At 37.4% G+C, this 106,276-nt stretch carries 110 protein-coding genes, 2 tRNA genes and 1 pseudogene (1 of these 113 only partly in view); 72 read left to right on the forward strand and 41 right to left on the reverse strand.

The features are described 5' to 3' along the window. The 4 genes in view from OQH61_RS04125 to OQH61_RS04140 are tightly spaced (at most 11 nt apart) and all read left to right on the forward strand, a layout consistent with a single transcriptional unit that may run on beyond the window. Positions 1 to 413 carry the 3' end of a mechanosensitive ion channel domain-containing protein gene (locus tag OQH61_RS04125; protein WP_416232491.1) on the forward strand. Its footprint begins 1,171 nt before the window's first position, so 413 of the gene's 1,584 nt are visible here — the last part of the coding sequence; its start codon lies beyond the left edge, outside the window; its stop codon occupies positions 411 to 413. Between the two features lie 11 nt (positions 414 to 424). After that, the gene (locus OQH61_RS04130; protein ID WP_266026027.1) at positions 425 to 1,696 is read left to right on the forward strand and encodes a MiaB/RimO family radical SAM methylthiotransferase; all 1,272 of its coding nucleotides are present in this window, start codon (positions 425 to 427) and stop codon (positions 1,694 to 1,696) included. Then, positions 1,683 to 3,380, forward strand: a complete 1,698-nt coding sequence (locus OQH61_RS04135; RefSeq protein WP_266026028.1) for an AAA family ATPase — start codon at positions 1,683 to 1,685, stop codon at positions 3,378 to 3,380. Before OQH61_RS04130 ends, OQH61_RS04135 begins: the two co-directional genes overlap by 14 nt. Next, positions 3,367 to 3,744 carry a hypothetical protein gene (locus tag OQH61_RS04140; protein ID WP_266026029.1) on the forward strand — a complete coding sequence of 126 codons (378 nt, stop codon included), beginning with the start codon at positions 3,367 to 3,369 and terminating at the stop codon, positions 3,742 to 3,744. The genes OQH61_RS04135 and OQH61_RS04140 overlap by 14 nt, the downstream gene beginning before the upstream one ends. Before the next feature lie 95 nt (positions 3,745 to 3,839). On the opposite strand, the gene OQH61_RS04145 is transcribed toward OQH61_RS04140, so the two are convergent. The 5 genes from OQH61_RS04145 to OQH61_RS04165 form a co-directional block, all read right to left on the reverse strand. Continuing rightward, positions 3,840 to 4,553 (reverse strand): EI24 domain-containing protein, encoded by a 714-nt coding sequence (locus OQH61_RS04145; protein ID WP_266026030.1) that lies wholly within the window; start codon positions 4,551 to 4,553, stop codon positions 3,840 to 3,842. A gap of 18 nt (positions 4,554 to 4,571) precedes the next feature. After that, complete coding sequence (gene flgK, locus OQH61_RS04150) at positions 4,572 to 6,392, reverse strand: flagellar hook-associated protein FlgK (RefSeq protein ID WP_266026031.1); 1,821 nt, start codon at positions 6,390 to 6,392, stop codon at positions 4,572 to 4,574. Positions 6,393 to 6,400: 8 nt separating this feature from the next. Then, positions 6,401 to 6,826, reverse strand: a complete 426-nt coding sequence (locus tag OQH61_RS04155; RefSeq protein WP_266026032.1) for a hypothetical protein — start codon at positions 6,824 to 6,826, stop codon at positions 6,401 to 6,403. A 68-nt stretch (positions 6,827 to 6,894) separates the two neighbouring features. Further along, on the reverse strand, positions 6,895 to 7,107 hold the full coding sequence (locus OQH61_RS04160; RefSeq protein ID WP_034366159.1) for a flagellar biosynthesis anti-sigma factor FlgM: 213 nt from the start codon (positions 7,105 to 7,107) through the stop codon (positions 6,895 to 6,897). A gap of 92 nt (positions 7,108 to 7,199) precedes the next feature. Further along, positions 7,200 to 7,388, reverse strand: a complete 189-nt coding sequence (locus tag OQH61_RS04165; protein ID WP_266026034.1) for a hypothetical protein — start codon at positions 7,386 to 7,388, stop codon at positions 7,200 to 7,202. A 149-nt stretch (positions 7,389 to 7,537) separates the two neighbouring features. Between OQH61_RS04165 and OQH61_RS04170 the strand changes: the two genes are divergently transcribed. The 4 genes from OQH61_RS04170 to OQH61_RS04185 are packed head-to-tail and all read left to right on the forward strand — an operon-like array spanning position 7,538 to position 11,564. Beyond that, complete coding sequence (locus tag OQH61_RS04170) at positions 7,538 to 8,740, forward strand: peptidoglycan DD-metalloendopeptidase family protein (protein WP_266026035.1); 1,203 nt, start codon at positions 7,538 to 7,540, stop codon at positions 8,738 to 8,740. Next, positions 8,730 to 9,419 (forward strand): NUDIX hydrolase, encoded by a 690-nt coding sequence (locus tag OQH61_RS04175; protein WP_266026036.1) that lies wholly within the window; start codon positions 8,730 to 8,732, stop codon positions 9,417 to 9,419. Before OQH61_RS04170 ends, OQH61_RS04175 begins: the two co-directional genes overlap by 11 nt. Next, positions 9,407 to 10,147: a plasminogen-binding N-terminal domain-containing protein gene (locus tag OQH61_RS04180; protein ID WP_266026037.1), complete on the forward strand. Its 741-nt coding sequence runs from the start codon at positions 9,407 to 9,409 to the stop codon at positions 10,145 to 10,147. The genes OQH61_RS04175 and OQH61_RS04180 overlap by 13 nt, the downstream gene beginning before the upstream one ends. A gap of 16 nt (positions 10,148 to 10,163) precedes the next feature. Continuing rightward, positions 10,164 to 11,564, forward strand: coding sequence for an FAD-linked oxidase C-terminal domain-containing protein (locus OQH61_RS04185; RefSeq protein WP_266026038.1), 1,401 nt, complete (start codon positions 10,164 to 10,166; stop codon positions 11,562 to 11,564). On the opposite strand, the gene OQH61_RS04190 is transcribed toward OQH61_RS04185, so the two are convergent. The 3 genes from OQH61_RS04190 to OQH61_RS04200 all read right to left on the reverse strand — a co-directional run bounded on the left by OQH61_RS04190 (position 11,545) and on the right by OQH61_RS04200 (position 13,795). After that, positions 11,545 to 12,189: a YiiX/YebB-like N1pC/P60 family cysteine hydrolase gene (locus OQH61_RS04190; protein ID WP_266026039.1), complete on the reverse strand. Its 645-nt coding sequence runs from the start codon at positions 12,187 to 12,189 to the stop codon at positions 11,545 to 11,547. The genes OQH61_RS04185 and OQH61_RS04190 overlap by 20 nt on opposite strands. After that, the gene (locus tag OQH61_RS04195) at positions 12,167 to 12,562 is read right to left on the reverse strand and encodes a DUF4878 domain-containing protein (RefSeq protein ID WP_266026040.1); all 396 of its coding nucleotides are present in this window, start codon (positions 12,560 to 12,562) and stop codon (positions 12,167 to 12,169) included. Before OQH61_RS04195 ends, OQH61_RS04190 begins: the two co-directional genes overlap by 23 nt. 63 nt (positions 12,563 to 12,625) lie before the next feature. Next, complete coding sequence (locus tag OQH61_RS04200; protein ID WP_266026041.1) at positions 12,626 to 13,795, reverse strand: MFS transporter; 1,170 nt, start codon at positions 13,793 to 13,795, stop codon at positions 12,626 to 12,628. 132 nt (positions 13,796 to 13,927) lie between these two features. On the opposite strand from OQH61_RS04200, the gene OQH61_RS04205 reads away from it, so the two are divergent. The 8 genes from OQH61_RS04205 (at position 13,928) to OQH61_RS04240 (ending at position 22,674) form a co-directional block, all read left to right on the forward strand. Continuing rightward, a complete protein-coding gene (locus tag OQH61_RS04205) occupies positions 13,928 to 15,640 on the forward strand; it encodes an acetolactate synthase large subunit (RefSeq protein WP_266026042.1) in 1,713 nt (570 codons plus the stop codon). Between the two features lie 2 nt (positions 15,641 to 15,642). Further along, on the forward strand, positions 15,643 to 16,125 hold the full coding sequence (gene ilvN / locus OQH61_RS04210) for an acetolactate synthase small subunit (protein ID WP_266026043.1): 483 nt from the start codon (positions 15,643 to 15,645) through the stop codon (positions 16,123 to 16,125). A gap of 9 nt (positions 16,126 to 16,134) precedes the next feature. Beyond that, entirely contained in the window at positions 16,135 to 16,938 is an 804-nt protein-coding gene (locus tag OQH61_RS04215; RefSeq protein WP_323054026.1) for a pyridoxine 5'-phosphate synthase, read from the forward strand. Next, the gene (gene pdxA, locus OQH61_RS04220; RefSeq protein ID WP_266026044.1) at positions 16,926 to 17,858 is read left to right on the forward strand and encodes a 4-hydroxythreonine-4-phosphate dehydrogenase; all 933 of its coding nucleotides are present in this window, start codon (positions 16,926 to 16,928) and stop codon (positions 17,856 to 17,858) included. The genes OQH61_RS04215 and pdxA overlap by 13 nt, the downstream gene beginning before the upstream one ends. A gap of 64 nt (positions 17,859 to 17,922) precedes the next feature. Next, the gene (locus tag OQH61_RS04225; RefSeq protein ID WP_266026045.1) at positions 17,923 to 18,513 is read left to right on the forward strand and encodes a phosphatase PAP2 family protein; all 591 of its coding nucleotides are present in this window, start codon (positions 17,923 to 17,925) and stop codon (positions 18,511 to 18,513) included. A gap of 51 nt (positions 18,514 to 18,564) precedes the next feature. Next, positions 18,565 to 21,255, forward strand: coding sequence for an alanine--tRNA ligase (gene alaS, locus OQH61_RS04230; protein ID WP_266026046.1), 2,691 nt, complete (start codon positions 18,565 to 18,567; stop codon positions 21,253 to 21,255). A 28-nt stretch (positions 21,256 to 21,283) separates the two neighbouring features. Further along, entirely contained in the window at positions 21,284 to 22,189 is a 906-nt protein-coding gene (locus tag OQH61_RS04235) for an SPFH domain-containing protein (RefSeq protein WP_266026047.1), read from the forward strand. A 23-nt stretch (positions 22,190 to 22,212) separates the two neighbouring features. Further along, positions 22,213 to 22,674 carry an NfeD family protein gene (locus OQH61_RS04240; RefSeq protein WP_266026048.1) on the forward strand — a complete coding sequence of 154 codons (462 nt, stop codon included), beginning with the start codon at positions 22,213 to 22,215 and terminating at the stop codon, positions 22,672 to 22,674. Here the strand turns inward: OQH61_RS04240 and glmS are convergent. Next, positions 22,661 to 24,457: a glutamine--fructose-6-phosphate transaminase (isomerizing) gene (gene glmS / locus OQH61_RS04245; RefSeq protein WP_266026049.1), complete on the reverse strand. Its 1,797-nt coding sequence runs from the start codon at positions 24,455 to 24,457 to the stop codon at positions 22,661 to 22,663. The genes OQH61_RS04240 and glmS overlap by 14 nt on opposite strands. Positions 24,458 to 24,565: 108 nt before the next feature. Between glmS and OQH61_RS04250 the strand changes: the two genes are divergently transcribed. The 7 genes from OQH61_RS04250 to OQH61_RS04280 all read left to right on the forward strand — a co-directional run bounded on the left by OQH61_RS04250 (position 24,566) and on the right by OQH61_RS04280 (position 32,613). Further along, positions 24,566 to 25,417, forward strand: a complete 852-nt coding sequence (locus OQH61_RS04250) for a phospholipase A (RefSeq protein ID WP_266026050.1) — start codon at positions 24,566 to 24,568, stop codon at positions 25,415 to 25,417. 94 nt (positions 25,418 to 25,511) lie between these two features. Continuing rightward, positions 25,512 to 26,216 (forward strand): outer membrane beta-barrel protein, encoded by a 705-nt coding sequence (locus OQH61_RS04255; RefSeq protein ID WP_266026051.1) that lies wholly within the window; start codon positions 25,512 to 25,514, stop codon positions 26,214 to 26,216. A gap of 276 nt (positions 26,217 to 26,492) precedes the next feature. Beyond that, positions 26,493 to 28,769: a 5-methyltetrahydropteroyltriglutamate--homocysteine S-methyltransferase gene (gene metE, locus OQH61_RS04260; RefSeq protein ID WP_266026052.1), complete on the forward strand. Its 2,277-nt coding sequence runs from the start codon at positions 26,493 to 26,495 to the stop codon at positions 28,767 to 28,769. 36 nt (positions 28,770 to 28,805) lie between these two features. Then, entirely contained in the window at positions 28,806 to 29,711 is a 906-nt protein-coding gene (locus OQH61_RS04265) for a methylenetetrahydrofolate reductase (protein ID WP_266026053.1), read from the forward strand. A gap of 78 nt (positions 29,712 to 29,789) precedes the next feature. Then, positions 29,790 to 31,676 carry a dihydroxy-acid dehydratase gene (gene ilvD / locus OQH61_RS04270; RefSeq protein ID WP_266026054.1) on the forward strand — a complete coding sequence of 629 codons (1,887 nt, stop codon included), beginning with the start codon at positions 29,790 to 29,792 and terminating at the stop codon, positions 31,674 to 31,676. Beyond that, positions 31,677 to 32,072, forward strand: a complete 396-nt coding sequence (locus tag OQH61_RS04275) for a hypothetical protein (protein WP_266026055.1) — start codon at positions 31,677 to 31,679, stop codon at positions 32,070 to 32,072. It begins immediately after the preceding gene. A 61-nt stretch (positions 32,073 to 32,133) separates the two neighbouring features. Next, a complete protein-coding gene (locus OQH61_RS04280; RefSeq protein ID WP_266026056.1) occupies positions 32,134 to 32,613 on the forward strand; it encodes a hypothetical protein in 480 nt (159 codons plus the stop codon). Positions 32,614 to 32,679: 66 nt separating this feature from the next. On the opposite strand, the gene OQH61_RS04285 is transcribed toward OQH61_RS04280, so the two are convergent. From OQH61_RS04285 to OQH61_RS04300, 4 genes are all read right to left on the reverse strand, one after another. Further along, positions 32,680 to 33,021, reverse strand: coding sequence for a hypothetical protein (locus OQH61_RS04285; protein WP_266026057.1), 342 nt, complete (start codon positions 33,019 to 33,021; stop codon positions 32,680 to 32,682). Between the two features lie 67 nt (positions 33,022 to 33,088). Continuing rightward, positions 33,089 to 34,363, reverse strand: coding sequence for a PD-(D/E)XK nuclease family protein (locus OQH61_RS04290; RefSeq protein ID WP_266026058.1), 1,275 nt, complete (start codon positions 34,361 to 34,363; stop codon positions 33,089 to 33,091). A gap of 97 nt (positions 34,364 to 34,460) precedes the next feature. Then, positions 34,461 to 36,299, reverse strand: coding sequence for a hypothetical protein (locus tag OQH61_RS04295; RefSeq protein ID WP_266026059.1), 1,839 nt, complete (start codon positions 36,297 to 36,299; stop codon positions 34,461 to 34,463). A 72-nt stretch (positions 36,300 to 36,371) separates the two neighbouring features. Then, the gene (locus OQH61_RS04300) at positions 36,372 to 38,423 is read right to left on the reverse strand and encodes an AAA family ATPase (protein WP_266026061.1); all 2,052 of its coding nucleotides are present in this window, start codon (positions 38,421 to 38,423) and stop codon (positions 36,372 to 36,374) included. 107 nt (positions 38,424 to 38,530) lie between these two features. On the opposite strand from OQH61_RS04300, the gene OQH61_RS04305 reads away from it, so the two are divergent. Further along, positions 38,531 to 39,484: a helix-turn-helix transcriptional regulator gene (locus OQH61_RS04305; RefSeq protein ID WP_266026062.1), complete on the forward strand. Its 954-nt coding sequence runs from the start codon at positions 38,531 to 38,533 to the stop codon at positions 39,482 to 39,484. A 99-nt stretch (positions 39,485 to 39,583) separates the two neighbouring features. Here OQH61_RS04305 and cysK read toward each other — a convergent pair whose 3' ends face one another. Further along, positions 39,584 to 40,486 (reverse strand): cysteine synthase A, encoded by a 903-nt coding sequence (cysK, locus tag OQH61_RS04310; protein WP_266026063.1) that lies wholly within the window; start codon positions 40,484 to 40,486, stop codon positions 39,584 to 39,586. 87 nt (positions 40,487 to 40,573) lie between these two features. Between cysK and OQH61_RS04315 the strand changes: the two genes are divergently transcribed. Further along, the gene (locus tag OQH61_RS04315; RefSeq protein WP_266026064.1) at positions 40,574 to 41,002 is read left to right on the forward strand and encodes a TonB family protein; all 429 of its coding nucleotides are present in this window, start codon (positions 40,574 to 40,576) and stop codon (positions 41,000 to 41,002) included. A gap of 18 nt (positions 41,003 to 41,020) precedes the next feature. Then, the gene (locus OQH61_RS04320) at positions 41,021 to 42,217 is read left to right on the forward strand and encodes a capsular biosynthesis protein (RefSeq protein ID WP_266026065.1); all 1,197 of its coding nucleotides are present in this window, start codon (positions 41,021 to 41,023) and stop codon (positions 42,215 to 42,217) included. 23 nt (positions 42,218 to 42,240) lie between these two features. Here OQH61_RS04320 and lon read toward each other — a convergent pair whose 3' ends face one another. Both lon and OQH61_RS04330 read right to left on the reverse strand, forming a co-directional pair. After that, complete coding sequence (gene lon / locus OQH61_RS04325) at positions 42,241 to 44,646, reverse strand: endopeptidase La (protein ID WP_266026066.1); 2,406 nt, start codon at positions 44,644 to 44,646, stop codon at positions 42,241 to 42,243. Between the two features lie 9 nt (positions 44,647 to 44,655). Then, positions 44,656 to 45,297, reverse strand: coding sequence for an outer membrane protein assembly factor BamD (locus OQH61_RS04330; protein WP_266026067.1), 642 nt, complete (start codon positions 45,295 to 45,297; stop codon positions 44,656 to 44,658). Between the two features lie 135 nt (positions 45,298 to 45,432). On the opposite strand from OQH61_RS04330, the gene fliW reads away from it, so the two are divergent. From fliW to OQH61_RS04465, 27 genes are all read left to right on the forward strand, one after another. After that, positions 45,433 to 45,873, forward strand: a complete 441-nt coding sequence (fliW, locus tag OQH61_RS04335) for a flagellar assembly protein FliW (protein ID WP_266026068.1) — start codon at positions 45,433 to 45,435, stop codon at positions 45,871 to 45,873. Beyond that, a complete protein-coding gene (locus OQH61_RS04340) occupies positions 45,873 to 46,730 on the forward strand; it encodes a pyrroline-5-carboxylate reductase (RefSeq protein ID WP_266026069.1) in 858 nt (285 codons plus the stop codon). Before fliW ends, OQH61_RS04340 begins: the two co-directional genes overlap by 1 nt. A 12-nt stretch (positions 46,731 to 46,742) precedes the next feature. Then, positions 46,743 to 47,888, forward strand: coding sequence for a tRNA guanosine(34) transglycosylase Tgt (tgt, locus tag OQH61_RS04345; RefSeq protein WP_266026070.1), 1,146 nt, complete (start codon positions 46,743 to 46,745; stop codon positions 47,886 to 47,888). Next, positions 47,878 to 48,228 (forward strand): 30S ribosome-binding factor RbfA, encoded by a 351-nt coding sequence (gene rbfA / locus OQH61_RS04350; RefSeq protein WP_266026072.1) that lies wholly within the window; start codon positions 47,878 to 47,880, stop codon positions 48,226 to 48,228. Before tgt ends, rbfA begins: the two co-directional genes overlap by 11 nt. Before the next feature lie 10 nt (positions 48,229 to 48,238). Beyond that, positions 48,239 to 48,709: a ribosome maturation factor RimP gene (gene rimP, locus OQH61_RS04355; RefSeq protein WP_266026073.1), complete on the forward strand. Its 471-nt coding sequence runs from the start codon at positions 48,239 to 48,241 to the stop codon at positions 48,707 to 48,709. Continuing rightward, complete coding sequence (gene ribD / locus OQH61_RS04360) at positions 48,699 to 49,739, forward strand: bifunctional diaminohydroxyphosphoribosylaminopyrimidine deaminase/5-amino-6-(5-phosphoribosylamino)uracil reductase RibD (protein WP_266026074.1); 1,041 nt, start codon at positions 48,699 to 48,701, stop codon at positions 49,737 to 49,739. Before rimP ends, ribD begins: the two co-directional genes overlap by 11 nt. Beyond that, positions 49,727 to 50,467: a tRNA1(Val) (adenine(37)-N6)-methyltransferase gene (locus OQH61_RS04365; protein WP_266026076.1), complete on the forward strand. Its 741-nt coding sequence runs from the start codon at positions 49,727 to 49,729 to the stop codon at positions 50,465 to 50,467. Before ribD ends, OQH61_RS04365 begins: the two co-directional genes overlap by 13 nt. A gap of 34 nt (positions 50,468 to 50,501) precedes the next feature. After that, a complete protein-coding gene (locus tag OQH61_RS04370) occupies positions 50,502 to 51,929 on the forward strand; it encodes a hypothetical protein (protein ID WP_266026077.1) in 1,428 nt (475 codons plus the stop codon). 21 nt (positions 51,930 to 51,950) lie between these two features. Further along, a complete protein-coding gene (locus OQH61_RS04375; RefSeq protein ID WP_266026078.1) occupies positions 51,951 to 52,346 on the forward strand; it encodes a hypothetical protein in 396 nt (131 codons plus the stop codon). Then, the gene (locus OQH61_RS04380; RefSeq protein ID WP_266026079.1) at positions 52,343 to 52,822 is read left to right on the forward strand and encodes a hypothetical protein; all 480 of its coding nucleotides are present in this window, start codon (positions 52,343 to 52,345) and stop codon (positions 52,820 to 52,822) included. Before OQH61_RS04375 ends, OQH61_RS04380 begins: the two co-directional genes overlap by 4 nt. An 82-nt stretch (positions 52,823 to 52,904) precedes the next feature. After that, entirely contained in the window at positions 52,905 to 53,615 is a 711-nt protein-coding gene (pyrH, locus tag OQH61_RS04385; protein WP_266026080.1) for a UMP kinase, read from the forward strand. A gap of 72 nt (positions 53,616 to 53,687) precedes the next feature. Then, a complete protein-coding gene (locus OQH61_RS04390) occupies positions 53,688 to 53,912 on the forward strand; it encodes a DNA-directed RNA polymerase subunit omega (protein ID WP_266026081.1) in 225 nt (74 codons plus the stop codon). A 9-nt stretch (positions 53,913 to 53,921) separates the two neighbouring features. After that, positions 53,922 to 56,072, forward strand: coding sequence for a RelA/SpoT family protein (locus OQH61_RS04395; RefSeq protein WP_266026082.1), 2,151 nt, complete (start codon positions 53,922 to 53,924; stop codon positions 56,070 to 56,072). 12 nt (positions 56,073 to 56,084) lie between these two features. Then, on the forward strand, positions 56,085 to 57,287 hold the full coding sequence (gene tyrS / locus OQH61_RS04400) for a tyrosine--tRNA ligase (protein WP_266026083.1): 1,203 nt from the start codon (positions 56,085 to 56,087) through the stop codon (positions 57,285 to 57,287). 10 nt (positions 57,288 to 57,297) lie between these two features. Further along, positions 57,298 to 58,383: a nitronate monooxygenase gene (locus tag OQH61_RS04405; RefSeq protein WP_266026084.1), complete on the forward strand. Its 1,086-nt coding sequence runs from the start codon at positions 57,298 to 57,300 to the stop codon at positions 58,381 to 58,383. A gap of 8 nt (positions 58,384 to 58,391) precedes the next feature. Further along, a complete protein-coding gene (locus tag OQH61_RS04410; protein WP_266026085.1) occupies positions 58,392 to 59,558 on the forward strand; it encodes an N-acetylmuramoyl-L-alanine amidase family protein in 1,167 nt (388 codons plus the stop codon). A 15-nt stretch (positions 59,559 to 59,573) separates the two neighbouring features. Further along, positions 59,574 to 60,428: a hypothetical protein gene (locus OQH61_RS04415; protein ID WP_266026086.1), complete on the forward strand. Its 855-nt coding sequence runs from the start codon at positions 59,574 to 59,576 to the stop codon at positions 60,426 to 60,428. A gap of 2 nt (positions 60,429 to 60,430) precedes the next feature. After that, on the forward strand, positions 60,431 to 61,147 hold the full coding sequence (gene hisA, locus OQH61_RS04420) for a 1-(5-phosphoribosyl)-5-[(5-phosphoribosylamino)methylideneamino]imidazole-4-carboxamide isomerase (protein ID WP_266026087.1): 717 nt from the start codon (positions 60,431 to 60,433) through the stop codon (positions 61,145 to 61,147). 101 nt (positions 61,148 to 61,248) lie between these two features. Then, positions 61,249 to 61,626: a chemotaxis response regulator CheY gene (locus OQH61_RS04425; RefSeq protein WP_011115665.1), complete on the forward strand. Its 378-nt coding sequence runs from the start codon at positions 61,249 to 61,251 to the stop codon at positions 61,624 to 61,626. Between the two features lie 12 nt (positions 61,627 to 61,638). Then, on the forward strand, positions 61,639 to 62,610 hold the full coding sequence (locus OQH61_RS04430) for a 50S ribosomal protein L11 methyltransferase (RefSeq protein WP_266026141.1): 972 nt from the start codon (positions 61,639 to 61,641) through the stop codon (positions 62,608 to 62,610). Between the two features lie 23 nt (positions 62,611 to 62,633). Beyond that, the gene (gene ftsH / locus OQH61_RS04435) at positions 62,634 to 64,535 is read left to right on the forward strand and encodes an ATP-dependent zinc metalloprotease FtsH (protein WP_266026089.1); all 1,902 of its coding nucleotides are present in this window, start codon (positions 62,634 to 62,636) and stop codon (positions 64,533 to 64,535) included. Positions 64,536 to 64,545: 10 nt separating this feature from the next. Further along, on the forward strand, positions 64,546 to 65,178 hold the full coding sequence (locus OQH61_RS04440; protein ID WP_266026090.1) for a phosphatidylserine decarboxylase: 633 nt from the start codon (positions 64,546 to 64,548) through the stop codon (positions 65,176 to 65,178). Beyond that, a complete protein-coding gene (pssA, locus tag OQH61_RS04445; RefSeq protein ID WP_266026091.1) occupies positions 65,168 to 65,890 on the forward strand; it encodes a CDP-diacylglycerol--serine O-phosphatidyltransferase in 723 nt (240 codons plus the stop codon). The genes OQH61_RS04440 and pssA overlap by 11 nt, the downstream gene beginning before the upstream one ends. 58 nt (positions 65,891 to 65,948) lie before the next feature. Continuing rightward, a complete protein-coding gene (locus tag OQH61_RS04450; protein ID WP_266026092.1) occupies positions 65,949 to 66,914 on the forward strand; it encodes a chemotaxis protein in 966 nt (321 codons plus the stop codon). 1 nt (position 66,915) lies between these two features. After that, the gene (gene nspC, locus OQH61_RS04455) at positions 66,916 to 68,136 is read left to right on the forward strand and encodes a carboxynorspermidine decarboxylase (RefSeq protein ID WP_266026143.1); all 1,221 of its coding nucleotides are present in this window, start codon (positions 66,916 to 66,918) and stop codon (positions 68,134 to 68,136) included. Continuing rightward, positions 68,137 to 69,123 carry a tRNA-dihydrouridine synthase gene (locus OQH61_RS04460; RefSeq protein ID WP_323054029.1) on the forward strand — a complete coding sequence of 329 codons (987 nt, stop codon included), beginning with the start codon at positions 68,137 to 68,139 and terminating at the stop codon, positions 69,121 to 69,123. After that, positions 69,124 to 69,891, forward strand: a complete 768-nt coding sequence (locus OQH61_RS04465) for a tetratricopeptide repeat protein (RefSeq protein WP_266026093.1) — start codon at positions 69,124 to 69,126, stop codon at positions 69,889 to 69,891. It abuts the gene before it with no gap. 7 nt (positions 69,892 to 69,898) lie between these two features. Here OQH61_RS04465 and OQH61_RS04470 read toward each other — a convergent pair whose 3' ends face one another. Together OQH61_RS04470 and OQH61_RS04475 are read right to left on the reverse strand one after the other, a co-directional pair. Then, a complete protein-coding gene (locus OQH61_RS04470) occupies positions 69,899 to 70,528 on the reverse strand; it encodes an alpha-1,2-fucosyltransferase (RefSeq protein ID WP_266026094.1) in 630 nt (209 codons plus the stop codon). Positions 70,529 to 70,709: 181 nt separating this feature from the next. Then, positions 70,710 to 70,907, reverse strand: coding sequence for a hypothetical protein (locus OQH61_RS04475; protein WP_266026095.1), 198 nt, complete (start codon positions 70,905 to 70,907; stop codon positions 70,710 to 70,712). A gap of 114 nt (positions 70,908 to 71,021) precedes the next feature. On the opposite strand from OQH61_RS04475, the gene OQH61_RS04480 reads away from it, so the two are divergent. Beyond that, positions 71,022 to 71,915 carry a BspA family leucine-rich repeat surface protein gene (locus OQH61_RS04480; protein WP_266026096.1) on the forward strand — a complete coding sequence of 298 codons (894 nt, stop codon included), beginning with the start codon at positions 71,022 to 71,024 and terminating at the stop codon, positions 71,913 to 71,915. Positions 71,916 to 71,938: 23 nt separating this feature from the next. Continuing rightward, the gene (locus OQH61_RS04485) at positions 71,939 to 72,061 is read left to right on the forward strand and encodes a hypothetical protein (protein ID WP_266026098.1); all 123 of its coding nucleotides are present in this window, start codon (positions 71,939 to 71,941) and stop codon (positions 72,059 to 72,061) included. Here the strand turns inward: OQH61_RS04485 and OQH61_RS04490 are convergent. The 5 genes from OQH61_RS04490 to hypA form a co-directional block, all read right to left on the reverse strand. After that, on the reverse strand, positions 72,050 to 73,447 hold the full coding sequence (locus tag OQH61_RS04490) for a sodium-dependent transporter (RefSeq protein ID WP_266026099.1): 1,398 nt from the start codon (positions 73,445 to 73,447) through the stop codon (positions 72,050 to 72,052). The two genes, OQH61_RS04485 and OQH61_RS04490, sit on opposite strands and share 12 nt — an antisense overlap. Positions 73,448 to 73,865: 418 nt before the next feature. Next, entirely contained in the window at positions 73,866 to 74,171 is a 306-nt protein-coding gene (locus OQH61_RS04495) for a hypothetical protein (RefSeq protein ID WP_266026100.1), read from the reverse strand. Between the two features lie 107 nt (positions 74,172 to 74,278). Then, positions 74,279 to 75,442 carry a lipid-A-disaccharide synthase gene (lpxB, locus tag OQH61_RS04500; protein WP_266026101.1) on the reverse strand — a complete coding sequence of 388 codons (1,164 nt, stop codon included), beginning with the start codon at positions 75,440 to 75,442 and terminating at the stop codon, positions 74,279 to 74,281. A 14-nt stretch (positions 75,443 to 75,456) separates the two neighbouring features. Continuing rightward, the gene (locus OQH61_RS04505) at positions 75,457 to 75,909 is read right to left on the reverse strand and encodes a hypothetical protein (protein ID WP_266026102.1); all 453 of its coding nucleotides are present in this window, start codon (positions 75,907 to 75,909) and stop codon (positions 75,457 to 75,459) included. Positions 75,910 to 75,928: 19 nt separating this feature from the next. Further along, positions 75,929 to 76,282 carry a hydrogenase/urease nickel incorporation protein HypA gene (gene hypA / locus OQH61_RS04510; protein ID WP_266026103.1) on the reverse strand — a complete coding sequence of 118 codons (354 nt, stop codon included), beginning with the start codon at positions 76,280 to 76,282 and terminating at the stop codon, positions 75,929 to 75,931. Between the two features lie 83 nt (positions 76,283 to 76,365). On the opposite strand from hypA, the gene ispG reads away from it, so the two are divergent. From ispG to OQH61_RS04530, 4 genes are read left to right on the forward strand one after another with little or no spacing between them, the layout of a single operon-like run. Then, on the forward strand, positions 76,366 to 77,430 hold the full coding sequence (gene ispG / locus OQH61_RS04515; RefSeq protein ID WP_266026104.1) for a flavodoxin-dependent (E)-4-hydroxy-3-methylbut-2-enyl-diphosphate synthase: 1,065 nt from the start codon (positions 76,366 to 76,368) through the stop codon (positions 77,428 to 77,430). Further along, positions 77,430 to 78,668, forward strand: coding sequence for a glutamate-5-semialdehyde dehydrogenase (locus tag OQH61_RS04520; RefSeq protein ID WP_266026105.1), 1,239 nt, complete (start codon positions 77,430 to 77,432; stop codon positions 78,666 to 78,668). Before ispG ends, OQH61_RS04520 begins: the two co-directional genes overlap by 1 nt. A gap of 4 nt (positions 78,669 to 78,672) precedes the next feature. Beyond that, a complete protein-coding gene (locus OQH61_RS04525; protein ID WP_266026106.1) occupies positions 78,673 to 78,900 on the forward strand; it encodes a hypothetical protein in 228 nt (75 codons plus the stop codon). 12 nt (positions 78,901 to 78,912) lie between these two features. After that, complete coding sequence (locus tag OQH61_RS04530; RefSeq protein ID WP_266026107.1) at positions 78,913 to 79,488, forward strand: hypothetical protein; 576 nt, start codon at positions 78,913 to 78,915, stop codon at positions 79,486 to 79,488. 286 nt (positions 79,489 to 79,774) lie between these two features. Here the strand turns inward: OQH61_RS04530 and OQH61_RS04535 are convergent, their stop codons facing one another. Genes OQH61_RS04535 through OQH61_RS04550 form a run of 4 tightly spaced genes read right to left on the reverse strand, consistent with a single transcriptional unit; the run spans position 79,775 to position 83,247 of the window. Further along, positions 79,775 to 79,969, reverse strand: coding sequence for a type II toxin-antitoxin system HicA family toxin (locus OQH61_RS04535; protein WP_266026108.1), 195 nt, complete (start codon positions 79,967 to 79,969; stop codon positions 79,775 to 79,777). Then, positions 79,962 to 80,183, reverse strand: a complete 222-nt coding sequence (locus tag OQH61_RS04540) for a type II toxin-antitoxin system HicB family antitoxin (RefSeq protein ID WP_266026109.1) — start codon at positions 80,181 to 80,183, stop codon at positions 79,962 to 79,964. Before OQH61_RS04540 ends, OQH61_RS04535 begins: the two co-directional genes overlap by 8 nt. Positions 80,184 to 80,218: 35 nt before the next feature. Beyond that, positions 80,219 to 82,603 carry an Eco57I restriction-modification methylase domain-containing protein gene (locus OQH61_RS04545; RefSeq protein WP_266026110.1) on the reverse strand — a complete coding sequence of 795 codons (2,385 nt, stop codon included), beginning with the start codon at positions 82,601 to 82,603 and terminating at the stop codon, positions 80,219 to 80,221. A gap of 17 nt (positions 82,604 to 82,620) precedes the next feature. Continuing rightward, entirely contained in the window at positions 82,621 to 83,247 is a 627-nt protein-coding gene (locus OQH61_RS04550; RefSeq protein ID WP_266026111.1) for a hypothetical protein, read from the reverse strand. A 15-nt stretch (positions 83,248 to 83,262) separates the two neighbouring features. On the opposite strand from OQH61_RS04550, the gene OQH61_RS04555 reads away from it, so the two are divergent. Further along, positions 83,263 to 83,388 carry a hypothetical protein gene (locus OQH61_RS04555; RefSeq protein WP_266026112.1) on the forward strand — a complete coding sequence of 42 codons (126 nt, stop codon included), beginning with the start codon at positions 83,263 to 83,265 and terminating at the stop codon, positions 83,386 to 83,388. Between the two features lie 5 nt (positions 83,389 to 83,393). Here OQH61_RS04555 and OQH61_RS04560 read toward each other — a convergent pair whose 3' ends face one another. Continuing rightward, a complete protein-coding gene (locus OQH61_RS04560) occupies positions 83,394 to 84,263 on the reverse strand; it encodes a hypothetical protein (RefSeq protein WP_266026113.1) in 870 nt (289 codons plus the stop codon). Between the two features lie 217 nt (positions 84,264 to 84,480). Between OQH61_RS04560 and OQH61_RS04565 the strand changes: the two genes are divergently transcribed. Beyond that, positions 84,481 to 85,062 carry a hypothetical protein gene (locus tag OQH61_RS04565; protein ID WP_266026114.1) on the forward strand — a complete coding sequence of 194 codons (582 nt, stop codon included), beginning with the start codon at positions 84,481 to 84,483 and terminating at the stop codon, positions 85,060 to 85,062. Between the two features lie 14 nt (positions 85,063 to 85,076). Here the strand turns inward: OQH61_RS04565 and gatB are convergent, their stop codons facing one another. Then, positions 85,077 to 86,501, reverse strand: a complete 1,425-nt coding sequence (gatB, locus tag OQH61_RS04570; protein WP_266026115.1) for an Asp-tRNA(Asn)/Glu-tRNA(Gln) amidotransferase subunit GatB — start codon at positions 86,499 to 86,501, stop codon at positions 85,077 to 85,079. Positions 86,502 to 86,709: 208 nt separating this feature from the next. Between gatB and OQH61_RS04575 the strand changes: the two genes are divergently transcribed. Together OQH61_RS04575 and OQH61_RS04580 are read left to right on the forward strand one after the other, a co-directional pair. Continuing rightward, on the forward strand, positions 86,710 to 87,381 hold the full coding sequence (locus OQH61_RS04575; RefSeq protein WP_266026116.1) for a hypothetical protein: 672 nt from the start codon (positions 86,710 to 86,712) through the stop codon (positions 87,379 to 87,381). Between the two features lie 43 nt (positions 87,382 to 87,424). Further along, the gene (locus tag OQH61_RS04580) at positions 87,425 to 88,360 is read left to right on the forward strand and encodes an NAD(P)H-dependent glycerol-3-phosphate dehydrogenase (RefSeq protein ID WP_266026117.1); all 936 of its coding nucleotides are present in this window, start codon (positions 87,425 to 87,427) and stop codon (positions 88,358 to 88,360) included. 29 nt (positions 88,361 to 88,389) lie between these two features. Here OQH61_RS04580 and OQH61_RS04585 read toward each other — a convergent pair whose 3' ends face one another. The 11 genes from OQH61_RS04585 to OQH61_RS04635 form a co-directional block, all read right to left on the reverse strand. Then, complete coding sequence (locus OQH61_RS04585; protein ID WP_266026118.1) at positions 88,390 to 88,677, reverse strand: HU family DNA-binding protein; 288 nt, start codon at positions 88,675 to 88,677, stop codon at positions 88,390 to 88,392. Between the two features lie 139 nt (positions 88,678 to 88,816). Then, positions 88,817 to 89,050: a hypothetical protein gene (locus tag OQH61_RS04590; RefSeq protein ID WP_266026119.1), complete on the reverse strand. Its 234-nt coding sequence runs from the start codon at positions 89,048 to 89,050 to the stop codon at positions 88,817 to 88,819. Continuing rightward, complete coding sequence (fliS, locus tag OQH61_RS04595) at positions 89,034 to 89,417, reverse strand: flagellar export chaperone FliS (protein WP_266026120.1); 384 nt, start codon at positions 89,415 to 89,417, stop codon at positions 89,034 to 89,036. The genes OQH61_RS04590 and fliS overlap by 17 nt, the downstream gene beginning before the upstream one ends. A gap of 10 nt (positions 89,418 to 89,427) precedes the next feature. Beyond that, on the reverse strand, positions 89,428 to 91,476 hold the full coding sequence (gene fliD / locus OQH61_RS04600; RefSeq protein WP_266026121.1) for a flagellar filament capping protein FliD: 2,049 nt from the start codon (positions 91,474 to 91,476) through the stop codon (positions 89,428 to 89,430). Positions 91,477 to 91,530: 54 nt separating this feature from the next. Next, a complete protein-coding gene (locus OQH61_RS04605) occupies positions 91,531 to 91,923 on the reverse strand; it encodes a FlaG family protein (protein ID WP_266026122.1) in 393 nt (130 codons plus the stop codon). Between the two features lie 61 nt (positions 91,924 to 91,984). Further along, positions 91,985 to 93,208, reverse strand: a complete 1,224-nt coding sequence (locus OQH61_RS04610; RefSeq protein ID WP_266026123.1) for a murein hydrolase activator EnvC family protein — start codon at positions 93,206 to 93,208, stop codon at positions 91,985 to 91,987. Then, positions 93,205 to 94,014, reverse strand: a complete 810-nt coding sequence (locus OQH61_RS04615; protein ID WP_266026124.1) for a cell division protein FtsX — start codon at positions 94,012 to 94,014, stop codon at positions 93,205 to 93,207. The genes OQH61_RS04610 and OQH61_RS04615 overlap by 4 nt, the downstream gene beginning before the upstream one ends. Further along, entirely contained in the window at positions 94,001 to 94,669 is a 669-nt protein-coding gene (locus OQH61_RS04620; protein ID WP_266026125.1) for a cell division ATP-binding protein FtsE, read from the reverse strand. Before OQH61_RS04620 ends, OQH61_RS04615 begins: the two co-directional genes overlap by 14 nt. Positions 94,670 to 94,672: 3 nt before the next feature. Continuing rightward, positions 94,673 to 95,863 (reverse strand): tRNA (guanosine(46)-N7)-methyltransferase TrmB, encoded by a 1,191-nt coding sequence (trmB, locus tag OQH61_RS04625; protein ID WP_266026126.1) that lies wholly within the window; start codon positions 95,861 to 95,863, stop codon positions 94,673 to 94,675. Then, entirely contained in the window at positions 95,863 to 97,137 is a 1,275-nt protein-coding gene (locus OQH61_RS04630) for a fibronectin type III domain-containing protein (RefSeq protein ID WP_266026127.1), read from the reverse strand. The genes trmB and OQH61_RS04630 overlap by 1 nt, the downstream gene beginning before the upstream one ends. Next, positions 97,067 to 98,122 carry an RluA family pseudouridine synthase gene (locus OQH61_RS04635; RefSeq protein ID WP_266026128.1) on the reverse strand — a complete coding sequence of 352 codons (1,056 nt, stop codon included), beginning with the start codon at positions 98,120 to 98,122 and terminating at the stop codon, positions 97,067 to 97,069. Before OQH61_RS04635 ends, OQH61_RS04630 begins: the two co-directional genes overlap by 71 nt. A 68-nt stretch (positions 98,123 to 98,190) precedes the next feature. On the opposite strand from OQH61_RS04635, the gene OQH61_RS09530 reads away from it, so the two are divergent. The 5 genes from OQH61_RS09530 to ftsZ all read left to right on the forward strand — a co-directional run bounded on the left by OQH61_RS09530 (position 98,191) and on the right by ftsZ (position 103,676). Further along, entirely contained in the window at positions 98,191 to 99,333 is a 1,143-nt protein-coding gene (locus OQH61_RS09530) for an FtsW/RodA/SpoVE family cell cycle protein (protein ID WP_266026145.1), read from the forward strand. Beyond that, positions 99,295 to 99,371 (forward strand) — tRNA-Ile (locus OQH61_RS04645). Before OQH61_RS09530 ends, OQH61_RS04645 begins: the two co-directional genes overlap by 39 nt. Before the next feature lie 176 nt (positions 99,372 to 99,547). Continuing rightward, a complete protein-coding gene (locus tag OQH61_RS04650; RefSeq protein WP_266026129.1) occupies positions 99,548 to 101,059 on the forward strand; it encodes a peptidylprolyl isomerase in 1,512 nt (503 codons plus the stop codon). 7 nt (positions 101,060 to 101,066) lie between these two features. After that, positions 101,067 to 102,449 carry a cell division protein FtsA gene (gene ftsA / locus OQH61_RS04655; RefSeq protein ID WP_266026130.1) on the forward strand — a complete coding sequence of 461 codons (1,383 nt, stop codon included), beginning with the start codon at positions 101,067 to 101,069 and terminating at the stop codon, positions 102,447 to 102,449. Between the two features lie 12 nt (positions 102,450 to 102,461). After that, positions 102,462 to 103,676, forward strand: a complete 1,215-nt coding sequence (ftsZ, locus tag OQH61_RS04660) for a cell division protein FtsZ (RefSeq protein ID WP_266026131.1) — start codon at positions 102,462 to 102,464, stop codon at positions 103,674 to 103,676. A 26-nt stretch (positions 103,677 to 103,702) separates the two neighbouring features. Here the strand turns inward: ftsZ and OQH61_RS04665 are convergent. Continuing rightward, positions 103,703 to 103,779, reverse strand: a tRNA-Arg gene (locus tag OQH61_RS04665). Between the two features lie 147 nt (positions 103,780 to 103,926). Between OQH61_RS04665 and rpsU the strand changes: the two genes are divergently transcribed. The 4 genes and pseudogenes from rpsU to OQH61_RS04685 form a co-directional block, all read left to right on the forward strand. Continuing rightward, complete coding sequence (rpsU, locus tag OQH61_RS04670) at positions 103,927 to 104,139, forward strand: 30S ribosomal protein S21 (RefSeq protein ID WP_266026132.1); 213 nt, start codon at positions 103,927 to 103,929, stop codon at positions 104,137 to 104,139. Between the two features lie 102 nt (positions 104,140 to 104,241). After that, positions 104,242 to 104,982: an ABC transporter ATP-binding protein gene (locus tag OQH61_RS04675; protein ID WP_266026133.1), complete on the forward strand. Its 741-nt coding sequence runs from the start codon at positions 104,242 to 104,244 to the stop codon at positions 104,980 to 104,982. Continuing rightward, positions 104,979 to 105,668 carry a hypothetical protein gene (locus tag OQH61_RS04680; protein WP_266026134.1) on the forward strand — a complete coding sequence of 230 codons (690 nt, stop codon included), beginning with the start codon at positions 104,979 to 104,981 and terminating at the stop codon, positions 105,666 to 105,668. The genes OQH61_RS04675 and OQH61_RS04680 overlap by 4 nt, the downstream gene beginning before the upstream one ends. Continuing rightward, a pseudogene (locus tag OQH61_RS04685) lies at positions 105,665 to 106,276 on the forward strand (sulfatase); the annotation flags it as partial. The gene OQH61_RS04680 and the pseudogene OQH61_RS04685, both read left to right, overlap by 4 nt.

A 106,276-nucleotide genomic window follows, 5' to 3' on the forward strand; every position in this document is an offset into this window, starting at 1 on the left:
TTACTTTTGATAGTAATTATAAAAAAGCACTCAAAATTGCCACTGAAATAGGCAAAAAATATGCGAAAGGTTATACTGAAATGGTGCGCCAACAAGTGCATCGTATGCGCGATAAGTATTCTTTGCGTAATCCAAATCTTGAAGTGCGCAGCTATTGTATGATTGAACCAAATGGATTGCGAATCTCATTGTGGTATCAAACAAATGCTTATGCCACACTTTCATTGCGCAGCACTATTTCAGGGGAGATTATTGAGCGCATTCTCAAAGAAGACGATATACATATTGCTTATCCTACAAGCAAGGTAGTTGCCAATGGGGGTGATGGTATAGGGGGAGACACACAAATGCACGAGCTAGATTCTAAGGTCATCTTAGGCGGAGGTGTGCAAGTGCAAAAATTAGATTCTTAAAAAGGATAAGAGTGAGTGAAGTAAAAAAAGTGTATTTTAAAACATTTGGTTGTCGCACGAATCTTTTTGATACACAGGTAATGAAAAGCAATTTGAAACATTTTGAATGTGCAAAAGATGAGAGCGAAGCCGATGTAGTGGTAGTCAATTCTTGCACGGTTACTAATGGTGCAGATAGCGGTGTGCGAGGTTATCTCAATAAAATGCGTGAGTTAAATAAAAAAGTGTATTTTACAGGCTGTGGCGTAGGCACAAGAGGCGAGGAGATATTTGCACACAATCTCGCTCATAGCGTGTTTGCCCATAGTTTTAAAGAGCGTATTGATGAATTTTTAATTGCCAAGCAGAGATTTTTTTATACAGAATCTGCCCCAGAGCATATTGATAGCACCATTGTTACACATTTTGCAGGCAAATCGCGAGCTTTTTTGAAGATTCAAGAGGGCTGTGATTTTGCGTGTAGCTATTGTATTATCCCTTTTGTGCGAGGGAAAGCGCGTTCTTATCCACACAAAAGCATTTTAGAGCAAATTCGCGCACTTGCCCAAAGTGGTAAAACTGAAGTGGTTTTAACAGGGACAAATGTTGGAAGTTATGGTAAGGATTTGAAAGATTATAATCTTGCAAGACTTATTAAGGATATAGATTCTCTAGGAGTTTTAAAACGCTTGCGTGTAGGGAGTTTAGAGCCTAGTCAAATTGATAGTGAGCTTAAAGAATCCCTTGAGTTACCCCTTATGGAAAGACATTTGCATATTGCTTTGCAGCACACAAGCGATACTATGCTCTCATTAATGAATCGCCACAATCGTGTGGAGAGTGATTTGGCACTTTTTGATTATTTTGCAAAAAAAGGATTTTGTTTGGGAAGTGATTTTATACTCGGACACCCCGGAGAAACTCAAGCGCTATGGCAGGAGGCATTGGAGAATTTTAAATCTTTTCCTCTCACGCATCTTCACCCATTTGTGTATTCTAAACGCGATGGCACACCCTCAAGTGTGATGAAAGGTGAAGTGAAAGGCAATGTTGCCAAAGAGCGGCTTCATATACTTAAGGGGATTGTTATGGATAAGAATGAGACTTTTCGCAAGGCACATAATGTGCCCCTTGATGTTTTGTGTGAGAGCAGGGTAGAATCTCATAATACTTTTATTTATACAGGATTAGACCAGTTTTTTAATCCTATGCAATTTGAAAGTAGTAATCCGCACTTAGAGGGACAATGGGTAAAAATAAAGACATATACTATCAATAAGGAGAAAAATTATGGCAAAGTCTAAAAGCCTCATAATTGGCATCTTTGCTCTTGTGATAGCACTGATTTTAGGTGTGGTGCTTGTAATAAAGGATAGCAGCGAGCTTATAAGCGCAAAAGAAGCAGAGAATCTATTTTTAAACGAGAAAATTACAGATATTTCGTGCGATGACGAGTATGTATATTTTAATGCAAATACAAAACATTATAAAGTATATGCTAGTAGCCTCTCTCCTCGTATATGGAGTTGGAATTTTCCTGTGATAGCAAAAAAAGCACATTTTTTAAATGATACTTTGGGCGAAATTGGCATTATGATTCTTGTGCTTTTGGGCTTGGCAGTGTTATTTCAGGTTATGCGACTTATATTTTTCAAATCACTCCCAACACCTAGCGGAACAAAAAAATCAGAAGTTCCACGCGAGAGAGAATCTCCCCTTTTGGAATCCACATCGTATTCTGCTATTCCTTATGTGCCTATGACAAGCATAGTGCGCTTTAAAGATGTGGCGGGAATTAGTGAGGTAAAAGAAGAGTTATTAGAAATTATTGATTATCTTAAGAATCCTAAACACTATCAAGAATTAGGCATATCACTTCCTAAAGGTGTGCTTTTAGTAGGTCCTCCGGGCGTAGGTAAGACAATGATAGCTAAAGCAGTGGCTGGTGAGGCTGGCGTGCCGTTTTTTTATCAAAGTGGCTCAAGTTTTGTGCAAATTTATGTTGGTATGGGTGCTAAACGCGTAAGGGAACTCTTTATGAGAGCTAAAGCAAAATCACCGAGTATTATTTTTATTGATGAGATTGATGCAGTAGGTAAGGCACGAGGAAACACGCGCAGTGATGAGCGTGAAGCAACGCTTAATCAACTCTTAACAGAAATGGACGGCTTTGAAGATTCTAGTGGCGTTATTGTTATTGCTGCGACAAATAAAATTGAAGTGCTTGATGAAGCATTATTGCGAAGTGGGCGCTTTGATAGGCGCATTTATGTAGATCTTCCTAATTTAAGTGAAAGAGAGCATATCTTGCAACTTTATTTAAGTGATAAAAAACACGACCTTGATGTAAATGAAATTGCGCGTCTGTGTGTGGGATTTAGTGGGGCAGCCCTTGCTTCACTTGTCAATGAAAGTGCCCTTAATGCACTGCGGCGCAAATCAAAGCTCATACAAAAAGAAGATATTTTGGCTACTAAAGATAAGGTGCTTGTAGGCAAGAAAAAGGCATTATCTCTCAGTGAAAATGAAAAAGAGATTCTTGCACTTTATCAATCAGCAAAGGCATTAAGCGCATATTGGCTTGAAGTGGATTTTGATAAAATTGGGCTTGTGAGTGAAAGTTTTAGGCAAATTGATAAAGAGCTTGTGAGCAAGCAGGAACTAATGAGTAAAATCAAAGTTGCATTATCGGGCAATATCGCCGTGGAGATGATATATCAGCAGACTTTTAGCAATGCCAAAGACGATATTTTACACGCTAAAGAAATTGCCACACAAATGTGTGAGCAATATGGTATGGCACAGCGACTTTTAAGCGATAGTAGCGATGTAGCTTATATTTTAGATGAGGCAAAAAAGGAAATGCAAGATTTTATTACAAATTCTAAGCCTACGCTTTTAAAAATTGCTCAATCATTGCTGACGCGTGAGCGTTTAAATAAAGAGGAAATCAAAGAAATCTTTGAGAGTGTGCATGAACTCTCCTAGTGAAAATCTCATAGCACACGCGGTATTTGATGAGATTTTAAGCCGTTATGCTAGAAATCCTTATGTTGTTGTGGGCTATGGCAAGGGTGGGCTATGGCAAGAAAAACCATTACTTAGCACAAAATGCGCAATTAAAAAGGCATTGGAAATGATACGTTCTCGCCAAAGACTGCACAATCTCGTGCTTTTTGCTCCTCTTATACACTCTCTCAAAGATTTAGCATTTTTGCATACACAGGGCATAATGCTTGATATTTATGTGGGACAAAACGATGAGAATGCATCAGTGATTTTAGATTCTTGTGCTGCCTTTGGCGTGGTGAGATTCTATAAGAATATTTCTTTTTGTGATTGCGTGAAATAAAATACTTATTACGAGCATTTGAGGATATTGTGTGTAATCAATAGTGCGAAATTTGAATCTATATTGTGTTACAAAATGTAATCCTATGGTGCATCTCATTTCATTTTTATATGTATGTGAGTGAAAAAATAGTGCGTGATGATGAGCATTTGTAATGGCATAAGGAAAAAATTAAGAAATGGCACAAAACTAGGCAAATAGGCGAGTAGAGCATAGGAGTGGTTTTTGAGGCGATAAGTTTGATTGAGATTCTCAAACTGCACTTTATCCATACAAGAGCTGCCAATATCATAAAACATATTGCTTTTAAAAAACAAATATCCGAGCACCAAAAGTGCTATAAAGCCAAGAGTTGAGCCTAAAAGAGGAATAAAATAAAGCAAGAAGCTTAATATAAATAAAGGCACAAAGATACAAAGGTTTTTAAAAAACTCACCCAAGCACTCTCCCAGTGTGCCAAAGCCTGATTGAGGGATATGAGGAAAATCTTTTTTGCGCACAAAAGAAACAATCAAAGGTGTATAAAAAATAGAGAAAAAGACATTTGTCAGCAATATCATTAGCACAAGCCACAAGCCAAGCAGTGTATATACGATGAGTGCGAGGACAATATTAAGTATGTTTCCTAGAAATTTTACGCTCATAAGCCACTCTGGCATAAGTCCAAGTGTCCAATTATACAGCTCTTGTCCATAATAATATATGACACTTCCCCATAAAAGAAGCCCCAATATCGCGGGGACAAAAGTAATAAGTAAGATTTTTAAAGAAAAAAAATCTTTAATGCTTTTATTTAGAATATGCAACATAATTGAGTATCTCGGAAGTTATTGCTTAATGCCAAGTAGGGTTTCTATCATTCTATCAATAGTCGTAATGACTTTGGCATTTGCTGCATAACCACCTTGAAATTTAATGAGATTCACCATTTCTTCATCAAGGCTCACTTGCGAAATCGCTAAATGTTCCTTTTTGACAGCAGAAAGCACAGCGTCTTTTGTTTCTTTTGTCCGTTGTGTAGCTTCAGTTTGATTAGCTACGCGTCCAGCGAGGAACTGAAAATACTCGGGGATTCTCATTTGTTTTTTTTCATATTTATTAATATAGAAATCTACATCATCATATTGAAGCTGCTGCATCATATTTGCGACTTCAAAATTTCCATTCACAGGCGTGAGCCAAGGGCGTATGAGTGTGGCATCTTTGATATATTCTTGATTGAGGGCGATATTATGTGCATCATCTCCATTAAAAAATTTATTCAAACCAAATGCACCTGTGAAATTGCTACCCTTATCTTGAATAGCTATATACAAGCCTTGGGAGGGATTTTTTGCGAGGATATTAAATTCTCTTGCGCCATTATCATAGTATGCACGAAAATAATCATCAACATCGTTGAGAGCGTTATTATCTTTATTATCATCAGTATTTTCATTAATCGCTCTGACTACATCATTCATTGTCGTGATTCTATCAATATTAATTGTTTTACGCGCGATTTCTTCTCCCTGTGTGCTATATACTACAATATCAAAGCTCCCTTCTTTAATATTATAATTGCTATCTACCAAAGCATTTAAACTCCATACATCAAGTTTATCGCTACGAATTTGTGTCGCTGCACTTTGAGAGTAGATAGCATTTGTCGCTTCAATAAACCCTTTTGCAAAAATATCAAGGTGATTGATATAATCTTGAATCTTTCCTATGCGTGTGCCCCCAGCTCCTGAGTTGTAAAGACTAATAAGAGAGCCAGCTTTGCCTTGAACAACCTTATCGGTAATTTCAACGGTTTTAAAATCATCACCTTGAAAATATACGCGATTAAGATTGAGATGATTATCGTCTTTTTTAAGCACGAGTGGGTGGAACATCGCGCCATCTACGATATTGAATCCAAAAGCAATATTTAATACATATTCATCATCAAAGTCTGCTAATTTGGGGTGAATAGAAGCATTAGAATCAAGATGATTCTTAAAAACATTTGCTCCTATAAGCGTTTGAAGATTATATTCAAGTTCATCGCGCCTATCGCGTAATTCGTTGGCTTGTTTGAGTTCGCGTTGGTCTTCCATTTCTTTGAGTTTGCCATTAATATGTGCGATTTCTTTTGCAATGCGATTGACTTCATTAATTGTTACTTCAAGCTCTTCGCTTGCCTTTTGTTGTAATCTCACGAGGCGAGAGCGAGTATCTTGGATATTGGTGGTAAGTACTTGGGCATTTTTGGCTAAAACTTGTTTTTGGGCTGGGTCAGTGGAGTTTTTAGACAAATCTTTCCACGCATTAAAGTATTCTTCTAAATCATTATAAATTCCTACGCCATCAACTTCTGGGAAAAAGGCTGATGCCTCACGCAAAGTTGTAAAATGTGTATCATAGTATTGTGCTTCTTCAGCCGCTTTGCGATAGCGATTAAACACAAATTCATCGTGGATTCTTTGTATAGTTTCAATGCTCACGCCTCTACCAAGATTATAGTCTTGATAATAAAGAGGACGTTCAGGGCGCACAAGCACGCGTTGTCGGCTATAAAATTCATCACTTGCATTTGAAATGTTATTGCCTGTTACATCAACCATTAGTTGATGAGCTTGTAGTCCTGTGTAGGAAGTATTAAGTGAGGAGAGAATGCCACCCATATATTTTCCTAAGCTTGAGTTTTAAGCAAATGGCTTTGAGGTCGGTGATGTTCATAGCCATCATTTTCGTGGGGTATTACTCTTTGGATAAGCGAATTATAAAATTCTGATACAGCAAAGGCACTACGTGCGTAGTTGGTATTGAGAATCTTGAGCTCTTCAAGGGTATTTCGCATATCATCAAGGAGACTACTTGCTTTTTCATCAAGAATTTCTTTTAATGTTTTATGTGGATTTTTATCACATAAGATGAGCATTTCGCGATGAAGAAGAGATTTTTTGGTTTCAAACTCTTTGACAAGTTCATCTTTTTGCTGGATTCTATCAAAAATTGCTTGATGATTGGCAATCTGTATATCAGCATTATCAAGTTTGGTAAGTTCTATGAGTGTTTTTAAGTCACTAATAGCACCATTAATGTAAGTATGTAACATAACCTAATCCTAGAAATCCCATTGGCATTAAAGATTATCAAAACGTCCAAAATGCCAATGTAAAATTTTTATAGGTTAAGCAAATTTGATGCCATTTTTTCAGAAGTTTGTTGCAAATCTATTTTGTATTCCCCATTTTTAATTTGCTCTTTAATTTGTTCAGCTTTTGAGAGTTGGGTTTGCTCTTTTTCTTTTACTTCATTGTTTTCATTTTGCTTTGCAAGCACATCTCTATTGAGCATATTTGCGACTTTAACGCTTGTATTTACACCATTTACCATAGACACTCCTTCTTAAAGTGATTTATTGCTAACTAAATCGGATTAAATTTAAAAAATTTAATAGATTTAGCACCATTTTATCCTTAAAATTATCATTTAACATATCCTTGCAATTCTTGCTTAAAATCTTTAAGCGTTGCCGTTCCTTTAGAGCCACCTCCAGTAAAGAGCGGTTTGTTCGCATCAACGCGATATGTCCAAATCCCAAGCAAAAGCATAGCATATAAAAAGAGAATAAAGCTAAGCGTAGGAAATAGCCAATTTTTCAAACCTGTGCTCATAATTTTAACTCCTTAAAGATTTTAATTGTTTTGGTGAATGCAAAAATAATACCAATTTAGAGATAAAACGACATTTTAACATTTTTATTAAAATTTTTATATTAGAATCCTGCAATTTTAGCATTTTTAAGATTTCGGTAAGGTATTTGATGAAGAAGATATTTGTATTTATAAGTGTGTGCAGTTTTTGTTTTGGTGCTGTTGTCCATAACCAAACTTGGGAGAGCGGCTACACACTTTTTGCATTTTTTCAAAAATATAATATCCCTACAAGTGTATATTATAATCTACCGCCTAAAGATAAGGAACTCACATCAGAAGTATATGCGGGCGTTACTTATTATACCCTCTTAGGAGATGATGGTGGGTTGATTCAGGCTCTTATTCCCATAGGTGATGGTATGCAGATTCATATATTCAAGCGCGATGGCGTATATATACTAGACTTTACGCCTATGATTTATTTTGAACAAGAGCAGACTATTAGTCTTTCTATTCAAAAATCGCCTTATCAGGATTTGCTTGAGATGACAAATGATAGGGGATTAGTTGGTGAGTTTTTAAATGCTTACAAAAATAGTGTGAATTTTCATAGTATTTTAAAAAATGATAGATTGGCTGTGATTTATGACCGAAAGTATCGCTTAGGTAAGCCTCTTAAAAATGCAAGCATTAAGGCGGCTGTGGTGGAGATAAATAAAAAACCTCATTATATTTTTAGATTTAAAAATGGACGCTATTACAATAAAGATGGCAAAGAGATTCAAGGATTCTTACTTCAAACTCCGGTAGCTGGAGCAAGGATAAGCTCCAAATTTTCTCTTGGGCGCAAACATCCTATACTTGGCACGATTCGCCCACATTATGCAGTTGATTATGCAGCTCCAAAAGGCACTCCTATCGCCGCTGCTGCTGATGGTGTAGTGATTTTTGCAGGTAAAAGAGGTGGATATGGCAATCTTATTGAGATTCGTCACGAAAATAATCTCAAAACACTTTATGCACATATGAGTTCATTTGTTACAGGTATGAGAACAGGCAAAAGAGTGAAAAGAGGACAAATGATTGGACGCGTAGGTTCTACGGGATTAAGCACTGGACCACATTTGCATTTTGGACTTTATCGTAACAATGTGCCTATTAATCCTCTCTCTAATGTCAAGGCTGTAAGCAAGGAGCTAAAAGATAAGGAAAAGCAAGATTTTGATGCCCTCAAGGAGCATTTTATGCCCTATCTTCAAGAGGCTTTAAATAAAAATGCAAATACTATTACGCCAAATGAGAATCTGAATTTACCCGATACACTCTCAAGTATGAGTAATCCTTATAAGCCAATTATTTATGAATCCTAAAGCTATTACTTCACCTTGTTCGTGCATTAGCGATGTGAGTTTTTGTGAATGTGTCGATTCGCCTTATGTGAAACCACAACGTATGCTTTATTGCGAAAATGGTGTGAAACGTTCGTGGGATTTTATCCAAAGCCTAGATTCGGTAGCAATTGTGCTTTATCATAAGCAAGAAGATAGCTTACTTTTTGTAAAACAATTTCGTCCCCCAGTATTTGCACGCACACTTAATAAACAAGCGCATTTGATACAATCTCATTTAGATTCTTATATATCACAAGGTATAGGCTATACTTATGAGTTATGTGCCGGATTGACAGACAAGGTGGGCAAAAGTTTAGAACAAATTGCGCAAGAGGAGGTGCAGGAGGAATGCGGCTATAAGGTGCGCTCTTTACGGCAAATTGCCACATTTGCTACCGCAGTAGGACATAGTGGTGCAACACAAACGCTTTTTTATGCAGCTATAACCGAAGAAGATAGGATAAATGCAGGAGGTGGCGTTGATGGCGAAGTGATAGAATCTGTATTGATTAAAGTGGGTGAGTTGAAAGCATTTCTTGATGATGAGAGTAAAATAAAAACACCCGGATTAGGTTTTGGTGTCCTATGGTTTTTGGATCATTATGAGAGATTAAAAGATGAAAATATGATTTACAAGGGAAGAGAATGCGAATATTAGTAGGATTAATTTGTGCAGTAATGCTTCAAGCCATTGATACTCTGCCAAAAAACGTGGAAATTGATGAGGTAAGCTCAAATACGCTATCTTTTCGTGCAGGACATTTAAAAGTCGGGCAAAGTGGTATTGTGCTCACTCATAATCAAGGTTATAATATTATTATTGCCAGTGCTGTTATTAAAAGCATTAAAAATGGCACAGCTTATGCAAACTATAAACCTTTTGATAGTATTTCACAAAAATATCTTCCTACACCTCAAGCTACTCCCAAACAAGGGGATAAAATGATTTTTGGTAGTTTTTATAACAAATCAATTGCTATTGCTCCAGACCAAGAAAGTTATAATAAAATTCTCTCCCTTGCACCCAATACAAGCTTTTCTCATATTGATTTATTAGGTGCATTTTTGGCAAAAGATGGCATTAATGACCCAAAACCTAAGCATCTAATACAATTTTGCAATGTGTATAGCATAGGATTATTATATATTCTTGCTTCTAATGGTGTCAATGTGCTTGATTGCCAGAGTTTTAGTATCCTTGAGGTATTGCCTTTTGATAAACCGCAACTTGAAAACACACAAGCACCATTTTTTTCGCGTATTGTAAATATAGACACAGGCTCTCTTGCAAGCAAGCTACGTTCAAAAAAATCGCGTCAATACTTTCCTTATTATGACAATTTATTGCGCCAAAGCCTTAAATCATTTGAGAATCTTAAAAACTAAGGAGAAAGGAGTAAATATGTTCAATAAGTCTCACATTCAAGCTATAAAAAATATTGTGGGAGAGGAAAATTGTTATGATGACAAGGCACATTTGGTGGCATATTGTTATGATGCTACAAGGGAACGTTATGAACCTGATGCGGTAGTGTTTCCGCGCAATGAACAAGATGTGAGCTTAATTTTAGCCTATTGTAATGAGCATAAAATACCTGTTATTCCACGCGGTGCAGGAAGTGGATTCACAGGTGGAGCATTACCTGTGAATGGAGGAATTATCCTTGCATTGGAGCGATATTTTAATAAGATTCTAGAAATTGATGAAAAAAACCTTATAGCGCGTGTCCAACCCGGTGTAGTTAATAAAATGTTTCAAGAAGCCGTGGAGGCAAAGGGTTTATTTTATCCACCTGACCCAGCAAGTCAAGAATACAGCACGCTTGGAGGAAATGTCAGCGAAAATGCAGGCGGTATGCGTGCTGCAAAATATGGCATTACTAAAGATTATGTTATGGCGTTGCGTGCAGTGCTTCCAAATGGCGATATAATTCGCGCAGGAAAAAAAACAATTAAAGATGTCGCAGGATTTAATGTCGCGGGGATTCTCATAGCGAGTGAGGGTTCGCTCGCAGTGATTACTGAAATTACGCTTAAACTTATTGCTAAGCCGAAGTTTGCGCGTTCGGCTATGGGTGTGTTTGCTGATATAGAATCTGCAATGAATGCTGTGTATAAAACAATGGCAAGTGGAATTACGCCTGTGGCAATGGAGTTTTTGGACAATTTGAGCATTCGTGCCGTAGAAGAGCGATTTTCTAAAGGATTGCCCATTGATGCTGGAGCGATACTTATTACTCAAGTTGATGGCGATATGCCAGAGCAAGTAAGTTTTCAGCTTGAGACTTTGCAGGAGCGATTTAAAGAAAATGGTTGCATTGAGTTTAAAATTGCGCAAAATGACGAGGAAGCACAAAACCTGTGGTTTGCAAGACGCAATGTGAGCCAAAGTATTACAATTTATGGCAAAAAAAAGCTCAACGAAGACATCACCGTGCCTCGTTCCGCGCTCCCCGAGCTGCTTAATAGAATCTCCGCATTGAGTGGCAAATATAGCTTTAAGATTCCCTGCTTTGGACATACAGGCGATGGCAATGTGCATGTAAATGTAATGGTGCCTGACCCAAATGATAAGCAATCCCTTAACAAAGGATATGAGTGTATTGAGGAGATTTTTAAAATTGCGATTGCACTTGAGGGCACACTTAGTGGTGAGCACGGCATAGGTTTGTCAAAAGCACCTTTTATGCGTTTAGCTTTTAGCGAGGCAGAGATGAATTTATTTGCTCATATCAAAAAAGCTTTTGACCCCAACAATATTCTTAACCCGGGAAAAATGGGGCTTAATATGGAGAATGTATAGAATCTGATTGATAAATTAAAGTTGATTGAGGAGATTCAAAAAAGGCTTTGGGAAAAAGATAAGTTCCTTTAAAAGCGGAAAAATCTATATATTCATAGGGTAAATTGAGTGTAATGTGGGGAGAGAGGATAGATTCTAAAAGTGTAGTGCAGTATAATGATGAAGTATCTCCGCTTAAAACAAAAGGCTCTCCAAGCCATAGAGTAGCTTCAAGGGCAATTTTTTCACGCGTCTTAGTAGAAAAATCAAAACGTTTAATGGCGATTTGTTTTGCGTGGAAAAGAAATTCATCAAGTGAGCTAAGTATCACTTGGTTGGGTTTTGTGGGATTATCATCGGGTGTGGCGTGAAGAATGATAATAGGCTGTGTGGAGACTATTAAACCAATATGTGTATAGGGGTGGTTGCTTAATGTTTGTATGACTATGCTTTCTATACCTTTGCCCTCTCGCAAGATAATATCACCTATTTCAAGCGAAGGAAGTGTGTTTAGAATTTGAGATGTATCTGTAAAAGAAGTGTGTGATGTATTAAAAGGGTATAGAGTGTATAAAAGCTTTGTAGCACTGATTGCCACAAAGCCAAGAGCAAGATAAATAAGTTTAGAGGTTAATTTTCCACTCATCATCAACTTTAATAAGCTTTATTGTCTCATCATTTTCGCTTCCATTTTTAAAACGCACAAGCACTTTAATGATTGCTTTTTCCTCTTTGACATCTTCAGAGACAACTTCAATCTTCTCTATCCCATCAGATTCTTGGGCTTTGCGTTCTGCCTTTGTCGCTGCAGCTTTGAGCTTACCTTCAATAACTTCTTTCATCTCTTTTTCTTTTTTAGACAAATTGATGTATTTTATCAATTTATCACCATTGCCTTTATACACATCTTCGGTAAAAGCTATCGCCACATCTTTGGGTGAGCTTTCTCCACAAGCAACAAACAAAAGAGCAATCATTCCTAAACCTAAAGCCAAAATTAACTTTCTTAGTATTGTCATCTTAAAATCCTTTGTGTGAAATTAAAAATTAAACGCGTATATTAATAAATTTAACACAAAAAATCAAGGAGTTTGTATCGGCGGAGATTTGTATGCAAGGAATCCAATAATATTAAGCATTACACTTAGGCATAAAAGTGTAATAAGCGAATATGTGAAATTGTGATATAAATCATAGAGCTTGCCAATAAGCACAGGAGCAAGACAAGCAAGGAGATAACCTATACCTTGAGCCATAGCAGAGAGTTTAGTGGCAATTTGCACATTAGCACTTTTGCTTGAAATAAGCAGTAAGGCAATGCCAAATACACCTCCAACTGGGATTCCAAGAAGTATTGAAACAAGCACAATCACCCATAAATCCTGCGTATAAAGCAAAGTAGAAAAGCTAAGCATATAAAGCCCACAGATACTCCCTATAAAAATCTTTTTGCGCTCTTGTGAGAGTGAGCCGAGTATAAGCGGTGCAAAAAACGAGGAGGGAATAACAATCATTTGGGATAGAATCATCATATTTGAGGCAAAAGATTGAGTGTAACCAAAAGAGATGATAAAGCTAGGATACCAAGTAAAAAAACTATAACCGATTATGCTTGTAAATCCCATAAAGAGCGTAATATTCCACGCGCTTAAATTTGCCCAAAGCGTGCCCCTGAAGTGTATTTTTACTTTTGGACGTGAGATTCTATGATTTGTCATTTGAGGCAGGTAGCTTAGGATTGCCATTATTGCCAAGCTTGCCCAGCAGCCCATAGCCATAGGCACAGATAGAATATGTGTGAGAGGTAAAATTGCAGCAATGCCAAGCGTGGCAGAAATATTAATCACAAGGCTATAAATGCCCATAATTTTAGGGACATCGCGAGGAAATTTTGTCTTAACAAAGCTAGGAAGCAAGACATTGGCTACTGCAATGCCACCTCCCATAATCGCCGTGCCAATAAATAGCTCTACACTTCCGCCCATACATCGCACAATCTCTCCTGTGAGAATACATAAAAGTCCTAGAAACATTGCTTTTGTAGGCTGAAAAATCGCGACTATGAAAGAAATAATACCAAATGCAAAAAGTGGTAAAGAAGTGAGTAATCCCGCTTGTGCTGCACTTAGATGATAATAATCTCTAAGCAATTCAACTATTGGTCCCACAGAAGTGATAGGTGCGCGAAGATTGAGACTGATAAGCAAAATAGGTAAAAGATTAATGAAAAAGATTTTTTTATGTAATGTCATCATATTTCCTTCATAAAATCTCTTTGCATTGTATAAAATGAGTATAAATCCTTGCGAAATTGTATTATTAAGTAATTATTAAGTAAATTTTGGTATTTATATTGTCTTTGAATTATTATGGAAGGGGTATTTATGAAAGTAATGACAGGAGCCCAAATGCTTATTCAAGCCTTACATCTTGAGGGTGTAAAGGTTGTTTTTGGCTATCCGGGCGGCGCAGTATTACATATTTATGATGAGATTTATAAACAAAACTATTTTTCACATATTCTTGCACGACACGAACAAGGTGCGGTGCATTCGGCTGATGGTTATGCGCGTAGTAGCGGAGAGGTGGGTGTAGCAATCATCACTTCAGGTCCGGGATTTACAAATGCTATTACAGGTATCGCCACAGCCTATACAGATTCTATTCCTCTTGTCGTTATTAGCGGACAAGTGCCTATTACGCAAATTGGCACTGACGCATTCCAAGAAATTGACGCAGTGGGGATTTCTCGCCCTTGCACAAAGCATAATTTTTTAGTGCGTAATATTGCCGAATTACCCAGAATCCTTAAAGAAGCTTTTTATATTGCGCGAAGTGGGAGGCAAGGTCCTGTGCTTGTAGATATTCCAAAGGATATTACGGGCACTTTAGGCGAATTTACCTATCCCGAATCTGTTGCACTTCAAAGCTATAAGCCTACCATAAAAGGCAATTCGCGTCAGATTAAAAAACTTTGTGAAGCTATTATGAGTGCGCAAAAACCTTTATTTTATATTGGTGGAGGAGCTATACTTTCAAATGCAAGTGAGATTATCCGTGAAATCGTGCATTGCACAGGGATTCCGTGTGCTGAAACACTTCTTGCGCGTGGGGTGCTAAGATATGATGATGAGAATCTGCTTGGTATGCTTGGTATGCACGGAAGCTATGCTGCAAATATGGCAATAAGTGAGTGTGATTTGCTTGTATGTTTGGGTGCGCGCTTTGATGATAGGGTAACAGGCAAGTTGAGCGAATTTGCAAAAAATGCAAAAATTGCCCATATTGATATTGACCCAAGCTCTATTGGCAAAATTGTGGCGGTGGATTATCCTATTGTAGGGGATTTGAAGCATATTGTATCAGATATGATGATTGAGCTAAGCGGATATGATACGCAAAAAATTATGAAATGGAGAGAGCATTTGCGCTCTTATGCGCTTGCACACCCTATGAATTTTGAAGATAGTGTAGATTCCATTAAACCTCAATGGATTATCCAAAGACTTGGTGAGCATTTAGGCGAGAATGCAATCATTACTACTGATGTGGGGCAGCATCAAATGTGGGCAGCGCAGTTTTATCCTTTTAGCTTTCCGCGTCAATTTTTAAGCAGTGGTGGGCTTGGCACAATGGGCTATGGTTTGCCTGCAGCACTTGGCGCAAAACTCGCGCGTGAAGATAAAACTATTATTAATATTACAGGTGATGGCTCAATTTTAATGAATATCCAAGAGTTGATGACTTGTGTTGTGTATGGCATTCCTTTTGTCAATGTGATTTTAAACAATAATTATTTAGGAATGGTGCGACAATGGCAAAGCTTCTTTTATGAGCATCGTTTTTCGCATACGGATTTGAGTTTGCAGCCTGATTTTATTAAACTTATAGAATCTTTTGGTGGTGTAGGCTTTAGAGTAGAGAAAAAAAGTGAATTTGACGGGGCACTTCAAAAGGCATTAGATTCTAAAAAAGTGGCATTTATTGAAGTAATGATAGATAGATACGAAGATGTCTTGCCAATGGTGCCAAGCGGGGGAGCAATCTATGAGATGATTCTCTCAAGTGAAAAAAAAGCTTTCAAAGAAGAGGAGTAATGATGGAAGCAAAAAATACAGAGCTCAAAAAAAGCATTTGTATAAATGTTATCAATGAGCATAGCGTTTTAGCAAGGATTTCAGGGCTTTTTTCTGCGCGTGGATACAATATAGAATCTCTGACTACTGCTCCTATTCCCAATAGCAATCTCTCGCGCATTACGATTGTAACACAAGGTTCTGAAGTTGTTATTGAGCAGATTATCAAACAACTTCATAAGCTTATTCCCGTAGTGAGCGTTATTTCAAGTGATGATTTGCTTGAGAAGGAAGCGGTGTTGGTAAAGATTCCATTAAGTGAATCTTTGGCAGATATAGAGGCGTTGTGTAAGGCTTATAATGGCAAGATTGCAAATGCGAATGAAAAATATATTATTGTGATTGCCACCGATAAACCTTCAGCGATTAATCAATTTATTGCAGCTATTAGAATCTTTAACCCAAAAGAGATTATACGAAGTGGCGTAATTGCTATGGAACGATAAGGAGAAGAAATGTCTATACGATTAGGTGTGAATATTGATCATATTGCGACTTTGCGTGAAGCAAGGGCTATTTATGAGCCCGACCCACTTGAAGCAGTTTTTATTGCAAAAAATGCAGGTGCGCATCAAATCACATTTCATTTGCGTGAGGATAGGCGACATATTCACGACAGCGATGTCCAGCGTATCGTGCAATCAAGTCCTTTGCCCATTAACATAGAATGCGCACTTGATGAAAAAATTATTGATTATCTTTGTGGCTTAAAGCCCCAACGCATTACACTTGTGCCTGAAAAACGAGAGGAAATCACCACAGAGGGTGGATTGGATATAGAATCTCATTATGATAGCATTCGCGATACACTCAAAGCTTTTGAATCTTGTGGCATTGCGAGTGCGCTTTTTATTGATCCTAAAAAGGAAGCCATTTTCCTTGCGCGTGAGCTTGGTGCGCAGGCAGTAGAGCTTCATACAGGCAGATATGCAAATTTGATGCTTATGGCATACAGCAATCTCTCTCGCACACATCGTGCTTTGCAAGAGTTTGCGCTTCCCACACAAGAAATAAATGAGGAGATTTCTCGCACACTTGATGATATTGCACAATGTGCTAAACTTGCCACTTCAACTATTGATACGCGTCATCTTGAATGCTTTGCGGGGCACGGATTGAATTATCAAAATGTAAGCGCAATCGCGCAGATTCCACAAATAAGTGAGCTTAATATCGGGCATAGTATTATTGCAAGGGCTGTATTTGTAGGATTGGAGCGAGCAATTATACAAATGCGAGAGACAATGTGCCAAAAATAGCTATTAGCGTAGGTGATGTCAATGGTATAGGGCTTGAAATTGCATTAAGGACACATCATCAAATCATAAGATTCTGTGAGCCTCTGTATTGTGCGCATAGAGAAGTTTTGGAATCTGCAAGTGCGCTTTTGGATTTTCCTTTGCCCCAAGATATGCAATGTGTAGCTGATTTTGAATATCCTCGTGGTGGTTTAATTGAGCCAAATTGTGTAAGTGCGAAAAGTGGAAAATATAGTTATGAAAGTTTTATGCAAGGAGTAAATCTTACTCAAAGCAAGCAATGTGCAGCTTTAGTAACTCTGCCTATTCATAAGAAAGCGTGGCAAAAAGCAGGTATTAGCTTTGTAGGGCATACTCACGCGCTTTCATCAATATGTGGTGTAGATTCTATAATGATGCTTGGTTGCCCCTCTCTTTTTATTGCTCTTTTTACAGACCATATTGCCCTTTCACAAGTGAGTGCGTGTGTTACACAAGAGCGGGTGAAGGATTTTTTACTGCGTTTTGCTCAAGGAGTGAATCTCAATGAGCCTTGCTGTGTGTTAGGGCTTAATCCTCATTGCGGAGATGAGGGCATTATGGGAAGTGAGGATAAGCAGATAAATGCAGCCGTGAGTGAGGTAAATATGCAACTTGGCAAAAAGATTTTCTTTGGTGCATACCCACCTGATAGTGCATTTTCGCCTTTCAATAGAGAGAAGTTTAGATATTTTGTGAGTATGTATCACGATGTAGGTTTAGCACCTTTAAAGGCATTATATTTTGAACAAAGTATTAATGTTAGTCTTAATCTTCCAATACTGCGCACTTCAGTGGATCACGGTGTAGCCTATGATAAGGCATATAAAAAAGGAAGCAATATAAGCACTCAAAGCTATCTCAACGCAGTGCAATACGCTGCAAATAATGTTTTGCGATAGGTAAGCTTTAAGGATAGAATCTTATAATAGCATTTTTTATTTTTTCTTAATGTAAGGATATTATATGTGGCGGCATTTTCTAGTCAAGTTGGTATTGCTTTATCTTGTTATTGCCCCCCCCCCTGTGCAGGCAAGAGAGAATCAATTTGAGCAATTTGGCGATGCGTTTAGGTTTTTACCTGTGTATGTGATGGTGGTATCTTTAGCAATGGAGGATTATGAGGGTGTGGGGCAACTTGCACTCGGCACTTTAGGTACACAGCTTGTTACAGAGGGTATCAAATGGGGATTTGATAGCGCACATAAGAATGGTAATAGTGTAGCTTTTGCTAAAAGACCTTGTTGTGAGGATTGGAAAGGTATGCCAAGCGGACACGCAAGTGGTGCATTTAGTGCAGTGGGATTTGTATATTATCGTTATGGTTGGAAACCTGCTATTCCTGTGGGTATCCTAGCGGTGCTCACTGCTGCTTCAAGAGTAGAGGCGAAGAAACATTCAATTTTACAAGTAAGTGTAGGGGCAGCTCTTGCGTGGGGATTCTCATATATTTTTACACATAAATATATGCCTAAAAACACGATGATTATGCCAAATGTTGATACAGATATGCAGGGCAATCCTGCTTTAAGCCTTAATGTGCGATATAGCTTTTAAATATGAGTTTTGGCTATAATCACGCATTAATTCATTCAGTAAAGGATTTTTATGGCGCAATATGATGTGAGAGAGCAATATCTTGATTTTTTTGCTTCTAAAGCCCATAAGGTTTATGATTCTATGCCACTTGTGCCAGATGATGCGAGTTTGCTTTTTACAAATGCAGGTATGGTGCAGTTTAAAGATATTTTTACAGGCAAGATTCCCACTCCCACTCCTCCAAGAGCGACAAGCTCACAGCTATGTATCCGCGCAGGAGGAAAGCATAATGACTTAGAAAATGTCGGCTATACCGCGCGCCACCACACACTTTTTGAAATGCTAGGTAATTTTAGCTTTGGAGATTATTTTAAAAAAGAAGCAATCGCCTATGCGTGGGCATTTGTAACGCAAGTTTTGGGCTTTAGCAAAGATGTGTTGTATGTAACAATCCACGAAAGCGATGATGAAGCCTATGAGCTATGGTGCGAACACATTGAGCCAAGCCGCATAAAAAGAATGGGCGATAAGGATAACTTTTGGCAAATGGGCGATAGCGGACCTTGCGGACCTTGTAGTGAGATTTATGTAGATCAAGGCGCAGAATTTTTCCATTCAAGCGAGGATTATTTTGGCGGCGAGGGAGATAGATTCTTAGAAATATGGAATCTTGTGTTTATGCAATATGAGCAAAAAGATGGGGTAAGGACACCATTACCAAAGCCAAGCATTGATACAGGAATGGGATTAGAGCGCGTGGTAGCACTCAAAGAGGGCAAGATAAATAATTTTGATACTTCACTTTTTGCACCATTGATGAAAGTGATAGAAAAACTCACAGGCAAGAGATATTATCACGATGATGAGATGAGGGATAAACACGATTGGGCACAAGCAGAACTTGATTCTATTATGCACATTCAAGCCTCCTTTCGCGTGATAGCTGACCACGCTAGAAGTGTGGCATTTTTGCTTGCACAAGGAGTGAATTTTGATAAAGAGGGGCGCGGCTATGTCTTGCGTAGAATCTTACGCCGCGCAGTGCGACACGGCTATTTGTTGGGACTAAAAAAGCCATTTTTATGCGAAGTTGTAGAGGTGGTGTGTGAATCTATGGGAGGGCATTATAGCTATTTGCAAGAGCGCAAAGCAGCGATTAAGGAGCAATGCAAAGCGGAGGAAGAGCGATTTTTTGAAACCATAGAATCAGGAATGGCACTCTTTAGTGCAGAGTTAGAAAATCTAACAGGGGATTCAACCAAAGAGACAACACAATTATTTAGCGGCGAGGTGGCGTTTAAACTCTATGATACCTATGGCTTTCCGCTTGATTTAACACAAGATATGCTACGAGAGAATCATATAAGCGTGGATATGCGAAGCTTTGAGCGATGTATGAATGAGCAAAAATCGCGTTCTAAAGCGAGTTGGAAGGGAAGTGGAGATACTTTAAAAGAGGGCGATTTTAATGTGCTCTTGAGTACATTTGGACAAAATAAATTTGTCGGTTATGATAAAATGAGCGAATCTTGCAAGATTCAGGCTTTGCTAGATACTCATTTTAGAATAGTGGATACTTTAGAACCTAATTCTCAAGGTTGGGTAATGCTTAATGCTACGCCTTTTTATCCCGAATCTGGTGGTCCTGTGGGAGATAAGGGTGCATTGTATTCTACAAATAGGATTTTAGAATCTGCTCAAGCGCAGAAATTTGCGCAAGTGCTAGATACACAAAAATTCTTTGGGCTTAATCTCTCTAAGATAGAAACTCTAAGTGCTCTAAAGACAGGGCAGGAAGTCGTAGCAGAGGTAGATTGTGCGCGTTTTGAGATTATCAAACATCACTCGGCTACGCATTTATTGCATTTAGCATTGCGCACGATTTTAGGCTCACATATCGCTCAAGCAGGTAGTCTTGTGCAGTCTCATCGTTTGCGCTTTGACTTCTCGCACCCAAAGGCTCTAAGCGGTGATGAGATAGCGCGTATTGAAAGCTTTGTCAATGAGCAGATTCTGCAAGCAAATAGACAATTATGCGAGAATATGGATATACAAGCGGCAAAGCAAAAGGGTGCGATGGCACTTTTTGGCGAAAAATATGGCGATATTGTGCGTGTGGTGAGTTTTGGAGATTCTATTGAGCTGTGCGGTGGGATTCACGTGAGTAATACTGCTGAAATTGGGAGTTTTTATATTATTAAAGAATCTGGTGTAAGCAGTGGGGTGCGCCGAATAGAAGCAGTGTGTGGAGCGGCAGCATATCATTATGGTAAAAATGCACTCAATGAAATCGCACACGCAAAGGAATTACTCAAAGCACAAGATGTCGCACAAGGCATTATAAAGCTTAAAAATCAACTCATTGAGGCAAAAGAGAGAGCAAGTAAAGCAAAGCAAAGTGTGAAAAGTCTTGATTATGAGGAGATAAATGGTGTGAGGCTGATTGTACTTAAACTTGATTCTGTGGATGCAAATGAGGCAAAAGAAATGGTAGATAGGAGTAAAAATGAAAATGAAAGCGTAGCCATTTTGCTTCTGAGTGAATCTGAAAACAAAATAAACATTATCGCAGGAGTGAAAAACGCACCACTTAAAGCTGGAGCGTGGGTGAGAGAAGTCGCACAGATTCTAGGCGGCAATGGCGGGGGTAGAGATGACTTTGCCACTGCTGGAGGCAAGGATATAAGTAAGATTAATGAGGCGCTAGATATAGCAAAAGGCGTGGCAAGGGAAATTTTACATAAAGAAATAAAAAGATAAAATACAAAAGTTAAATAAAGGAGATTATATGTTGATTTTTGGATTAGTTGTGTTGATTTTGTGTGGGGTGGTATTATTCTTTGGAGTAAAAATTATCTCACAAACAGATATTGCTATTGTAGAACGATTAGGGAGATTCCATAGAGTGCTTGATGGAGGCTTTCATTTTATTATTCCTGTGATTGATAGAGTGGGCGCGGTAGTAAGTGCAAGGGAACAAATGATAGATATTGGGCGACAGCAGGTGATTACCAAAGATAATGTAAATATTAATATTGATGGTATTGTGTTTTTAAAGGTATTTGATGCGAAATCTGCCGTGTATAGCGTGAATGATTATAAAAATGCGATTGCAAATCTTGCCACTACAACGCTTAGAGGCGAAATAGGGCGGATTAATCTTGATGATTCTCTTTCATCGCGTGATAGGCTCAATGCTGCCCTGCAAGTTGCACTCGGCGATGCAGCAAATAATTGGGGTGTAAAAATTATGCGTGTAGAAATTAGTGAAATATCTGTGCCAAGGGATATTGAGGCAGCTATGAATCTACAAATGAAAGCAGAGAGGGAAAAAAGAGCCATTGAATTGAAAGCTCAAGCAGAAAAAGAAGCACTTATTCGCAATGCTGAAGCTCTCAAGCAAGAAAAAGTGCTTCAAGCTGAAGCCATTGAGCGTATGGCAGATGCGAAAAAATATGAGCAAATTGCACTTGCGCAGGGACAAAGCGATGCTATGGAGCTTATCGCTACTCAAATGGCAAAAAACGCACAAGCAGCGGAGTTTTTGCTTACAAAAGAGCGTATAAATGCATTCAATGAGCTTTCAAAGAATCCAAGCAAAGATAAGGTCATTATTCCTTATGAGACAAGCGAATTTATTGGCGGACTTAGTGTGATTAGCGACTTTTTAGGGTCAAAAAAAACTACTCAATAATCTCACACGCATAAGGAGGAGATATGTCGGCTCTCTTGTTGCTAGGTATGGGTATTGCTGTGATAATAGCTGAAATATTTTTTGGGTCGTTTTTTCTTTTATTTGTGGGTATAGGGCTACTTATCACTGCTGGCATTGAATCTATTGTTGGTTTTCAAACATTTGGTAATCCTTTTGTGTGGCAATCTTTGAGCATTTGTGCGTTTTCGCTTATTTCACTTATGGCATTAAGGAAACCTATAAAATCGTGGTTTAATCACTCGCAAGTCTATACAGATGATTTTCAAAGCGGTGGCGTAGGTGAAATACGACAGGGAATGGTATATTTCAAGGGCACTTTGTGGGCGTATGAAGTGCTAGATTCTCATAAAAATGCAACATCTTGCAAAGATATGCAATCTAGTGCGGATTGTGTAGCCTTGCAAGAGGGAGGCAAGGTTAAGGTGCTAGAGATTAGGGATAATAAGGTGATTATTCAACCGTAACGCTTTTTGCAAGGTTACGTGGCATATCTACATCGTTGCCCAATCGGATTGCCACTTCAAGTGCGAAAAGCTGAAGCACTACCATCATTGCAAAAAACTCTTCCATATAGCTTTGACAAGGTGAGATGAGAATCATATCATCAATGCCCTTAATAGAATGCGCACTTACTGCACAAATAGTTGCATCACGCGCACTTAACTCCTCTACATTGCTTTTAATCTTATCAAAAAGCAAATGTGTAGGCATAAGAGCAAGGGTAAAAAGTTCAGAATCTGCTAATGCAATAGGTCCGTGCTTCATTTCTCCACTTGGATAACCCTCTGCGTGAAGATAGCTAATCTCTTTGAGCTTAAGTGCGCCCTCAAGTGCGAGAGGATAAAATACATCTCGTCCAATAAAGAAAAATCCGTGTCCGTGCAAATATCGCTTTGAGAGACGTTTAATGTGCTCGTGCATATCAGATTGCACATAGGTTTTTTTTGCTGAAGTTACCATTTGTGCGATATGTGTTTCAAGCTCTTTTTGTGTGATATGTCCGCGTATTTTGCCTATATACACGCTTAGAATCCACAGCAACATCATTTGTGTAGCAAATGCCTTTGTGCTTGCTACACCTTTTTCAATCCCTGCGCGCGTGAGCAAAGAAACATCAGATTCTCTCACAATAGAGCTATTATCCACATTGCAAATACACAGGCTTTTTAAGCCATTTTTTTTTGCGAGTTTGAGGGCTTCAAGCGTATCAGCAGTTTCGCCACTTTGGGAGATGACGATAAAAAGTTCATTTGTATTCATCACAGGTTGGGCATAGCGAAATTCACTTGCAATAAGCACATTTGTTTTTATTTTTGCAAGTCGTTCAAAGAGGTATTTTGCGCTTAATCCCGCGTGATAGCTTGTCCCACACGCACAAATATTAATACTTTGTATATCATCAAAAAAGTGAGGTTGTATTTCATTGAGGATAATATCTCCCTCGCTCACACGTCCCATCATCGTTTCAAGGAGAACTTTGTGTTGCTCATAGATTTCTTTTTCCATAAAGTAGCGATACCCTTCTTTTTGCGCATAGCCTTTAGTGGTTTCTAGTTTTTTTGCATTTTTAAGTGTGTTAAATGCGCCAAGTTTCATCACGCCCATATCGCCATCTTGCAGATATACTACACTTTCTGCAAGCCCGATAAGTGGCGCATCAGAGCTTGCGAAATAAATTTCATCTTCTTTTGTTGCACTCCTGCCAATAATAAGCGGTGAGCCATTTTTGGCATAAAAGATACAATCAGGTGCTTTTTTGGTAATGAGTAAAATAGCAAAAGCACCCTTAAGCTGTGCAATAGTTGCTTCAAAGGCTTGAAGAGCATCTGCAAAAGTTTTTGTATATTCCTCAAATAAATGCACAATCACTTCAGTATCCGTTTGCGAGAGGAAAGTATGCCCTTTTTGCTCCAAAGCACTTTTAATTTCTTGATAGTTTTCAATAATGCCATTATGCACGACATTGCTAAAAGCGGCGATATGAGGGTGAGCGTTTGCTTCAGTAGGTTTGCCGTGTGTAGCCCAACGCGTATGTCCGATACTCACGCCAAAATCTAGGGAACTAAAATCTTTGCATTTAGATTCTAAATTGCTTAATTTACCCACAGAGCGAAAAGTTTGCAATTCATTTTGACTTAACACCGCAATTCCTGCACTATCATAACCACGATATTCTAGCTCCTTTAAGCCATTTAAAAGAATCTGTTTTTTTTCATCTCGCCCAATATAGCCTACAATACCGCACATTAGCTCTCCTTATAAAATTAATGTATTTTTTGCATATTTTACTATAAAATTATTCACGCATTATCACACGATGAAGAGAATCTATTTGTATTGAGGAGCAAAGTATTTATGAATAAATGGTGTATGTTGTATTTGTCTGTGGGGCTAAGTGGCGTATTTGGAGATTCATTACCCAATCTTATGCCCGAAGAAAACCAAAATAATAAAAAACATTATCTTTTGCTCTATCCACATAAGGCGGTATATATTTTGCCTTTTTATCATAGTTTGAGCGAACCTACTCCTAGTGAATCTGGTTTGCCAAATAAAGATACAGAAACTAAATTTCAATTTAGCTTTAAGCTTGCTGTGTTTAATGAGCTTTTCTCACCTTATGGATATTTTTATTTTGGTTATACGCAAACAGCGTGGTTTCAAAATTATAATCAAGCAGATTCTCGTCCCTTTAGAGATATAGATTATCAACCTGAATTATTTTATAGTTATGAAGCCCCTATAAGCTTTTTAGGTGGTTCTTTTAAGGATATTTCTTTTGGATATAATCATATCTCAAATGGTGAGAGGGCATTGCGCTCACGCACACAAAATCGTCTTTTGCTCAATATGCGATGGGAATATGACATAGCACCACAAAGTGTATTTGGTATGAGGCTTGGTGCGTGGGTGTATATAGGCAAACATTTAGATGGTTTTATGGCAGATAATCCTGATTTAACTCTTTATCGTGGGTATAATGATATAGGATTGTATTACAAGAGTAATCGTAATTTGCTTGAATTGTATATGCGTCCGCCTATTGCGCGGAGATATTATCCGTATTTTGAGCTAGGTTATACATTGCGCGTAAGCAATAATGTAGGGCTTTATGTCCAATATATAAATGGATATGGGGATAATATGTTTGAATACAAAATGCGCAGCGAACGCATAGGTGTAGGATTCCGATTATGGGACAAATGATATATCTTATAGAAAACTTTTTCTTTACTTGACTTTACAAAAAAAAAAAAAACGATATAATTTTTTTTACTTTTTACAAAAACAGGAGGAAAAAATGAAAGGTTGGTTACGATTGTGTGCTTTTATGTGCTGTATGAGTTTAGGAGTTTTTGCCGATGAGCAGGAGCGTGAAGTAGGAGAAGAGGTAAGCGGGACAGAATACCAAAAAGCAAAGGAAATAATTGCAAAACATCACAAAGTGGTGAATGCAAAGAGTGCAGATGAAAAAACAGGAATCCTTATAGGTATGAGTATCGGGGGAGGTTTGCCTTATAGTGGAAAAGAAACAGCGGGTGATAGTATCAGTTCAGCAGTTGTATCAGCAGGCATTATGGGAGGTTATCAGAAATTCTTTAGCCCACATTCAGGCATTCGCGCTTATGTGAGTTTGCATTCAGGCAAAGGATTTGCTTCATCAAAAGGAACTAATGATACTCCAGTAAAGCAAAGTTTTACAATGTTATCTCTTAATATTGATGGAATGGTGGGTATGAGCATTGGAGAAGATAAGACAAAAAGTCTTGGACTTATTGGAGGGCTTGGATATGCAGCACTTTCTTATGATGATAATTTCTCTGGGCTTGATGGTTCTAAGTCTGGCGCAGTGGTTAATGTAGGAGTATTTTTCAGTGCAGGCAAACATCGCTTTGAGGCACTTGCAAAAATTTTGCCACTAGATTATGTCAATATGCAAAATGATGCAGGCAAAACATCTCTTACAAATGTTTTAGGAACGCTCGGCTATTCTTATGTCTTTTAAGATAAAGCAACTCTTTTGCTTTAATGATTGAGAATCTCAAGTAGATTCTCAATATATTCTTACATTTTTAGCTTCATTTTTTATTTTTTAACAAAAAAATAAAATTACATATTGTATTTGTTACTTTTTGTATCTTTTATAAAATGCTTATGACAAGGGCTTTAGAGCAGTTTTGGCCCATAAGATTCTCTAAAAGTTTTAACAAAAAAATAAAATTACATATTGTATTTATAAATTTTATGCGAAAATACAAAAATTTATTTCAAAGGAGATATGATGAGTAGCATTTTAGGATTTCCTCGTATTGGGAAAAATAGAGAGTTAAAAAAAGCACTAGAGAGCTTTTGGAGTGGGAAGTGTAGTAGCCAAGAATTACAAAACGTAGCAAAAAACTTAAGAGCAAAGCATTGGGAGATACAAAAAGGACTTGATTATGTGTGTGTGAATGATTTTAGCCTCTATGATAATGTATTGGATTTAGCTTATGCGCTTAATGCAAAGCCGCAGAGATTCAAGGATTTAGAGGGCTTAGAGGGGTATTTTGCAATGGCAAGAGGACACAGACAAGGTGTAGCTTGTGAGATGACAAAATGGTTTAATACAAATTATCATTATGTAGTGCCAGAATTGAGTGATGATGACGACTACAAAGCAAATATAGAACATATTAAAGTGCAATATAATGAAGCCTTAAGCTTAGGGTATAAGCCTAAAATATCACTCATTGGGCTTTTTACCTTTTTTGGGTTAAGCAAGATTGTTAAAGGTGATGCGGGGGCGATATTTAATAAATTAAAAAGTGCATATATGGATTTAATAGATGAGGTTTCAGCACTTGGTAATGAAGTAGTGGTAGAATTTAGTGAGCCTATTTTTGCACTTGGACTTAAGGATAATGAGGAACTTTTTACATCTTTGCGTTGCATTTATGATAGGTCTGCGCTAGAGTGTGTCTATAATGAAATAAGCAAAAAGGGCATTAAAGCCATTGTAAGCACATTTTTTGAGCATAGCAATGAACTCAGCGAGATTTTGCTACAAACAGATATTTATGGCATTGGATTAGATTTTATTTATGGCGAAAAAAATAAGCAATCTTTAGAACTTATTGCCAAAAGCAACAAAGTGCTCTACGCTGGGGTAATAGATGGGCGTAATATTTGGGTAGCGGATATAGAATCTAAACTTGCTCTTTTAGAGCATATAGCGACATTTATCCCTAAAGAGCGCATTGTGGTGAGCAGTTCTTGCTCACTTTTGCATTTACCTTTTAGCAAAGAGGGCGAGGATAAAATAGATTCTCAAATCCTCTCTTGGCTTTCTTTCGCACAGGAAAAAATTAAAGAACTGAGCGTTTTGGAGAGCATCTTTAAGGGGCATTCAGATAGTGCAAATCTTGCCTTTTTGCAAGAAAATAAAACGATCAATGCTGCGCGTAAAAATTCTGATAAAACAAATAACAAGGCTGTGCGAGAGCGCGTCTTTAAGCATACACAAAAGGAACGAAGTCTGCCCTTTGCACAACGAATCAAGATTCAAAAAGAGCAGTTTAACTTCCCTATTTTGCCTACAACCACGATTGGCTCATTTCCTCAAACGCCAGAGCTTAGGGCATTGCGCCTTAATTACAAAAAGGGGCAGATAAGCAAGGCACAATATGAAGAAGGCATAAAAGATTACATTAGAGATTGTGTGAGATTCCAAGAAGAAATTGGCATTGATGTGCTTGTGCATGGAGAGCCAGAGCGAAATGATATGGTGGAGTATTTTGGAGAGCAGTTAGACGGGTTTGTGTTTAGCTCTAATGCGTGGGTGCAAAGCTATGGCAGTCGCTGCGTAAAGCCACCGATTATTTTTGGTGATGTGGCGCGTCCAAAGCCTATGACATTAGAGTGGAGTAAATTTGCTCAAAGCCTCACACAAAAGGTGATGAAAGGAATGCTCACAGGTCCTGTAACAATTTTAAATTGGAGTTTTGTGCGCGATGATTTAGAGCGTTGTGAGGTGTGCAAGCAAATAGCTTTAGCCATTGCTGATGAAATTGATGATTTGCAAAAGGGCGGGATTAAAATCATTCAAGTTGATGAAGCCGCATTTAAAGAGGGTTACCCATTGCGGAGTGAAAACATCAAGGCTTATGAGAGTTGGGCATTAGAATGCTTTAAGATTTCTACCGCAGTGGCACTTCCTCAAACGCAGATTCACACGCATATGTGTTATAGCGAGTTTAATGATATTATCAAAACTATTGAAGCCCTTGATGCTGATGTGATAAGTATTGAAACAGCAAGAAGCGGAAATGAGCTGTTAAAAGTCTTTAAGCAAGTGGGCTACACTAATGAAGTAGGACCGGGCGTATATGATATACATAGCCCTAGAATCCCAAGTGTGGAGGAACTTAAGGTGCAAATTAAAGCATTGCTTGAAGTCCTGCCCAAAGAGCAGCTATGGATTAACCCAGATTGTGGGCTTAAAACGCGCAAATGGGAAGAAGTCAAGCCAAGTCTGAAAAACATTGTAGAAGCTGTGAAGAGTGTGCGAGAGTCTTTATAGAAATGCAAAAAGATTCTATGATAATGGGGAATGGATATGTGTAACATAGAATCTCTTATGGGCAAACTCCACTCTATACAGCCTTTTTTGAGCGTAGAGATTGCTCCGAGCATAAGTGGTAGGCTTGATGAGAATCTACTCGCGGATTTAAAGAATCTAAGCGGCGTTGATTGTTTTGTTTGCACAGATTCGCCTTTAGCGCGTTTTAAACCCTCATCAATTTTAAGCTCTCTGAAGTTTCAAAACGCGCTCCAAAAACCTGTGATTTGCACAATTTCAATGAGGGATAGAAATTCTATCGCTTTGTGTGGTGATATTTTAAGTGTAAATGAATTAGGGTTGCGCACTTTTCTTACGCTCACAGGCGATAGCATTAAAAATGGAGATTGCCCTGAAACAAAAGGTGTGTTTGAGGATAATTCTCTTAAACTTGCCCATATCATTGATGAGCTAAATGCGGGCAGGGCGCTTAATGGTAAGCCTTTAAAAGAAAATGTGCAAAGAATCTATAATTTTCAAGTCATCAATGCGTATGCAAATAATCCTCAATCACTCAAAAATAAAATGCGCAAAAAACTAAGCACTTATGAGATTCACGCGCTTTTTACACAGCCGGTATATTCTCTTAGTGCGGCAGAATTTTTGCTCCAAAGTCTTGAGGAGATTCAAAGTGAATGTAATGTCAAAAGCGCGCTTGTACTTGGATTTTTCCCTGTGTTAAGCTACAAAACTGCACTTTTTTTGCGCGATAAGCTGCCGGGCGTGTATATACCCAATGAATGGGTGCAAAAGCTAGAGAGCGCCCATAATAAGGGTAAAGATGAGGAAAATAAAGTAGGGTTAGAGATTTCTTATTCTTTGTTTATGGAGCTTAAAAGTGTGCATAATAAATTTCACTTTATGAGCGCAAATAAGCCAAGTTTGGTAAAGGAATTTGCATAATTTTCATTCCTCATTGATTTATGATATTTTCAAAGATTTGCTTTATAATGGCATTTTAGAAAAGTCTAAAGGAGATTTATGCGAAGTGATATTGTAAAAAAGGGCTACACAAAAGCTCCTCATAGAAGTTTGTTGCGTGCCACAGGGCTCAAAGATGAAGATTTCAATAAACCTTTTATCGGCATTGCAAATAGTTATATTGACATTATTCCGGGGCATTTTTTTCTCAATCGCTATGCGCAGATTATCAAAGAGGAGATTCGCGCTGCGGGTGGCGTGCCTTTTGAGTTTAACACAATCGGCGTAGATGATGGTATCGCAATGGGGCATAGCGGTATGCTTTATTCTCTGCCAAGTCGGGAGCTGATTGCCGATAGCATTGAAACAATGATGAACGCGCATAGTTTGGACGCGATGATTTGTATCCCAAATTGCGATAAAATCGTGCCCGGAATGCTTATGGGTGCGTTGCGTGTGAATGTGCCAACTATTTTTGTGAGCGGTGGTCCTATGAAAGCCGGGAAGCTAGAAGATGGCACGATTTTGGATTTAAACTCTGCTTTTGAGGCGGTGGGAGCTTACGCAGAGGGAAAGATTGATGAGCAGAGGCTACACGAGATAGAATGCAACGCTTGTCCGGGCGGTGGGAGTTGTAGTGGAATGTTTACTGCAAACTCTATGAACACGCTTTGCGAGGCTATGGGGGTTGCATTGCCGGGTAATGGCACGATTTTAGCCCTCACAAAAGAGCGCGAAGAACTCTTGCGCACAGCAGCGCGTAGAATCGTAGAGATTGCGCTAGATGAGCGCAAAAGTGAGCAGTTTAGATTCCGCAATATTTTGAACAAAAAAGCAGTGCATAATGCCTTTGTCGTGGATATGGCAATGGGAGGCAGCACGAATACGATTTTGCATATGTTAGCTATTGCCAAAGAAGCGGAGGTAGATTTTAATTTGGATTCTATCAATGCGATTGCCTCTCAAGTGGCACATATTGCTAAAATCGCCCCAGCGTTAAGCACCATTCATATGGAGGATATTAATCGCGCAGGGGGCGTAAGCGCAGTAATGAATGAAGTTGCTAAAAGGCATTCAGTATTGAGTGATAAATGCGGGAATCCACGCTCTGATTTTCAGTCATTTGCCTCTAGCAAACTTCCTCAATCATCGCTTGATAACCCACATTTCTCATCTCAATCCTTAGAATGCCAAAATGCAGATTCTAGCCCTGCGCATACTAAAATTTCAGAATCACATAACACAAACGCAACAAAGCCAACGCAAGATTCTATTTTACACCTTGACGCACTCACGATTACAGGCGAGACTTTAGGAGAGCGCATTAAAAATGCAGAGATTACAGATTGCGAAGTTATCCGACATAATGACAACGCCTACTCGCAAGTGGGTGGGCTTAAGATTCTCTATGGCAATCTAGCCCAAGAGGGCGCAGTGCTTAAAGTCGCCGCAGTGGCGGAATCTATGAAAGAGTTTGAGGGCAGTGCAGTGTGCTTTAACTCTCAAGATGAGGCAATTAAAGGCATTGCAGGAGGCAAGGTAAAGGCGGGAAATGTCGTAGTAATCCGCTATGAGGGACCAAAGGGAGGACCCGGAATGCAAGAAATGCTCACCCCAACAAGTCTTATTATGGGAATGGGATTAGGCGAATCTGTCGCACTCATCACTGATGGACGCTTTAGTGGGGCGACAAGGGGAGGCTGTATCGGGCATATTAGCCCAGAGGCTGCAGAGGGAGGGCTGATTGCGCTTATTGAAGATGGGGATAAAATCGCCATTTCGGTTTCAAAAGGCACACTAGAATTGCTTGTGGATTCCAAAACCTTAGAATCTCGCCGCGCCAAATGGACACCGATAAAAAAAGAAATACAAAGCAAATGGCTCAAGCGATATTCCTTGCTTGTGAGCAATGCGGCAAATGGCGCAGTATTAAAAACGGAGCTGTGAATGAAAGAAGCGGATTTTGAGGTGCTTATTTGCCTTAAAAGCCTTGATAGCAAACTTTTTCCAACAATGATACGCTATGTAGAAACCAATATCAAGCCAAAAGGCATAACGCTTATCACTCATAGAGAGAGTATCGCGCAGTATAAGCAAAGCTATCCTCATATTTGTTTTATTGATGAGGATTGTGTTTATCCCAAGCTGACATTTGGTGCTGTGCAAGAGAAGCTCTCATCACTTGGCTGTGCGCTCAATCGTGCAGGTTGGTATTTACAACAATTCTTAAAAATGGCTTATTCTGCGCATCAGCACTCTGCTGCTTCAAGCAGCGGGGGGGGGGGGGCATTATCTCATTTGGGACGCGGATTGTATCCCTTTAAGAGATTTAAGCTTTTTTAACACTAAGGCTCAAGTCTTCATTGAAAAAACCAAAAAGTTCCACAAGCCCTATTTTGATACATTGGATAGTCTTAAAATCCCTATGAGCAAAAGCGTGTATCTACACAAAGCCGCGCCTTTTAGCTTTATCACTGAAAATATGATGATAGAATCCTCTGTGATGAATGAGCTTATTTCTCTCATAGAACAGAGGCATCATAAGGCATTTTGGGAGGCGATTTTAGAGCATATTAATCCCCTAGATTTGCCACACTCTGGCTTTAGTGAATATGAAAGCTATGGAAATTTTGTATATGCGAAATACCCCCATTCATTTGAAATCATCACGCGCAAAAGAGATAGATTTGCTAAAAGGCTTGTTGGTGAAGCGCCAAGTGAGGCATTACTCAAGTGGTATGCGAGAGATTATGAAGTTATAAGCATAGAATCGTGGGATAAAACAAGCTTTTTGTATCCATTCATTCAAAGATATACAATCTTTAGAATCTTCCCGCCACGATTCTATAAAGTCCTTTTAGCCCTCTTTGAGAGAATCCGATAGGGTGCGGAGTTCGTTAATGAGCGGGCTAATGACATAATTCCGGTGGTAACCTAAATCATTTAGTTCTCATTCCAATGCTCCCCAACTCTCAAAGTATCGTGCTTTTTCTATCATTTTTTCAGGCAGTTTAATCCCCGCTTCTGTGAGCAAATCTAAACACTCTTTGTATAACATCTCCCATTCTCTTTCTTTCTTGTATTTCTCATACTCCTTGATTATTTCTTGTTCCTCCAAATATTCCTTATACTCCGCCACTAATTTATCAATCTCCTCTTGCTCCACTATTAGCTCTGTGGGATTTTCTTCTTGTTGTGTGAGTTCTTTTTCATATTTTTTCTCATACACCGCTTTAAATGTGAAATCCTCTGGCAACATATCAAGGATTTTTTGAAGTTCTTTGTTATTCATTGTATTCCTTTAGAATGCTAAGCAACCCAATCTACATAGATTTTGGGCAACTTAGCAAGATGAGATTCTATGCACTAAATTTTGCGAGTTTAGAATCTGCGCCTTTGTCTAAATCCGCTTTGATTTTAGCATTGATTTTATCTACAAACTCTCTATTTTCCTCAAAGAAGTCTAAAAACTCTTGTGGATTGAAAAATATATCATCAGTATAGTGATAGGATTTAAGCCCAACGCAGAGATTATTATTGCTTGTCGTATTGGGATCGAAATCATTCTCTTTTAATCCTGTAATTTCTTGTAGCACAGGTAAAAGTTCTGTTGTTTTATTTGTGTCGTGTTTAAAAAGATAGATACAAAACTCCCTAATACGCTTTTTTCCTTTTGTATTTATCTCAGCAGCAAAGGTAAAACTTAGCTCACACTTATCCAACTCACTTACCCACGCACAAAAATAATCAGCACCATATTTAGTAGTATATTTCTCCCTATATTTTTCCTTTATTGCCCTGTCAATAAGCCCAAAAGTCGCCTCCATTACAGAATCTTGATTTTTACATAGCTCTAGTGCTGTCGTGTGAAGATTCTCATTATCCATAAAAAATGCTGCCATACTCATCGTATTCTCCTTTTTTCTTACTACGCGTTCAACTACATCTTTGTAGCACTCTATTGCCATTTTGAGATTTGCGATATTACTAATCTCACGCATACACTTATCAAGCCATTGCAAAATATGCGTTTCATAGCTGATTTGCCTATATGCCACTTTCCCTTTGCTAGATTCCAAAAAATCACCTTGAATCTCCCATTTTATGCCATTGTGCGAAAGGGAGCAGACATTGGGTTGCCAATTATGCGGGGTAAGATACACAACAGCGATATTGTCATAAATTTTGCTTTGTAAATCCACACTTTCAGAATCCGCCTCATCATCACACAATTTTTGAGCGATTGTATCAATATACCTCGCAATCTGCCCCTCTTGGTCACCACTCCCAATTTTATTTTCAATGATGATATGCTTTTGCCCATTGGTGATATGAATATCAATATTTTTTCTCTCCTTGCTCACATTGGCATTTTTTATGTCGCTAAAAAAACTTTTAAGCGAGAGAGATTCTAAAAAAAGTTCCAAAAACAGCTCATCTTGGCAATGCTCACCTCTAGGATGAAGTAAAGCATAAAGAAACCCGCTGTGCATATTTACCTCATCATTTTGCTTTTGCACACAAAGCAAAGGGTTGAAGTCATTTTCACCGCGCTTTTTGCGCTCATTGACACGCTTTTGCCAAAGTGCGAAGTTTTCACACAATTCGCGCAATTTTGTCTCATCAGTTTGCATTCTGTCTCCTTATTTTATTTTGCTGCGTCTTATATATCCACTAAGAATAACGCGCAGTTGCAATGATAGTTTAATCAAAAAAAAAAAAAACGCAAGTTTAACATTCCCTATAAATATAAATATATTTTGTTCCCTTGCCTGTATTTGGCGTTACTTTTGTGAGCTGTCCTTGCGTGTCAAAGTGAAATCGCTGCTCTTTATAGTATAGGATATAGCCCCAAATATCATCACGCAATGCTAATGCGCCTTGATTGCGCTCATAATGCCCCCTCACAAGTGCACCCACTCTGTCTAGAATCTCGTGCAGTGTGAGTTCCTTTTCTCCCAAGTCTGCGTGGAGAGGAAGAAAAGATTCCATTCCTATTCTTTTAAGCTGTTTATAATCGCTATCTTCATTTATATCTTTGCAAATGACTTCAATATGATGTTTGCTCACTTCTTTCCATATATTGAGTGCTGTTTCCTCCTCTGTTATGTGGCGCAAAATCTCCGCAAAAATAAAGGGCGAATAGCTCTCACTCACAAGCTTTTGAATCCGCAAGAAAACCTCCTTTGCTGTATAAACTTTGTCATACACATAGCTTTGCAGAAAGTTTTTCAAGCTACTTGATTTGACAAAGCATTGCAGGGCAGCTTGTGCTTTTTGCACATTTGCATAGCCTAGAATCTTCGCCCTTTGATTTTGGGACTGCAAACTAGAATCTTCAAGCTGCTTGGCAATAGACGCTTTAAGAGTGGAGAAAAACTCATCGCAAGAGGGGATTTGCACTTGGGGCTTTGGCACATCTACATAAATCTTGCCCACACTCTCTACACTATGCCACAAAAAAGTATCTCGCAGATAACCTCGCATAGAATCTCTAAATCCAATATGGATGTTTGTGATACTGCCCTCTCTGCTAAATAGAGTAGAATATGCTTCCTCTGCATAGAGTTGCACAACATCAGTTTCTAGATTCCACACGCTAGGCGGGATAGGAATGTCCCACTTGATTCTTGCAAAGGCGCGTGAAGTGCTAAGACAAGCTCGAACAACCATAGCTCCGCTATAACCGGTATGCCAACCTCCATATGTAGGTATATATCTATAACGCACGAGATTCTGTGCGGGTGTGAGCTTAAAATCTCGCTCCAAAAAATAAGCGCGTAGCCTAAAAGATTCTTTTGCGCAATCTCCACACGCTAAATCCACGCTTTTGGCATTTTCATAGATTGTGATAAGCCGCTCTGCAAAGCTTTTAAGCGTTATTTTACCCTCTCTAATGCCCTGCCATTGCATACTACAATCAATCCTACGAGGTTCAATAAATGAATCTTTCCTTGCAATCTCTTGAATCCACACTCCCTCGCTGCTAAACATACCAAATGATTCTATACCTGCTTTGTGCGCAATTGCATAGAGCTTGGAGTGAAAATCTTTTTGAGCTTGATTCATATCAGCACAGGAATTAAAATCAGCCGCTATGAGATAATACAGCTTACCATTTTCTAGCTCATCAAAATCTATCCTCGCATATTTACCAAACTTTTTGAGTATGGATTCTATATTGAGATTTTCTCTATTTGACTTTGTGCTTTCTGCCTGTAAGCCGATGTATTCACAAGTAGCACTATCGCTATTAAAGGCAAAGCAGAGATTATAAAGCTCTAAGCCTAGCAGTTTGTGTCGCTGCATATTTTTGTATCCTAAAAGGAGCGTAAAAAGCTCCTCATCACTTAGTATCTCTTGCTCTTTAAGTTCGCGCGGCAACTCTTTATAAGATTCGCCTGATAAGAAAGTATTGATAAGCGATTCTTTTTGCTCCGCACTCACTTCATTTGATTTGATATGTGCGGATATGAGATAGAAATACACTTTCTTTGAGTTTGCTCCAAAATGTGTGAAAAATTGCACGAGCTTGTCTTTATTAATCCTTGTTTGTAATACGTGGTTCATTTTCACTCCTGTGTTTTTAAGCTATACTCCAAGTAAAGTTATAACAAAGTGTTTTGACAACATTGTGGGATTTTAAAATCCCATTCTTTTGCTCTTTTGAGAATCTTTGAGTGCGGATTCGGCATAGAGCCTCTCAAGTAGCATTTCGCAATGACTTGGTGGGTTAAATCTTGCTTCCCTGACAATGAGCGCAAAATCGCCAAAGCAGATATTGCTAAGTCGTGCAAAATCTTGCCTGTGAGTTTTTACAAACTCTTGCGTATCGTTTAAGCCCAAATAATGCGCATACATTAAAAAAGCCTTTTCTAAACGCACCACATCAAGGCTTTTAAAGCTAATTTTCATATCAAATCTCCGAATACTTGCGGTATCTAATGTGTCTAAAAAGTTTGTTGTCGCAAGGAAAATGCCCTCAAAGGATTCCATTTGAGTAAGCATTTCATTGACTTGTGTTATCTCCCAGCTTCTTTGCGCATCGCTTCTATCCTGCAAGAAACTATCCACCTCATCAAAGACTAAGATTGCTTTTTGCTCCCTTGCTTCCCTAAAGGCTTGAGCGATATTTTTTTCAGTGCCACCTACCCACATTGAGAGCAAATCGCTACCTTTTTTGCAGATAATGTCCTTTTTTAATTCCTTTGCTAAAGCCTTTGTGTATTCACTTTTGCCACTTCCGGGTGCGCCATAGAGGAGGATTCTTGCTCCACATTGTGCGTTTTTTATCCCCTCACTTATCTTTTTTACATCAATATCCGCATTGATTAATCCCATATCATAGGGCAATTCATTGCTCTTTTGTAACACAATCTCTTTTTTATCTTGCAGCTTCAAATGCTCGTTAATCACTTTTAATGCACTTTGCTCTGCTTTGTTTTTGGGAGCAGTTTTAGCCGCCTTTAGCGCATTTAAGAGAATGCCTGTGGAGAGATTGTTTTGCGCCATTTTTTCTATAAGCTTAGAATCTAGCTGACATTTATGCGTCTTAAGGGTGGATTCTATCAGTTGGATTTGCTTTTGTTTTGGCGGGATTTTTATCTCTAGCACAATACCAAATCGCCTCAAAAGTGCCGGGTCAATATCGCAGCTATTGCTTAAAAAAATACTTGGCACTTTGATAGATTCTATCATTTCATTGAGCAATCCTTTTTGTAAAGAATCTGCATTGTGGGAGAAATGTCTCCAAGAATAATCTGCAAAAATATCCTCGCATTCATCAAAAAGCACGATATGGTTTTTGCTATTAAGGAGATTCTGCGCAAGGATAAATCGTTGAATATTGCTTGACTTATATTGTTTTTCATCTAAAGATTTAGAAATCTTAAATAATTCTTTTTGCAGTGTTTTTGCCAAAAGGGAGGCAATCTCATTTTTGCCTACTCCGGGTGAGCCATAGAGATAGATACTAGGATTCTTTGCTTTTTTGAAATAGTTTAAAAGCAAAGTGATGTCCTCTTGCATAAAGTCAAAATCTGCCAAATGCAGTTTGGTAGGCTTCACAAGTGAAGTGATATTGTGAAGCACATTGCGCTTTGTCAGTGGCTTTTCAAAAAACTCTTTTGCAAAATCGCTTATCTCAAATCCAGTGTAATTATCTTTTTCTAAGAATTTAAGCTTTCTTAAAGGCGCATTTTCACTTAAAATCTCACGCATTTTGTGTTCTCTCACATTAAAAAATGAGGATATAATTTTTATCCAATTTTTTAAAGTGGCTTTTTTAAAAAATCTTTGGAAACCCATTTCATCAAAAATATAATAAAAATACAAAACTTCTACCTCTAAGGGTTTGAGGTGTAAATATGTTTGCAAAAATGTCATATTTGCTTTTATAAATGGCTCAAATGTAAAATGATGATAATGTTTTTGCAAAATGGGCAAAATGATTTTAAATTTATCGAATCTATCTCCTTCGCAGTCTTCTATATCTTTAGCAAAATTAAGCTCAAATAAATCAAAGTAGTAACCTCTTTCTATTAAATGCAGCATAGTGGAAGCGATATGCGTAAAGATGACTTTTGCATTATGCGCTTGCTTTGTATCACAGCTTGCATCAAAGGGGAGAATTTCTTTTAACAATGCTTCTTTTTCTTGTGCGTTTAAACTTGCTCCATTTTTATATTTTCTCATAGGCACTCCTTTTTGGCAAAATACGATGAAGTTGTAACACATTCAAAGGACAGGGCTATGTCCAAAAAATAAAATTGCACTATAATGTCAAAAAATAAAGGGGCAAGATGAAGATAAAACATTATGATGTGCTAAGCCATAGAATCGCCACGATTTTGAAACTTTTAGCAGAGAGTGAGAGCATAGAGGTTGCTAAGCTATGTGCAGAGTTTAATGTGAGTGAAAAAACGATTGGGCGGGATATTAAACGCATTAATGACCCAAATATTACGCTTAAAAAGGGTAAAATCACAATGCAGCACACGCAAACTCCCTACAACACGCAAGAGCAAATCGCACTTTTTGTCCTACAAAATATCGCTAAGGATTTAGGCGGAGAGGTTGGGCGCAATGCTGCGGCACTTTTGGATAAATTAAACACTCCAAAGCCAGAATCTGCGCACAATGTGTTTTTTACCAAAACTTTGCTTGATGATATAAGCGTGAGTGCGCAAGAGCTGCATACTTTGCAACATTGCATTACGCATAAACAAATGATTTCTTGCCTCTTTCATCATAAAAGTAGAATCTTAGCACCTTTAAAAATTGTCGCTTTTGATGGAGAATGGTATCTCTTTGCGCTAGAATATACTGATAAAAAGGCGCAAAAGAGTAAAAAGGCAGATGAGCTAGGTTTGCTTAAACGATTTTATCTCAATGATATAAATGCAATAGAATCTCTGCAAACGCCCTTTAATGCAGATGATAATATGTTAGATTCTATTGATGGAGCGATTAATGCGTGGTTTCACCCAGATAATGAAAAAATCTTCGTGCGCTTATGGGTGGATAAAAAGGTGGCAAAGTATTTTAAACGCAAAAAGATAACATCAAAAGCGCAGGTTTTTGTGCAAAATGATGGCAGTGTGATGATAGAGCTACATATCACGCATTTCTTGGAGATTAGCGGGGAGGTGCTAAGGTGGATTCCCTATGTGGTGGTGCTAGAGCCAAAGGCATTAAGAGAATCCATCAGGCAAAGTGTAAAAGAATATATAAAAAAACTAGATTCCATAGAGTAAATACCTTGCTTGTGGCAAAGGGAATGTGCAAGAGCCATAATGGTAACATTATGACTTGCAATCCAAGAATAGTGCGATTGGCTTTTTGATTGATTTTTATCAAAGTGTGTTAAATAAATCCGTTGAAAGGTATCGTTCCGCTGTATCATTGAGCATTGTAAGCACTTTTTTGTTTGGATTGCTTTTTGCAATCTTTTGTGCAATAGCGACATTTGCTCCGCTAGATATGCCAACCATTACGCCGATTTTGCCCAAATCTTGCGCCATTTTGATAGCAACTTCATTTTCTACAATTTCAATAGCATCTATCACATCGCGATTAAGGATTTTGGGGATAAAGTTCGCACCAATGCCTTGAATCTTGTGTGGTCCTGCTTGTCCTTTGCTAAGCAGTGGTGAGGCGGCAGGTTCTACGCCTATGATTTGAATATGTGGAATCTTCTCTTTGAGCACCTCACCTACACCGCTGATTGTCCCGCCTGTGCCAAATCCTGCGACAAAATAATCTAATTTGCCCTCAAAGCTTTTATAAATCTCTAGTGCAGTTGTGCGTTTGTGCATTTCCTTATTCGCTAGATTCTCAAATTGACTTGGCATAAAAGCATTTGGTGTGGAATCTAAAATCTCTTGAGCCTTATCAAGCGCACCTTTCATACCTTCACTTGGTGGAGTAAGCACGAGAGTTGCGCCAAAAAATGCTATCATTTTGCGTCTTTCTATACTCATAGATTCGGGCATAGTGATGATGATTTTTAACCCAAGAGAGGCGCAAATCATTGCTAGAGAAATGCCCATATTGCCACTTGTGCATTCTACAATCGTAGTATCTTTGGTGATTTTTCCCTCTTTCATAGCTTGCTCTATCATCGCATAAGCAGGGCGGTCTTTGACAGAATGGCTTGGGTTTAAAAATTCGCATTTGCCATAGAGATTGGGGGCAAATTGTTGGAGATGTAAAATGGGAGTATTACCGATGAGTTCGGTGATATTTTGAGCTATCATTGAAAATCCTTTGTGCGCACTTAAGCGTGAATTTGGTATTTAAAGCTTAGAATGTAGCAATTTTTTTATAAAAAATCAAGGAATGGAATGCACATTTTATTATTTCAGTTTTTTGCTGTGATTTATGCGTTGCAAGGATTTTTATTAAACCCTCAAAGAGAGGATATTTCTTTACACGAAAGTCCTGTAATTGAGCAAGCTATGGAGCAGGAGTTTAGAAGTTGCGTTATGGCGCGTTTGCTTTATCCTAAAAAAGCGGTAGATGATAAGATAGAGGGCGTTGTAGAGATAATGATAAGCTTTAAAAATAGCTATATACAGGCGCAAATTACATCAAGTAGTGGCTATAAAGTCCTTGATATGGCAGCTTTGAGGGCTGTTAAAAAATCAAATGAATGCTTACAAAATCTCTACCAAAAGGATTTTAAGAAAGCAATTTTTTTAATGCCCATAGAATTTAGATTAGCACCAGATTCTAAAAGACAAGATATTCAAGTGCCAAAGATACGCATTTGAGTGCTTTAAGGAGAGAGAATGCACTCTATAACACTGCTTTGCGACCATAATATTACGCAAAAGCCTCGTTCAAGTCGTATGTTGCAGCTTTTGGATATAATAAGGCAAGAGGGAGCTAAGCTCAATCTTAATGTTATTGCCAAAGCCTGTGATAAAAGCGCATTTGAGGCTTTAGGCATAGAATCTCGCCTTTTATGCTTTGAGCGTGATAAATCAAGCAAAGAGCGCACACAGCAAGAAAATGAGCTTATTTTGCAGTATTGTCAAAGTGGTAATTTTGCACCTCTTATTTACACGTCAAATCGCAAGAGTATTCCTCATCTTTTAGAATCTTTGCCACCCCAAGATGTGCTGATTGTAGAGGATATTACCCTTTTGCCCTTTGCACGTGAGTATAAAAAAAATAATCCACAATGTAAGATTCTCATTGATTTGCGTGAATTTTATCCGCTTGAATATGAAAATGATGAAGTGTGGCTGCAAGGATTGGGTCGGTTTTTTGTGTATTTGTGTGAGCAATATCTGCCTTGTGTAGATGTAGCAATAAGCGTGAGTGAAGGATTGTGCGAGCGGTATAAAAGTGATTTTGGCATTGACTGCGAGCTTTTTTATTCCTTGCCACCTTTTTTTGATTATAAACCTAAACCTACCTCAAAGCAAGAAATAAAGATTTTATATCACGGATTTATAAGCCCTGATAGAAGTTCTATGGAGCTTTTAAATCTTGCTCAACATTTGCTTGAAAGCCCTTATAAACTTTATGTTATGGCATTAAGTAATCAAAAGGGTTTCTTAGAATCTTTTCGTATTGGCTCAAGTGAAATCACTTCACTTGAAATATTACCGCCTGTTGCTTTGGGGGAGATTATCCCTGTGAGCGCGAATTATGATATAGGGCTTATTCCCTTTAAGCCTACTACCTTTAATCTCGCGCATTGTATGCCAAATAAACTTTTTGAATATCTGCAAGCGCGATTAGCTATTCTCTCTACACCACTTTATGATGTCCAAAAATTCGTGCAAACGCATTCCTGCGGCGCTATTACACAAGGTTTTGAGAGTGATGATATGGCACAAATGCTTTTTAAACTTCATATTACAGATATTGATAGATACAAGCAAGAAAGCCATAGAGCAGCCCAAAAATGGCATTTAGACTTCAATGTAAAATGCCTAAAGAATCTGCTCTATAAGCTTAATATCAAAGTGGAATAAATTTAGGCGCAACCCCCAAGCTCTTATTTTACAAGAGCTATATCAAGCACTTCTTTAATATCGCTTACTCCGATGATTTTAAGTTTTTTGAGCACTTCTTGGGGAATATCTTTTAAATCACGCTCATAATTTTTTTGTGGAATAAGCGCGGTTTTAATGCCAGCTTTATGTGCGGCGATGAGTTTTTCACGCAAACCACCAATAGGCAGAACATTGCCCCTTAATGTAAGCTCACCTGTCATTGCTACACTTGTATCAATTTTAGAATCTGTAAGGATTGAGGCAATAACACACGCCATAGCAATACCTGCACTTGGACCATCTTTAGGTGTTGCGCCTTCTGGGACGTGAAGATGAATGTCATAGTGCTGATAAATAGATGTTTTTGCATTATGCTTTAATATTTTTTTATCAAGCAGGACTTTTATCACAGAGTGTGCGATATGTGCAGATTCTTTCATTACATCGCCTAAGCTTCCTGTGAGCGTAAGTGTGCCTTTACCTTTGATTTTCACTGCTTCAATTTTAAGCACATCACCACCCACACTTGTCCAAGCTAATCCATTGACAATACCAACTATATTTTTTTTGTCTGTGGGAGAAATTTCAAATACAATCTTATCAAGGAATTGCTCTATATTCTGCGGTGTGAGCGTGATAGACTTTTCACCTTTTAAGATAAGAGTTGCCACTTTACGCATAATTTGTGCGATATTATGTCGTAGATTGCGCACACCTGCTTCGCGTGTGTATTTTTCAATAATAAGTTTAAGTGTGGGCGTAGAGATTTTAAGTTCTTGTGGCTTTAAGCCGTGTTTTTCTAATTCTTGGGGAATCAAATATTTTTTGGCAATTTCAAATTTTTCCTGCGGCGTATAAGAAGATACAGAGATAAACTCCATTCTATCGCGCAGTGGTGCAGGGATAGTAGAAATATCATTTGCGGTGGCAATAAAAATAACTTGTGAGAGATCAATGTCAAAATTTGTATAATAATCTCTAAAAGCGTGATTTTGCTCTGGGTCTAAAATCTCAAGCAGCACGCTTGTAGGGTCGCCTCTATAACTCCTGCCGACTTTATCAATCTCATCAAGCACAATGACTGGATTCATTTCTTTTGCTTCAATAAGCCCTTGTGTAATGCGTCCGGGCATTGCTCCAATATAAGTGCGGCGATGCCCTCGCAATTCATTAACATCTTCTAATCCTCCAAGTGCAATACGCACAAGCTCACGCTTAATGGCTTTTGCAATAGAGTTTGCAAGGCTTGTTTTACCCACGCCCGGTGGTCCATAGAAACATAAAATAGTGCCTTTTTCATATTTATCTGTATTTTCACCCTTAGGCTTTCTGCCTCGTTTTGATTGAGATAGTCCTTGTGTGTTGTGTGTGCGTTGCGCTATTAGCTCTTTTACTGCGAAATATTCTACAATGCGCTCCTTTGGCTTTTGTAATGAATAATGGTCAATATCAAGCTGCTTGGCGACATTTTCAATGGAGAGTTTTTGATTAGCATATTGCCCAAATGGAATCTCAAGCACCCATTCAACATAGTTTTGTAAAATATTTGCATCACCGCTATCTTGGTGCATACGAGAGAGGCGTTTGATTTGCTTTTGCACTTCTTTGAAAGCATTTTCGCTCATATAAGGTTTGAGACTATTAAGCTTTTGTATATATTGCTCCATTTCTTCATCACGAGTATTATCTGCTCCAAGTTCTTTTTGAATCTGTTTTAATTGTTCTTTGAGAAAATACTCTTTATTGACTTGCTCCATTTTATTATGAACTTTGTTTTTAATCTCTTTTTGGAGCTTTTGAGCCTCTATCTCTTCAATGACATATTCAATTAAGCCTAATACTCGCTCTTCTACATCATCTTTGGCAAAAAGTGTGTAGGCTTGTTCTGTGGAGAGGCGCATAGCTGAAGCGATTAAATCCACAATACGATTTGGTTCGTGATTTTCATCTATGCTTTTAAGCAAATCAGGCGGAAAATGTCCATCAAGATTAGCAAGATGACGCACTTTTTCGCGTAGCACTTGCAAGAGAGCACTCATTTTGTCATTTTCATATTCTTTATAAGCAATCAAATCTACTTCTACTTGTATAGGTTCTTTAGGAGTTTGAATCACTTGAAGTATCTTACCACGATATAAGCCTTTAAAAAGCAATTTTACTCGCCCATCAGGGAGGGCGACTTTGCGCATAATTGAACCAATGACGCCGACATTGTAGAATGTTTGATTCTCATCATTGCGTATAGAGCTAATAAATACAAGACTATTGCCTTTCATAGCTTTATCCGCGGCTTTGATGTTGTTTTCATCGCTAATAAAAAGTGGTGCAATCATAAAGGGATAAATAAAAAGTTCATCTTCAACAATTAAAGGCATAAGTATGGGAAATTCATTATTTAAAGCATTCATTCTTTACTCCTACCAATTAAAGATTCTTACATACCACGGGATATGCGAGGGCTTGGGTTTAAGATTTGCAAAAAGCTCTTCATCATTGCGACTTAAATATTCTTCTTGCGCTTGTGTTTTGCTTTGTTTTTGATATACACGAGCAATAGAGCGATTAAGTTCAATTTGTCCAAGTTGGAATTTCAAGTCAATATATTCTACATAAGGTGCGTAGCGACTATGAGGATACATTTGCAAAAAAGATTTTGTATCTTCAATGCTTTGAGCCATAAATTCTTGGTCTTTGCTGTAATTTTTAAATCCATAAAAATTAGTCAGAATCTTCAAATAGCGCACATAGTCTTGATTATCAAGAGAAGAGTAACGTTTAAGATATTCATCAAAATAAAAGGCTGCAAGGAGGTATTCATCTTTTTCCATATGGGCTTGTCCAAGTATAAGCATTGCTTCTGGAATGAGTGGAGAATTAATATGCTCACTTTGCAAAGATGAAAAATAACCATCAGCACCTTCAAGATTGCCGAAATTAATCTCTTTGATGATGGCTTCATACCAATAGGCTGCTGATTTATTATACTCAACTTCTTTTTTTGCACAGCCAAAAAACATAAAATATGCAAATAAAAGACACATTAAGGCGTATATTTTCATTAAAAACCTTTAATTTTTGAAAATAAAAATGTATTATACACAATTACATTTTACTATTTAGCATAAAAAATGCGGATTTATGTTATAATCCGCTTATTGAATGTGAATTAGCCTAAAATTTTGGAGCAAAAAGTTATGATTTTTGAAGTCAAATCACCGATTCTAGGTTTTGAGAATGTGGCGAAAATGAAGCTTGAGAAGATTGATGATTTGTTTATGAAGCTTTATAACGCTGAGGGTGAAGTGCCCCATTTTACACTTGTCAATCCGTTTTTGTTGCGAGAATATGAATTTGATGTGCCTGCAAGTATTAAAATTTTACTTGATTTAAGTGATGCAAAGAATCTTCTTATTGCTAATATTATGGTGATTCAGCAGCCTATTGAAAATTCTACAATTAATTTTCTTGCTCCTTTGATTTTTAATTTTGATAATCTTACAATGGCGCAAGTAGTGTTAGATAGTACGCAGTATCCTTTATATAGTTTAAATGAGCCTATCGGTAAATATTATGACAAAGAAGAGGCGCAAAAAGGTGAGCAAGCTGCACCTGTAAGAGATAGCCAAAAAAAATAATGAAAAAAACCCTTATTGTTGTGGGCTATGGTAATATGGCTAAAGCTATTCTTACCAATAATAGTTTTGTTGGGGAATATTATCACCTTATTATTGCCGGTAGGTGTGCTCATAAAGCTTATGATTTTATTACGCAATGCGCTCTTGATGCTTGTGTGTATGAGGCTAGAGTAGAATCTTCATCGGGCAAAAATGTAATTGATATAGAAGGTAAAGATATTTTGTTATGCACTAAACCTGCTGGTTTGGAAAGTTTTGTTTTTCAAGGAAAAGCAAATGGTATATATAGCGTATTAGCAGGGGCAAGTATAGCGATGATACAAAAGCATCTTAGCGCGTCTTTTATGGTGCGACTTATGCCAAATATTGCTGCCAACAGCAAACTTTCAGCCACAGCATTTTATTACCATATATCAGACACCAAAGATTCTGCACAGATACTCTATAACGAAATACGTCCATTTATAGAATCTTTTGGCACAGCTGTGCAGGTAGATAATGAAGCACTTATAGAATCTAGTATTGCTACAAGCGGTAGCTGCATAGCTTTTTTAGCCCTTATAGCTGAATCTCTCATTGATGCGGGTATCTTGGAGGGATTGAATGAACAACAAAGCATAGCATTAGTAAAGCAAACTTTTGTAGGATTTGCTGCAGAGTTGGCTCATAAAAGCCCGAGTGAGCTTAAATATGCTATATCAAGTCCGGGTGGCACAACTATCAGAGGCTTAGCAGTGTTAGAGGAAAGTGGTGTGCGTGGAACATTAATAAAAGCAGCCCATACTGCCACAGAGCACGCACGTAAGGCTATACAAAAATATTCCACACAAGATAATTTAGTGCCTAAAAAGTGCTAAAAGAGTAGCACTATGCAGGTTACACTTCAGGCACAAGATGGTAGAGCAAGAGCACTTAGTCTCAAACTTGCTCATAGTGAAGTGCAAACTCCTGTTTTTATGCCTGTTGGCACACAAGGTTGTGTGAAAGCACTTGATAGTAGGGATATGTCAGAACTTTTAAACGCACAGATTATTCTTGTCAATACTTATCATATGTATTTACGCATAGGCATTGAGCGGCTTAAGAATTTTGGTGGCATTGCTCGTTTTGCTCATTTTGATAGAAGTTATTTAAGCGATAGCGGCGGATTCCAAGCCTTTAGTCTGAATCAAAATGCTAAAGTTACAGATGAGGGCATAATGTTTAAATCTCATATTGATGGTTCTAAGCATTTTTTCTCGCCAGAATATGTGCTTGATATACAATATGCGCTCAATAGTGATATTATGATGGTGCTTGATGATTTGGTAGGCTTGCCTGCAAGTAAGGAGCGCATTGTAGATTCTATTGCGCGGACAAGTGCGTGGGCGCAAAAAAGTCTTCTCTATCATCAATCTCAAAAAGCGCAGGGTTTGGGCTTAAATAATAATCTTTTTGCTATTATTCAAGGTGGGGTAAATAAGCATTTTCGCGCACTTTGTGCTAAGCAGCTTGTGGATATGGGAGATTTTGATGGATTTGCTATTGGGGGTTTAGCAGTGGGTGAGCCAAGTGAGCAAATGTATGAGACAATCAGCTTTACTACGCCACTTATGCCTGTGGATAAACCACGTTATCTTATGGGGGTAGGCACACCAGAAAATATTATAGAATCTATCGCACTTGGCGTGGATATGTTTGATTGTGTGATGCCTACGAGAAATGCGCGTAATGCTACGCTTTTTACACATTTTGGCAAAATAAATATTAAAGCGGCAATTTTTAGCAATGACCAATCGCCCATTGATGAATTGTGTAATTGTTACACTTGCCAACATTTTACGCGTGCATATTTATGCCATCTTTTTCGCTCTCAAGAGATGACTTATCATCGTCTTGCTTCATTGCATAATTTACATTATTATTTAAATCTTATGCGTGAGGCAAGAGAGGCAATTTTACAAGGCACATTTAGTGCTTATCGTTCATCATTTTATGCCTTGCGAGAAATGGAGATACCCAATAATGAATATTAAACAACAACGTTTAGAATCTCTGCTACAAGAAATTTTAAGTGAAGCTCTTTCACAATTAAATGATGTGCAGATTAATACTTTGAGTATCACAGGCGTGAAATGCTCTAAGGGTAAGCAAAGTGCGGAAGTATATATTGAGGGCACAGATATTCCTGCACAGGAGCGTGAAGCTATTTTAGCCCGATTGCATAAGGCACAGGGGATTTTAAAAGAGTATGTTTTAACTTCTACGCAGTGGTTTCGCTCACCAAATTTTAGTTTTAAATTTGATGATAGCCTCCGTTATGCTAATACATTAGATACTATATTTGAGCAAATTGCCAAAAATAGACATCATTAGAGGAGAGAGTATGCTTTCGCAGCACACACAAGTGAGGATTGAACAACTTGCAGCAACATTGGGACTTTATATATATGATATTGATTTTCTTAAAGAAGATAATCGTCCCATTTTGCGTGTGAGCATTACGCGCAAAGCGCCTATGCAAAAGCAAGATTACAGAAATAGCGAGGCGGTAAGCTTACAGGATTGTCAGAATGTAAGTGAATTAATCTCTCCTTTATTAGATGTAGAAGATGAATATCTTAAAGAATACAACCTTGAGGTGAGTTCTCCCGGATTAGAGAGAGTGCTTAAAAAACCTCAACATTATGCTTATTCGCTGGGCGAGAGAGTGAGTATAAAACTTATGGATAAAAGCGTAATTGAGGGCATTTTATATGATGTAGATGAGGCAGGTATAAGCATTGATACGGGCAAAGAAATACTTTCATTTCATTTTGTAGATATTAAAAAAATAAAGGTTATTTTTGAATTCTAGTGATGAATTATTTTTGCATTATTGTTGCACCCTAGCGTGGGAAAGTCAGACTCTTGCTTTGCCTAATCCAAGTGTAGGCGCACTTGTGGTGGATAAGTATGGACAGATTCTCTCTCAAGCAGTGCATCAAATAGCAGGAAGCCCCCACGCGGAAGTTCTTGCAATCCAAGCAGCTTATCGCACTCTAAGTGGCGATGATGAGATTACTCAATTTCATAAAAGTGAGGATATTCATACTTATCTTTTGGCGCATCATAATGGGCTTTTTAAAGAATGCACTTTATATGTGAGTTTAGAACCTTGCAATCATTATGGTAAAACCCCACCTTGCTCACAGCTTTTGTCTTCTCTTGGTTTTTCTAGAGTATGTATTGCCACAAACGATACCCATACTCTTGCAGCAGGAGGGGCGAGCTATTTATCGCAAGCTGGGATTAATGTATGTTATATACAATCCCCTGCATTGCAGCATTTAACGACTAGTCTTCTTATGCCTTTTGAGATTCTAAGGAAAAAAGGACGATTTGCACTTTTTAAACTTGCAATGCGACTTGATGGGAGCTATACGCAAGGACGCATTTCTTCAGATATATCAAGGCAATTTACGCATAATCAACGCAGTGTATGTGATTGGATTTGCATTTCTGGCAATACTTTGCGAAATGATAATCCACAGCTTAATGCGCGTTATGCTACTTTGCCTTATGATAACACACATTTGCCACAAGTTGGGATTATTTCGCGCACTTTGCGTCATTTTGATGAGATAAAATCTTTAGATATTGCATTATCAAAAAATAGAGTGCATTTTATTAATGATATAGCTCATTTTGCATCTTTACAAGGATTCATTGTTGTAGAGGGAGGTTGGGATTTGCTTTGCTCACTTAGAGAATCTATTGATATGATTCTTATTCATCAAGCCTTTACTTGCGATAAGGGTGAATGTCTTGCTCATACACTTAAGGCAAACTTCAAGCTTTTACATACAATGAGGCTTGGAGAGGATATGGCATTATGGCTACACTAAATATTTATCAGCTTGAAAATGGCTATTGTTATAATACAGATAGTCTTATACTAGCCCACTTTGCGAAACCTTTTCTTAAAAAGCATATAAGTCTCCTAGATGTAGGTGCAGGAAGTGGTGTGCTAGGAATGCTATGCAGTAGGGAGATACTCTCTATGGGTGGAAGTATAACACTTCATCTTGTAGAAAAAGATACGATTATGGCGGCTCTTGCACAAAAAAATATAAGTATTTTTAATGGAGTGGTGCATTGTGTAGATTTTATAGATTTTGTTGCGCCTTTTACATTTGATTTTATTATCACTAATCCACCTTTTTACACAAAAGGTGCAGTGCAAGGAAAGAATCAGCGCAAAAATATGGCTCGTCATCAATGTTTTTTGCCATTGCGCCCAATGCTTGAACAAATAAAACGCGCTCTCAAGCCTAATGGTATAATGTGTATGTGTTATGATGCAAGAATGTGTGATGAGGTATTTTATGAATTTAGAGAGTGTGGCATACACATTGATGTAGTGCGTTTTGTGCATTCTCTACCCGATAGAGAATCTACCCTTATGCTTTTAAAGGCTAAGATTCAATCCAAGTCTTCTTTAAGAGTGTTGCCTCCACTTTTTACACATCAAAGCTCACTTCAAAGTGATAATACACTTGAACTTAAAGAGATTTATCAATGGGCACAAACGCAAAGCATTAAAATAAATGAGGAGCAAATACATAGGGTATAATTTTTATTTTACTTAAAGAATATGAGGATTTAGTATGTTATATGGAAAAATTATAGATATAGATTCACAAGCAAACAAAGCACAAGTAGAACAGGATTTAAATAAAAGAATTTTTGATTTTGCTTTTGATTTGTGGGAAGATGAGATAAGTGAATTAAAAAAAGGCGTAGAAGTAGAATTTGTTGTAGAGATGAGGGCTGTTACTAAAATCCATCTTAAGCCCAAACCCGTTGATCCTGACGCAATTCCTGTGAATAAGCCTGCACGTCTATGTATTGAGGAATTTTTTGCTCGTGAAAATGAAATTTTGGGTAAATACAAAGATTTTGTTGCAGGGCATTTAAAACTAGATTTTGTGCGTATGCGACGTTTTTTGCTTACAGCATATAATGATTTATGTGCTATGGACCCTAATGTTGAAAATGATGTGTTAAAAAAGCTCAAACAAGAAATCGCCTATCTTTCTCAAGCGTATGAAAATTACCATAAAAAAACACAATATGCCCTCAATTACGCTTTTGAAACAATATTTCTTGCGCGTCAAGTAGAATATAATAAAACTATTGTGCGTATTGAGGAGATTCAAAGCTCTCTTGCTAATGCTCAAGCCCAAACTAATTCTTTAAGTAGTGCTTTAGCTGCGGGGGAAAAAAGTTTAGGAAAACGTGATGATAAGGGAAGCAAGGAATATACTGAAGTAGAAAAAGAAGTCAAACAAATGCGAAAACGATATGTGGATTTGCTTAATTTTATAGGGAATCAAAAAGATGCGCTTGTGAGTGAAAATGCGCGTATGAAAAATTTTAAAGAGGAGCATTTTGAAAAATTTGCTCAAGTCTATACACCTATGACACAAGATATTAAAACACATTTTCTTGCTCTGCTTGATACAAAAGCCTATGATTTTGATACGACTTTATGGGGCAGGGCAAAATATAGTCAGAGTATCAAACATTTCTTTCGTAATTCGCGTATTGAAGGGAGTTTTAGTTCAAAAACTTTTTTGCGTTATTTTTTGCGTGGGCTTGATAAAACAAAACTCTCTGCGCGTTCAAAAGAGCTTTTTGATTTGTTACATTATTTAGAAACAACTAATCGTAAAAGCCTTATGATTGTGCGTGAAACTATGGTAAATACTCTCAAATATAAAGAAGTGATTGAAAAAATAGATTCAAGCTTGCTTATCACAATAGATAACGACCCGATTAATGCACTTAAAAGTCTTATTCAAAAATCACAAGATATTATTGTTATTGATGAAAAAATCGGTAATGTAAGTGCATTGAGCGTTATTAAAACTTATAAAGAGCTACCAAAGGCGAATCCAAAAATTATTTTTTGTGTTGTTGTGCGGCAGCTTCCACCATCAGAGATTGTTTCTAAGGGCAAGTTTATGGGCGTGGAATTTGTGAATGAGCACAATATGGATATGCTTTATGATTGTATTCGTATGGCATTATAGAATCTATAAGGAGTCTTATAAATGAAAATAACAAAAATCAGCTTTTTCTTTATGTTGGCACTCTATGGGATTATTTTAATCGCATTTGTGCTTCTTTGGATTGTTAAGTTTGTTGATGATCATATATTGCACACCACAGAAACTTATACATCTTACTTAAGATTTGAAGACCCAACGCCTAATGAATATGCTCTGAAAATAGGAAATGAGACTTTTTATTTAGACTTGCAAGATTTAGAACAGATTGAATTGATGGGGTTTTATGTTGAAAAAAGCGCGTGTAAGCCGCTTTCTGCTTATAAAAAAGCTAAAATCCCCGTTGATTCTATGGCTTATATCTTTGAAAATGGTTTTATTCACTCTTGTGGTGAGATAAAAGCAATACCAAGTAAGTTTATAGCAAAGGACAATCAATGATAGAAAAGCTTTTGAATATTTTTGCTGATATAATGTTGGCATTGTCTGTTGTTGTCATTATGTGTATTGTGTTGCTTGCAGCAGTTTTTTCTCTTTCCACAAGCAGTGAAGATGGCTTTAGAGCTACTCATCAAGGACACTATAAAAATGGCAAACGCGAAGGTAAGTGGAGCATATATAATGAATACAGATTAGATAATGGCAATGATGGTAGAGATAAGATAGAGGGCTTTTATGTGCAAGGTTTAAGAGATGGGATATGGAAATTCAAAACGCCTTATAAACAATGTGTGTATGAGTATGATAAGGGGGTTGTGCGAAAGCAGATTTGTAATGGCAGATATGTAATTCGTAGAATCTTTGATGAACGAGGAGAGATGCAAGAAGAGATGATAAAAGAAGGAAAATCAAAAGAAGAGTGCGAACTCTTATGGAATTATTTTGGCTATATATATGGTGCTGCGTGTATATATTGATAGAATCTCAGTTGTTCAATTTCATTCAAATTTCTTAGTTTAAGCTTTTGCGATAAGATAGTGAAAAATGAAAGGATAGTGTATGGAGTATAAACGTGTTTTGGTAAAATTTTCAGGTGAGGCTTTATCGGGAAATAGTGGATTTGGCATTGATGTAAAGATATTAGAGTATATTGCACGCGAGATAAAAAGCCTTGTTGATAATGGCATTGAAGTGGGCATAGTTATTGGCGGTGGTAATATCATAAGAGGTGTGTCCGCCGCACAAGGAGGTATTATTCGCCGCACAAGTGGAGACTATATGGGTATGCTTGCCACAGTTATTAATGCGGTGGCTATGCAAGAGGCTTTGGAGCATTTGGGTGTAGATGTGAGAGTGCAGAGTGCATTAGAGATTAAAGAAGTCTGTGAGAGTTATATTTACCGCCGTGCAATTAGGCATTTAGAAAAGGGGCGAGTGGTAGTATTTGGCGCAGGTACTGGGAATCCTTTCTTTACTACCGATAGTGCAGCGACTTTACGCGCGGTAGAGATTAGCGCTGATGTCATCATTAAAGCGACAAAGGTTGATGGTGTCTATGATAAAGACCCTCATAAATTTTCTGATTCTAAAATGCTTGAAAGCATAAGCTATGATGAGGCACTAAGAGATCATATTAAGGTAATGGACGATACAGCTATTGCTCTTGCAAAAGATAATAAATTACCGATTTTAGTGTGCAATATGTTTAGAGAAGGCAATTTGCTTGATTTGCTTAAATACAACAAAGGCATTTGTTCAATAGTGAAATAGGAAATCAAAAGCAAAACTAAATAAAAAAAAAGATAGAATCAATAATTTTACAATTTTACACTAAGGAATACTATGGACACATTACGAACAGAGGAAATTGCAGCAAAGGCTCTTAAACGAGTGCATAATGATAGATATTTGCTTGCAAGTTTAATTTTTGAACGCGTGAGAGAACTTGGAGAGGGGGCAAAACCGCTTGTAGATATGGACGTTAAAATACATAAATTACCCGATATTGCTATGCGAGAAATTGCTGAAGGAAAAGTAGAACTCACTTCCATTGAGGATAAGGAATAGGGAGAGGTTTTGGATTTTTTTACCCAACTCGCCCAAATTAATTCCGTAGAATCTGCCCTTGCCAAGCTTCATTCGCTTGCACAAGTTACGCCTAAGGTGCAAAAAGCCATTGATGTAGCAACTCTTGCACACGAAGGGCAGCTTCGTAAAAGTGGGATTCCCTATGTGGTTCATCCCTTATGTGTAGCGTGTATAGTGGCATTTTATGGTGGCGATGAGACGATGTTATGTGCTGCACTTTTGCACGATGTGGTAGAGGATACATTGTACTCACTTGAAGATGTGCAACGCGAGTTTGATTGGGACGTAGGACATTTAGTTGATGCGCTTACAAAGATTGTGGAGATTCGTAACGAAGAATTAAGTAATAATTTTAATGAGAAACTTGCGGCTTCTGCATTAAGCTTTCGTAAAATGCTTCTTGCTTCAATCAAAGATATTCGTGCGCTTGTGATTAAAATAAGCGATAGAATGCACAATATGCTTACCCTTGATGCACTGCCACCGCATAAGCAAAAACGTATTGCAGAAGAAACACTTATGGTATATGCGCCTATCGCTCATCGTTTGGGTATCGCATCGCTTAAAAGTGAGTTAGAAGATAGGAGTTTTTTTTATATTTTTCCTCAAGATTACAAAAAGATTGAACAATATATCAAAGATAATAGCCAGTCTATCACGCTCAAGCTCAATGAATTTACTCAAAAAGTTTCTATGATTTTGTTACAAAATGGTTTCAATGAAAAGGATTTTACTATCAAAAGTCGTGTAAAACGTTATTACTCCATATTTCTTAAAATGCAGCGCAAAGGTGTGGGCATTGATGAAATTTTGGATTTATTGGCTGTGCGCATTATTGTGCCAACAAGCCTTGAATGCTATAAGGTGCTTGGACTTTTACATTTGCAGCTAAAGCCTGTTGTTTCGCGTCTTAAAGATTATATTGCGATTCCTAAGGAAAATGGTTATCAAACCATACACACAACTATTTTTGAAGGAGCAAATATTTATGAAGTGCAAATTCGCACCTTTGATATGCACAAATCTGCTCAATATGGCGTAGCAGCACATTGGAAATATAAAAGTGGCGGGAGAGAACCAAACCTTGAATGGCTCAATAATTTACAATATCAAAATGATACCATTGAGGAATTTTATGAGCTTGCAAAAAATGATTTATACAAAGAAGATATGGTTGTGTTTTCACCTACTGGAGATATTTATAATCTTCCTGTGGGTGCAGTAGCACTTGATTTTGCTTATGCAGTGCATAGTGATATAGGTGATAATGCTAAAGCAGCTTTAGTCAATCATCAAAAAGTCTCTTTGCTTCAACCGCTTAAAAATGGCGATATTGTGCGCATTATTGTTGTTGCAGATGGCGAGAATGTCCGTCCTCGTTGCACTTGGATTGATGCAGTCAAAACCTCAAGAGCCAAAAATCATATGAGAATCCAATGTCAAAATAAGCTTAGAGAGATTGATAAAAAAACAGCACTTAGTATTTTAAAAACGATTTTTGATAGTTCCCAAGACACAATTTTGGCTTATTTGAAACAAAATAGACTAGATTCTCATATTTATCGGGCTGTATATGATTTGGTATTTTTAAAAGAGGTAAAAAATAGTATTAGAGGCAATTTTGCACGAGAGGCAAACTTTTTGGGGAAAATTAAAATTAATATGTTGAAATTTAAAACTCTTACTTTTGATAATATTGTTTTGCAAACTAATCGCAATATTAATGAGGCAATATTTGATTTTTGCTGCCACCCTAAATTTGGTGATGAGATTCTTGCTATTAAAACCGCGCAAAAAGCCTATATTCATCATAAAATGTGTGAAAGGGCAATTAGTGAAATGGAACAGGGAAGTGAGATGCTTTTTGTGCAATGGGCAAATGAGCAAAAAGATACTTATAAAATGATTGTTGCACTTGAAAACAAAAAAGGGGCATTGGCGCACTTATGTGGGTTATGTGCCAAACTTGATTGTAATATTTTGAGTGTAGAATATGATACATTGAAGCGGCAGTTTTCAACTTATTGTGAGATTTGTTTTGAAAGCAAAACGCGTGATATTAAAACATTAAGAGAAATATTGAGCAAAAAGTATAAAATTATTGAATTAAGTAGCCTTAAAGATGCGTATTTAAGCTAGAAAGGAAACAATGTGAAAATAAAGCAAGCAATGCAAGAGTTAAAGCGAGGTTGCGTGGAATTTATAGGAGAGGAATATATCCGCGATTTGGTGGAGAGGTTTTATAATACAGGAGAGCGTTTTTGCGTTAAGGCAGGATTTGATCCTACTGCACCTGATTTACATTTAGGACACACAGTGCTTTTGCAAAAGCTTGCTACATTTCAACGATATGGTGGCAATGTAAAATTTCTTATTGGTGATTTTACTGCTACTATCGGAGACCCAAGCGGAAAAAGTGAAACAAGAAAACCCTTAAGTAGGGAGCAAGTGGAGGCAAATGCTCTTACTTACAAAGAGCAAGTATTTAAAGTGCTTGACCCTCAATATACGCAGATATGCTTTAATTCTAAATGGCTTAATGAATTAGGTGCGCTTGGGCTTATTACACTCACTTCGCATTTTTCTGTGGCTAGAATGCTAGAACGTGATGATTTTACTAAACGTTATAGTAATAATCAATCCATTTCCATAGTGGAATTTATATATCCACTTTTGCAAGGTTATGATTCTGTTGCTTTAAATTGTGATATTGAATTAGGTGGCAATGATCAAAAGTTTAATCTTTTAGTTGGGCGAAGTTTGCAGAGGGCTTACAAACTCAATAAGGAGCAATCAGTGATGACAATGCCACTTTTAGAAGGGCTTGATGGAGTGCAAAAGATGAGCAAATCACTTAATAATTACATTGGTGTTACAGAATCTGCAAACACAATGTATGCTAAGATTCTAAGCATTAGCGATGAGATGATGTGGCGATATTATGAGTTGCTTTCGTCATTGTCATTACAAGAGATTTTTGCGCTTAAAGAGCAGGTAAATGCGGGGAATGCTCACCCTAAAGTAGTAAAAGAACAACTTGCTTTAGAAATAACTACGCGTTATCATAACATTGATTTAGCAAAACAAGCTAAAATAGCATTTGACAATGTGTTTAGTAAAGATGAAATACCTACGGATTTAGCTGTATTTACTTGCAATGAAGGTGAGTGGATAGCTAAAGTACTTGTAATTGCGAGGCTCTGCGAATCTACTTCGCAGGCACGGAGGGATATTCGTGCAGGGGCATTGAAAATTAACAAAGAAAAGATAACGAATGAAGAGCTGAAGTTATCAAAGGGTGAATATATTGTTCAAATTGGCAAGAGACGTTTTGCAAAAGTGATTATATCGTAAGGATTGCGTGATGGGATTAAAACCGCTTAAAATAGGTAAGCACACGATAAAATATCCAATTTTTCAAGGGGGTATGGGTGTGGGTATCAGCTGGGATAGACTTGCTGGTAATGTTTCTAAAGAGGGTGCGCTTGGTATTATTAGTGCAGTAGGCACAGGGTATTACCAAAAAATGCAATTTGTTGAGAAAATTACTCAATCTAAACCTTTTGAAGCTATTAATTTTTATTCAAAGCACGCACTCAATGAGATTTTTAAAAATGCACGTAAAATATGTGGGAATAATCCGCTTGGAGCAAATATTCTTTATGCGATTAATGAATATGGGCGAGTAGTGCGTGATGCGTGTGAAGCTGGAGCAAATATTATTGTAACAGGCGCTGGATTACCCACTAATATGCCTGAATTTACAAAAAATTTTCCTGATGTAGCACTTGTGCCCATTGTATCTTCAGCTAAAGCATTGAAAATTATTTGCAAACGTTGGATGGATAGATATGCAAGAATCCCAGATGCAGTAATAGTAGAAGGACCGCTTAGCGGCGGACATCAGGGCTTTAGTTATGAGGATTGCTTTAAGCAGGAATATCAGCTTGAGAATGTTCTTCCTCAAGTAGTTGATGAGGTAGAAAAATGGGGCAATATCCCTGTCATAGCTGCTGGAGGTATTTGGGATAGAAATGATATTGATAGAATGCTTTCTTTGGGTGCAAGCGGAGTGCAAATGGGAACAAGATGGCTTGGCTCTGAAGAATGCGATGCAGTAGCCTATCGTGATTTAATGCCTTCTGTGTCTAAAGAAGATATTGAGCTTGTTAAATCTCCTGTGGGCTATCCTGCTCGTGCAGTTAAAACGGGAATTTTTGATAGAATCGCACAAGGTAATGCGCCAAAGATTCGTTGTATAAGCAATTGTGTTTCACCTTGTCATAGAGGGGTAGAGGCAAAAAAAGTAGGGTATTGCATCGCAGATTCTTTAGGGCGTGGATTTATGGGCGATAGGGAGCAGGGATTATATTTTACAGGAGCAAATGGGTATAGAATCCAAAAAATTCAACCCGTAAGAGAAATCATTGCCGAATTAGTCCAAGATTAGGGGCATAAATGTTGCGGATTTTAGCAATTTTATTCCTTACAATGGTGTGTATGTGGGGAGAGCATCGTATAGTAAAAATGGTGCCTTTTGGTGATGGGAATCTTAAAATTGTTTTTGCTCAAGATATTGCACAACTTCAGTGGCAGGTTAAAGAACTTCAGGACAATAAGAGTTTTGTGGATTTTGAAGCAAATCTTACTCTTCCTCGTCGTAATTTTATTTTTAAAGATAATTCCACATTGCAAGTAGCACAAAATACACCAAAAATTGTGCGTATTGTGATAAATATACAGCCCAAATCGACTTTTGATATTATCAAAGAAAAAGAGAATCTCTATATAATGATAAAACCTGTCCAACAAGAAGAGAAAAAGCCTACACCAAAACCAATACCGTTGGATTCTAAAAATACTCAAAACCCTCCCCAAGCAACAGAAAATAAAATATCTCAAGATACGCAGATGCCAAAAGCCACAAATAAGAATCATAAAACAAATGCAGCAAAAAAGATTGTTATTGATGCTGGGCACGGGGGAAAGGATTGTGGCACAAAAAGCGTAGAGGGTATATGCGAGAAAGTAATTGTGCTTGAAGTAGTAAAACTCCTTGCTCCAGAACTTAGAAATCGTGGCTATGTGGTGTATATGACGCGCAATACTGATATATATATTGATTTGCGCAAACGCACAGAATTTGCTAATGCTAAAAATGCAGATTTATTTGTTTCTGTGCATGCAAACTCAATGCCCAAAGGCTCTCCTAAAACACCAAGTGGGGTAGAGACTTATTTTCTTTCACCTGCACGGAGTGAGCGTGCTGAACAAGTGGCAAAAGCGGAAAACCAAGGTGATATTGAAACAATGAGCCATTTTGCAACAAAATCTTTTTTAAACACCATCAGTGCCTTTCATCTAGTTGCTTCACATAAACTTGCCATTGAGATTCAATCTAGCATACTTAATCAAGTAAGAGAGAAATACAATACACACGATGGGGCAGTAAGAGAAGGTCCATTTTGGGTTTTAGCTGGAGCACTTATGCCTTCTGTATTAATAGAGATTGGTTATGCTTCACATAAAGACGAGGGTAAATTAATTGCCAAAAAAGACTACCAAAAGCTTATTGCTAAAGGCATAGCTGATGGTATAGATGGATATTTTTTAAGAAATTATTAGATTCTAAGGATTACAATGAAACAACCTACGCGTATTACAATTATTTTTTCTTTACTTTTCTTTGCCTTTTTTGTTTTTACGAATCTCACTCTTTTTATTTCGCAATTCTCACATTCTTTTTCACATTTATTTTTGATTTTTATCCGCGAGAATCAACTTTTTGACCATTTGAGTATATTTTTCTTTTTTTGTGGGTTTATTTTGTGCAGCATTTTTGTTATTTTTAGCAGTTGTAATCAAACAAGTGGCACTCTACAACGCGTGATAGTGCTCATATTGGGTGTAATATTTATTTATCTTGTTATTCTCAAAATAACTTATGTGCCAAAAACAGAGGATATTATGGATATGTTTGCGATTGAAGGAAGTATCTATCATCGTGGTTTTTTTGAGCTTCTTATAGATTATTTACCACGTATTTTTTTGCTTGTGTGTGCTTATACATTTTTTGTATATATTCCACTTTTATTTTTAATCTTTGGCATTCATCCCAATGAGTATAATCAGATTGGGAAAATGCTTGAAGATATGCGCCCTTCTATCAATATTGTTATAGTCGTGCTTTTTGCTCTCTCTTTGCAGCCGTATTATTATCGTGATAATCTTTATGCTTATCTTGATATTTTTGCATTTTTGGGAGGTATTTTTTTGCTTGTGTGGGTAATGATAAAGCATAAAGATATGTTTGGATTCTATGAGTATGTGAATTTTGCTTTACTCGTGTTAGGCGTGCTTATTTGTTTTATTTGCACTTCTGTGTTGTCTATTTCTGATAATTATTTTAATGCACGTTACGCATTTTTAGTATTTGCTTTTGTGGGTTGGTGTGCCCAATGGATGTATGATGGTATGAAACCCATTGAGGAGTAATAATGGCACTTGATATTTATCCTGCGATTGATTTAAAAGAAGGTAGGGCAGTAAGGCTTTTTAAGGGTGATATGCAGAGTGCTACGATTTATGGTGAGGCATTGGAGTTTGCCAAGATGTTTGAAGATATGGGCGCGAAATGGTTGCATATTGTTGATTTAGATGGTGCGTTTGCGGGTATTCCACAGAATCTAAAATGTATTGAGGAGATTTTGCGCACGACACATTTGCAAATACAAATTGGTGGGGGCATACGCGATGAGGAGCGTATCAAACTTTATGTAGATATGGGAGTGAGTAGAATCATACTTGGCTCCATTGCGACAAAAAATTGGGAATTTGTCAAAACAATGGCGCGCTCTTACCCTGTGGCGGTAGGTATTGATGCACGAAATGGTAAGGTTGCTACACAAGGCTGGGCTAAAGAGAGTGATATGTATTCAGGCGCATTAGCTGAAAAATTTGTAGGCAGTGCTGTGCAGGCTATTATATGCACAGATATTAATCGTGATGGTGCATTAAGCGGTATTAATATATCTTTTACGCAAGATATTGCAAGTCGTAGTGGTATTTATACGATTGCAAGTGGTGGCTTTGCTTCATCAGGTGAGCTTAAAATTTTAGATGAGAATCCTTACATTAGCGGTGTAATCATAGGAAAAGCATTTTATGAGGGAAAGATAAATCTTAAAGAGGCATTCGCATTGTTTGAAAAATAGAGAGTAAAATTTGAAAAAATGCAAGAATGAATCTATAATATATACAAAAATATGCTAGAATGCCTTTTTATTTATAGCTGTATTTAAAATAAGGAGATAACTTGAAACTGCTAGTTGTTGATGATAGCTCCACAATGAGAAGAATTATAAAGAATACCCTCCAGCGCTTAGGATATGAGGATATTTTAGAAGCCGAACATGGTGTAGAAGCTTGGCAGATTATGGATACCACTGAGGGCATACAAGTGCTTATTACAGATTGGAATATGCCCGAAATGAATGGTTTAGATTTGGTTAAAAAAGTGCGCTCTGATGAGCGATACACATCTATTCCTATCATAATGGTTACTACTGAAGGCGGTAAAGCGGAGGTTATTACAGCACTTAAAGCAGGAGTGAATAACTATATTGTAAAACCTTTTACACCTCAAGTGCTTAAAGAAAAATTAGAAGTTGTATTAGGTGTAAATGAGGATTAAGCTTGAGGTTTGATGCAAGGGTTGGATAAGCAAACATATTGGGAAATTATTATCCATCCAAATGATTTTTTAGAGCAATTTGCTGATTTTATTACCCACAAGACTTTTTGTGCGATTGAATTTTTTGATATACTTCCTACACTATCTCCTTTTGCTATTATTTATGATGATTCATCTTGGCAAAGTGCTTTAGATTTTGATATTTTTAAAGCCAAAAAAAGCACACAACCTACGCAAATTGTTAGTCGGATTGCGTCAAATGAAATGGATATACAAGATTTTTTAGAATCTTTACACAATTTTGCTTTGGTGCTTGCTCAAAATACGCAAACTTATGTAGGTTTTTGTTATCATATTGAAGAAAAGTTTAATGATGATTGGATAAAGACATATCAAGATTCTATTGAACCAGTGCAATGCGGGAGATTCTATATCCGCCCCTCTTGGGCACAAGAATTAAAGAAATCTCAAGAATCTTATGATGAAATTATTATTAATCCTGCATTTGCATTTGGTTCAGGGCATCACGCAAGCACCACAATGTGTTTAGAACTTTTAAGCGAAATGAATATACGGGGCAAAACACTTCTTGATGTGGGGTGTGGCAGTGGTATTTTGAGCATAGCTTCTTGCAAACTTGGCGCGCAAGTGTATGCTTGTGATACTGATGAAAATGCTATAAGAGAATGTAATAAAAATATTTTACTCAATAAAGTTATACTTAATGCACTTTGGCAGGGGAGTGTGGCTGATTCTCCTATGAATTTACTACAAAAGTATGATGTGATTGTGGCTAACATTGTTGCTTTTGTTGTGAAAGTTTTACACAATGATTTTAGGGCAAAACTCGCAAAAAATGGAGTTTTAATTCTTTCTGGGATACTTGATGAATATAAATTTGATATAATAAAAGCATTTGATGATTTTAAGATGCTAGATACTCGTTGTAAAGATGGGTGGGTAGCTTTGAAATTGACTTTGTAATTTATTTTGAAAGAAGGACAAATATGGAAAATCCTAATGAAAAAAAGCCACCTTTTAAGCAAAATCCTTTTCTTACTTTTGCTATTTTTGTGATTCTTACATTGCTTTTGTTTAAGCTATTTTCACCTAATGGCGATTCATTTACTGAACGTTTGATGGGGGGGAATATTACAAAAGAAATTAGTTACAATGAATTAAAAGAGCTTATTACTCGGGGTGAAATTAGTTCGGTAAATATTGGACAGACTTATATTAAAGCATATTCTGCCAATACTTCGCCGCGGATTCTCTATACTACAAAAAAAGTGGCAGATTTGGGGCTCGTGCCTTTACTTGATGAGAAAAAGATTGAATATAGTGGTTTTAGCGAGGGTAGTTTTTTGGGAGATTTGGTCAATATGCTCTTGCCTATTTTTATTATTCTTGCACTTTGGATGTTTCTTACTGCGCGTATGCAGAAAAGTATGGGTGGAGGTATTTTTGGTATGGGAAATGCCAAAAAGCTTGTGAATGCAGAAAAGCCTAATGTGCGTTTTGATGATATGGCTGGAAACGCTGAAGCAAAGGAAGAAGTCGTAGAAATTGTAGATTTTCTTAAATATCCTGAACGTTATGCTGCTGTGGGAGCGAAGATTCCACGCGGTGTGCTTTTAGTTGGACCTCCGGGCACAGGTAAGACACTTCTTGCAAAGGCTGTGGCGGGTGAAGCAAATGTGCCGTTTTTTTCTATGAGTGGAAGTAGTTTTATTGAAATGTTTGTAGGGCTTGGGGCTAGTCGTGTAAGAGATTTATTTGAAATGGCAAAAAAAGATGCGCCAAGCATTATTTTTATTGATGAAATTGATGCCATTGGGAAGTCTCGTGCGGCTGGAAGTATGGTAGGTGGTAATGATGAAAGGGAGCAAACGCTTAATCAGTTACTTGCAGAAATGGACGGATTTGGTTCAGAATCTGCGCCTGTAATTGTGCTTGCTGCAACAAATCGTCCTGAAATACTTGACCCTGCATTATTGCGTCCGGGACGATTTGACAGGCAAGTGCTTGTAGATAAGCCTGATTTTGAAGGGCGTTTAGAGATTCTTAAAGTGCATATTAAAAATGTTTCTTTAGCGCGTGATGTGGATTTGCACGAGATTGCAAAATTCACAGCCGGACTTGCTGGAGCAGATTTAGCAAATATCATTAATGAAGCTGCCTTACTTGCTGGGAGAGAGAATCAAAAAGAAGTAAGTCAAAAGCATCTTAAAGAGGCAGTAGAGCGAGGAATTGCAGGATTAGAAAAAAAATCACGGCGTATTTCTCCTAAAGAGAAAAAAATTGTTGCTTACCACGAGAGTGGGCACGCTGTTGTTTCAGAGATGACAAAAGGTGCTGATAGGGTAAATAAAGTATCAATTATTCCGCGAGGTATGGCAGCTCTTGGTTATACACTTCATACACCTGAAGAAAATCGCTACCTGATGCAAAAACACGAGCTTATGGCAGAGGTTGATGTGCTTTTGGGTGGGCGCGCAGCTGAAGAAGTATTTTTGGGTGAGATTTCCACAGGTGCAAGCAATGATTTAGAACGTGCTACTGGGATTCTTAAATCAATGATTAGCTATTATGGTATGACAGATGTAAGCGGACTTATGGTGCTTGAAAAACAACGCAATACTTTTCTTGGTGGTGGCAATACACAAAGGGAATTTAGTGAGCAGCTTGCTCAAGAAATTGATAGTCATATCAAAAATACACTTGATAAGCGATATAGTTATGTTAAGAATCTTTTGAGTGATTATAAAGATGCGATTGAAAATATGGTCAAAGAGCTTTTTGAAAAAGAAGTCATTGATGGCGCACGCGTGAGAGAGATTATTCAAGAATATGAAACGCAAAATAATATGCAATCTCGTCTTATTCCACTTGAGGAAGAGGAAGTCTAAGGAGGGCAATATGACAACGACTACACAATTCATTGCAAAACAGGGTTGGTTGGGTGCAATAGTGTTATTTGTGGCATTTGTATTAAGTGTGTGGCTTGATTGGAGTGTCTGTGCATTTGTGCTGTTTGTGGGACTTGTTTTATGGCTTGTGATGTTTCGTAATCCTGAAAGGATTCCACATATTGATGAGAATAATGCTTTTGTTTCGCCAGTAGATGGTATTGTACGTGATATGAGTTATAACAATGATGAAATGCATATTCTTATTGAGACAGGTTTTATTGATGTGGGTCTTATACGAGCACCTTGTGATATTGTAGAAGGACAATATAGCGAAAAAAAAGGATTGTCGCTAGTGTGCTGTGCCAAAGATAAATGCAAAGAGCTCAATGCCACAATGCGCTTTGAAAGTCTCAAGGAGAGAACATTTTATATGGAGTTTTATCCGATTTTCTTTTCCTCTCACCATCTATTTGCACAGAATAATTTAAGTGTCGGGGATCGTATAGGTTTTATGAAAGCAGGTATGACACGTATTGTTATTCCACAAAAGAAAGCTTCTGTGGAATTTGAATCAAAAGTGAGTATCGGTGATAAGGTATGTGCGCTCCAAAGTGTAATAGGATATATTTATGAAGTTTAATCCACTTTTCATCTTGCCTAATCTTTTTACTGCAGGAAGTATCTTTTTGGGAGTTTTGAGCGTGATTTATGCCTCAAAAGGGAAATTTGAAATAGCGTGTTGGCTGATTTTAATTTCAATGATATTAGATGGATTTGATGGTAGAGTTGCGCGACTTACAAATACCGCAAGTAAGTTTGGTGTAGAGTTTGATTCTCTAGCAGATGTAGTAGCATTTGGTGTGGCTCCAGCAATGCTTTTGTATTTTTATATTGGTATGGATTATGGGCGTTTGGGTATGAGTGTCCCAGCTATTTTTGTTATCTTTGGTGCAGTGCGTTTGGCACGTTTTAATATCACTTCAAGTTCAGAGCCAAATTTTTTTATTGGGTTGCCTATCCCTTCAGCTGCTGTAATTGTAATGCTTTGGGTGCTTATTGACTTACAATATGGATTTATAAAAGCCTATGGGTATGAATATATAATGTTAGGCGGAAGTTTTATTATCAGTATCTTGATGGTGAGCAATATTCGCTATCCGAGTTTTAAGAAGATTAAGTGGAATTTTAAATCTTTTATTGCGGTGATTTTATTGCTTGGCATTATTTATATTTATCCGCAAGAAACACTATGTGCGTTGATGAGTGGATATGTGGTATATGGTATTGTGCGTTGGATTATTATTACAATACGTTTTAGTATAAAGTCTAACCATAAGGACAAAAATCCATAAAGTTAGATTTAGTGATTTTGTGCTAAACTAAGCTATTTTTCAAATTTGAGGTGTGATTATGTCTAAAACAAGTATGTCAAATATTGACCAAGTAACAAGTCTCCACAAGAATAATGAACTTCAGCTCCTTTGTTTTCGCCTAGAAAAGGGAAGAGATTTATATGCTGTCAATGTTTTTAAGATTCGTGAAGTGATTAAATATAGTGGTGCGCTCACTGTGGTTACACACGAGAATAATAGCCTTGTGGAAGGGCTTATCACCATTCGTGAATTAACTATCCCACTCATTGATATGCGCAAATGGTTTTTTTATGATAGCAATAATAAAAGTAAAAATTTGCGTGATTATGGGGTAAAACGAGCAGCGGGCGAAGAGGATATTATTATGATTTGTGAGTTTTCGCGTTGGACGATAGGAGTTAGAATCTACGAAGCAGATAGGATTCTTAACAAAAAATGGACTGAAATAGAACAAGGTGTGGGTATTGGAGGAGGCGGACATAATGGCAAACTCGTAAGTCGCACACGTTATTTTGATGGACGCTTAGTGCAAGTAGTGGATATTGAAAAGATGCTTATTGATGTGTTTCCGTGGATTGAAAAAGATAAAGAAGAAGGGATTGCTAAAATTTCTCAAGTAGAAACAACAAAGAGCATTCTTCTTGCCGATGATAGCCCCACGGTGCTACGCACAATGCAGCTTATTCTCAATAAGCTTGGTGTGGTGCATCACGATTTTATCAATGGCAAACACTTACTTGATTATCTTTTCGCACCTACCACAGATATTAATTCTATTGGTATGATTATTACCGACCTTGAAATGCCTGAAGCAAGTGGTTTTGAAGTTATTAAACAAGTGAAAGCAAATCCTGCTACGGCACATTTGCCTATCGTGGTAAATTCATCTATGAGTGGGAGTAGCAATGAAGATATGGCGCGTTCGCTTAACGCTGATGAGTTTATCTCTAAATCTAATCCTGTGGAAATTGAAGCTGCAGTAAGGCGCTTTGCCCTCAAATAAAATGCGCCAACTCTCTACACTTTTTGCTCTCCCCTCTCCTGCATATGTGCTTGAGGAGGAGAGGCTTAATGCGAATCTTGCTCTTTTAGATTCTATCCAGCGGCAAAGTGGTGCAAAAATACTCTTAGCACTCAAAGGTTATGCTTTTTGGCGCGTGTTTGGGCATCTTAAAAAAACTCTAAGTGGTAGCACAGCAAGTGGGCTGTATGAAGCGAGATTAGGATATGAAGAGATAGGCGGTAGGAGTGAGGGTAAAGAAGTATGTGTGTTTTCTCCTGCATATAAAGAAGCAGAATTTGAAAGTATTTTACATTATGCTACACATATTATTTTTAATTCTTTTGCCCAGTGGCAGAGATTTAAATCTCTTATAGAATCCAAAAATACAATGCTTAAGGCAGATTCTCAATCGCCAATTGAGGTGGGATTACGCGTAAATCCGCTTTATAGTGAGGTAGAACCGCGCATTTATAACCCTTGCGTTGCTGGCTCTCGCTTGGGTATTACACCTGATGAGTTCCAAAAAGGCGTAGCGCGTTATGGATTAGATGGTATAAGTGGATTGCATTTTCATACACATTGTGAGCAAGATAGCACTGCACTTGCTCGCACATTGCCACATTTTGAAAAATATTTTGGCACATATATTCAAGAGAAAAAATGGGTTAATTTTGGCGGTGGTCATCACATTACAAGAGCGGATTATGATTGTGATTTGCTGATAAAGCTTATTTGTGATTTTAAAAGGCGTTATAATGATATAGAGGTATTTTTAGAACCCGGTGAAGCAGTGGGGTGGCAAGTGGGATTTTTAATTGGTGAGGTCATAGATATTGTGCAAAATGAAATATCAGTGGCTATACTTGATGTGAGTGCTGCGGCACATATGCCTGATTGTCTTGAAATGCCTTATCGCCCTTCTCTTACAAAGCTCTCCAAGCAAACAGGTTTAGAATCTGATAAAGGTGAGGGCAAAGGTATTTATACTTATCGCTTAGGTGGTCCAACTTGTTTGGCAGGAGATGTAATGGGCGATTATAGTTTTGATACACCCTTGTGTGTAGGGGATAGAGTGATTTTTGAGGATATGCTACATTATACAATTGTCAAAAATAATACTTTTAATGGTGTGCCACTCCCTTCTCTTGGCGTGCTTGATGCTCAAGGAGTATGGACATTACTTAAGAGCTTTGGCTATGAAGATTACAAACAGAGAAACTAAATGATAGAATTTAATAATCTCCTTATGCTTGCCCCTCTCGCAGGATATACAGATTTACCTTTTCGTAGCGTAGTTAAAAGCTTTGGTGTGGATATAACTGTGAGTGAAATGATAAGCTCTCACGCCCTTGTGTATAATAATGTGCGCACACTTAAAATGATTGAAAAATCTCCCGAAGAGCAACCTTATAGTGTGCAGATTTCAGGCTCAAAGGAAGAAGTGATTACAAGGGCAGTAGAGATTCTCAATGCACAAAAGGGTATTGATGTCATTGATTTAAATTGTGGTTGTCCTGCTCCAAAGGTGGCAAATCACGGCAATGGTAGCGGTTTGCTTAAAGACTTGCATTTGCTTGTCAAAATTGCCAATCTCATTAAAGATAAGGCTACCACACCTTATACAAGTCTCAAGGTGCGCTTAGGATTTGATAAAAAGATTCCCAATGAAATAGCACAAGCTCTTAAAGATGTAAAGTCTGATTTTGTGGTGATACACGGGAGAACGCGTGCAGATGGTTACAAAAAGGAGCGTATTGATTATGATGCGATTGCTACGATTAAAAGCCAAATATCATTGCCTGTGATTGCTAATGGTGAGATTGATAGTGTTTCTAAAGCACAAAAAGTCCTCTCTCACACAGGAGCAAATGGGGTAATGATAGGCAGAGCAGCTCTTACTTCGCCTTGGATTTTTTGGCAGATTAAAAATCAGACACAAGATATTCCACCTATTATTAAAAAAGAACTTGTTTTGAAGCATTTTAAAAAAATGGTAGAATTTTATGGTGAGCGTGGAGCGATTATGTTTCGTAAGAATCTCCACGCCTATGCTAAAGGACACGAGGGGGCGAGTGTGTTTAGAAATGTGATTAATAATGTGAGTGATGTTCATAGCATTACGCAGTATATAGAGGAGTTTTTCGTATCTAATGAAATCATAACGCATAAGTTTCCCCAGCTCGTGCATTTAAACAAAAGGACAAGCTAGATGAAGTTGCAGAATCGTATTGTTCAATGCTGTTTGGTTTTGGTTATGGTAACAATGTGTGCAAAGGCAAATGAGCAAGATGAGATTTTACAAAATAATGTTGAGGAAACCCAAAGTATGCAAGAGAGTGCTCTAATCAAAGGCATACGAGCAGCTGATACTGATTTTTATCAAGGTGTAGTGCTATGGGTAAAAAATATTGATGATGCAAGTGTATTTCTTAAAAAAGCTTGCGATGCTAGACACCCCGGGGCGTGCTTGTATTTAGGGAATTATTATGAAGCCAAATCGCAAAATAAGCAAGATTTACAACATAATCTTACAGAATCTGTGCATTATTACAAACTTGGCTATGATAATAGCCTAGAAGCTTGTAGAGAGGGAGCAATAGAATGGTGTGCTATACAAGCAGTGGCACTTATTGATGGACGCGGTGTAGAAAAAGATGTGGCAAAAGGTTTAGAATATTTAGAGATTATGTGTAAGCGCGATATAGAGAGTGCTTGTTCAATGCTGGGCTCATATTATTTTTATGGTGTGAATGTGCAAAAAGATTTAGATAAAGCAAGAGAATTTAATCAAAAGGCTTTAGAGTTAGATTCTAAAGCGTGTGATGAACGCAGAATGTATGCGTGTGTCTTAAGTGCGGAGATTTATCAGCAGGGATTAAGTGTGCCTCAAGATTTGAGTAAAGCAAAAGATTATTATCATCGTGCGTGTAGTTTGCACAACCAATTTGCCTGCGACTATGTGCAAAAATTAAAATAAGATTGTTTTAAGGTATTTGTGTGCCCCAAATATCATCAAATTTTATCCAATCAGGAAATAAATGATGTGGCAAATAAGAGTGTGGATTGTAGCTAAAACGTGCTGGTGCGCAAATAAGTTTAGAGGGATTATTAATAAGAAAAGCTGCCCAATAGCTAAAAGTGGAGTTTGCCATAATGCCATTTTGACAACTTCGCATAAGTGTGAGGTCTTCTATTGCATTACCCTCATCATTACCTTCTATAAATACAAATTCTACTTGGCGATAAAGGATAGAATCCAAGCATTGTGTGAAATGTTGCTTACACCAAAGTATATCATCGCTAAAAACAAATACTATCGGACGAGAAACTTTCTTTATAAGCTCCTTAAGTGCAGCATTATAATAGGCGCTGCCAAGTTTGATAAATGTCCAATGTTTATCTAAATAATAATCTCCTCTGCGAATGTGTAAAAACGCAGAGTTTGGTGTGGAAATAATGTGTTTTTGTAGGATTTGTGTGTGCTCACTCAAAAAAAGTGGTGTAAATTCTTTGCGAAGTATGCTCTCTATCTCTGAAAAATATTCACGATGAGTAAAAAATCCTTCAAAATATGTGCGCGAGCAAAATTGTTTATGAGCGCAAAATTGTGCCATAAGCTCGGGAGATTCATAAGTTATAAGGGGTTTGGTTAATATTTTTGTCAAAGTTGGATAAAAGAAGCGTAGGCGAGAGTAAATCTTTGCAAGAATCAAATCATAATAATTTTTACTATATGGTTTTGGGAGGCAAAATCGCAAAATAGGCAAAGAGATTGCAAAGCGCGTTAATTCAAGATTACGAATATGTGTTTTCGCCCCCCCCCCCGTTTATTTTTGCTTTTTGTAAAGAAAAAAGATGAGGTTGCAAGTCTGAATATTTGGTATATCCCCACGCTGCATCAAGCGCAACTTCATATCCACGATGAGCCAAAGTGCGTGCAAATGCGTATTGGAACATTTGATTTCCCAATCCCCCTTGTAGCAATACTTTCATAACCTATCTCCTTTGGCTTATTATAGGGGCAAATTATATCAAAAATCTGTTTTTTTTTTTTTTTGATATAATCCAATGCCAATTCAGGGATTTTATGTAATAAATGGAGGATGAATGAACAAACTTTTATATCTAATGATGTGTGTCATAATGGTATTTATAAGTAATGGTTGCGAGGATTCCCAAAAAACAAAGTATAAATACCACCCAAAAGATAGAGCGGAGTTGGTAGAGCTGCTTAACAAAACAGATGCCATTCATTTAAGCGAGATTGATACAAGTGCTATTACCGATATGAGTTATCTTTTTTCACGCTTTAGCACAGAGCAATGCCACGATTTATTTGCAGAGTATTTTAAATTTATAGAATCTTTTGTGATTATCACCACTATGGAGCAAGCTGCTCAAAAAGGGGATAAGTGGATTCCCACAGAAGCAGATAAGCAGGCTATGAAAGATTATCTCATAGCACAATGGGAGACAGAGAGGGAGAAGTGCGTTCATAATGTCAGAGGGAGAACAGATTTTAGTGGGATAGAATCGTGGAATGTAGCTAATGTCAAGGATATGAGTTATATGTTTGGGGGTGTGGAGAACTTTAATGAGCCTTTGGGCAAATGGAATGTAAGCAGGGTGCAAAATATGCGCGGTATGTTTGTTAAAACTGCATTTAACCAAGATATACAATCGTGGGATACTTCAAATGTGGAGAATATGAATGCGATGTTTGCAAGAAGTGCGTTTAATCAGCCGCTCAATGGCTGGAATGTGAGTAAAGTTAAGGATATGTCTTTAATGTTTTATGAAACATCGCATTTCAATCAACCTTTGAATGATTGGGATATTTCACAAGTAGAGGATATGAACTTTATGTTTCAAGAGAGCAAGGTTTTTTATCAAAACCTTGCGAGTTGGGGCGAGAAGCTTAATCCTCAAGTGCGGACATATTTGATGTTTGAGGATTCGCCTTTGCAATCAAACCCACCCAAATGGTATAAAAGGATATAAAAAGCACATTTAGAGCAGCAAATATGTGTTTAGATTCTATAAAAGTGCGAGAATCTAAGATGATGACACTGCATTTTGATGGTATATATCGTGCTACCCATATTGGAGAATGCGAAACTTTAGATTTTCCTCACTCACAGCCCTAAAGATGTAAAAATAAAATCTACCGCGTCCTGCCCTGTAAAAAACTTTATACTTACCGCTACAAGTATCATAATAGTAATAAGCGGTGCGATAAAGCGCATAATAATATGCCAAAATGCAAAGGCAGTGTTATTAAAAAAATGTGCGGTGTATTGTCGTAATTGAGCCTTTGGCACAGCCCAGCCGATAAATATAACTGCTAAAAGTCCCCCGAGCGTCATAATCACATTTGCAGAGAGAAATTCAACGCTATCCATAAGCGACTTGCCACCAATAGTGAGATATTCTGCCATAGGTGTGCAAATGGAGCAAATGATAAGAAACCCAAGTGCGCTAATTGCCCCAGCAATGCTCCAAGTCGCTTTTGCTCTGCTCCAATGATAGGTTTCACACACATACATTACAGCAGGTTCAAGGAGCGAAATCGCAGAAGTAATCCCCGCAAAACTAAAGGCAATGAGGAATAAACAAGCGATGGTATTGCCTAATATGCCAAGATGAGAGAGCATAACAGGCAAAGTTATAAAGATGAGTCCAGCACCTCCTCCTACTTCACCATTATATTCATATACAAATGTAAAAATCATAAGTCCAGCCATAATGGCGATTAAAATCCCAGATAGCACTACCCAAAGTGCGCTTTTGAGGAGATTCTGATTGCTTTGAGAGGAGGCAGCATAAGTGATGATGATACCTACCCCGAGTGAGAGTGAGAAAAACACCTGCCCTAGAGAATCAATAAATACATTAAGTGTCAGCGCTTTTTTGGCTTCATTTATATCAAAGCTTAACATAAAATGCACAGCCTTACTAAAAGAATCCATACTCATCGCATAGAGTAATAAGACAAAAAATATAATAAAAAGAAGTGGAGTAAGGACAAGATTCAAAGCTTCAATGCCTTTTTTAACGCCGCGAGAGATAACCAATGCTGTGATGCCCATTACAAAAAACAAACCGAGCGTTTGTGGCACAAAGCCATTTGTATAGAGAGTGTTAAAGATTGTTTCAGAGGTGTGCATATCGTTAGGGAGGTTAAAGCTTACCATAAAGAGATAGTAAAATACCCAGCCTAGCACGATGGCATAAAAAGATAAGATAATAGGACCGCCAATAAGCGTAAAACCAGCCAAACGCCATTTTTTATTTGGACTTGGGTCAAGATTCTCATAGCTTTTAACAGCATTAGCGCCCCCCCCCTTGTTTCCAATAAGCATTTCTCCAATAAGCATTGCAATGCCAAGTGAGAGTGCTAAAAATAAATACAAAAGCACAAACGCCCCCCCGCCATTTGTCCCAGCAATGTAGGGAAAACGCCAAATATGTCCCAAGCCCACAGAGCTACCAAGTGCCGCGAGAATAAAACCGATTTTGCTAAAATTACTCATTGAATAAGCCTTTGTTAAAATGAATATTTTGTATAATTTTTATCTTATCACAAAATAAGTTAATTTTGAGTGGGCAAAAAGAGAGGAGACAAAGCGAATAGATCACATTTTTCAGCTAAGCCATAAAGAACAAAGGAAGATGATAGCAAGAAAGAGTGAGCTTTTATTCTATCATAATGTTTCAAGCTTGTTTGCTCTGCTCTATTGCACTTGGAAATAGTGGTGCAATCAGTAGGTTTGAGGAAAATTATAGGCTCACTGCTGGAGACTTTCCTTGCTCTCCTCTTAAAGTCAATCAATTCCGTCTAGGGTTTAATCATTTATGGATAATTGCGCTATTGGTTCAGTCCTTAATAAAACTGATGAAGGCGAGAGGTGGATGGGGATAGGCTGGGCTGTGAAATATGGCTATGTCAAATTAAAATATTATAAGGGACATATCACTTATCTCCGCTACTCTAATCTCCCTTATGAACTCTCCTTTGCTCGTCCTTATATCTTTAAGTGAATTATTGATAGCTTCAGTAATATCTACACCTTTATAAAATACAAAACCATTACCTTTGCTTGTAGCACTACAATCATTTAACAAACAACCATATTGTGATAAGACATTCATAATAAAGTTATTTTCTTTATATTTGTTACGCAAAGCGACAAACTCTTTATCAATTTCTTTTTGTTTTAAATCTTGTATTTGACTATGTCTGTATAGAATCCACATTTTCGGATTCTATAAATTTTTCTCTAGATTCTATAAAATTTTTTATGTCATTTGGTAGAGGGCTTGTGCTAAGGACACCATAAAATAGGTTGAAGAGGATAAGAAGTTTAAGCATTTGGTTTTCTTTTGGTTAAATTTTCACCAAGCAATCTCGCGACTTTTGTAGCACTGCCATAGGCGAGGTAGTTGCGAATCTCTTGGGCTTTGGCAAAAAATACTTGTGGATTGGTTGTAGAGTAGGCATTAAGGAGATTCTCTTTTGTGAGTTGAGATTGGATAAGCTCAATGTGAATCTCTTTTTCACCTAGGCGAGGATTCCCGCAATGCAAAGCATTATAAAGAATATTAGCAAGTCCGATATGTTTGAGTCTCACAAAGGCTCGTGCAATCATCACATCAATCGTGCGTGTTTTATATCCTAACACAAGCGGTGTGCCAATGAGAGTGGCTTGAAGTGTAGCAGTGCCAGAGCAGACAAAAGCAAAACTACTCTCCAAAAGCGCTGTATTGGCATCAAAGCTAAGCTCAAAATATTGTATATCCTCCCCATATATATCGTGTATCGTCCTCTTGTCTAGATGCTTAAAATGTTCAGGTAGCACAAGAATCTTAGGATTCGTAAGCTCTTTTGCTACAGCAGCAAAAATCGGAAAAATCCGCCTTATTTCACCTTTGCGACTGCCGGGCATAAAGGTAATTTTACCATTTTCAAGGGGTAAAGGCTGTTCTTTAAGCGTGGGAATCTCATCAAGCAAAGGGTGTCCGACATAAAATGCCCTATTTTGAGCCACTGCATTGGGATACATAGCAAGTTCAAAAGGTAAAATCGCACATAAATAATCGCATACAGCCTCTATCTCTTTAGCTCTCCACGACTTCCACGCCCATACTTGCGGCAAGATATAATATATAACAGGTGCTTTGAGTGCATTTTTTTTAAGAATCTTGGCAATGGGTAAGTTAAAACTTGAGCTATCCATAAGCAGCACTACATCGCATTGTGCAGCAAGCTCGCTCATATTTTGAATGGCTTGTTTGAAAAAAGCAAGTTTTTTTATCACATCAAAAAATCCCATAATTGCAAAATCTTTAAGCGTGTAAGAGGGCGTAGCATAGGGGAAGTTGGCAAAAGTCTCTTTTTCAAATACGCCACAGATATGAGTAGATGTATCAAGGTTTTGGGCAAGAAATTTAAGATGGAGATTCGCACTTGGCTCACACGCACTCACAAAAAGGCGTTTGGGTGTGCTATGAGCGCTTTGAGGTTGCATAAGTGTCCTTTTAATTATAGCTTTGGATTTTTTAGAGATTCTTGTGGTGTATCGCGCATACTTTGCATTTGGTGGAGATTTTCCTCAAGCTGATATTCGCTTTTTAAATCGCGCAGTTCTACGAGCAGCTTAGAATTTTCAAGCTCAAGTTCGCTTATTTTAAGCTTCAGCGCTTCTTTTTGGCTTTCTTCTTGTTCTGGTGGCACAGGAGATTCGGAGATTTTTTGCTCAAGGGAGCGAAGGATATTTTGTGCTTTAGTGATACCCTCGCGCAACTCTTTGAGTTTGGCTTGAGCATTTTTAATATCTTCGTGGTATTGGGCGATTTCAATGCGTAGCTTTTGTCGCTCATTTTCAAAAATTCCTACAATATCCCACAGGTTTTGTGTTTGAGGATTGTATTTGAGGAGCTGCTCAAATACTCGTTCATCAAGTTTTTGTGCGAGAGGTTTATCAGTTTTTAGCATATATACTCCTTGAAATATTTTATTCTACATCAAGTTCAAGGTTAAGCAGATGTAACTCTTTACCTTTAGTAATGATGACATTATGACTTTGACACTGCGGACAAGTGCTATAAGTGAGATTTTGTGCTTGAAAATAATGCCCGCAGTCGCGACATTCTAGCTCAACAGCTTGTGTTTGTATCTCTAAGGTAGTATTTTGACACAAAGGCGAATCAAGCCTAAAAGTCTCAAATGCACTTTTTACAAGCGCACTATCTACGCCGCTGCGCTCACCAATGGCAATACAGACTTTTGCTATGGAAGTAGCATTATGCTCATTTGCGTGAGATTCACACATTTGTATGAGTGAGGCGACAATAGAATATTCGTGCATTTTTGTCCTTATATCTCAAAGTTATAGGTGGAATTTTACCCAAGAAGTGCTAAAATAAGCAAAAATTCATAAAGGGATTTGGAGTGCAAAGAGTAAAAACAAAACAAATTTTTGTAGGAAATGTGCCTGTTGGTGGTGATGCACCTATTAGTGTGCAGAGTATGACTTTTAGTAAAACTTGTGATATAGAGGCGACAAAAGCGCAACTTGAGAGATTATATTTTGTCGGTGCAGATATGGTGCGTGTGGCAGTGAGCGACCCAAAAGACGCCGCTGCACTTCAATCTCTAAAAAAAATCTCGCCACTGCCCTTAATTGCAGATATTCATTTTAGATATAAATTTGCACTCATTGCAGCAGAGAGTGTGGATTGCATTCGCATTAATCCGGGTAATATCGGCTCAAAAGATAGAATCAAGGCTGTGGCTGATGCGTGTAATGCACGAGGCATACCTATTCGCATTGGCGTGAATGGTGGCAGTTTGGAGAAGCCCTTTGAGCAAAAATATGGTGCAACGCCCAAAGGTATGGTTGAATCTGCGTTGTATAACATTAAGCTTTTAGAGGATTTTGGATTCACAAATATCAAAGTTTCACTCAAAGCAAGTGATGTGTTGCGCACAATGGAAGCATATAGAATGTTGCGTCCATTGGTGGATTATCCTTTTCATTTAGGCGTTACAGAGGCTGGGACATTACATCATTCAATGATAAAAAGTGCTATGGCATTAGGTGGGTTACTTATGGAGGGCATTGGTGATACGATGAGAATCTCCATAACAGGCGAACTTGAGGAAGAAATTAAAGTTGCGCGTATGATACTTCAATATAGCGGACGACAAAAAAGCGGAGTAACAATCGTATCTTGTCCGACTTGTGGGCGCATTGAAGCGAATCTTGTTAAAATGGTGCAAGAAGTAGAATCTCGCATTAAACATATTAAAACGCCTTTGCAAGTGAGCGTAATGGGTTGTGCTGTGAATGCTTTAGGTGAGGCAAAACACGCAGACATTGCCATTGCTTTTGGGAACAAAGATGGGCTGATTATCAAAGGAGGGAAGATTCTCTGCAAACTGAAAGAAGACCAATTGCTTGAGCGATTTATTGCAGAAGTGGAGGAGCTTGCCAAGCAAAGAGAGGAAGTATAATGCAAGATATAGAAGTAATGCTCATATCTGCAAAACGCAGTGCAAGGATATTAGAGCGTTTGAGTGATGAGCAAAGAAATGCAGTGCTTGAATCTATGGCAGATAGGATAGAATCTCAAAGTAAGATAATATGTGAAGCAAATGCTAGAGACATAAGTGCAGCGCAGAATCTACCTTTGGCAATGCGCAAAAGATTGGAATTAAATAGTGCAAAAGTGCGCTTTATGGCGGATTCTATCCGTGATATTGCAAAGCTTCCTTGCACAACAGGGCAGGTGATAAAAAGTTGGAAAAACAAGGCAGGATTAGAGATTGCACAAGTGAGTGTGCCACTTGGTGTCATTGGTGTCATTTATGAATCTCGCCCTAATGTTACAAGCGATGTAAGTGCATTATGCTTTAAAAGTGGGAATGTATGTGTGCTCAAAGGTGGCAAGGAAGCATTTTACTCAAATATGGCGATACTTCAAGCACTCCATAGTGCATTAGAGCAACATTCTCTCCCTAAAGAATGTATCAGTATGATAGAGGATACTTCGCGTGAGGGAATTTTAGAATTTGTCAAAATGGATAAATATGTGGATTTACTCATACCACGAGGGGGAGAGGGCTTGATTGAGTTTGTTAAACATAATGCGACAATTCCAATTATCAAGCACGATAAAGGTGTGTGCCATACATATATCCACGAAAAAGCACAACAAGATAAAGCACAAGAGATAGTGCTTAATGCAAAGCTAAGCTATCCAGCAGCGTGTAATGCGTGTGAATGTGTGATTCTTGATGAGGTGCTTGTGGAGCAATTTTTGCCAACATTGCTTCAAAAACTACGAGAATCAGGTGTGCGTGTGATGTTTGAAAATGAAGAGTGGCTTAAAAATTGGGGTGTTGCAGATGATGGTTTAGCTGATTTTAATAAAGAATGGGGTGATAAGATTCTTAATCTTAAAGTTGTAAGTGGCATTAATGAGGCGCTAGAACATATCGCGCATTATGGCTCTTCACATTCTGAATGTATCATCACGCAAGATGAGCAAGTCGCACAAATTTTTATGCGTGCAGTTGATGCGGCGTGTGTGTATTGGAATGCTTCTACACGATTTAGCGATGGTGGGGAGTTTGGCTTTGGTGCAGAGGTGGGCATTTCTACCTCTAAGATTCACGCACGAGGTCCTATGGGTATAGAATCTTTGCGCAGTTATAAGTATTGTATTACAGGCAATGGACAAGTGAGGTAGGGCAATGGGGCTTTTTAAAAAATCATTTTCTATGCGTTGGTTTTATTTTGCTCTGCTTTGTGCTGCTTTTTTAAGTGCTATGAATTTTAATCTTTTTATTTTTATTTATCAGAGCATTGATGAAAGTGCGACTTTATGGCAGCATATCGCTTTTGTGCCTATGGTATTTTTGCTTTTATTTGTAATTTTAACACTTTTTCTTGTGCCATATTTGAGCAAATTTGGCAGATAAAAAGGCGGATTGATGTTAGGGTTTATGAGGAAATTAAGTGCTTTATTATCGTTTGTGGTAGCTCCTTTGGCTTTTGCTGATGATTTGACATATTCTTCTGATATGTATGATAGCGGCGGAGTTTTTGTAGGAATGGAATTAGGAGGAGCTGGGATTGCGGATTTTAGCGCAGGTATCATTGGAGGCTATGCGTATTACTTCACACAATCCTATCAAAATATTGATTCTTTTAGACAAGGGATACGGGGCATTGTGGGCATAAATTGGGGTTTGTATAAGCATAATAGATTTGATATGCAAAATGGGAGCAGTTCTGAAACCTCTAGTAATTCTTTCTATACGCGTGTCGGAGTAGATTGGATTATAGATTTTAATCCTCAAGATACATTTGTATGGGGTGCTTTTGCAGGGCTTAATATAGGACATTTTAAAGTTTTTACTTCTGATTCTATTCCTCTTACACATAGGGGGTTTAATTTAGAGGGGCATATTGGCGGGAGCTTGACTTATAAGCAGATACATAAACTTGAATTGCTCTTTGGTTGGGGATATTCTAGGTCAGCATTGCGGTATGTGTATATGTTTTGAGGGCACACAAGCAAAGGCTACCCAAAAAATCGGTTGGCGCATTCCTTTAACTTTTGAAATTTTAAAAGCGGAAGCGTTATTTGTTATGTGTGTAAAACCATTGTATCCTCCTTAAAATCAATAAAGTCAATTTTTAAGAAGTGTGTGTCAGTGAGAAATAATTGCACATTTAAGATTCTATAATGCCTATTTCTGTTCGGGTAAGATTATACAACTCATACACCAAACAATCAATGTAGGATTCTAAAGCGGAAGCGTCAAGTGTGGAATCTGTGGTTTTAGAGAATCACTTTTCTATAATCTCAAAGACTTGTTTGATAATTTTAGGGTGTAGAATTTTGCCACTATGATGTGGTAAAACCTGCCTCAAATGTCCTTTAATGTAGATTTTATGACTTCCTTTTTGCCTAGCAAATACAAAGCCATTTTCTAAAAGGATTTTTTCTGCCTCTTTCGCATTGAGCTTAGGATATTCAGGCATTTATTTGTACTTCTATGGGAACTATTGCCGAATTTTTTGTTAAAAGCGTGTATTTCTCATTCTCTTGCAAACTCTCTATATAAAGCTCTGTGGCTTCTATGATATTAGTCAAAGCCTCCTCATAGGTTTCTCCGCAAGATACACACCCACTAAGTGCTGGGACATAGGCAAAATAACCATTTTCATCTTTTTCTATGATTGCATTGAGTAGCATTGCATTCCTTTATGATTAATTCATTTATTATAGCATTATTTGGATTCTATAATTTGAATTTCCTCATTGGTGAGACTATAGAGTTGATACACCAAAGAATCAATGCGGGATTCTAAAGTGGAAGTGTCAAAGGTGGAATCTTTTGCCTTGGATTCTAAAATCCTATCCACTAAAGCAATGATATTATCAACGATTTTTTGGTTTGCTTGAGTGATGTGGGGAAAACTAAAACAATCAATATAGATTGGCATAAGTCTTATAGCACTACCACCTAATTTTGTGCTTGATTTTTCAATAAAAAACCAAAAAAGTTTAGAATTTAAGACTCCTAAAATAAGTTTTTCCATTTGTTGATAGTTTTCTTTTAAGGCTACATTGTGAATGCTTGCATTATGAAACATTCCTACATTATCAAAGCCAAATCTTGGATAATTTAGTAAGTCTGGTATCATAATCTTAGCAGTTCTATAAGTATGAGCATTTCTTAAAGCTGAAAATTTATAATAATTTTGCTCGTCTATAACTATTTTTCTTTGGAGCAAAACTGACTTTAAATTCTCTAAATATTCATAAGCAAGTGGATAATCGTTTTGTAGCGTATGTTTATGTATTAAAATATTTTCTTTATCGTAAGGATACAAAAGATATTTTGTTGCCTTGCAGTATTCAAACCTTTTAATATCCTCGCCATAGCAAAATGGCACTAAAATTTCTTTTTCTATATGAAATCTCCTAAACTCATTTTTTACCTCTATGGTATTTTTATCATTTGCAATAAAATCAAATAAAAATGCCTTATCATTCCCTGTTGATGAACCTTTGGCTATTTGAGCTATATTAGAGAATCTTAAAGGAAAAGATTTTAGTTTAAAAATAAGATGAGTTGCATTATCTTGCATTTCAAATCTAAAATAGTCCAAATTTAGACTTGATTGAGGTTTTAGAAAATAGTTATTGGAAATTATTGTCTCTACATCATTTTTAAAAGAACTCATCTGCTCTTGTGAGATTTCACAACATTTTATTTCTTGCTTATATTGGTAATTGCTAACCTCAATAATGCTGACATCAACACTTGCAGAATCAAAAACTTTAACACCACTAAAGTCAATATAGCTTTCTATAAAAGATTTTTCTAATAAAAATTTTTGTAAGGATTTTCCATATCCCGCCTTTACCCATTTATTAGAAGTTACAAAAGTAAATCTAGCATTTTGCTTTAATAGTTTGAAAGCTAATTCAAAAAAATACACATAAATATCAGCTGCTCCATCAAAACATTTGTAATTTTTTAAATGTGGTTTCAAGGAAGTAATTTCTTGTTGCCTAATATAGGGCGGATTGCCAATCACCAAATCAAAGCCTTTGAAATCCCCAAAAGTATCTTTAATCTCTTGTGGTTTTTTCTTCATATTTCTTTGGCTTTGTGTAGCTTTGATTGCATTATTTGCACTCACTCGCTTTTGTTTTTCTTCAAAAGTTTCTAAATCTAGCACTTCAGGAAATGCAAATCGCCATTCAAAAGTATCACTTTTACGCAGAGATTCTAAAGTCTCAAATTCTTTGTGGATAAGCGCAAGTAAATCCTGCCCCTTTTTGTCTATGGGCTTAGGCTCTAGCTCCTCTAGGGTGGGTTGGAATTTAAAGGACTTTTTCTCTGCATTCTTTTTTCTAATAATCTTTATCATCTCCATACCAAAGGGCGTTTCAATGTCAAAGACAGAATCCCCATAGGTGCGCACAAATGCCCCTAAATGTTTCTCTAAAGATTCCATTATGTAGCCATTGTTTAAAAGTGTGTCTTTGAAATAGGCTTTGAGTGCATTGATTTCTGCGTCTATTTGTGATTTATCGCCTAATTTTTCTTTATACATTTGCACCAAATTATTATAGCGCAGGAGCTTGTCTCTAAAATTGTTGCTAAATGTAGAATCTTTCTTTTTTAACCACGCAAAAGTACCTCTTTGCGGGGCTTTGTCTTTATCATACTCATAAGTGTCAAAATGCGAAATAAGGCTATTCCCACACTTAATATTTATATCAATATTTGGCAGAGTCTCTAGCCTCTTATTAGCTATATCTTTATAAAAGCTGTATTTGAGTAGCTCTATCCAAAGGCGCAGCTTTGTTATCTCGCAAGAATTGGGATTAATATCCACGCCAAAGAGGCAGGATTCTATGAGTTTGCGTTTGTTGTAAAAAAGGGCTTTTTGAATTTTATGCGATTCTATGTTTTCGTGTGCGGGGAATGTGTAGGCAAAAGGCGCATTGTGAGAATCTCGCACAAGGATTTCATCATTTTCTATGCTAAGGGCAATGTCTTTTAATCTCTCATAATGTTCATCGCAGAGAATGCCTAGCTGAAATTTAAGTAAAATAAGTTCATTGAGGGCAGAGACGAGAAAATGCCCACTACCCACGCTTGGGTCGCAAATCCTTATGCTATCAAAAATCGCATTTGCTTCCCCTTATATCCCTCTTTAGAATCTGCGAGCTTATCAATCTTGGCTTTAAGGGATTGCAAATCCGCACATTGCCAATTTTTCGCAGTATTAAACTTTTGCAGCAGCATTTTTTGCAAGGATTGCTTACACATATAGCTTGTGATAAAGCTAGGCGTGTAGAAACTGCCCTCTTTATAGCCATTAAGCTTTTCAAAGACAAGTCCCAAAACCGCAGCATTAATGAGCTTGTCATAATTGATTTTGGTGCGGTTTTGAATATCTTGTGCAGTCGTGGTGAAATTATAAGCGTGGAGAAAGGCAAAGAAATATTCTAAAAGCGGCAGTGTGGAATCTTGCGCAGTGAGATTGAAACTTTTTGACAAAGCTTTGTCTTTATACAAAATAGAATCTTTATAGAGTGCCAAAGGTTTAGAATCTAAACGCGCGATTTCCTTGCCTTGTGATTCTAAGGGGGTTTTATCAAACAAGCTAGAGTTGAGATAGGGGATAGAGCTTAAAGATTGTGGGACATCGGCTTCTCTTTTGCCCTCCTCTTTGGCTAGGATTTCAAAAAAGAGCGTGTTGAGTGTGGCAAAAGTAGGGAGGCAATCCACATTCAAAAAAGGCTTTTGTATATGCTTGAAAGAGAGCAGCATAGATTCTACAAGGCGCAAAAACAACAGGCGGTTATTCCAAGTGGTGATGAGCTTAAAGGCATTTTCAAAATCGCTGTGTTTATCATAAGCAAAGGCTGTGCATAGAGTATCTAAGAGCGTATTTTTGCTGCATTTGCTTTGATGAGCACCTTGCCATTTTGCCTTTGCTCCTCTAAGCCCAAGATGTAGAGGAGTTCATTATAAAATCCCACATTAAGTGTGCTTGCGTCAATGTAGCTTTTGCGCTTTAAAAGCACAGCAGGGCTTAGGGCTTGATAGATAAGGGGTAGTAAAGAAGTGTGCAAATTCTCCGCTAAAAGGCTCTGCGTAAGGGCAAAATGTGTAAAGGCAAGTGTGGAATCAAGGCTGGGCAAAAGCAACTTTAGCTCATCATAAAACTTTTGAGTGCTTGTGTCATTGCCCTCTTTATGTTCGCAGTTTTTAAAGGCTTTTATAATGTCTTTGTGTTTGGTAAATTGGACAAACTCTTTTGTGTCAATGAAGTAAAAATCGCGCGTGTTGCTTAGGAGTATAAAGCTAAGGTTGTTATTCTTGTGTGTAAGACTTTCGCGCAGGTAGTAGAGGATAGATTCATACAGGGCTTTGGATTCTAAACGAATTATATTTGGAGTGTCCTCTAGGGTGTTTGTATCTAAAGTTGTTTTGCCCCCCCCCCCCAATAAATTCATCTTTTTGTGCGCTAAAGGTTTGGTTTCAAAAATCACTTTTGGCGTAGAATATTCATAAATGGCTAAGTCAATTCTGCCTTTTGTATTGCACTCGTAAGCAAAAGTTTGTTTTAAAAAATCACGCAAAATATTCTTTTGGTGCTCTTCTGATTCTTTGTTTTCTACCGCTTTTACAATGTCTTTAAAATAGACTTCCAAACTTTGTTTAAAGCCTTCAAGTGTTTCTTGCGTGGGATAAAGTGGATTGTAATTTGATACAAAATCTTGCAATTTGATAAACTTATAATGCATTCTCTCCCCTTTGCTTTTTTCTTATCATTTTATCATTTTATCTTAATTTCTCTCTTTTTACCCAAAAGGGAAGTGGAAATATTAAGGGATAAAGCTAGCGAGGATTTTTAAAATCTTTAAAGATAAAAACAATCTGCTTTGAGAAGTTTTTGTGATTTTGTAATAAATTTTTATGTTAGAATAAAACGAGATAAGCAAGTGCAGCATAGGAGTACAAATGAAATCATCAACGCACAATAGAAAGATTTTCATCGCGCTTATCATCATTTTGCCTTTATATTTTATCCACATACCATTTGCATATGATGAGGAGATTCTTAAAATATTTAGAATGAGCGAAAAAATAAATCAAGATTCTCTTTTGTTGGGACATATCAAATTCCTTGCGCTTTTTGCATTGTGTATTGCTGCTATCATATTTAAAAAATGGCTAGATTCTAAGTATCAGCTTAAATGGTATAGAATCTGCTCAAGTGTCGCACTTAACCTTGTCTTTATGTTTATGTGTTTTTTAAGTCTTGAAAAATCTTTAGGTTTTTACTGCACTTATTATTGGTCTTTTAATTGCAAAGATAATGCGGAAGATTCCCTTTGCTCAAATTTTCCACCAGAAATTGATATAGCCTATCTCTTTGCGACAATCCCTTTATTTTCTGCATTGGTATTGCTCCTAAGTTTTATGGCACATAATAAAATACTTGGTTTTGTGGGAAAAACTTGGTTTCTTATTTTGCTTGGTACAAATGCTGTGGCTATTTTAATGAATGTTGGTCGCAATGGGGTTGGTTGCTATGATTAAAAACATTTGTGCCCTTAGCCTAATTTTTCCCTCAAAAGTTCATTTACTCTCGCTGGATTTGCGCCTTTAACACTTTTCATCACTTGCCCAACAAAAAATCCAAAGAGCTTGTCTTTGCCACTTTTGTATTCCGCGACTTTATCGGCATTGGCATTGAGCACAGATTCTATCACACTGAGTATTGCGCCCTCATCATTGACTTGTGCTAATCCCATAGAATCTATGAGGCTATCCACATCGCCCCCCTTAACCACAAGCACATCTAAAATTTCTTTAGCACTTTTGCCACTGATTTTGCCCTCTTCAATGCGTTTGACAAGCGTAGCTAAAGTTTTAGAATCCACCCCACAAGTTTGCAATGTGCTCTCCCCCTTGAGCCTTCCTAAAAGCTCTGTGGTAAGCCAAGTAAGCGCACCTTTGGCACTTGCACCCTCTGCAAGCATAGATTCAAAATATAGCGCAAGCTCAAGGCTACCTGTAAGCACCCCTGCATCATAGGGCTTAAGTCCTAAGGTATTGATGTATCTTGCTCGTTTTTCATCAGGCATTTCTGGAATCTCGCGTCCCTCACGCATAAGATTCTCATCAATAAACACAGGTAAAAGGTCTGGGTCAGGGAAATAACGATAGTCAGCTGCCTCTTCCTTGCCACGCATTGAGCGTGTAATGCCTTTGGTAGTATCAAAAAGGCGCGTTTCTTGCACAACTTCGCTTTTGTATGTGCCATCTTCCCACGCTTCAATTTGCCGCTCTACTTCGTATTCAATGGCTTTTTGGATAAATTTAAAGGAATTAAGATTCTTAATCTCCACACGCGTATAGAGTTTGGAATCTCCTTTAGGGCGGATAGAAACATTTGCATCGCACCTAAAGCTTCCCTCCTGCATATTTGCATCACTTATGCCAAGAAATCGCACAATAGAATGCAGCTTTTTAAGATAGGCTACTGCCTCATCAGAACTCCGCATATCAGGCTCACTCACAATTTCTAGCAAAGGTGTGCAAGCACGATTTAAATCAACCTTTGAATATCCCTCTTCGTGGATATTTTTACCTGCGTCTTCCTCAAGGTGCGCACGCGTAACACCGATAGTTTTTGTTTGATTCTCATATTCAATTTCAATGCTGCCGCGTCCGATGATAGGAATCTCAAATTGACTGATTTGATATGCCTTTGGCAAATCGGGGTAGAAGTAGTTTTTGCGTGCGAATATGGAATTTTGGTTAATTGTCGCATTAATAGCAGTGCCAAAGGAAATCGCCTTTTTGACTGCTTCGCGATTAAGCACAGGGAGCGCACCGGGTAGTCCCAAACAGGTGGGGCAGACATTTTTATTAGGCTCATCACCAAAGCTTGTCGCACAAGCACAAAAAATTTTTGTTTTGGTATTAAGCTGGACATGCACTTCTAATCCGATAATGGTCTCATACGCTGACATTCAATAGCCTTTTGTTGTGGAAATATTGGAATATAAAGTGCTAGTATAGGCTAATAGGCATAAAATATTTATAAATTCTTAAAAATTTTTATATAATGTCGTTGAAAACAAAAGTAAATGTTATTACAAAATAGAGCTAGAGATGACGATATATAGGTTAGTTAGAACCTTTAGAATCTTTTATTTGAGACAATGAGGAGTAAGCAAAGTGAAGAGAATATTCTTAATGGGCTGTATCGTAAGTTTGATATGTGCTGAAGAATTGCAGATTCCCAAGCTTGATGTAGCACCTCATACGCTTTCTTCTACTCAAAATGTTGAAGAAAAGGATAAAGATGAAGATACTAAAGTAAAGGCTCAAGTGAGTAAAAATTTCTCAATTATGGCAAATACCATCGCCAATGAGGGATATTCAGAGTTTGAGCTTGAAACGGGCAATACTCATTTGAATGAATTTGAAGCACCGATGTCTCGGTATGGTGTTGGTATAGAGCTGAATTATTCTCTTAAGCCTAATGCGGGTGTAAAATTAAATTTTTTTGTATCAAATATCTTAGAGATTGATTCACAAAGGCGAGGGGGCAAAGTCAAAACTTATGATAACGCACAACGTTACGAAGAAAATGCTTATGATTATGGCACTAGAGTAATGTATCCTGTATGGGCAAATAGCATTGGTATGGTTCTCACTATCCTCAAATCTCATCGCATTGTGCTTACATTAAGGCAAACGCAGCTTTCAAATAACGATGCGCTTTTAGCATCATCTCCACAAGGAGTCGGTGCGCCTGTTGTAAGAAATGTCGCCCAAGCAAATTCCTATACTAACCTTTATGCAATTACTACACAAGTTTTTTTGACATATAGCTATGTGTTTTAATGAGCTTTGATATAATACGCTCATTACAATAAGTGAGGATATTATGAATAAAGTAAGTGTGTTTGGTGGAGGAGCGTGGGGTAGAGCATTAGCTTTTGCATTGGCTGAAAAAAATGAGGTAAGAATCATATCACGCAGGGATATTGGTCCTTTGCTTGAACCTTTAAATCAAAGTCTAGTAGCATTAAATTGCGCACCAATTATGCAAGTTTCTCATAAAGAGGCATTAGATGCGCAGTATTTTGTTATGGCAATAGCCACAAGTGCGTTGCGAGAATGGTTAGCAGTAGCTCATTTGCCTCAAGAGATAAAGATTCTCTGTGCGAGCAAAGGGATAGAATCTGGAAGTGGTGCATTTGTGAGTGATATTATGGAGGAGCGCATTGCTCATAAAAGTATCGCCTATTTGTGCGGTCCTAGCTTTGCTTCTGAAGTGGTGCATTCTTTGCCTTGCGCACTTGTCATTCATTCGCGCAATCTTGAGTTAAGTCGCGAATTTGGCACTTTGATGCCACATTTTATTAAAACTTATGTAAGTCCTGATGTGGTGGGTGGAGAAGTAGCTGGAGCATATAAAAATGTGATTGCCATAGCAGGAGGTATTTGTGATGGGTTGGCATTTGGTATGAATGCAAAAGCCTCTCTTCTTGCGCGAGGACTTGTAGAAATGAGCCGATTTGGAGAGCATTTTGGCGCAAAAATGGAGACATTCTTGGGGCTTTCTGGTGCTGGAGATTTATTTTTAACCTCAAATTCTACAATGTCGCGTAACTATCGTGTAGGACTTGGATTGGCGCAGGGAAAAGCAATCAATGAGATTCTTAAAGAGCTTGGTGAAGTAGCTGAAGGTGTGATTACCGCAAAAGCAATTACAGAAATAGGACAAAGGGAAAATATTTATACGCCTATTGCGAGAGAAATTAACTTGATTATTAATGGAAAAAATGTGAGGGAGAGTTCAAAAGCATTGATGGCATAGCCCAAAAGGCTATGCAAAGAGAGAAAGACTTATTTTTTAGCTTTTGCTACTTGGTCTTTCAAGCCTTTTCCGGGGCGGAACTTAGGCACAGCCTTTTCTTTTGTTTGGTAAGTTTTGTTTGTCCCGGGAACTTTGCCGCTTTTAGCTTTTTGAATAGCTGTTTCAAATTTACCAAAACCGACAAGCTCTACACTTTGTTTTTTAGAAAGAGCTTTGGAGATAGCATCCACAAAAGAATTTACTGCTTGTTCAGCATCTTTTTTTGTGTTGTAGTCACCAACTTTCTTAACCAAATCTACAAACTCAGCCTTGTTCATTACAAACTCCTTGATGTTAAATTTTGAACGCTCACATTCTATACAATTTTAAGTCTTAAGTCAAGGTATATGTGGATATTTTGCATAAATTCATTACAAAAAGCATTACTTAAACATTTATTTTATACCCCCCCCCCCATTAATTAGCATTTTCAAGAAATTTTTTTGCCGCTTTGATTTGTTCCATATTGATTCTAGTTTTAAGTTGTTTGGCTTCTAAGAGCATCTTAGTTTGCTTAATCAACTCAAGAGCTTGGAGCTTTGTCTCAAGTGGAGCATTTGGAAGATCCTGTGGGAGGTTACTTACAAGAAGAAAGGCTGCTTGGTCATCTTCACGAAGTAGAGCGACTTTAAGTTTATCGAGCCAATTCATCTTGATTAATTTCTCGCCACGCTTCTAAAAGTCCTTTTGCCACATTCATTACAATGTCAATTTTATTTGTGTCATTGGCAACATTGGCTTGTGTAAGGAGTTTGATTTGATGGGTATAAAGTCCTGTAAGATATACAGCTACCTCGCCACCTTTATCATAATCAAGCGTATTAAGAAGCTCGGTAAAAATATCAGTAGTGCGATTAATATAGTAGATTTTTTTTTCAATATCTTCAGCTTCCATATGCCGCTTGGCTTGAGCACAGAATCTTAAAATACCTTCATAGAGCATTTCTACAAGTTTTACGGGGGATTCTACTGAAACTGAATTTTGTTGATAGAGACTATAAGCATTGTTGCCATACATTGGTTACTCCTTATTTTTTAGCTACGGATTGATCAATCATCAGTTGAACACTGCTAAAGGCATTATTGGTTTTAGAGATTTGAGAATCATAAGCTGCAAATCTCTGTGCCATAATGTCATAGCGTGTATTGAGCTGTTCAACTGCTTTTTTTCTATCTTCGCGTAGTTTTTTATCATCTTTTGTGAGGCTTTCCTCAAGCACTTTAAGCCGTGCATTTGGTCCATTTAAGAGTCTATCAATCTCTTGATCAAATTTTTTAAAAACGCCATCAATTCGCACTTCTTTAAATTCTGTCGTTTTCATACTCCCACTGAAAAGTTCTTGAGTGCCTTCTGGGTCAGAGCTCAAAGCCATTTGGAGCTTGCTCACATCAAGGCTCATCACACCCTTTTCGTTCAAAGAAAGCCCATATTTTGCAAGTCCTTTGAGTTCTGTTTCTGTTTGGATTGTTGTAGAAAAGATACGATTAAGGCTAGGGCGTATCATACGAATATCGCTATTGCCATTAAATACACCAGCAATTTTAGAATCTTCGTCATAACGTGTAACATCATCAAGTTTTAAAGCAAGGTCATTATAAGATTCAACAAATTTCTTCACATTTTCTATAATCTCTTCATCATTGCGTGTAATGCTAATCACAGCAGGTTTTCCCGGTTCGGTAGTAGTAAGAAACTCAATATTAACCCCATTGACAATGTCATCAACATTATTTGTGGGACGTTTCATTGAGATACCATTATATGAAAATCTTGCATCTTCTGCTTTTTGAACATTGCGTATTTTAAAAAGCTCTTCTTGCGTTTTGGTATAATCCATCGTTATGCCAGCTTTCAAGCCCAAATCCTCAAGAGCTTTTTTGCTTTGGGGGTCATCATTTGCATAAATATTTACTTCTCCTGTATCGGAGTTAATCACAAGTTTGCCCTCATCATTGACAGAGCCATAGATTCCAGCGATATTATTGATTGCTTCGGCAATGGCTTGTGCATTTTGGGTAGATGTATTTTTTTCTTTTGTAAGTGTAGAAAGGTCAAGTGGGACGCTGCCTATATTGATTGTGCCTGTAAGTTTTCCTGCTCCTATACTTTTAGTTGCCACCATTAAGTCTTCTTTGCCATTGTTTTTGTTTTCTGTGCCAAAGCCTAAACTTTGTGCTTTAGCACCCTGAAGTTCAATGCTATAACCGCGTCTATCATTGAGAGTGAGCGCATCACTATTTGCGCCCCCTATACCGATATTAATATCATTATCAAGCAGTCCATCAAAGTCTGAATCATTTTTAATTGCAGCAATAATAGCTTCTTTAAGAGCTTCTGCGTTATCTTGAGTTTTAGATTCTGTTGCAGTTTTGGAAAGTTTGATGGCAAGAGTTTTCTCAATGCCTTTTTTGTCCTTAAGCGTAATGTTTAAATCTCCATCATTAAGAGCAAAAGCACCAGAGGGAACGACAGAGCCACTTGCAGTTGAGCCAAAATATATGCGGGAAGATTCACCTGTATCTTTTGAATTAACCATAAGCTGATAAGGGTTTGAGCCACCTGTTTTCATCACGATTCCCATTACTTCGCCTTTTGTTGTATCTGTGATGAGCTGTGCTACCTCGCCTAATTCCATACCTGCTTTAATATCAATTTTATAATCACGTCCTTTGTGGTGAAATTTTAATACAGAATCTTTTTGGCTAAATGCAGATTCTCTACTCTCATATTTTGAGCCTATTTCATTAATGTCAGAAGTTGCTACAGAATCTATATCAATTTTAATATCTTGTGTGGGCACACCTGTGGATATATTTGCTTTGAGTGCATCACCAATAACATTACTAGAGCGTCCCAGATAAGTAGAATAGTCTCCGAGCTTACTTGTGCTAGATTTTAAATCACGCAAAGCAGAGGTAATAGCCACAAGCTCGGTTTGTTTTTCAACATTTTGCTCAATTTTTTTATCAATGGGCTTGATAAGTGAAGCCTCATCAGCTTCCCTTAGTTTGTCAATCACATCGTGATTTAAAACTTTGCTTCCAAGTCCAAGCGAACTCAATGTGCCAAGTGCCATATTACCTCTTTTCTTGTGTATTTGTGTTTTTAAAGTTACAAGTTAAATGAAAGATTAACCTTGTTTGTCAAAAATGACACCAATGACTTCACGCATTTTTTTCATCAATTCAATAGCCTCTTTTGATGGAATCTCGCGAATCACCTTATCACCATTACTTTCTTTAACCGTTACCATAAGACCGGGTATATTTTCATTATATGAAAAATGAATATCGGTGTCAATGCGCTTCATTTCGTCATTAAGCTTTTTGCTTAATTCACGCAGTTCATTTTCCAGTTGTTTTTTATTTTCCCTGTCTTGATGTTGCGCAGTTTCTTCTCTTACACGCACTTCTATGGGACGTTTATCTTCCGTGATAGTTTTTCCACTTGTGCTTATCATATTGACCAACTGATTTTTAATGGTATTGTTGGTGTTATTAACATTATTAATATCATTAAGCATAGCTTCCTCCTTGAAGTTACAATATAAACTAGAGGATACATCGGATAAAAATTTTATTTTTTTAGTTGAGTTTTATAAAATCTGCAGGATTGATATGTTTATCTTTTTGAGTGATTTCAAAACTTAAGCGTTCATTGACTTTGCCAATAATCGTGCCTTTTTTAATAGGTGTGCCGGTTTTAATTGCAGATTCTATTTTGTCCATATATGCATAAATAGTATGGATAGCATTATTATGTTCAATAATCACGACTTTTTTAAGTCCGGGTGCTTCTTTGGCATACACTATCTTGCCATCAAGCACATTTTTGACTGGAGCATTCGGGGATTTGGGGTTGAGCATAATTGCTGCATTGAAAATTTTAAATTTATATACAGGATCAAAATAGGGTCCAAATTTTTTTTCAACAACATAATTATCAAGTGGCGAAAAGGTTTTTGCACCTTTATAGGCAATGGTTGGCACATCACGATATGAAGTGCCAAATTGTTTTGGGGCTTTGATGCTGCTTGGGTTTTTTTGGTTATTGATAAAAGCTTGTTGATTAGAGCCTTGTTGTTTTTGTTCTTTAACAATATTAAGCTTGGAGAGAATTTCATCAAGGCTTTTGCGCTCTTTGACAATGTCTTTAAGCTGTTGGTCATAGGTTTTAAGCTCGGTTTGCATTTTTGAAAGAGTAGCTTTTTGTTGTTCTTTTGCCGTTTGGAGATGTTCTTTTTTGTTGGTTTGAGCCTTAATGGAATTTTGAATTTGAGAAATAGCGTTACTTATTTGCTTGATTTCGTTATTAAGAATATTGTGTTTGGCATTGAGTGTTTTGATAGAATTGCGTGCGTTTTTATGCAGAATCTGATAAATATGATATTGCACTACACCATCAATAGAATCAATATCTGCAGAGTGGCTAATAACCATATTAAACGCGATACCCTGCACAATAAGCTTGATAAGTTGGTTTTCAATATGAAGTTTTTGCTCTAAAAGTGCATTTTGTTTTTTTTGAGAATCTTTAAGTGTTTTTTCTTGGCTTTGGGATTTGCCTTGATTTTGTTCTATATCTTTTTCTAAAGCATTGATTTGATTCCCAAGTTGTGTGAGTTCGGCATTTTTTGCATTAATTGCTTTGCCCAAAACATCAAGTTTTTTGCTAATGGCTTTTTCTTGGGATTTGGCAGTGGCAAGTTTATCTTTGTTTTTTGCAATATCTTGGTCAATATTTGCCATACATACATTTATGATAACACATATTGCAATCCAGCCAAAGCCCCTCATTATCAAATTCATAAGTCTTTTTGTTTAATAATGACAAAAACCACCGAGACAATAGATACAAGTATAGATGTAAAAAGAAGAATGACAAAATCACTCCCCATACGGAATATATTGCTTGTTACTTCAAGTGTGTGAAATACTTCTTGCATTTTGTCGTGGTTAATGAGATATGTCATACCTGCAATAATAGCTATCGTTGAAACAATAGAATCAATAAATGCAAGGCGGAATAAAATGCCATTTCTCATCCACGCAGGAGCACCTAAAAAAGCCATAATTTCCATTCTATCACTATGTTCAAATTTCCAAATTTCAATTTGTTTTACCATAAGAATATAACTTAAAATGGCAATAAGTGATGCAAAAACTATAATTGAGCTTTTAATGATGAGCAGGAGCTTATAAACTTGCGAATGACTCTTACTAAAAGATTCAACTTTAGTTACGCCATTAAGCTTTGAAAGTGTTGTATTAATCTTTTGGAGTCGGTCTTCATCTGGGAAAGTAGAGAGTTTGAGCGAATAGAAAAAAGGCAATTCTCTTTGCAATGTTTCAAGGCTTTCGCGACTAAGATCCTTTTTGAGTTCATTCATCATATAATCAGGCGCAATAGCTTTTAACTCCTTTGCTTCACGAATAAAACTTTGAATCTTATCAAGCGTAAGTGCATTTTTTGAAGCAATAACGATAGAATAATTATCAGAGAGCTTGTTTTCGTGTTTGGTTACAGCACGATTGACAAGCATAATGCTTTCAAGGCTAAAAAGAAGAGCTAAAAGCGGGATAATAAGTGCCAAATGTCTCCTAAGCAAATTCATAAACCACTCCTTCTTCTATATGTAATCTTCTAAATGGAATATTAAGCCTATCAGGCATTCGGTGAGTTACAACTACAACTGTGATGCCAAGCTGCTCATTTACACCTTTGAGGAGATTCCAAATAAGCTCACTTGAGTAATCATCAAGGTTACCCGTTGGCTCATCAGCAAGAATAATTGTTGGATTGTGCGCAAGCGCACGCGCCATAGCTACGCGTTGTTGCTCACCCCCACTTAATTCAAGAGGAAATTTATTTGCCTTATGCGAAAGCTTAATATGCACAAGCAGTTTTTCAACTTGGGATTTGCATACTTCTTTTTTGTAGCCATTAATGATCATAGGCAACATCACATTGCGCTCTATATTCCATTCTTTAATTAGCTTATAGTCTTGAAATACGATGCCAATACTACGGCGGAGATGATTAATACGACTTTTTGATGCTTTTTGCATATTGATACCAAAAACATTTAAAAACCCACTTTTAACACCTAAATATCCAAAAAATGAGCTTAAAATAGTGCTTTTTCCGCTACCTGAAGCTCCTGTTATGAATACAAACTCTTTAGCATTAATATTAAAAGTGGCATCTTTAATGACAAGCTCGTCATTATAGCCTAGATTGAGATTTTTTGCTTCTATAATTGTGCTCAAATTTTACTCCTGTGTTAGAATCTGCATTAAATATTTATGCGCCTTGATGGCTGCTTGTGTGGGGATAGGGTTATGCCCAATATACCGAGTTGATATATTATCGCAAAATGCGATTTGTAGAAACTTGCTTTGAGGCTGGTTAAAATCCCCAAAACATAATGCCAAGACATATATATCCCCCGCACAATACAGATTATCAATATGCAAAAACCAATCATTGGCAATTTTCTTATGTGGAAAACTCTTGTAATTATCCAAATTTTTTCTTAGAATCTTATCAAAATAAAATGTTTTTTGGGTATTTTTTACATTTTTTTCATTATTTGTATGTTTGTGGGTGTGAAAAATCTTTAAATCATAAATATTTTTTTGTTGTTTTGTCCATCTCGCTTCGTATTTGCTCGTGATTGCTTGTTGTTGGTTTTTATGTATTTCTAAGCTTATGTTCTTTTCTTGCAAGGCAAGAGAGAGGACATCTTGAAAATATACTTCATCATCACTGCGCAAAGCAAGCATTCCACCATTGTCTAAAACACGTAAAGATTCTTGAATAAATTTGGGTGAAAAAATGCGTCTATGGTGTTTTTTGTTCCAAGGCACAGGAAAATGCACATAAATGCCCTGCGCAATATGGGAGGGGAGAATCTCAAGGAAGATACGCGCATCACCATTAATAATATAGAGATTTTTTAAGTCTAAGAGCTGCACTTGTCTCAAAATCTGCTCAATAGAAGGAGTATGAATTTCTATACCAACACATATAAGATGAGGGTTGCTTTGCGCAAGATGTAAAAGATGGCGTCCCGAGCCAAAGCCTATCTCAATAAGGCAAGGTTTTGCAAAATCCAAAAAAAACTCCATAGACTTCAAATAGGGAGATTGGAGATTCTGTCGCGGAGTATTGTTGTTGAGGTTATGCGAGATGATATTTTTTTGATAGGCACATAGAATCTTAAGCGCATTCTTCATAATACCTGTGGGTTGAGTTTTGGTGCTTTTTTCACATTTGAGAATGGCATTATTTTTACTCTCACGCCACGCTTTGCGTAAGAAAAACTCACTATCTTTATATCGCACTAAAATGAGGGATTGTGTAGAATCATTGCATTGTTTGGCTTCATACACAAAGCTATACCCCTCTTGTGTAAAGGGCATAGGAGGCAATGTAATGTGTGGCGCAAGAAAATGTGGCATTATCTTGTAGCCTTTTGAGATTCTATGGAGAGTTCAATTTCTTGTGTGGGTGCAGATTCTATGCCATTTTTGTCAATGCTTGTTACGCTATATTTATAAATGATACCTTTTTGCATTTCTTTATCGGTAAAGGTAGTATCGTATATATCAATAAAGCGCGCACTTTGTGCCCATATCTTTCCCTCTTTGCGATAAACAATGTAGTTTTGAATACGCTCATCACTTGGCGTTTGCCACGAGAGGGTGGCTTTGCCATTAATCATTTTTCCCTCAAAAAGCAAAGGTGTGCTTGGAGGCGGAAGACTTGAGCCTTTCGCGGGTGAGCTACTCATACGCCCCTCTAAGCCATTATCGCCTAAAAGCACGACTTGATAGTAATAGCTTATCCCATCTTCTTTATCTTTGAGCTTATGTGTGTAGCTTGTTTGATTTGTAGTCGCTAGTTTTTTATAGTTTTTATCGTTGGGAGAATAGAGAATTTTATATTGTTTTTTGCTTACACCTTGTGTATCAGGAGCTTGTTCCCAAGTAATTTTAATCTCTCGGGGCAACTCTGAAGTAGCTTGGATATTTTCAATAGGTGCGGGTTGAGGGATTGTTTTTGCACTCACACTTTGTGAGGGCTTACTTTTGATACCCTCATAGCTTTGTGCGATAATGCGATAAGTGTAGCTCTCCCCATCTTTTAAATCATCATCAAAATATTCTACACTCAAGCGATGAGGGATTGTTTTAATTGTTTTAAATTCACCTGCTTTGTTTAGACGTTGAATAAGATAGGAATCTATGCTCGGATTTGGGTGTGGCGACCAAATAAGCTTGATAGAGCGTGGCTGGTTGTTCAGGGCAAAGACACTCTCTACTGCATCAATAAAAGATGTTTGCACAACAATAGGCTCACTTTTAGGAGAAATCGTATTATTACTGCCAAGTGTGGCAAAGGCATAGATATATTTTGTTTGAGGTTTAAGATTTATATCATAAAAATGCGTAGTAAAGCGATTTGAAATCGTAGCGATTTTTTGTAGTTTTTGATTATCTTTTGCTTGAGCACGATAAATGACAAATCCTTTTATTTGCTCATTATCAAGAAATTTCCATTCAAACCCAACAGATGAGACATCAGCGAGTGTGTTTATAGAATCAATGCGCGGAAGCGAAACATCTTCTTGGAGTTTTACGCCAAAAGAAGAGAAGCAACCATTAAGAAAAGCACTCAAAAGAGCGCATAATCCTATTAACTTCAAGTAATTCCATAATGTTTTTGTGCTCATCGGACATATCCTTTGTGAAGTGAATTTGGAGGAATTTTAGCATATCTGGAAAAATAGGCGCTTTAAAAGTATAGTCTTGTTGTGTTCTGGGGTGGGTAAAATAAAGAATATAAGCGTGAAGCAAGATTCTATCTTGGTAATGATGAGTTTTGCCTTGAGGTTTGTATCCATAAAGTGTATCGCCAAGAATATGGCGTGAGAGGCTTTCAAGGTGGGCGCGTATTTGATGTGTCCTACCTGTGTGGAGTTTGATAGCAATGAGTTCAAACGCTCCATTGTCCGAAGTGGCAATTTTGACAAAAGAGCTTTTTGAATCTCGCACTCCTTTAGGGATAGACGCATTTGGGCGAATGTGAATCTTGCTCATTTTAAGGCGGTTATGTGGATTGCGCCCCATAAAGCATTGCACTTGTTGATTCTCTTTAAGCGGTGCATCAATAATAGCAAGATAATATCGTCCCATTTGACGAGTTTTGAGCTCTTTGGTGAGAGTAGTATAGGCAAGATGCGATTTGGCAATAGCTAAAGCCCCGCTTGTTTGCTTATCAAGGCGATGAATGATTCCATAACGCTCCTCTCCACTAAGTGTGTAAAGAATATGAGCATTGAGTTTGAGCCAATCTACAAGTGTAGGCTCTTTGACGCTTGGTGCGTGATGAATGATAAGATGAGGAGGTTTGTTGATAATAAGTACATCTTCATCTTGGTAAAGAATATCAATGTTAAAGCGTTCATCATCTCCTGATATGGTATATGAAGAAGATAAAGGTGCATTATTTATACAAGGAGATTGCACTTGAATGCAATCTTTTGCTTTGAGCAAAGTGCCATTTTTCACACATAATGTGCCATTAAGACACACTTGTTTGTTTTTGATAATGTGATGGATTTGATTTTTACTCCTTTGAAGTTGTATGCTTAAATAAGAATCAAGGCGTAATTTGCCATTATTTAAGTCAAAATCTGATACAATAATTTCTTTCATTTATCGCCTAACTATGTTTATATTTTCTTCATTTTCCGTTGAAAATGAGATTATTTTGAGGAAAAGCTGTGATTGATAGACGAATTTTAACACATTTTGATTTTATTTTATTGCTTTTTGTATTGCCATTAGTTATCCTTTCTCTTTTTTTAATCAATGAGTTAGATTCTGCTTTGTTTGCCAAACAAGTGAAGTATATTGCTTTAAGCTGTGGGCTAATGATTTTTTTATTTTTTATACCCTTTAGGCATCTGAATAGTGTTATTGTAGTATCTTATGTTATATGTTTAATCTTATTGGTTTTGGTGCATTTTATTGGCACTCAAAAGCTTGGTGCGCAACGTTGGGTGGATATTCCTTTTACAAATTTTTCTATTCAGCCAAGTGAAATTATGAAAATCTTTCTTATGTTGCTTTTGGCTTCTTATATCACAACGAATCCTCCGCCAAAAGATGGCTATGGCATAAAGGAATTTTGTATTATTAGCTTTTTTATTCTTGTGCCTTTTGTTATCATTCTTAAAGAACCTGATTTGGGGACAGCAATGGTGATTTTACTCACTGGATTTGGCACACTTTTTTTAATTGGTGTAAATAAGCGAATCTGGATAGCTTTGGGATTGATTGTCGTTTTGCTCGCTCCTGTGGCATATATAGCTGATCCTCTTAAAGACTATCAAAAAAAACGTATTATGGACTTTATATCAGACAAATCTCCCTATCAAGTTGATCAGGCTTTAATTGCTATTGGTGCAAGCGGATTGTTTGGTAAATCAAAAGAAGATGCCACACAATCACAACTTAAATTTTTGCCTTATGCAAATACAGATTTTGTTTTTGCATATTTTGTAGAACGTTTTGGACTTTTTGGGGCATTTGCTCTTTTGAGTTTATTTCTTTGTCTTATAATCTATATTTTGAGTCTAAGTTTTATGCACCAGCAGGATTATTTTTTGCGTGTAGTAACGGGCTATATGACTATTTTGATTTTTTTATATGTAAGTATTAATGTGTGTATGGTAATAGGATTAGCTCCTGTGGTAGGAATCCCTCTGCCTTTGGTGAGTTATGGCGGAACAAGTTTTGTTACTTTTATCACTCTTTTTACGATACTTGAAAACATTCTTGCCTTTAGATTTGTTTTTGAGTATAATACCTCCTCCAATGGGCGAGGACCTTTAGCTCAGCTGGTCAGAGCACTCGGCTCATAACCGATTGGTCGCAGGTTCAAATCCTGCAAGGTCCACCATAGCTTCTTGCAACGATTCTCTCGTATTTTCATTCATCAACTAAAATTTGTTAGCTCTTAATGAATATTTCTATATTTTTCTTAAGAAATTTTGGTATTTGCGCATTTAGTCTCTTTTTATTTAGCAAGTTTTATGATACAATAGGCATTAAAGTTACACAGAGGTTAAAACTATAATGATTACTTGGATGCAAAAGCATAAAAAGTGGCTCGTTATCACTATTTGGATTAGTGCCATCGCTTTTATTGGTGCTGGAATGGTGAATTGGGGTTCTTATGGGTTTGGATTAAGCAATGATAAAGTGGCACGAGTTGGCGCGATTGATATTCATATCCCTGATTACCAAAGAGCTTATAGCGAAGTGTTTAATGAATATTCGCGTATTCCACAGCTTGGTGGTATCCTTGATGAGGCTCAAGCAAAACAGCTTGGTTTGCCGCAAATTGCCCTTCAACGAGTGCTTCAGCAAGCACAATTACTTAATTTTGCGTATGATTTGGGTTTGTCTGTGAGCGATGAGGAAGTGAGCAATGAAATTATCAATGCAAAGGTATATGTTGATAAAGAAGGTCATTTTAGCCAGCAAATCTATAAACAAGCTTTAAAAGAGCGACAAATGAGTCCAAGTGAATTTGAGGAAATAATACGCAAATCTCTTCTTATTCAAAAAATTTTTAGTGTTATGAATCTCAATATCTCCCAATCTTCACTCCAAATCCCTATGGTATCAGTTACACCCTTAGAGATAGCCGCATTGGAAATGGCAGATTCTGTACGTGATAGACTTATGGTGAAAAGTATTCCCATTACACAGGTGGCTTTTTCATCAACAGATGATGAATTGAAAGCATTTTGGGAAACAAATGCAGATAATTGGAAAACACCTATGGAGTTTAAAATAGAATATCTTTTTGTGCCTTTTAATGAACAACACCCGACAGATGAGGATTTGGCAAAGCATTATGAGGATTTTAAGAGTGATTATTTAGATAATGATGGGCATTTAATGAGTATGGAACAGAGCAAAAAGCAACTCACGCGTGATGTCCAAAAACTTGAAGCCCAAAGCCTTGCTAAAAGGGAATATCGTGATTTAAAAAATGGGAGCAAACAAGGAAAGATACTTGCACTGAAAGATAATGAGCGGTTTTTTATAAAAAATGGTGTGGATTTAGTAATAGCAGATATGAAAGCAGCTCAAGTAGGGCAAGTGTTAAAACCCATAGAAGCCGATGAGGGTTTTGTAACCTTGAAACTCCTTGAGAAAAAGGAAAGTGTGAATCAAAGTTTTGAAGAGGCAAAAAGTGCAGTCAAGGAGATGTATGAGCATACCAAAGCTAAAGAAAATCTTGTGAAACTTGCTCAAGAAAGTGTAAAAAATTTTGTTGGCACAGATATTGGATTTATTGATAGATTTTATAATGGTGCTATACTTACGCTTGATTCTAACCAAAAGATGCGCTTTCTTTCGCAGGTTTTTGGCAGTCAAGATAAAGAGGGCTATGTATTATTTGATGATAAGGTGGTATTATATCGTGTATTGGAACAATCAGCCACACCTAAAGACAAGGAAAATAATATAGCAATAATGGCTAAAAATATCAAATATGGTGCAGTCCTTGATACTCTAGCAGAGAATCTGAATAAAGCTTATAAGACCACTATCTATATTGATGTAAGCAAGTGAGGTAAAAGTGAATCAAATTATATTGGGCATTGACATTGGTTCAACAAAGATTTGTTCCGTTATCGCCGAGATAAAACAAGATGGAACACCCTACATTCTCGGTTCGGGCACACATAAGGCTGATGGTATCAAAAAAGGCTCTATTACAAATATTGAGCTTGCTTCTTTGGCAATACGAAATTCTGTTAATGATGCCAAAAGAGTCGCTGATACAAATGTAGATAAGGCAATTATATCTCTCTCTGGTGCATATACAAAAAGCATTAGAGAAAACGCAGTTGTAAATGTCCCAAGCAATGAAATTGGATTAAAAGAAATTAATCGCGTAATGCAAACAGCTATTTATAATGCCGTGATTCCTGAAGGACACATTGTTATCCACGCGTTACCTTATGAGTTTAGGCTTGATGACCAAAGCTATGCTGAAGATCCAATGGGTATGAGTGCATCGCGCCTTGAAGCTTTTGTGCATATTGTAACAGCAAAAAAATCAGCACTTGAAAATCTTAAACGCGCAGTGCGTGAGAGTGGCATAGAAATTGAAAATATTGTTTTAAGTGCGTATGCCTCATCAATCGCAGTTTTAAGCAACGAAGAAAAAGAGCTGGGCGTAGTGTGTATAGATATGGGTGGGCAGACTTGTGATTTGATGATTTATAGTGGTTATTCTATGCGGTATAGCGACTTTCTAAGCGTGGGTTCGCATAATATCACTATTGATTTAGCCACTGCTCTTAATACTCACCCAAGCACAGCAGAGCAAATCAAAACAGAATATGGCAAACTCATTTTAAGCGATGAAGATAAGACAAAGGCTATTAAAGTGCCTCTTATGTCAAGTGATACAGCTACAACAAATGTAAATTTAGAAATTGTCCATGCGGTGTTATCTGCTCGTGTGGAGGAAACTTTGCAACTTTTGGCAAAAAGCATTGAAAAAAGTGGTTTAAAAGATAAACTTGGCGCAGGTATCGCTCTCACAGGCGGTATGGCAAATCTTGATGGTATGCAAGAATTTGCATCAAGTATATTTCGCAAACCCGTAAGAATATCTAAACCCACAACTATGAATGGACTTTTTGATGGCTTAAAAGGCGCACATAGTGCTACTGCAATAGGTTTGATACTGCACGGAGCAGGGCAACATACGAATTATGAAATAGATTATGACAAAAAGATTCATTACAAAAAGAGTAATATTGTTACAAAGAATGATGATATGAGTAACATTGGACTACCAAAAGATACTATTCAGGAGAACACAGGAAATGCAAACATCATTCATAATGATGATTTTTCACAGATTAGAACTTCAGAGAAGGATAAGCATAGCAATCCTTTTACGAGATTCTGGAATTGGGTTAAGCAAGTGGTGAGTCAATTATTTTAAGGAGAGAGCAATATGGAAGACATAATTCAAGAAATTCAACCAAAAGCACAAAACGCAGTCATTGACAGCAGTGTGAATATAAGTATCCAAGAGATTCAAGATGAAACAAGCAAACAAGGTGCAGTGATTGCAGTCATTGGTGTAGGTGGTGGTGGCTCAAATATGGTCAATTATCTTGCCAATAATAATCCACACAAAGATGTGAAGCTTATCGCAGCAAACACAGATGTCCAAGCCCTTACAACAACACAAGCAAGTCTCAAAATGAAACTTGGTGAGCGATTGACTAAAGGTTTGGGCGCAGGTATGCGACCAGAAGTTGGTGAAAAAGCAGCACTAGAGACTTATGAGGAGATTAAAGCCGTGCTTAAAGGAGCAGATATTGTTTTTATCTCTGCTGGATTAGGTGGTGGCACAGGCACAGGAGCAGCTCCTGTAATAGCAAAAGCTGCAAAAGAAGTAGGCGCACTCACGGTTTCTATTGTAACGAAGCCTTTTAAATATGAGGGTGCTAAGCGAACACGATTAGCTGAAGAGGGTTTGCGTAATCTTAAGGCAGAGAGTGATTGTATTATTGTGATTCCAAATGAAAGGCTGCTTAATATTATTCCTAAAAATTGCAGTCGTAAAGATTCCTTTGCTTTTGTAGATAATGTCCTTGCACAAGCAGTAAATGGTATGTCTAGTGTTATCTTAAATCATACACAAGGTGATATAAATGTGGATTTTGCCGATGTTCAAACTATAATGAATCATAGGGGCTTGGCACTTATGGGTATTGGTGAAGCCACAGGTGATAATGCAGCCTATGATGCTGTGCAGCAAGCTATTGTTTCTCCTTTGCTTGATAATATTTCTATTAAAGGTGCAAAAGGTGTAGTCGTATGTATTGAATCTTGTGAATCTTATCCACAAGCGGAATTAGCTGCAGCAATGAATGAAATTAGTTCTATCATTGACCAAGAAGCAGATTTTATCCAAGGTATGCACACATTATATGATGTGCCAGAGGATTTTGTGCGCATAACCGTGATTGCCACAGGCTTTGAAAAAGAGATTGTAAATGGCAGCAATGATTCTTTACAAAAAACAGAGCAAGAGTTGGCTTTAGAGCATTCTCGTCAAAACATACAGCTTATACGCAATGTAAGTGGAGAAGATTATAATTTATTTAATAATAGCGATGCTCTTGAAGTGCCTACATATCTTCGTAATCAAAAAGACTAGGGATTTAAAAAAAAGAAGTTGTATAGTGGCGTGCTCGGAGGGATTCAAACCCCCGACCTACAGGACCGCAACCTGTTGCTCTATTCAGCTGAGCTACGAGCACAAATTATTTAACTAAGCTTGGCATTCTAACTAAAATTCCTTAAAACTCACTTTACAAACTCATTGCAAATGATAAATTTAAGGATATTTAAACAAAATCCGCGTATAATGCGCCCTTTACATCTTAAAAAGAAAGCAGGTGAAAGCTATGCCAGGTATTAAAGTAAAAGAAGGCGAATCTTTTGAAGAAGCGTATAGAAAATTCAAAAAACAAACAGACCGCAACCTCGTTGTAACCGAACTGCGTGCAAGAAGATTTTTTGAATCCAAAACTGAAAAGCGTAAAAAACAAAAGATTAATGCAAAGAAAAAAATGCTTAAACGACTTTATATGCTCCGCCGCTATGAGTCTAAACTTTAAATAAAAGAATCTAGCTCCTCCTCTTTAGCCTTAAAGAGTATAGGGGAGGGTGATTCCCAAACTCTCTTTTCTGCTACCTTTATACACAAAATGGAGTAAGAGATGAATGAAACTAATCTTGTAGAAATCTCGCATTTAAGCAAAACTTATAAGGATACTATTGCCCTTTATGATATAAACTTACACATTCCTCAAGGCAAAATCATTGGATTGCTCGGACCAAATGGCAGTGGCAAAAGCACATTGATTAAGATTCTCGTAGGGCTTTTGCGTCAATATCAAGGTGAAGTGCTAATTTGTAGGCATAAGCCAAGTCTTTATACCAAAGAAATCACTGCATATTTGCCCGATAGAAATATCCTCAATCCTAGAATGAATGCTCTGCAATGTATAAAGTATTTTTCAGATTTTTTTGCTGATTTTGATGAAAGCAAGGCAAAGCAAATGTGTGAAAATTTGCGCATTTCTTTAGAATCTCATCTTAAAAGCCTCTCTAAAGGCACGATTGAAAAATTACATTTAATCCTTGCACTTGCGCGTGAGGCGAAGCTTTATATCCTTGATGAGCCTATTGCCGGAGTCGATCCTTACTCAAGAGAGAAAGTTTTTGAGTTGATTAAAAAGTATGTTCCCAAGCATTCAAGTGTAATTCTGGCTACTCACCTTGTCAATGATGTGCAACCTATTCTTGATGATGTGATATTTTTATATGAGGGGCGTGTGTTGCATTATGAGAGTGTGCAAAGCCTTGTGAGTGCGTATGAGAATCTCCAAGCCGCGTTTAAAGCCGAAGTTGGGAGATTAGATTCTATGGCAGATTCTATAAATGGAGAGTGGAAATGAAAGGATTTTTGACATTTTTTAAATATGAATTTGTCTCTAGCGCAAAGCCTTTGAGTTTCGCCTATGGTATGGGAATGTTTGCCTCACTTTTATTATGGGCTACTAACCACGATTTTATTTCTATGCCTTTGCGTGATATGTGTGAAACACTGCTGTTTGTCCTTATGGCGAGTGGTTATGCTGCTTTTTGTGTATTGCTTATAGTGAGAGTATTTCAGACATTTTGGGTGGAGATTTTTGGCGATAGGGGATATTTGACACTGACTTTGCCCATCAGCCTTGATGTGATTTTGTTTTCAAAAATTCTCAATCTTTTGTTTTGGGCGTGTGCTGCTGCTATTCTTTCTCAATTTATAGAGATTATTGATAATCCACAAGCTTTTTTGCACTTTGGCTTACGCCATTACTTGGAGTATTTGTATTTTCTTAAATTCCCGATTTTGGTGTTGTATTATATAACGCTTATACTTTTTGTTACTGCACTGCTTAATGCACTTAGAATCCGCACTCTTGTGCTTCTCAAAGGCTTTGGCTTAGTCATTATAATCCAGCTTATCCATACTTTTATCTCTACAATGTTTTTTCCTTATTTTGTTCTTATGGATTTTTGTATGGATTTGCTTGGTATTATTGTATTTTATTCTTGTGCGCGGTATTTGATTATGTATAAATTGGAACTTGAATGAAGCTTTTTAGCAACGCCCTGCTTTTTAGAATCTATATTATTTTGCTGTTTTTAAATACAATCATTCTCTTTGGTTCGCAATATTTTGTTTATACCAAGCATTGGGATTTGTATTGGTTTAGCTCATTTTTTTATCGCGAATTGCTGCTGTGCGTGAGCTATTTTTTAGCTTTTTGGCTCTTTTCCCTACTACCCCAAAAGCTTGGCAAAGCGTTAGCGTGGATTATTTTGTTTTTGAGCATACTTTGTTTTATTACTGATGTATTTTTGCTCTATACTTTTGATACAAATCTTAATTCTTATCTTGTCATTGTTGCCCTAGAGACAAATCCACAAGAGAGCGCGGATTTTTTGCGCAATTATGTGAGTCTCCCGCTTTGTGGTATTTATGCACTTTTTGGCATTTTATGCTTGATTTTATGGCATAAAATTACACCTTTTGCACCCTCACGCAAGTGCGCACATAGAATCTACACTGCACTTATTCTTGGTATAGGCATTTTGGCACTGATGATTTTTACACAAACAAAGCCGCTTAATGAGGATTGGTCGGATATGTTGTATAATTACACAAAGCAGACTTATCGTGCGATTGAAAATACACGAGGA

This window comes from Helicobacter sp. MIT 21-1697 (assembly GCF_026241255.1).
GTDB lineage: Bacteria > Campylobacterota > Campylobacteria > Campylobacterales > Helicobacteraceae > Helicobacter_C.

Bases quoted from the DNA above. Each gene is read 5' to 3' on its own strand.
- ilvD (WP_266026054.1), top strand. From the start codon at position 29,790: ATGCGAAGTGATATTGTAAAAAAGGGCTACACAAAAGCTCCTCATAGA.
- OQH61_RS04505 (WP_266026102.1), bottom strand. From the start codon at position 75,909: ATGCTAAAAACTGATAAACCTCTCGCACAAAAACTTGATGAACGAGTA.
- hypA (WP_266026103.1), bottom strand. From the start codon at position 76,282: ATGCACGAATATTCTATTGTCGCCTCACTCATACAAATGTGTGAATCT.
- OQH61_RS04290 (WP_266026058.1), bottom strand. From the start codon at position 34,363: ATGCAAACTGATGAGACAAAATTGCGCGAATTGTGTGAAAACTTCGCA.
- OQH61_RS04440 (WP_266026090.1), top strand. From the start codon at position 64,546: ATGACAACGACTACACAATTCATTGCAAAACAGGGTTGGTTGGGTGCA.
- OQH61_RS04190 (WP_266026039.1), bottom strand. From the start codon at position 12,189: ATGAGTGGAAAATTAACCTCTAAACTTATTTATCTTGCTCTTGGCTTT.
- ilvN (WP_266026043.1), top strand. From the start codon at position 15,643: ATGGAAGCAAAAAATACAGAGCTCAAAAAAAGCATTTGTATAAATGTT.
- OQH61_RS04530 (WP_266026107.1), top strand. From the start codon at position 78,913: ATGTTAGGGTTTATGAGGAAATTAAGTGCTTTATTATCGTTTGTGGTA.
- fliS (WP_266026120.1), bottom strand. From the start codon at position 89,417: ATGTATGGCAACAATGCTTATAGTCTCTATCAACAAAATTCAGTTTCA.
- OQH61_RS04520 (WP_266026105.1), top strand. From the start codon at position 77,430: ATGCAAGATATAGAAGTAATGCTCATATCTGCAAAACGCAGTGCAAGG.
- OQH61_RS04615 (WP_266026124.1), bottom strand. From the start codon at position 94,014: ATGAATTTGCTTAGGAGACATTTGGCACTTATTATCCCGCTTTTAGCT.
- OQH61_RS04460 (WP_323054029.1), top strand. From the start codon at position 68,137: ATGATAGAATTTAATAATCTCCTTATGCTTGCCCCTCTCGCAGGATAT.
- OQH61_RS04275 (WP_266026055.1), top strand. From the start codon at position 31,677: ATGAAAGAAGCGGATTTTGAGGTGCTTATTTGCCTTAAAAGCCTTGAT.
- glmS (WP_266026049.1), bottom strand. From the start codon at position 24,457: ATGTGCGGTATTGTAGGCTATATTGGGCGAGATGAAAAAAAACAGATT.
- OQH61_RS04370 (WP_266026077.1), top strand. From the start codon at position 50,502: ATGTTATATGGAAAAATTATAGATATAGATTCACAAGCAAACAAAGCA.
- OQH61_RS04410 (WP_266026085.1), top strand. From the start codon at position 58,392: ATGTTGCGGATTTTAGCAATTTTATTCCTTACAATGGTGTGTATGTGG.
- OQH61_RS04650 (WP_266026129.1), top strand. From the start codon at position 99,548: ATGATTACTTGGATGCAAAAGCATAAAAAGTGGCTCGTTATCACTATT.
- OQH61_RS04330 (WP_266026067.1), bottom strand. From the start codon at position 45,297: ATGAAAATATACGCCTTAATGTGTCTTTTATTTGCATATTTTATGTTT.
- OQH61_RS04635 (WP_266026128.1), bottom strand. From the start codon at position 98,122: ATGAAAGAAATTATTGTATCAGATTTTGACTTAAATAATGGCAAATTA.
- OQH61_RS04180 (WP_266026037.1), top strand. From the start codon at position 9,407: ATGCGAATATTAGTAGGATTAATTTGTGCAGTAATGCTTCAAGCCATT.
- OQH61_RS04430 (WP_266026141.1), top strand. From the start codon at position 61,639: ATGCAAGGGTTGGATAAGCAAACATATTGGGAAATTATTATCCATCCA.
- OQH61_RS04605 (WP_266026122.1), bottom strand. From the start codon at position 91,923: ATGCTTAATGATATTAATAATGTTAATAACACCAACAATACCATTAAA.
- cysK (WP_266026063.1), bottom strand. From the start codon at position 40,486: ATGATAGCTCAAAATATCACCGAACTCATCGGTAATACTCCCATTTTA.
- rbfA (WP_266026072.1), top strand. From the start codon at position 47,878: ATGAATATTAAACAACAACGTTTAGAATCTCTGCTACAAGAAATTTTA.
- pyrH (WP_266026080.1), top strand. From the start codon at position 52,905: ATGGAGTATAAACGTGTTTTGGTAAAATTTTCAGGTGAGGCTTTATCG.
- OQH61_RS04590 (WP_266026119.1), bottom strand. From the start codon at position 89,050: ATGAATTGGCTCGATAAACTTAAAGTCGCTCTACTTCGTGAAGATGAC.
- OQH61_RS04485 (WP_266026098.1), top strand. From the start codon at position 71,939: ATGTGTTTAGATTCTATAAAAGTGCGAGAATCTAAGATGATGACACTG.
- OQH61_RS04250 (WP_266026050.1), top strand. From the start codon at position 24,566: ATGAATAAATGGTGTATGTTGTATTTGTCTGTGGGGCTAAGTGGCGTA.
- OQH61_RS04560 (WP_266026113.1), bottom strand. From the start codon at position 84,263: ATGCATTATAAGTTTATCAAATTGCAAGATTTTGTATCAAATTACAAT.
- flgK (WP_266026031.1), bottom strand. From the start codon at position 6,392: ATGGGTGGCATTCTCTCCTCACTTAATACTTCCTACACAGGACTACAA.
- ftsH (WP_266026089.1), top strand. From the start codon at position 62,634: ATGGAAAATCCTAATGAAAAAAAGCCACCTTTTAAGCAAAATCCTTTT.
- OQH61_RS04145 (WP_266026030.1), bottom strand. From the start codon at position 4,553: ATGTTGCATATTCTAAATAAAAGCATTAAAGATTTTTTTTCTTTAAAA.
- OQH61_RS04340 (WP_266026069.1), top strand. From the start codon at position 45,873: ATGAAAAAAACCCTTATTGTTGTGGGCTATGGTAATATGGCTAAAGCT.
- OQH61_RS04155 (WP_266026032.1), bottom strand. From the start codon at position 6,826: ATGTTACATACTTACATTAATGGTGCTATTAGTGACTTAAAAACACTC.
- OQH61_RS04580 (WP_266026117.1), top strand. From the start codon at position 87,425: ATGAATAAAGTAAGTGTGTTTGGTGGAGGAGCGTGGGGTAGAGCATTA.
- OQH61_RS04555 (WP_266026112.1), top strand. From the start codon at position 83,263: ATGCTTGAAAGAGAGCAGCATAGATTCTACAAGGCGCAAAAACAACAG.
- OQH61_RS04405 (WP_266026084.1), top strand. From the start codon at position 57,298: ATGGGATTAAAACCGCTTAAAATAGGTAAGCACACGATAAAATATCCA.
- OQH61_RS04285 (WP_266026057.1), bottom strand. From the start codon at position 33,021: ATGAATAACAAAGAACTTCAAAAAATCCTTGATATGTTGCCAGAGGAT.
- OQH61_RS04390 (WP_266026081.1), top strand. From the start codon at position 53,688: ATGGACACATTACGAACAGAGGAAATTGCAGCAAAGGCTCTTAAACGA.
- OQH61_RS04490 (WP_266026099.1), bottom strand. From the start codon at position 73,447: ATGAGTAATTTTAGCAAAATCGGTTTTATTCTCGCGGCACTTGGTAGC.
- OQH61_RS04475 (WP_266026095.1), bottom strand. From the start codon at position 70,907: ATGAAAGTATTGCTACAAGGGGGATTGGGAAATCAAATGTTCCAATAC.
- OQH61_RS04235 (WP_266026047.1), top strand. From the start codon at position 21,284: ATGTTGATTTTTGGATTAGTTGTGTTGATTTTGTGTGGGGTGGTATTA.
- OQH61_RS04585 (WP_266026118.1), bottom strand. From the start codon at position 88,677: ATGAACAAGGCTGAGTTTGTAGATTTGGTTAAGAAAGTTGGTGACTAC.
- OQH61_RS04135 (WP_266026028.1), top strand. From the start codon at position 1,683: ATGGCAAAGTCTAAAAGCCTCATAATTGGCATCTTTGCTCTTGTGATA.
- OQH61_RS04200 (WP_266026041.1), bottom strand. From the start codon at position 13,795: ATGACATTACATAAAAAAATCTTTTTCATTAATCTTTTACCTATTTTG.
- OQH61_RS04195 (WP_266026040.1), bottom strand. From the start codon at position 12,562: ATGACAATACTAAGAAAGTTAATTTTGGCTTTAGGTTTAGGAATGATT.
- hisA (WP_266026087.1), top strand. From the start codon at position 60,431: ATGGCACTTGATATTTATCCTGCGATTGATTTAAAAGAAGGTAGGGCA.
- tgt (WP_266026070.1), top strand. From the start codon at position 46,743: ATGCAGGTTACACTTCAGGCACAAGATGGTAGAGCAAGAGCACTTAGT.
- OQH61_RS04205 (WP_266026042.1), top strand. From the start codon at position 13,928: ATGAAAGTAATGACAGGAGCCCAAATGCTTATTCAAGCCTTACATCTT.
- OQH61_RS04540 (WP_266026109.1), bottom strand. From the start codon at position 80,183: ATGCTACTCAATGCAATCATAGAAAAAGATGAAAATGGTTATTTTGCC.
- OQH61_RS04465 (WP_266026093.1), top strand. From the start codon at position 69,124: ATGAAGTTGCAGAATCGTATTGTTCAATGCTGTTTGGTTTTGGTTATG.
- rimP (WP_266026073.1), top strand. From the start codon at position 48,239: ATGCTTTCGCAGCACACACAAGTGAGGATTGAACAACTTGCAGCAACA.
- lon (WP_266026066.1), bottom strand. From the start codon at position 44,646: ATGAATGCTTTAAATAATGAATTTCCCATACTTATGCCTTTAATTGTT.
- rpsU (WP_266026132.1), top strand. From the start codon at position 103,927: ATGCCAGGTATTAAAGTAAAAGAAGGCGAATCTTTTGAAGAAGCGTAT.
- OQH61_RS04170 (WP_266026035.1), top strand. From the start codon at position 7,538: ATGAAGAAGATATTTGTATTTATAAGTGTGTGCAGTTTTTGTTTTGGT.
- OQH61_RS04565 (WP_266026114.1), top strand. From the start codon at position 84,481: ATGAAATCATCAACGCACAATAGAAAGATTTTCATCGCGCTTATCATC.
- trmB (WP_266026126.1), bottom strand. From the start codon at position 95,863: ATGCCACATTTTCTTGCGCCACACATTACATTGCCTCCTATGCCCTTT.
- OQH61_RS04630 (WP_266026127.1), bottom strand. From the start codon at position 97,137: ATGAGCACAAAAACATTATGGAATTACTTGAAGTTAATAGGATTATGC.
- OQH61_RS04415 (WP_266026086.1), top strand. From the start codon at position 59,574: ATGAAACAACCTACGCGTATTACAATTATTTTTTCTTTACTTTTCTTT.
- OQH61_RS04295 (WP_266026059.1), bottom strand. From the start codon at position 36,299: ATGAACCACGTATTACAAACAAGGATTAATAAAGACAAGCTCGTGCAA.
- OQH61_RS04215 (WP_323054026.1), top strand. From the start codon at position 16,135: ATGTCTATACGATTAGGTGTGAATATTGATCATATTGCGACTTTGCGT.
- OQH61_RS04175 (WP_266026036.1), top strand. From the start codon at position 8,730: ATGAATCCTAAAGCTATTACTTCACCTTGTTCGTGCATTAGCGATGTG.
- OQH61_RS04225 (WP_266026045.1), top strand. From the start codon at position 17,923: ATGTGGCGGCATTTTCTAGTCAAGTTGGTATTGCTTTATCTTGTTATT.
- OQH61_RS04680 (WP_266026134.1), top strand. From the start codon at position 104,979: ATGAAAGGATTTTTGACATTTTTTAAATATGAATTTGTCTCTAGCGCA.
- alaS (WP_266026046.1), top strand. From the start codon at position 18,565: ATGGCGCAATATGATGTGAGAGAGCAATATCTTGATTTTTTTGCTTCT.
- OQH61_RS04375 (WP_266026078.1), top strand. From the start codon at position 51,951: ATGAAAATAACAAAAATCAGCTTTTTCTTTATGTTGGCACTCTATGGG.
- lpxB (WP_266026101.1), bottom strand. From the start codon at position 75,442: ATGCAACCTCAAAGCGCTCATAGCACACCCAAACGCCTTTTTGTGAGT.
- gatB (WP_266026115.1), bottom strand. From the start codon at position 86,501: ATGTCAGCGTATGAGACCATTATCGGATTAGAAGTGCATGTCCAGCTT.
- OQH61_RS04240 (WP_266026048.1), top strand. From the start codon at position 22,213: ATGTCGGCTCTCTTGTTGCTAGGTATGGGTATTGCTGTGATAATAGCT.
- OQH61_RS04470 (WP_266026094.1), bottom strand. From the start codon at position 70,528: ATGGCACAATTTTGCGCTCATAAACAATTTTGCTCGCGCACATATTTT.
- OQH61_RS04165 (WP_266026034.1), bottom strand. From the start codon at position 7,388: ATGAGCACAGGTTTGAAAAATTGGCTATTTCCTACGCTTAGCTTTATT.
- pssA (WP_266026091.1), top strand. From the start codon at position 65,168: ATGAAGTTTAATCCACTTTTCATCTTGCCTAATCTTTTTACTGCAGGA.
- OQH61_RS04450 (WP_266026092.1), top strand. From the start codon at position 65,949: ATGTCTAAAACAAGTATGTCAAATATTGACCAAGTAACAAGTCTCCAC.
- fliD (WP_266026121.1), bottom strand. From the start codon at position 91,476: ATGGCACTTGGCACATTGAGTTCGCTTGGACTTGGAAGCAAAGTTTTA.
- fliW (WP_266026068.1), top strand. From the start codon at position 45,433: ATGATTTTTGAAGTCAAATCACCGATTCTAGGTTTTGAGAATGTGGCG.
- OQH61_RS04495 (WP_266026100.1), bottom strand. From the start codon at position 74,171: ATGTGGATTCTATACAGACATAGTCAAATACAAGATTTAAAACAAAAA.
- OQH61_RS04265 (WP_266026053.1), top strand. From the start codon at position 28,806: ATGTGTAACATAGAATCTCTTATGGGCAAACTCCACTCTATACAGCCT.
- OQH61_RS04380 (WP_266026079.1), top strand. From the start codon at position 52,343: ATGATAGAAAAGCTTTTGAATATTTTTGCTGATATAATGTTGGCATTG.
- OQH61_RS04315 (WP_266026064.1), top strand. From the start codon at position 40,574: ATGCACATTTTATTATTTCAGTTTTTTGCTGTGATTTATGCGTTGCAA.
- OQH61_RS04255 (WP_266026051.1), top strand. From the start codon at position 25,512: ATGAAAGGTTGGTTACGATTGTGTGCTTTTATGTGCTGTATGAGTTTA.
- OQH61_RS04525 (WP_266026106.1), top strand. From the start codon at position 78,673: ATGGGGCTTTTTAAAAAATCATTTTCTATGCGTTGGTTTTATTTTGCT.
- OQH61_RS04320 (WP_266026065.1), top strand. From the start codon at position 41,021: ATGCACTCTATAACACTGCTTTGCGACCATAATATTACGCAAAAGCCT.
- ftsZ (WP_266026131.1), top strand. From the start codon at position 102,462: ATGGAAGACATAATTCAAGAAATTCAACCAAAAGCACAAAACGCAGTC.
- OQH61_RS04305 (WP_266026062.1), top strand. From the start codon at position 38,531: ATGAAGATAAAACATTATGATGTGCTAAGCCATAGAATCGCCACGATT.
- OQH61_RS04365 (WP_266026076.1), top strand. From the start codon at position 49,727: ATGGCTACACTAAATATTTATCAGCTTGAAAATGGCTATTGTTATAAT.
- OQH61_RS04300 (WP_266026061.1), bottom strand. From the start codon at position 38,423: ATGAGAAAATATAAAAATGGAGCAAGTTTAAACGCACAAGAAAAAGAA.
- OQH61_RS04675 (WP_266026133.1), top strand. From the start codon at position 104,242: ATGAATGAAACTAATCTTGTAGAAATCTCGCATTTAAGCAAAACTTAT.
- metE (WP_266026052.1), top strand. From the start codon at position 26,493: ATGAGTAGCATTTTAGGATTTCCTCGTATTGGGAAAAATAGAGAGTTA.
- OQH61_RS04610 (WP_266026123.1), bottom strand. From the start codon at position 93,208: ATGAATTTGATAATGAGGGGCTTTGGCTGGATTGCAATATGTGTTATC.
- nspC (WP_266026143.1), top strand. From the start codon at position 66,916: ATGCGCCAACTCTCTACACTTTTTGCTCTCCCCTCTCCTGCATATGTG.
- OQH61_RS04480 (WP_266026096.1), top strand. From the start codon at position 71,022: ATGAACAAACTTTTATATCTAATGATGTGTGTCATAATGGTATTTATA.
- OQH61_RS04535 (WP_266026108.1), bottom strand. From the start codon at position 79,969: ATGCCTGAATATCCTAAGCTCAATGCGAAAGAGGCAGAAAAAATCCTT.
- OQH61_RS04160 (WP_034366159.1), bottom strand. From the start codon at position 7,107: ATGGTAAATGGTGTAAATACAAGCGTTAAAGTCGCAAATATGCTCAAT.
- OQH61_RS04185 (WP_266026038.1), top strand. From the start codon at position 10,164: ATGTTCAATAAGTCTCACATTCAAGCTATAAAAAATATTGTGGGAGAG.
- OQH61_RS04140 (WP_266026029.1), top strand. From the start codon at position 3,367: ATGAACTCTCCTAGTGAAAATCTCATAGCACACGCGGTATTTGATGAG.